This is a genomic window from Devosia sp. Root685, from assembly GCF_001427875.1.
Lineage (GTDB): Bacteria > Pseudomonadota > Alphaproteobacteria > Rhizobiales > Devosiaceae > Devosia.
Window position 1 is genome coordinate 1,536,165 of the sequence record NZ_LMHK01000001.1, and the last position, 112,700, is coordinate 1,648,864.

111 protein-coding genes (1 of these 111 only partly in view) are annotated in these 112,700 nt (G+C 62.4%); 34 read left to right on the forward strand and 77 right to left on the reverse strand.

The annotated features are described in order from the left end of the window. Positions 1-184: 184 nt before the first annotated feature. The 3 genes from cysS to ASD83_RS07340 form a co-directional block, all read right to left on the reverse strand. The gene (gene cysS / locus ASD83_RS07330; RefSeq protein WP_056309266.1) at positions 185-1,603 is read right to left on the reverse strand and encodes a cysteine--tRNA ligase; all 1,419 of its coding nucleotides are present in this window, start codon (positions 1,601-1,603) and stop codon (positions 185-187) included. Positions 1,604-1,875: 272 nt separating this feature from the next. Further along, a complete protein-coding gene (locus ASD83_RS07335; protein WP_056309268.1) occupies positions 1,876-2,325 on the reverse strand; it encodes a cytochrome c in 450 nt (149 codons plus the stop codon). Between the two features lie 140 nt (positions 2,326-2,465). Then, complete coding sequence (locus tag ASD83_RS07340) at positions 2,466-3,473, reverse strand: fumarylacetoacetate hydrolase family protein (protein ID WP_056309270.1); 1,008 nt, start codon at positions 3,471-3,473, stop codon at positions 2,466-2,468. A gap of 138 nt (positions 3,474-3,611) precedes the next feature. Between ASD83_RS07340 and ASD83_RS07345 the strand changes: the two genes are divergently transcribed. Further along, positions 3,612-4,769, forward strand: coding sequence for a DUF2865 domain-containing protein (locus tag ASD83_RS07345; protein ID WP_162249131.1), 1,158 nt, complete (start codon positions 3,612-3,614; stop codon positions 4,767-4,769). Here the strand turns inward: ASD83_RS07345 and gltX are convergent. The 3 genes from gltX to ASD83_RS07360 all read right to left on the reverse strand — a co-directional run bounded on the left by gltX (position 4,714) and on the right by ASD83_RS07360 (position 8,799). Beyond that, positions 4,714-6,039, reverse strand: coding sequence for a glutamate--tRNA ligase (gltX, locus tag ASD83_RS07350; RefSeq protein ID WP_056309274.1), 1,326 nt, complete (start codon positions 6,037-6,039; stop codon positions 4,714-4,716). The genes ASD83_RS07345 and gltX overlap by 56 nt on opposite strands. Beyond that, positions 6,036-7,703 (reverse strand): NAD+ synthase, encoded by a 1,668-nt coding sequence (locus tag ASD83_RS07355; protein ID WP_056309276.1) that lies wholly within the window; start codon positions 7,701-7,703, stop codon positions 6,036-6,038. Before ASD83_RS07355 ends, gltX begins: the two co-directional genes overlap by 4 nt. Positions 7,704-7,809: 106 nt before the next feature. Further along, complete coding sequence (locus ASD83_RS07360; RefSeq protein ID WP_056309278.1) at positions 7,810-8,799, reverse strand: hypothetical protein; 990 nt, start codon at positions 8,797-8,799, stop codon at positions 7,810-7,812. A gap of 222 nt (positions 8,800-9,021) precedes the next feature. On the opposite strand from ASD83_RS07360, the gene ASD83_RS07365 reads away from it, so the two are divergent. Further along, a complete protein-coding gene (locus ASD83_RS07365) occupies positions 9,022-9,447 on the forward strand; it encodes a response regulator (protein WP_082561001.1) in 426 nt (141 codons plus the stop codon). A gap of 9 nt (positions 9,448-9,456) precedes the next feature. Here the strand turns inward: ASD83_RS07365 and ASD83_RS07370 are convergent, their stop codons facing one another. The 5 genes from ASD83_RS07370 to rpiA form a co-directional block, all read right to left on the reverse strand. Then, the gene (locus tag ASD83_RS07370; RefSeq protein ID WP_056309280.1) at positions 9,457-11,268 is read right to left on the reverse strand and encodes a PAS domain-containing protein; all 1,812 of its coding nucleotides are present in this window, start codon (positions 11,266-11,268) and stop codon (positions 9,457-9,459) included. Positions 11,269-11,484: 216 nt separating this feature from the next. Then, complete coding sequence (locus ASD83_RS07375) at positions 11,485-12,861, reverse strand: class II 3-deoxy-7-phosphoheptulonate synthase (protein ID WP_056309980.1); 1,377 nt, start codon at positions 12,859-12,861, stop codon at positions 11,485-11,487. 81 nt (positions 12,862-12,942) lie between these two features. Then, entirely contained in the window at positions 12,943-14,319 is a 1,377-nt protein-coding gene (gene gor, locus ASD83_RS07380) for a glutathione-disulfide reductase (protein WP_056309282.1), read from the reverse strand. 109 nt (positions 14,320-14,428) lie between these two features. Further along, positions 14,429-14,944 (reverse strand): DUF2059 domain-containing protein, encoded by a 516-nt coding sequence (locus ASD83_RS07385; protein ID WP_156385806.1) that lies wholly within the window; start codon positions 14,942-14,944, stop codon positions 14,429-14,431. A 32-nt stretch (positions 14,945-14,976) separates the two neighbouring features. Then, positions 14,977-15,675 (reverse strand): ribose-5-phosphate isomerase RpiA, encoded by a 699-nt coding sequence (gene rpiA / locus ASD83_RS07390; RefSeq protein ID WP_056309286.1) that lies wholly within the window; start codon positions 15,673-15,675, stop codon positions 14,977-14,979. 251 nt (positions 15,676-15,926) lie between these two features. Here rpiA and ASD83_RS07395 point away from each other — a divergent pair, with 251 nt between their 5' ends. The 3 genes from ASD83_RS07395 (at position 15,927) to ASD83_RS07405 (ending at position 18,553) form a co-directional block, all read left to right on the forward strand. Next, positions 15,927-16,520 (forward strand): L,D-transpeptidase, encoded by a 594-nt coding sequence (locus tag ASD83_RS07395; RefSeq protein ID WP_413813483.1) that lies wholly within the window; start codon positions 15,927-15,929, stop codon positions 16,518-16,520. A 117-nt stretch (positions 16,521-16,637) separates the two neighbouring features. Beyond that, entirely contained in the window at positions 16,638-17,654 is a 1,017-nt protein-coding gene (gene moaA, locus ASD83_RS07400) for a GTP 3',8-cyclase MoaA (RefSeq protein WP_082561069.1), read from the forward strand. Continuing rightward, positions 17,654-18,553 (forward strand): phosphotransferase family protein, encoded by a 900-nt coding sequence (locus tag ASD83_RS07405; protein WP_056309289.1) that lies wholly within the window; start codon positions 17,654-17,656, stop codon positions 18,551-18,553. Before moaA ends, ASD83_RS07405 begins: the two co-directional genes overlap by 1 nt. On the opposite strand, the gene ASD83_RS07410 is transcribed toward ASD83_RS07405, so the two are convergent. Continuing rightward, a complete protein-coding gene (locus tag ASD83_RS07410; protein WP_056309291.1) occupies positions 18,550-18,960 on the reverse strand; it encodes a VOC family protein in 411 nt (136 codons plus the stop codon). The genes ASD83_RS07405 and ASD83_RS07410 overlap by 4 nt on opposite strands. A 4-nt stretch (positions 18,961-18,964) precedes the next feature. Next, the gene (locus tag ASD83_RS07415) at positions 18,965-19,444 is read right to left on the reverse strand and encodes an Lrp/AsnC family transcriptional regulator (RefSeq protein ID WP_056309984.1); all 480 of its coding nucleotides are present in this window, start codon (positions 19,442-19,444) and stop codon (positions 18,965-18,967) included. 285 nt (positions 19,445-19,729) lie between these two features. Here ASD83_RS07415 and ASD83_RS07420 point away from each other — a divergent pair, with 285 nt between their 5' ends. Continuing rightward, positions 19,730-21,256: a sensor histidine kinase gene (locus tag ASD83_RS07420; RefSeq protein WP_056309293.1), complete on the forward strand. Its 1,527-nt coding sequence runs from the start codon at positions 19,730-19,732 to the stop codon at positions 21,254-21,256. Positions 21,257-21,325: 69 nt separating this feature from the next. Then, positions 21,326-21,967, forward strand: coding sequence for a DUF6683 family protein (locus tag ASD83_RS07425; protein WP_156385808.1), 642 nt, complete (start codon positions 21,326-21,328; stop codon positions 21,965-21,967). Here the strand turns inward: ASD83_RS07425 and cobT are convergent. After that, positions 21,948-22,970, reverse strand: coding sequence for a nicotinate-nucleotide--dimethylbenzimidazole phosphoribosyltransferase (gene cobT, locus ASD83_RS07430; protein WP_056309296.1), 1,023 nt, complete (start codon positions 22,968-22,970; stop codon positions 21,948-21,950). The two genes, ASD83_RS07425 and cobT, sit on opposite strands and share 20 nt — an antisense overlap. 168 nt (positions 22,971-23,138) lie before the next feature. Between cobT and ASD83_RS07435 the strand changes: the two genes are divergently transcribed. Then, positions 23,139-23,843, forward strand: a complete 705-nt coding sequence (locus tag ASD83_RS07435) for a TIGR02281 family clan AA aspartic protease (RefSeq protein WP_156385810.1) — start codon at positions 23,139-23,141, stop codon at positions 23,841-23,843. Here ASD83_RS07435 and dusA read toward each other — a convergent pair whose 3' ends face one another. Beyond that, entirely contained in the window at positions 23,844-24,863 is a 1,020-nt protein-coding gene (gene dusA / locus ASD83_RS07440; RefSeq protein ID WP_056309300.1) for a tRNA dihydrouridine(20/20a) synthase DusA, read from the reverse strand. A gap of 145 nt (positions 24,864-25,008) precedes the next feature. Between dusA and ASD83_RS07445 the strand changes: the two genes are divergently transcribed. The 3 genes from ASD83_RS07445 to ASD83_RS07455 all read left to right on the forward strand — a co-directional run bounded on the left by ASD83_RS07445 (position 25,009) and on the right by ASD83_RS07455 (position 28,258). Then, the gene (locus tag ASD83_RS07445; RefSeq protein WP_056309302.1) at positions 25,009-25,458 is read left to right on the forward strand and encodes a universal stress protein; all 450 of its coding nucleotides are present in this window, start codon (positions 25,009-25,011) and stop codon (positions 25,456-25,458) included. A gap of 74 nt (positions 25,459-25,532) precedes the next feature. Then, a complete protein-coding gene (locus ASD83_RS07450) occupies positions 25,533-26,906 on the forward strand; it encodes an FGGY-family carbohydrate kinase (protein WP_056309304.1) in 1,374 nt (457 codons plus the stop codon). Between the two features lie 59 nt (positions 26,907-26,965). Beyond that, positions 26,966-28,258 carry an NAD(P)/FAD-dependent oxidoreductase gene (locus ASD83_RS07455; RefSeq protein ID WP_056309986.1) on the forward strand — a complete coding sequence of 431 codons (1,293 nt, stop codon included), beginning with the start codon at positions 26,966-26,968 and terminating at the stop codon, positions 28,256-28,258. 6 nt (positions 28,259-28,264) lie between these two features. Here ASD83_RS07455 and ASD83_RS07460 read toward each other — a convergent pair whose 3' ends face one another. Continuing rightward, entirely contained in the window at positions 28,265-29,176 is a 912-nt protein-coding gene (locus ASD83_RS07460) for a DMT family transporter (RefSeq protein ID WP_056309305.1), read from the reverse strand. Between the two features lie 149 nt (positions 29,177-29,325). After that, a complete protein-coding gene (locus ASD83_RS07465) occupies positions 29,326-31,800 on the reverse strand; it encodes a beta-mannosidase (RefSeq protein WP_056309307.1) in 2,475 nt (824 codons plus the stop codon). 237 nt (positions 31,801-32,037) lie between these two features. Between ASD83_RS07465 and ASD83_RS07470 the strand changes: the two genes are divergently transcribed. Together ASD83_RS07470 and ASD83_RS07475 are read left to right on the forward strand one after the other, a co-directional pair. Continuing rightward, a complete protein-coding gene (locus ASD83_RS07470) occupies positions 32,038-34,020 on the forward strand; it encodes a putative bifunctional diguanylate cyclase/phosphodiesterase (protein ID WP_082561003.1) in 1,983 nt (660 codons plus the stop codon). A gap of 98 nt (positions 34,021-34,118) precedes the next feature. Continuing rightward, positions 34,119-34,490: a DoxX family protein gene (locus ASD83_RS07475; RefSeq protein WP_056309311.1), complete on the forward strand. Its 372-nt coding sequence runs from the start codon at positions 34,119-34,121 to the stop codon at positions 34,488-34,490. 35 nt (positions 34,491-34,525) lie between these two features. Here the strand turns inward: ASD83_RS07475 and ASD83_RS07480 are convergent, their stop codons facing one another. Next, positions 34,526-36,382 (reverse strand): ABC transporter ATP-binding protein, encoded by a 1,857-nt coding sequence (locus tag ASD83_RS07480; protein WP_056309313.1) that lies wholly within the window; start codon positions 36,380-36,382, stop codon positions 34,526-34,528. A gap of 213 nt (positions 36,383-36,595) precedes the next feature. After that, positions 36,596-38,446 (reverse strand): ABC transporter ATP-binding protein, encoded by a 1,851-nt coding sequence (locus ASD83_RS07485; protein ID WP_274532575.1) that lies wholly within the window; start codon positions 38,444-38,446, stop codon positions 36,596-36,598. A gap of 323 nt (positions 38,447-38,769) precedes the next feature. Between ASD83_RS07485 and pepN the strand changes: the two genes are divergently transcribed. The 3 genes from pepN to ASD83_RS21110 all read left to right on the forward strand — a co-directional run bounded on the left by pepN (position 38,770) and on the right by ASD83_RS21110 (position 43,508). Next, the gene (pepN, locus tag ASD83_RS07490; RefSeq protein WP_056309316.1) at positions 38,770-41,406 is read left to right on the forward strand and encodes an aminopeptidase N; all 2,637 of its coding nucleotides are present in this window, start codon (positions 38,770-38,772) and stop codon (positions 41,404-41,406) included. A 269-nt stretch (positions 41,407-41,675) separates the two neighbouring features. Continuing rightward, complete coding sequence (locus tag ASD83_RS07495; protein WP_056309318.1) at positions 41,676-43,331, forward strand: sensor histidine kinase; 1,656 nt, start codon at positions 41,676-41,678, stop codon at positions 43,329-43,331. Between the two features lie 3 nt (positions 43,332-43,334). Beyond that, on the forward strand, positions 43,335-43,508 hold the full coding sequence (locus ASD83_RS21110; RefSeq protein WP_162249132.1) for a hypothetical protein: 174 nt from the start codon (positions 43,335-43,337) through the stop codon (positions 43,506-43,508). Here the strand turns inward: ASD83_RS21110 and ASD83_RS07500 are convergent. From ASD83_RS07500 to ccmI, 5 genes are read right to left on the reverse strand one after another with little or no spacing between them, the layout of a single operon-like run. Beyond that, complete coding sequence (locus ASD83_RS07500; protein WP_056309320.1) at positions 43,505-46,384, reverse strand: bifunctional [glutamine synthetase] adenylyltransferase/[glutamine synthetase]-adenylyl-L-tyrosine phosphorylase; 2,880 nt, start codon at positions 46,382-46,384, stop codon at positions 43,505-43,507. The genes ASD83_RS21110 and ASD83_RS07500 overlap by 4 nt on opposite strands. A 42-nt stretch (positions 46,385-46,426) precedes the next feature. Continuing rightward, entirely contained in the window at positions 46,427-46,906 is a 480-nt protein-coding gene (locus ASD83_RS07505; RefSeq protein WP_056309322.1) for a cytochrome c-type biogenesis protein CcmH, read from the reverse strand. After that, a complete protein-coding gene (locus tag ASD83_RS07510; protein ID WP_056309988.1) occupies positions 46,903-48,876 on the reverse strand; it encodes a heme lyase CcmF/NrfE family subunit in 1,974 nt (657 codons plus the stop codon). Before ASD83_RS07510 ends, ASD83_RS07505 begins: the two co-directional genes overlap by 4 nt. Beyond that, positions 48,873-49,349 carry a cytochrome c maturation protein CcmE gene (gene ccmE, locus ASD83_RS07515; RefSeq protein ID WP_082561004.1) on the reverse strand — a complete coding sequence of 159 codons (477 nt, stop codon included), beginning with the start codon at positions 49,347-49,349 and terminating at the stop codon, positions 48,873-48,875. The genes ASD83_RS07510 and ccmE overlap by 4 nt, the downstream gene beginning before the upstream one ends. After that, the gene (gene ccmI / locus ASD83_RS07520) at positions 49,346-50,458 is read right to left on the reverse strand and encodes a c-type cytochrome biogenesis protein CcmI (RefSeq protein ID WP_162249133.1); all 1,113 of its coding nucleotides are present in this window, start codon (positions 50,456-50,458) and stop codon (positions 49,346-49,348) included. The genes ccmE and ccmI overlap by 4 nt, the downstream gene beginning before the upstream one ends. 104 nt (positions 50,459-50,562) lie before the next feature. Here ccmI and ASD83_RS07525 point away from each other — a divergent pair, with 104 nt between their 5' ends. After that, positions 50,563-51,639 (forward strand): hypothetical protein, encoded by a 1,077-nt coding sequence (locus ASD83_RS07525; protein WP_056309326.1) that lies wholly within the window; start codon positions 50,563-50,565, stop codon positions 51,637-51,639. Beyond that, entirely contained in the window at positions 51,636-53,582 is a 1,947-nt protein-coding gene (locus tag ASD83_RS07530) for an FAD-dependent oxidoreductase (RefSeq protein ID WP_056309328.1), read from the forward strand. The genes ASD83_RS07525 and ASD83_RS07530 overlap by 4 nt, the downstream gene beginning before the upstream one ends. Here ASD83_RS07530 and ASD83_RS07535 read toward each other — a convergent pair. From ASD83_RS07535 to ASD83_RS21450, 20 genes are all read right to left on the reverse strand, one after another. Beyond that, positions 53,579-54,781: a hypothetical protein gene (locus tag ASD83_RS07535; protein ID WP_056309329.1), complete on the reverse strand. Its 1,203-nt coding sequence runs from the start codon at positions 54,779-54,781 to the stop codon at positions 53,579-53,581. The two genes, ASD83_RS07530 and ASD83_RS07535, sit on opposite strands and share 4 nt — an antisense overlap. A 117-nt stretch (positions 54,782-54,898) precedes the next feature. Then, positions 54,899-55,372, reverse strand: coding sequence for a hypothetical protein (locus ASD83_RS07540; protein WP_056309331.1), 474 nt, complete (start codon positions 55,370-55,372; stop codon positions 54,899-54,901). Between the two features lie 59 nt (positions 55,373-55,431). Then, positions 55,432-56,862 (reverse strand): sensor histidine kinase, encoded by a 1,431-nt coding sequence (locus ASD83_RS07545; RefSeq protein WP_156385812.1) that lies wholly within the window; start codon positions 56,860-56,862, stop codon positions 55,432-55,434. Positions 56,863-56,870: 8 nt separating this feature from the next. Further along, positions 56,871-57,527, reverse strand: a complete 657-nt coding sequence (locus ASD83_RS07550) for a response regulator transcription factor (protein ID WP_056309336.1) — start codon at positions 57,525-57,527, stop codon at positions 56,871-56,873. A 22-nt stretch (positions 57,528-57,549) separates the two neighbouring features. After that, entirely contained in the window at positions 57,550-57,849 is a 300-nt protein-coding gene (locus ASD83_RS07555) for a PepSY domain-containing protein (RefSeq protein ID WP_056309337.1), read from the reverse strand. Positions 57,850-57,947: 98 nt separating this feature from the next. Beyond that, positions 57,948-58,685 carry a glycoside hydrolase family 108 protein gene (locus ASD83_RS07560; protein ID WP_056309339.1) on the reverse strand — a complete coding sequence of 246 codons (738 nt, stop codon included), beginning with the start codon at positions 58,683-58,685 and terminating at the stop codon, positions 57,948-57,950. Continuing rightward, the gene (locus tag ASD83_RS07565; RefSeq protein ID WP_082561006.1) at positions 58,675-62,421 is read right to left on the reverse strand and encodes a glycoside hydrolase/phage tail family protein; all 3,747 of its coding nucleotides are present in this window, start codon (positions 62,419-62,421) and stop codon (positions 58,675-58,677) included. Before ASD83_RS07565 ends, ASD83_RS07560 begins: the two co-directional genes overlap by 11 nt. 149 nt (positions 62,422-62,570) lie before the next feature. After that, positions 62,571-62,987, reverse strand: coding sequence for an NlpC/P60 family protein (locus ASD83_RS07570; RefSeq protein ID WP_056309342.1), 417 nt, complete (start codon positions 62,985-62,987; stop codon positions 62,571-62,573). Beyond that, a complete protein-coding gene (locus ASD83_RS07575; protein WP_056309344.1) occupies positions 62,984-63,874 on the reverse strand; it encodes a DUF2163 domain-containing protein in 891 nt (296 codons plus the stop codon). The genes ASD83_RS07570 and ASD83_RS07575 overlap by 4 nt, the downstream gene beginning before the upstream one ends. Continuing rightward, positions 63,871-64,491, reverse strand: coding sequence for a DUF2460 domain-containing protein (locus tag ASD83_RS07580; protein ID WP_056309346.1), 621 nt, complete (start codon positions 64,489-64,491; stop codon positions 63,871-63,873). Before ASD83_RS07580 ends, ASD83_RS07575 begins: the two co-directional genes overlap by 4 nt. A 125-nt stretch (positions 64,492-64,616) precedes the next feature. After that, positions 64,617-65,156 (reverse strand): phage tail tape measure protein, encoded by a 540-nt coding sequence (locus tag ASD83_RS07585; protein ID WP_056309348.1) that lies wholly within the window; start codon positions 65,154-65,156, stop codon positions 64,617-64,619. Then, a complete protein-coding gene (locus tag ASD83_RS07590; protein ID WP_056309350.1) occupies positions 65,146-65,337 on the reverse strand; it encodes a rcc01693 family protein in 192 nt (63 codons plus the stop codon). The genes ASD83_RS07585 and ASD83_RS07590 overlap by 11 nt, the downstream gene beginning before the upstream one ends. Beyond that, a complete protein-coding gene (locus ASD83_RS07595) occupies positions 65,334-65,648 on the reverse strand; it encodes a gene transfer agent family protein (RefSeq protein WP_056309352.1) in 315 nt (104 codons plus the stop codon). Before ASD83_RS07595 ends, ASD83_RS07590 begins: the two co-directional genes overlap by 4 nt. A 148-nt stretch (positions 65,649-65,796) precedes the next feature. Beyond that, positions 65,797-66,210 carry a phage major tail protein, TP901-1 family gene (locus ASD83_RS07600; RefSeq protein ID WP_056309354.1) on the reverse strand — a complete coding sequence of 138 codons (414 nt, stop codon included), beginning with the start codon at positions 66,208-66,210 and terminating at the stop codon, positions 65,797-65,799. Positions 66,211-66,296: 86 nt separating this feature from the next. Then, a complete protein-coding gene (locus ASD83_RS07605; protein ID WP_056309355.1) occupies positions 66,297-66,692 on the reverse strand; it encodes a DUF3168 domain-containing protein in 396 nt (131 codons plus the stop codon). Further along, entirely contained in the window at positions 66,689-67,030 is a 342-nt protein-coding gene (locus ASD83_RS07610) for a phage head closure protein (protein ID WP_056309357.1), read from the reverse strand. The genes ASD83_RS07605 and ASD83_RS07610 overlap by 4 nt, the downstream gene beginning before the upstream one ends. Next, positions 67,027-67,593, reverse strand: coding sequence for a head-tail connector protein (locus ASD83_RS07615; protein WP_056309359.1), 567 nt, complete (start codon positions 67,591-67,593; stop codon positions 67,027-67,029). Before ASD83_RS07615 ends, ASD83_RS07610 begins: the two co-directional genes overlap by 4 nt. Before the next feature lie 165 nt (positions 67,594-67,758). Further along, positions 67,759-68,979, reverse strand: coding sequence for a phage major capsid protein (locus tag ASD83_RS07620; RefSeq protein ID WP_056309362.1), 1,221 nt, complete (start codon positions 68,977-68,979; stop codon positions 67,759-67,761). Positions 68,980-68,991: 12 nt separating this feature from the next. Continuing rightward, entirely contained in the window at positions 68,992-69,468 is a 477-nt protein-coding gene (locus ASD83_RS07625; protein ID WP_056309364.1) for an HK97 family phage prohead protease, read from the reverse strand. Further along, positions 69,468-69,599 (reverse strand): hypothetical protein, encoded by a 132-nt coding sequence (locus tag ASD83_RS21450; protein WP_274532567.1) that lies wholly within the window; start codon positions 69,597-69,599, stop codon positions 69,468-69,470. The genes ASD83_RS07625 and ASD83_RS21450 overlap by 1 nt, the downstream gene beginning before the upstream one ends. A 276-nt stretch (positions 69,600-69,875) precedes the next feature. Between ASD83_RS21450 and ASD83_RS07630 the strand changes: the two genes are divergently transcribed. Together ASD83_RS07630 and ASD83_RS07635 are read left to right on the forward strand one after the other, a co-directional pair. Beyond that, positions 69,876-70,112 (forward strand): DUF4160 domain-containing protein, encoded by a 237-nt coding sequence (locus ASD83_RS07630; protein WP_056309365.1) that lies wholly within the window; start codon positions 69,876-69,878, stop codon positions 70,110-70,112. Then, a complete protein-coding gene (locus ASD83_RS07635; protein WP_056309367.1) occupies positions 70,093-70,356 on the forward strand; it encodes a DUF2442 domain-containing protein in 264 nt (87 codons plus the stop codon). The genes ASD83_RS07630 and ASD83_RS07635 overlap by 20 nt, the downstream gene beginning before the upstream one ends. A gap of 128 nt (positions 70,357-70,484) precedes the next feature. Here the strand turns inward: ASD83_RS07635 and ASD83_RS07640 are convergent, their stop codons facing one another. The 11 genes from ASD83_RS07640 to ASD83_RS07685 all read right to left on the reverse strand — a co-directional run bounded on the left by ASD83_RS07640 (position 70,485) and on the right by ASD83_RS07685 (position 79,386). Beyond that, complete coding sequence (locus ASD83_RS07640) at positions 70,485-71,018, reverse strand: hypothetical protein (protein WP_156385814.1); 534 nt, start codon at positions 71,016-71,018, stop codon at positions 70,485-70,487. A 19-nt stretch (positions 71,019-71,037) separates the two neighbouring features. Beyond that, complete coding sequence (locus ASD83_RS20905) at positions 71,038-71,550, reverse strand: hypothetical protein (RefSeq protein WP_156385815.1); 513 nt, start codon at positions 71,548-71,550, stop codon at positions 71,038-71,040. 455 nt (positions 71,551-72,005) lie between these two features. Continuing rightward, positions 72,006-72,350 carry a hypothetical protein gene (locus ASD83_RS07645; RefSeq protein WP_056309371.1) on the reverse strand — a complete coding sequence of 115 codons (345 nt, stop codon included), beginning with the start codon at positions 72,348-72,350 and terminating at the stop codon, positions 72,006-72,008. A 12-nt stretch (positions 72,351-72,362) separates the two neighbouring features. Then, positions 72,363-72,719: a hypothetical protein gene (locus ASD83_RS20910; protein ID WP_156385816.1), complete on the reverse strand. Its 357-nt coding sequence runs from the start codon at positions 72,717-72,719 to the stop codon at positions 72,363-72,365. A 19-nt stretch (positions 72,720-72,738) separates the two neighbouring features. Continuing rightward, positions 72,739-73,092: a hypothetical protein gene (locus ASD83_RS07655; RefSeq protein WP_156385817.1), complete on the reverse strand. Its 354-nt coding sequence runs from the start codon at positions 73,090-73,092 to the stop codon at positions 72,739-72,741. Positions 73,093-73,207: 115 nt separating this feature from the next. Next, positions 73,208-74,374, reverse strand: a complete 1,167-nt coding sequence (locus tag ASD83_RS07660) for a phage portal protein (RefSeq protein WP_082561007.1) — start codon at positions 74,372-74,374, stop codon at positions 73,208-73,210. Between the two features lie 153 nt (positions 74,375-74,527). Next, a complete protein-coding gene (locus tag ASD83_RS07665; RefSeq protein ID WP_056309992.1) occupies positions 74,528-75,796 on the reverse strand; it encodes a DNA-packaging protein in 1,269 nt (422 codons plus the stop codon). 68 nt (positions 75,797-75,864) lie between these two features. After that, positions 75,865-76,269 (reverse strand): hypothetical protein, encoded by a 405-nt coding sequence (locus ASD83_RS07670; protein WP_056309379.1) that lies wholly within the window; start codon positions 76,267-76,269, stop codon positions 75,865-75,867. Between the two features lie 100 nt (positions 76,270-76,369). After that, the gene (locus ASD83_RS07675) at positions 76,370-77,629 is read right to left on the reverse strand and encodes an Hsp70 family protein (RefSeq protein ID WP_056309381.1); all 1,260 of its coding nucleotides are present in this window, start codon (positions 77,627-77,629) and stop codon (positions 76,370-76,372) included. Between the two features lie 363 nt (positions 77,630-77,992). Next, a complete protein-coding gene (locus ASD83_RS07680) occupies positions 77,993-78,622 on the reverse strand; it encodes a diguanylate cyclase domain-containing protein (RefSeq protein ID WP_082561008.1) in 630 nt (209 codons plus the stop codon). A 308-nt stretch (positions 78,623-78,930) separates the two neighbouring features. Continuing rightward, positions 78,931-79,386 (reverse strand): YcgN family cysteine cluster protein, encoded by a 456-nt coding sequence (locus ASD83_RS07685; RefSeq protein ID WP_056309385.1) that lies wholly within the window; start codon positions 79,384-79,386, stop codon positions 78,931-78,933. Between the two features lie 135 nt (positions 79,387-79,521). Between ASD83_RS07685 and ASD83_RS07690 the strand changes: the two genes are divergently transcribed. From ASD83_RS07690 to ASD83_RS07715, 6 genes are all read left to right on the forward strand, one after another. Beyond that, the gene (locus tag ASD83_RS07690) at positions 79,522-81,687 is read left to right on the forward strand and encodes a transglycosylase domain-containing protein (RefSeq protein ID WP_056309387.1); all 2,166 of its coding nucleotides are present in this window, start codon (positions 79,522-79,524) and stop codon (positions 81,685-81,687) included. Positions 81,688-82,024: 337 nt separating this feature from the next. Continuing rightward, on the forward strand, positions 82,025-82,276 hold the full coding sequence (locus tag ASD83_RS07695) for a hypothetical protein (RefSeq protein WP_056309389.1): 252 nt from the start codon (positions 82,025-82,027) through the stop codon (positions 82,274-82,276). 278 nt (positions 82,277-82,554) lie between these two features. Then, on the forward strand, positions 82,555-83,130 hold the full coding sequence (locus ASD83_RS07700; protein WP_056309392.1) for a DUF1214 domain-containing protein: 576 nt from the start codon (positions 82,555-82,557) through the stop codon (positions 83,128-83,130). Further along, on the forward strand, positions 83,127-83,672 hold the full coding sequence (locus tag ASD83_RS07705; protein WP_156385819.1) for a DUF1254 domain-containing protein: 546 nt from the start codon (positions 83,127-83,129) through the stop codon (positions 83,670-83,672). Before ASD83_RS07700 ends, ASD83_RS07705 begins: the two co-directional genes overlap by 4 nt. Beyond that, positions 83,672-84,007 carry a YnfA family protein gene (locus tag ASD83_RS07710; RefSeq protein ID WP_056309995.1) on the forward strand — a complete coding sequence of 112 codons (336 nt, stop codon included), beginning with the start codon at positions 83,672-83,674 and terminating at the stop codon, positions 84,005-84,007. Before ASD83_RS07705 ends, ASD83_RS07710 begins: the two co-directional genes overlap by 1 nt. A gap of 21 nt (positions 84,008-84,028) precedes the next feature. Next, positions 84,029-84,601, forward strand: a complete 573-nt coding sequence (locus ASD83_RS07715; protein WP_056309396.1) for an NUDIX hydrolase — start codon at positions 84,029-84,031, stop codon at positions 84,599-84,601. A 156-nt stretch (positions 84,602-84,757) separates the two neighbouring features. On the opposite strand, the gene chrA is transcribed toward ASD83_RS07715, so the two are convergent. Next, positions 84,758-85,948 carry a chromate efflux transporter gene (gene chrA / locus ASD83_RS07720; protein WP_156385821.1) on the reverse strand — a complete coding sequence of 397 codons (1,191 nt, stop codon included), beginning with the start codon at positions 85,946-85,948 and terminating at the stop codon, positions 84,758-84,760. Positions 85,949-85,963: 15 nt separating this feature from the next. Beyond that, positions 85,964-86,848 carry a hypothetical protein gene (locus ASD83_RS20915; protein ID WP_056309400.1) on the reverse strand — a complete coding sequence of 295 codons (885 nt, stop codon included), beginning with the start codon at positions 86,846-86,848 and terminating at the stop codon, positions 85,964-85,966. Positions 86,849-87,128: 280 nt separating this feature from the next. On the opposite strand from ASD83_RS20915, the gene ASD83_RS07730 reads away from it, so the two are divergent. Next, on the forward strand, positions 87,129-88,289 hold the full coding sequence (locus ASD83_RS07730; RefSeq protein ID WP_056309401.1) for a DUF2336 domain-containing protein: 1,161 nt from the start codon (positions 87,129-87,131) through the stop codon (positions 88,287-88,289). A gap of 61 nt (positions 88,290-88,350) precedes the next feature. Here ASD83_RS07730 and ASD83_RS07735 read toward each other — a convergent pair whose 3' ends face one another. Genes ASD83_RS07735 through ASD83_RS07745 form a run of 3 tightly spaced genes read right to left on the reverse strand, consistent with a single transcriptional unit; the run spans position 88,351 to position 91,714 of the window. After that, positions 88,351-88,704 carry a DUF1491 family protein gene (locus tag ASD83_RS07735; RefSeq protein WP_274532568.1) on the reverse strand — a complete coding sequence of 118 codons (354 nt, stop codon included), beginning with the start codon at positions 88,702-88,704 and terminating at the stop codon, positions 88,351-88,353. Further along, a complete protein-coding gene (locus ASD83_RS07740) occupies positions 88,704-89,909 on the reverse strand; it encodes a peptidoglycan-binding domain-containing protein (RefSeq protein ID WP_056309405.1) in 1,206 nt (401 codons plus the stop codon). The genes ASD83_RS07735 and ASD83_RS07740 overlap by 1 nt, the downstream gene beginning before the upstream one ends. Beyond that, positions 89,906-91,714, reverse strand: a complete 1,809-nt coding sequence (locus ASD83_RS07745; RefSeq protein ID WP_156385823.1) for a PAS domain-containing sensor histidine kinase — start codon at positions 91,712-91,714, stop codon at positions 89,906-89,908. The genes ASD83_RS07740 and ASD83_RS07745 overlap by 4 nt, the downstream gene beginning before the upstream one ends. Before the next feature lie 311 nt (positions 91,715-92,025). Here ASD83_RS07745 and ASD83_RS07750 point away from each other — a divergent pair, with 311 nt between their 5' ends. Next, entirely contained in the window at positions 92,026-92,322 is a 297-nt protein-coding gene (locus ASD83_RS07750; protein ID WP_056309408.1) for a hypothetical protein, read from the forward strand. A gap of 142 nt (positions 92,323-92,464) precedes the next feature. Then, positions 92,465-92,893, forward strand: coding sequence for a SufE family protein (locus ASD83_RS07755; RefSeq protein WP_056309410.1), 429 nt, complete (start codon positions 92,465-92,467; stop codon positions 92,891-92,893). Here the strand turns inward: ASD83_RS07755 and ASD83_RS07760 are convergent. The 11 genes from ASD83_RS07760 to mbhE all read right to left on the reverse strand — a co-directional run bounded on the left by ASD83_RS07760 (position 92,890) and on the right by mbhE (position 101,540). Further along, complete coding sequence (locus ASD83_RS07760) at positions 92,890-93,924, reverse strand: acyltransferase family protein (RefSeq protein WP_056309412.1); 1,035 nt, start codon at positions 93,922-93,924, stop codon at positions 92,890-92,892. The two genes, ASD83_RS07755 and ASD83_RS07760, sit on opposite strands and share 4 nt — an antisense overlap. Before the next feature lie 71 nt (positions 93,925-93,995). Beyond that, positions 93,996-94,493, reverse strand: coding sequence for a DUF6456 domain-containing protein (locus tag ASD83_RS07765; RefSeq protein ID WP_056309413.1), 498 nt, complete (start codon positions 94,491-94,493; stop codon positions 93,996-93,998). Beyond that, positions 94,486-94,851 (reverse strand): helix-turn-helix domain-containing protein, encoded by a 366-nt coding sequence (locus ASD83_RS07770; protein WP_082561010.1) that lies wholly within the window; start codon positions 94,849-94,851, stop codon positions 94,486-94,488. The genes ASD83_RS07765 and ASD83_RS07770 overlap by 8 nt, the downstream gene beginning before the upstream one ends. 263 nt (positions 94,852-95,114) lie before the next feature. Next, positions 95,115-95,537 carry a MucR family transcriptional regulator gene (locus tag ASD83_RS07775; RefSeq protein ID WP_056309415.1) on the reverse strand — a complete coding sequence of 141 codons (423 nt, stop codon included), beginning with the start codon at positions 95,535-95,537 and terminating at the stop codon, positions 95,115-95,117. 129 nt (positions 95,538-95,666) lie between these two features. Further along, positions 95,667-96,020 (reverse strand): monovalent cation/H(+) antiporter subunit G, encoded by a 354-nt coding sequence (mnhG, locus tag ASD83_RS07780; protein WP_056309417.1) that lies wholly within the window; start codon positions 96,018-96,020, stop codon positions 95,667-95,669. Next, complete coding sequence (locus ASD83_RS07785; protein ID WP_082561011.1) at positions 96,017-96,328, reverse strand: cation:proton antiporter; 312 nt, start codon at positions 96,326-96,328, stop codon at positions 96,017-96,019. Before ASD83_RS07785 ends, mnhG begins: the two co-directional genes overlap by 4 nt. Continuing rightward, positions 96,325-96,804 (reverse strand): Na+/H+ antiporter subunit E, encoded by a 480-nt coding sequence (locus ASD83_RS07790; RefSeq protein ID WP_056309419.1) that lies wholly within the window; start codon positions 96,802-96,804, stop codon positions 96,325-96,327. Before ASD83_RS07790 ends, ASD83_RS07785 begins: the two co-directional genes overlap by 4 nt. Next, a complete protein-coding gene (locus ASD83_RS07795; RefSeq protein ID WP_056309421.1) occupies positions 96,801-98,378 on the reverse strand; it encodes a proton-conducting transporter membrane subunit in 1,578 nt (525 codons plus the stop codon). The genes ASD83_RS07790 and ASD83_RS07795 overlap by 4 nt, the downstream gene beginning before the upstream one ends. A gap of 2 nt (positions 98,379-98,380) precedes the next feature. Next, the gene (locus tag ASD83_RS07800) at positions 98,381-98,758 is read right to left on the reverse strand and encodes a Na+/H+ antiporter subunit C (protein WP_056309423.1); all 378 of its coding nucleotides are present in this window, start codon (positions 98,756-98,758) and stop codon (positions 98,381-98,383) included. Continuing rightward, entirely contained in the window at positions 98,758-99,183 is a 426-nt protein-coding gene (locus ASD83_RS07805; protein WP_056309425.1) for an MnhB domain-containing protein, read from the reverse strand. Before ASD83_RS07805 ends, ASD83_RS07800 begins: the two co-directional genes overlap by 1 nt. Further along, positions 99,180-101,540, reverse strand: a complete 2,361-nt coding sequence (mbhE, locus tag ASD83_RS07810) for a hydrogen gas-evolving membrane-bound hydrogenase subunit E (RefSeq protein ID WP_320409097.1) — start codon at positions 101,538-101,540, stop codon at positions 99,180-99,182. Before mbhE ends, ASD83_RS07805 begins: the two co-directional genes overlap by 4 nt. Positions 101,541-101,769: 229 nt before the next feature. Here mbhE and ASD83_RS07815 point away from each other — a divergent pair, with 229 nt between their 5' ends. The 3 genes from ASD83_RS07815 to ASD83_RS07825 all read left to right on the forward strand — a co-directional run bounded on the left by ASD83_RS07815 (position 101,770) and on the right by ASD83_RS07825 (position 105,423). After that, the gene (locus tag ASD83_RS07815; RefSeq protein ID WP_056309426.1) at positions 101,770-103,851 is read left to right on the forward strand and encodes a S9 family peptidase; all 2,082 of its coding nucleotides are present in this window, start codon (positions 101,770-101,772) and stop codon (positions 103,849-103,851) included. 98 nt (positions 103,852-103,949) lie between these two features. Further along, positions 103,950-104,558, forward strand: coding sequence for a superoxide dismutase (locus tag ASD83_RS07820; protein WP_056309429.1), 609 nt, complete (start codon positions 103,950-103,952; stop codon positions 104,556-104,558). A 316-nt stretch (positions 104,559-104,874) separates the two neighbouring features. Next, complete coding sequence (locus tag ASD83_RS07825) at positions 104,875-105,423, forward strand: two-component system response regulator (RefSeq protein ID WP_056309432.1); 549 nt, start codon at positions 104,875-104,877, stop codon at positions 105,421-105,423. Between the two features lie 176 nt (positions 105,424-105,599). On the opposite strand, the gene ASD83_RS07830 is transcribed toward ASD83_RS07825, so the two are convergent. Continuing rightward, a complete protein-coding gene (locus ASD83_RS07830) occupies positions 105,600-106,142 on the reverse strand; it encodes a hypothetical protein (protein ID WP_156385824.1) in 543 nt (180 codons plus the stop codon). Continuing rightward, the gene (locus tag ASD83_RS07835; protein WP_056309435.1) at positions 106,139-107,647 is read right to left on the reverse strand and encodes a helicase HerA-like domain-containing protein; all 1,509 of its coding nucleotides are present in this window, start codon (positions 107,645-107,647) and stop codon (positions 106,139-106,141) included. The genes ASD83_RS07830 and ASD83_RS07835 overlap by 4 nt, the downstream gene beginning before the upstream one ends. Before the next feature lie 107 nt (positions 107,648-107,754). On the opposite strand from ASD83_RS07835, the gene ASD83_RS07840 reads away from it, so the two are divergent. Beyond that, positions 107,755-109,038, forward strand: a complete 1,284-nt coding sequence (locus ASD83_RS07840; RefSeq protein ID WP_162249134.1) for a TIGR03808 family TAT-translocated repetitive protein — start codon at positions 107,755-107,757, stop codon at positions 109,036-109,038. A 126-nt stretch (positions 109,039-109,164) separates the two neighbouring features. On the opposite strand, the gene ASD83_RS07845 is transcribed toward ASD83_RS07840, so the two are convergent. The 3 genes from ASD83_RS07845 to ASD83_RS07855 form a co-directional block, all read right to left on the reverse strand. Continuing rightward, positions 109,165-110,163, reverse strand: a complete 999-nt coding sequence (locus tag ASD83_RS07845) for an asparaginase (protein WP_056309439.1) — start codon at positions 110,161-110,163, stop codon at positions 109,165-109,167. Positions 110,164-110,277: 114 nt separating this feature from the next. Then, entirely contained in the window at positions 110,278-110,616 is a 339-nt protein-coding gene (locus ASD83_RS07850) for an SH3 domain-containing protein (RefSeq protein WP_056309441.1), read from the reverse strand. Between the two features lie 104 nt (positions 110,617-110,720). Then, a complete protein-coding gene (locus ASD83_RS07855; protein WP_056309443.1) occupies positions 110,721-111,140 on the reverse strand; it encodes a hypothetical protein in 420 nt (139 codons plus the stop codon). A 236-nt stretch (positions 111,141-111,376) separates the two neighbouring features. Between ASD83_RS07855 and ASD83_RS07860 the strand changes: the two genes are divergently transcribed. Then, positions 111,377-112,240: an NAD-dependent epimerase/dehydratase family protein gene (locus ASD83_RS07860; RefSeq protein ID WP_056309445.1), complete on the forward strand. Its 864-nt coding sequence runs from the start codon at positions 111,377-111,379 to the stop codon at positions 112,238-112,240. 208 nt (positions 112,241-112,448) lie between these two features. On the opposite strand, the gene rhaM is transcribed toward ASD83_RS07860, so the two are convergent. Continuing rightward, on the reverse strand, positions 112,449-112,700 hold the 3' portion of the coding sequence (rhaM, locus tag ASD83_RS07865) for an L-rhamnose mutarotase (protein WP_056309446.1). It continues 81 nt past the right edge of the window; the window shows 252 of its 333 coding nt (coding positions 82-333); the start codon falls outside the window, past its right edge — the gene reads right to left on this strand; it ends in the stop codon at positions 112,449-112,451.

Here is a 112,700-nt window from a genome sequence, read left to right on the forward strand (position 1 = left end):
TTTGGGGAAGAATACCCCTCATCCGCCCTTTGGGCACCTTCTCCCGCAAGGGGAGAAGGCAGGTTCGAGCTTGCCTCTGGCAGAGTGCCAGCCGCAAGCGCCGGATTTCCCTCGCCCCTTGCGGGAGAGGGTGGATCGGCCGGAGGCCGGGACGGGTGAGGGGTTTGTTCGGGAGCCCGAAAACTCACCTCTTCACCTCCCACTTGGTCGCGCGCTGGCCTTGTTCGTCCTTGTAGTCGAGGAGGGCGATGCCTTGTTCGGCCAGCTCGTTGCGGATGGTGTCGGCTTTGGCGAAATCCCTGGCGTTGAGGGCTTCGAGGCGGGCGGCGATGGCGTTGGCGATGTGGGCGGGGGCTTCCCAGCCGTCTTCGGACGAAAGCAGGCTATCGAGGCTGAAGCCGAGGAAGCGCAGGGTGGCGGCGAGGCAATGTTTGGCATTGCCCTCTTCGCGGTTGGCTTTCTTGGCGATGAAATCGAGCGCGACGCTGGCGCGATGGAAGTTGAGGTCGTCGGCAAGCTCCTTGACGACGGAGGCGTCCGGAGCATCGCCTTCGGCCAGCGTGGCGCCGCGGGCGGCGCGTTGCCAATCGCGGAGCTTTGCCTCGGCCTCTTCGAGGCGCTTCACCGTAAAATCGATGGGCTCGCGATAGTGAGTCATGAGCATGGCGAGGCGCAGAACGTCGCCGATCCAGGCACGGCCGCCCATGGCGCCGGTTTCGAGCAGTTCGTTGATGGTGACGAAATTCCCGAGGCTCTTGGACATTTTCTGGCCTTCGACCTGCAGGAAGCCGTTGTGCATCCAGACATTGGCCATGGCATGGGTGCCGTGAGCGCAACGGGATTGGGCGATTTCGTTTTCGTGGTGGGGGAAGATCAGGTCTAGCCCGCCGCCGTGAATGTCAAAAGTCTGGCCGAGATAGCGCTCGGACATGGCGGAGCATTCGATATGCCAGCCGGGGCGGCCGCGGCCCCAGGGGCTGTCCCAGCCGGGTTCGCTATCCGAGGAGAGCTTCCAGAGGACGAAATCGGCCGGGTCTTCCTTATGGGCTTCGACCGCGACACGGGCGCCGGCGAGATTGTCTTCAAGATTGCGGCCGGAGAGCTGGCCGTAATCTGCCATAGAGCGGGTGCGAAAGAGCACTTCGCCATTGGCATTGTAAGCGTGATTGCGCTCGATCAACGAGGTGATCAGGGTCTGCATGCCCTCGATATTATCGGTGGCGCGGGGCTGATGGGTCGGCTGGAGCGAGCCGAGGGCTTTGACGTCGGCAAGGAACTGGTCTTCGGTTTTTTCCGTGACCTTGCGGATGGCTTCGTTGAGCGGCAGATCGGGGAAATCGCGCAAGGCACGGGCATTGATCTTGTCGTCGACGTCGGTGATGTTGCGGACATAGGTGACGTGGCTCTCGCCATAGACATGGCGCAGCAGGCGGAACAACAGGTCGAAGACGATGACCGGGCGGGCGTTGCCGATATGGGCGAAGTCGTAGACCGTCGGGCCGCAGACATACAGGCGCACATTGTTCGCATCCAAGGGCGTGAAGGGCGCCTTGGTGCGGGTGAGCGTGTTGTAAAGGGTGATCTGCGGCTTTGCCGTGGTCATCGAGAGGTCCTATGGGCCAGACAGTTCGGTGCTCTGGCGGGAGCCTCTATCTTCCGAGAATTTTAGATGAAGAAGACCGCTCCGCCAACGCTTGGGTTAGCAGGTAATAATGCAAGCGGTAATGGTGCACTTGGTCTTCATGGGGCGGAGATTGGCCGGGCGCAGGCAAGAAATCAAGCGCAAAAGAAAAGAGGGCGACCCGAAGGCCGCCCATTTCGCTTTGGAGGCGAACATCATCCCTCACGGGACGATCCTGTTAAGCAGCCCCGAGGTCAGGAACGGAACTGCTGATGGCACTGGCCGCAGGTGCCGCCGAGCGCCTGAATGGCCGCCGCATAGGCTGCGGCATCGCCCGCCTGAGCCGCGGCAATGCCGCTTTCGGCGGCAGCGACACCGGCGTCGGCAATGGCGGTGAAAGCGTCAAAATTTTCCCAGATGGCGGGGAGCGCTTCGGATTCACCGACGATCGAGCCTTCGGGGAAGAGCGCGGGGATATGGCTATAATTGTCGCGCAGTTTGGTCATGGCGGCGACGGCGTCAGCGCCGGTCAGATTGCCGGCACTGCGCAGGATGCCGCCATCTTCCTTCATCAGGCTTTGACGCAGGGCGACGGCCTCTTCAGGCGTTGCCGGGGGCGTAAAGGCGTCCTGCGCCAGGGCCGCGACTGTGCCGACGGCGAGGAGACCTGCGACGGCAAGCACGGAAAACTTCGAGAAAATCATCAACTACACCCTCAACATGCATTTGCTGCCGGCCATTCCAGGCGCCGGCGACGACTTGCCGGTCTCCCCTTCCGGCAGACCGACCCTGACACGCGGGAGCAGCGCTCCCAACGCCCACACAGGAATGTTATCGCTGGGGATCAGGTGGTGAGCGCCACGACGGTCTGGTCGATATCGCCGAAAACCGAGCGTCCGCCGGCGCCGATGGCAGCGATGCGGACGCGATCGCCGGGTTTGAGGAAGGGTGTGCGGGCGCGGCCGAATTTTGCCTTTTCGGCGGTGCGCGCTTCGGCGATGCAACCGAAACCGATGCCGTCTTCCTTGATCGGCAGGGTCGCATCGTGATGATTGGCGATGGTGCCGGAGCCGATGATGGTGCCCGCGCCAAGCTGGCGGGTGCGGGCGGCTTCGACGATGAGATCGACGAGATCGAAGTGCACATCGACGCCGGCATTGGGCTGACCATAGAGCGTGCCATTGACCTCGACGCGGACGGGTAGGTGCAGGCGATTGTCGCGCCAACGGTCGCCGAGGCTTTCGGGAGTGACGGTGACGGGGGCAAAACTGGTGGAGGGCTTTGAGTGGAAAAAGCCAAAGCCGTTTTGCAGATCGTCGGCGACGAGGCGGCGCAGGGAGACGTCGTTGCAAATGGTAACGAGGCGAATGGCCGATGCGGCCTGCTGGCGACTGGGGCGCATGGGGACGGCGCCGATGATGACGGCGACCTCCACTTCGAAATCGAGGGCCAGGTCGTCCTCGGGGACGACAATGGGGTCGGAGGCGCCGGAGAGCGAATCGGAGGCGCCCTGGTAGAGGAGCGGACGGACTGATTGTAGCTCTTCGTCCTTGCTGCCCTTGAGGGAGCGGACGCGTTCGAGGTGGCCCATATAGCCGGCGCCATCGATCCACTGGAAAGCGCGCGGGAGTGGCGCAAGGACGGCGGAGGGTTCGAAGGGCTGGCCTGATATTTCCCCCTTGTCGAGCTGGGAGGAAAGCGCAGAAAGCGCCGGAGACAGGCGATCCCAATCGTCGAGGGCAGCCTGAAGGCTGGGGGCAACGCGGCCGGCGGAGACGCAACGGGTGAGATCGTTGGAAACGACAACCAATTGCCCGTCGGGGCGGTTCGCGCGGAGGGTTGCGAGTTTCATGGACGGGCGATCTCTCTTTTGTGTTGCTTGCTGGCGACATCGTCGGCGTTTGAGATTGCTATAGTGTTGCCATTGTCGCCAGCGATGTCTTAAGGCGACATGCGGCCGCCTCTTCTGGCCGGTGAACAGGACCCATTCGTGACCTTATCTGCTTCCGGTTTCCGCGCGTCGATTTTGCTGCTGCTGGCGGCATTGATTTTTTCGCTCGATGTGCAGACCGTCTATGCTCAATCCACCCAGTGCCGGCAGCTTGAGAATGCGCTGCGCCAGTTCGACCGTAATGGCGACTTCCGGCAGATGCAGAACAATTCTGGCGCGGCGCGGCAATTGCAGCGCGATGTGCAGGCGGCGGAAAGCCAATATATTCGCGAGGGCTGCAACGATGCGGCGCGGGCGGGTCAACAGCTGACGCGGCAATGCCAGCAGATTGCTCGGGTGGTGCTGCGGCTGCGCGATGATTATGCGCGGGTATCCCAGTCGGTCGATACCGCGAGTGCCGTGGCGCAGCAGCGCGAGGCTATTTTGCAGGAAATGGCGCGTTTTGGTTGCAATGCCGGGTCCTCGGCAACGTTCAACCAGGATCGGCAGTCGATCTTCGATCGCGTCTTCGGCTCGACCTCGGAAGGCGATTTCACCAATGGCGACATGGTGGATGGGGGCGATTATTGGGGCTATCAGGGTTATGCGACGGTGCGCACGGTCTGCGTGCGGCTCTCGGACGGCTACTTCTGGCCGATCAGCTATTCGACCCTGCCCGACTATGTCGGCAATGACGCCCAGCAATGTCAGGCCATGTGTCCCAACACACAGGTCGAACTGTATTTCTACGACAATCCCGGCCAGGAGCCGGAGCAGATGCGGAATATGTATGGGGCGCCCTATACGTCGCTCCCCACCGCTTTTGCCTACCGCAATCAGTTCGACAAGAATGCGAGCTGCAAAGTGGCGCCGAAGGCCGATGGCACGGTGACGCTGACGGCTTCAGGCGGGGGTAGCGCGCGGGCGATGATCGATATTGCCGGATTGTCCTTTCCCCTGCCCATGCGCGATCCGCGCGGCGTGGTGCCGGTAGCCCCGGTGCAGGCAGCGCCGGTCGAGGCCGTGGCGGCTGTCGCGATGATCGACGTGCCCCTGCCCCGCCCGCGTCCGGCGGGGCCAGGCGAAGTGGCGGTTCGCCCCAGCGCCAATCAGGCGCCGGGCGAGGCCGATCTGCGGATCGTTCACTTCGGCGACAAAACCGTCAGGGTAGTCGGTCCAGACACGCCTTACGCCCAAGCAGGACAAGCAGGGACTTAAGCTCCGGGCCATCGTGGCGGCCGGTTAGGGCCATGCGGAGGGGCAGGAACAGAGCTTTGCCCTTGCGGCCGGTGGCGCCTTTGAGCGCGTTGGTCCAGGTGGACCAGGTCGTTTCGTCCCAGGGTTCGGGCGGCAGCATGGCCTTGGCCATGTCGAGAAACTCGCGATCTTCATCGGCGATGACGGGTTCGACGGGGCCGGTGACGAGTTTTGACCACTCGGCGATATCTGGGAAGCGCACGAGGTTTTCGCGCAGCAATAGCCAGATCGCTTCGCCTTCAAGCCCCATGGACGAGAGGCGCGGGAGCGCGGCTTCGTAAGGCATGGTGTGGAGGAGGCGCGCGTTGAGGCTGTCGAGTTCGGCCGGATCGAAGCGCGCGGCGCCGTGCGAAATCATCGAGAGTTCGAGTTTTTCGGCGATGGCATCGAGGTTTTCGTAGGGCTCGATGGAGAGGCTGGTGCCGGTGAGGGTTGCCATGATGGCGACGGCGAGCGGCTCATAGCCTTCGGCGCGAAAATCAGAAATCGACTGGGAGCCCAAGCGCTTGGAAAAGCCCTGGCCGGCTGCGTCGGTGAGGAGATTGTGGTGGGCGAAGGTCGGGACCTGGCCGCCGAGGGCTTCGATGATCTCGATCTGGGTGCCGGTATTAGAGACGTGGTCTTCGCCGCGGATCACGTGGGTGATGCCGAGGTCGATATCATCGACAACGGAGGGCAGCGTATAGAGATAGGAGCCATCGGCGCGGATAAGGACCGGGTCGGACATGGAGGCGGTGTTGACGGTCTGCGGGCCCTTGATGAGGTCCTGGAACTGCACCGGGCGGCCATCAAGGCGGAAGCGCCAGTGGGGTTTTCGCCCCTCCGCCTCGAGTTTTGCTTTGTCTTCGGCGGTCAGGCTAAGCGCGGCGCGATCGTAGATCGGGGGCTTGCCGAGGAGGCGAGCGCGGGCTCGTTTGCGGTCGAGTTCGTCTTCGGTTTCGTAGGCCGGGTAGAGGCGACCAGATGCGATCAGTTTGTCGCGGGCCTTGTCATAGAGCGCGGTGCGTTCGGACTGGCGGACGAGGAGATCCGGGGTGACGCCGAGCCAGGCCAGATCGACCTCGATGCCGTCGGCGAATTCGCGGGTGGAGCGCGCGAGATCGGTATCGTCCATGCGCAGGATATAGCGGCCGCCGGTGCGGCGGGCGAAGAACCAGTTGAGCAGCGCCGGGCGGGCATTGCCGAGATGGATGCGGCCCGTGGGAGACGGGGCCCAGCGAACGACGGTCATCCGACGGTTACGTCCTTATAGCCATTGGTGATGGGGTATTTGCGGCCAAGGCCGAAAGCGCGCGGGGTCAGTTTTGGGCCGGGCGCGGACTGGCGGCGCTTATATTCGGCGATGTTGAGGAGGCGCTCGATGCGCTTGACGAGGGCGGGTTCGTGGCCGCGGGCGACGACTTCGCCGAGGCTCATTTCGTCTTCGACGATGGAGCGCAGAATATCATCCAGCACCGGATAGGGCGGCAGACTGTCCTGATCCTTTTGATCGGGACGGAGTTCGGCGCTCGGGGCCTTGTCGATGATGGATTGCGGGATGACCACGCCCTCGGGGCCAAGGCTGTCGCCGGGCTTGTGCTTGTTGCGCCAATCGGCCAGGGCATAGACTTCCATCTTGAACATGTCCTTGAGCGGATTGTAGCCGCCGTTCATGTCGCCATAGATGGTGGCGTAGCCGACGCCCATTTCGGATTTGTTGCCGGTGGTGAGCAGCATGGAGCCGAGCTTGTTGGAGACGGCCATGAGCACGACGCCGCGCATGCGGGACTGGATGTTTTCTTCGGCCAAGTCGGCAGGGCGATTGTCGAAGATGGGGGCGAGTTCGGTCAAGGCATCATCAACGGGATTGCCAATCGAGACAATATCGTAGCGCACGCCGAGGCGCTCGGCGCAATCCTTGGCGTCTTTGAGGCTTTCGTCGGACGTGTAGCGATAGGGCAGCATGATGCAGTGGACTTTTTCGGGTCCGAAGGCATCGACGGCCATGGCGGCGACGACGGCACTATCGATGCCGCCCGAAAGGCCAAGGACGACGTGGGAAAAGCCGTTTTTATGGACGTAATCGCGAAGGCCGAGAACGGCGGCGCGCCAAGGGGCTTCTTCGACGGAGGTCAGCTCCTCGATGCGGCCATTGTCCGATGTCCAGATGTCGCCTTCGCGGTGCCAGTCCGAGATCAAAAAATCGGCTTCGAAGCTTTTGCCCTGCAGCACCAGCTTGTCGCCGGGAGCGATGGCGAAGGAGGCGCCATCAAAGACCAGTTCGTCCTGGCCGCCGACCTGATTGAGATAGATCAGGGGCACGTCGTGTTCCACGGCGTGTTTGCGCACCAGTTCCTTACGGATGTGCTGCTTATTGGTCCAATAGGGCGAACCATTGGGGCAGAGGAGGATTTCGGCGCCTTCGCGCACGAGATGCTCGCAGACCCAGGGGTGCCAGATATCTTCGCAGATCGGGATGCCGACCGAGACACCCTTGATGGTGACCGGCAGGGCCAGTGGACCGGCGGAAAAATAGCGCTTTTCGTAGAAGACGTCGTCATTGGGCAGTTCGCGCTTGAGGCGCAGGGCGAAGATATGGCCCTTTTCGGCGACGAGGACGGCATTGTGGAGACCGGTCTGGTCTTTCCAGATGGTGGGGAGAACCAGAACCACATCGGTGCCGGCGGTCTCGGCGGCCAATGTTTGCGCCGCGGCCATGGCGTCGGCGACGAACTGGGGCTTGAAGAGCAGATCGTCCGGGAAATAGCCGGTGAGGAACAGCTCGGAAAACATCAGGATGTCGGCCTTGGCGGCGACTGCATCGGCAAGGGCTTTTTTGGCCAGTGCGAGATTGCCGGGAAGGTCGCCAACCTTGGGATTGAGCTGGGCGAGCGCAATTCTGAGCTGGTCGGTCACGGAGGAAGCCTAAGCAAATGGACGGACCGCCCGGCCTGTGGCCGGACGCGGGCAAGACTTAGCCTTTGGACCGGAGGAGAGCAAGCGCCAGGGAGGGCGCCCTGCCCTAGAAGCGACCGGCGACTTCGAGCAGCGCGCCGTAGCGGAGCATGGAGAAGGGATTGTTGTTGGAGATGTAGCGCTGGCGCTGCGCGCCAGATCCAACCACGGCCACTTCGTCCCATGTGGCGTCGTATTGACCCGTCAGGTAGGAGGCGCGCCCACCAACGCGGATGGAGAGGTTCTCGGTGGGACGGAAGCCGACCATCAGCTTGCCACTAGCGCCATAGGCGTGGCCGTTGACGGCGACGGCGGAACCTTGCGCGAGGGTCGGAGCAAAGGGTGGCGGTGCGGGTTGATTTTGAATTTGAATTGCACCGTAGGTGCCTGTGACCCACGAATAGGGAATTGCCGTGGCTTCACCGAAGAGATCGAAATTCCCAAAGTCCATCTTGCCGGCAAGGCCAAGCTTGGCGCTGTGGATTTCGAAATTATTGATCTTACTGTCACCCCCGCCGGAGAGCCGATACACGCCGCCGCCCACATCGACTGCACTTGTCGATGTGTAGAAACTGGCGCGGCCGGTGTCCGGGGAATCGTTCATGTATTGATAGCCGGTGACCATGCCGAAATTGAAATGATCACTGCCGAGGGGAAGCCAGCCGAAATCGAGGCCGGCATAACCGAGACGCGCGGCAGGCAGTGCCAAAGACGCGCCGCCATTGGTGGAATAATTGCCTTCATGAGCGACGCCGTAGCCGCCGAACGCTTCGAGGAATGAGTTGGTGGAGTCATCGTTGATGCGGGCATAGGCTTCACCCGTATGACTGCGGGTTTCCATGGTTTGGGTGAAGCCACTGACCGAATGGTCCTGCTTGCCGATCGAGTACCAATAGCGGATGCCGACATCGAAGCTGAGCGGATCGCCCTCTTCCGGCTGCCACTGATCGGGATAGGACGGGCGCAGGCCGGGCATTGCGCCATAGTCTGCAGCAAGCACTTGCTGGGTGGCGGCACTGGAAAGAAGCACAAGGGCGCTCAATGCAAGTTGCTTCATCACACATTCCCAATCGGCTTAAGCGTCAAACATCGTGGAATGTTTGTGAATGATTAGGGTTAATGTTCCACTAAGTTAGCTATTGATGCGATTGGTGCTTTGGTAACCTCCTTGGCGGAAAATGGGGTTTGCAAGTCTCCATTGTCTGGTTCGCATGCAACCCAGGCGGCAAGTCGGGAGTTGGTCGGTTCGAATGACGTTTTCTCAGAAGCCAGTTTTGTGATGTCGTGCCGAATCCTTATCGTTGAAGACGAAATTTTCGTCGCTACCGAAATCGAGCAGATCGTTGCCGAGATGGGCCACGACCCCTTGGCCATTGCCGCCGACAAGAAAAGCGCCCTGCGTTTCGCCGGCGAAGCAGACATCGCTCTCGTTGATCTCAACCTGCGCGATGGCCCGACGGGTATCGAGATCGGCAAGATCCTGGCGCAGACCCATGGTGCCAGCGTCATTTTCGTCACCGCCAATCCCGCCCAGCTTGGTACCGGCGTGCCCGGCACGATCGGGGTATTGTCAAAGCCGGTGGCGGAGCGCGACCTGCGCGACGTTGTCGATTATGCGGTAGCCCGCCGTAAAGAAGCGGCGGCCAATCCGCCGCGTCGTCTCAAGCTCTTTGACTGGTCTGAAGACGGCCCACTTGCGACCTGAACGCCTGCATTAGACGCTTTCGGCTGGACGCAACCGGCTCGAACGGGTCAGTGCGGCGAGCGGCAGCGACAGTTCGACCCGCAGCCCGTCCTTTTCCCAGAAGCGTTCGATATCCCCGCGCAGCTGGCCACTTACCGACAGTTCTATCAATTTTGAGCCAAAGCCGGAGAGGCTGCCGGGTTCGTTGATCTCAGGGCCGCCATGTTCTTTCCAGGTCAGGAAAAACTGACCGTCTTCGGAGCGTCCCGAGAGGCTCGTCCAACCTTCGGGCCGGCTGAGGGCACCGTATTTGGCGGCATTGGTCGCAAGCTCGTGGAAGAGGAGGGCGAGCGGGGTCGCCGCCGCGTCATCGATATTCGTATCCTCGCCTGAATAGCGGACGCGGTTTTCGCCGTTCTCAGCTTCATAGGGGCGCATCAAGCGGGCAACGAGCGCGGAGAGCGCGCCCTGCCCTGCCTGGCTGGTCGATAGGTAATTTTGCGGCCGGACGAAATCATGGGCCTCGCCGAGGGCGAAGATGCGCTGCCGCAACTGATCGGCAAACGGCTTTACCTCGGGCTGGCCACGGGCGGAGAGCGAGACGATGCCGGTGAGAACGGCAAAGATGTTCTTGATGCGATGGCTCAGTTCCTGGGCCACCAGTTCGCGCTCTTCGGCGGCGAGACGCGAATCGTGGATATCGGTGCAGGTGCCGATCCAGCGCAGGATGGTTCCGGACGCATCGCGGATGGGAAGCGCCCGCCCCAGTGTCCACCGGTATTCGCCGCTATGATGACGGAGGCGATATTCGACCTGGTAGGGTTCGCCGGTTTCCAGCGAATGACGCCAGAGGCCCCAGGCGCGTTCCTGATCGTCGGGGTGGAACATGTCATTCCAGCCTTCGCCATCGGTCGAACCGACGGGAACGCCGGTAAAGTCGTACCAGCGAGCATTGTAATAGTCGTGAAAACCGTCGGGCCGCGTGGCCCAGACCATTTGCGGCATGGTGTCGGCAAGGGTGCGGAATTCGAGTTCGCTTTTGGCCAGCGCCTCGGCGGCATGGCGCTGCTCGGTAATGTCGATGGCGACGCCGGGAAAGCGATAGACCTTGCCATTGGCATCCATGCGGGGACGGCCCGAAACCATGAGCCAGCGGCGAACGCCATCCTCGCCCACCACGCGATATTCGCTGAGGAACTCCGTGCCGTTCTCGATGGCCTGCTGTAATTCGGCATTCACGCGGGGGAGATCTTCGTGCTCGATGGCAAGAAGATATTGCTCAAGCGGCGCGCCAAGGCCGGCAATCTGGGAATCGATATTGTAGAGGCGGGCGAACTGATCGTCGGCGGTGACGATATTGTTGAGAACGTCCCAATCCCAGGTGCCGACAAGTGCGGAACTCGAAAGAGCCAGGGTCAGGCGCTCTTCGCTACGGGCTAATGCGCTTTCGGTCAGAATACGGTCGGTGGTTTCATGGACGATGCAGAGCGTGCCCATGGAGAGGCCATCATCGCCGGCGATGGGGCTGTAGTGCAGGTCCATCCAGCCCGATTCAAGCTGGCCGTGGCGGTTGAGCACCAGCTCCTGATCGCGCAGTAGCCAGGATTCCCCACCAAGGCCGCGCTCGATATTGCCGGCGTTGAATTCGGCGATTTCGGGCCATGCCTCCTCGGCGGGCATGCCGAAAATGGCAGGATGGCGCTGACCGGCGAAACGGGCATAGGCGTCGTTGTAGATGAGGATGCCCTCTTCTCCCACCATCATGACCATGGGGGTAGATGCCGTTATGACGAGGCGCACCGCCCCCTTGAGGCTATCGGGCCAGTCGGGGATCGGACCCAAGGGGTTCTGGGTCCAGTCATAATCGTTGAGTAACTTGACTGTCGGGTCTCGTTCAAGCGCAGCTCGAGTTTCGGGCGCAGCGTGGGGAAACAGAGATCTCGGCATTACTTACTCACCTTGCAAGGCACCGTTCTGTGCCCCGATGCGGGCAAAGAAAAGGCCGCGCAGCCCATTATGAACGCGCGGCCCTCGATTGGGTTCACCTCAATGCAAAGACTATTCGCCGGCGGCGCGATGCTGCACTGGCGGCTTCTGGGAATGCACTTCCTCGGCGACGAGGAAGGCGAGTTCCAGTGCCTGGCTCGCATTGAGGCGGGGATCGCAATAGGTGTTGTAACGGTCAGCCAGAGTGGTTTCGGTTACCGCGGAGAGACCACCGACGCATTCGGTGACGTCGTCGCCGGTCATTTCGATATGGACGCCGCCGGCATAGGTGCCCATTTCGCGGTGGACGTCGAAGAAATTGCGCACTTCGGTGAGAACACGATCGAACGGGCGGGTCTTATAGCCCGTGGACGCCTTGATGGTGTTGCCATGCATGGGATCGCAGCACCAGACGACGGTGCGGCCAGCTTTCTGCACCGTCTCGATGAGGCGTGGCAGGTGCTCGTGGACCTTATCGGCACCGAAGCGCGAGATCAGGGTGATGCGGCCGGCTTCGTCGGTCGGATTCAGACGATCGAGCAGGCGCAAGAGGTCGTCACTGGCGAGGCTCGGGCCGCATTTGATGCCGATGGGATTGTGGATGCCGGCAAAATATTCGACATGGGCGGAATCGGGCTGGCGGGTGCGATCGCCGATCCAGAGCATGTGGCCGGAGGTGGCGTACCAATTGTTGGAAATGGAATCGCGGCGGGTCAGCGCTTCTTCATAGCCAAGCAGCAGGGCTTCGTGGCTGGTGTAGAAGCTGGTCTGCTTGAGCGCCGGGGTGTTTTCGGGGTTGAGACCGAGGGCCGCCATGAAGGTGATGGCGTCGTCGATCTTGCGCGCGACTTCTTCGAAGCGGACGTTCCAGTTGGACCCCTTCATGAAGCCCATGGTCCATTCGTGGATGCGCGTCAGTTCGGCATAGCCGCCCATGGAGAAGGCGCGCAGCAGATTGAGCGTCGCAGCCGACTGGCGATAGGCCTGCAGCATGCGATCGGGATCGGGCACGCGGGCGGTTTCGTTGAACTCGATGGCGTTGATGATGTCGCCGCGATAGCTCGGCAGCTCGACGCCATCGATGATCTCGGTATCGGCCGAACGGGGTTTTGCGAACTGGCCGGCGACACGGCCAACCTTGACGACGGGCTTGGAGGCGCCGTGGGTCAGCACCACCGCCATCTGCAGGAAGACGCGGAAGAAGTCGCGGATATGATCCGCGCCGTGCTCGGCAAAGCTTTCGGCACAATCGCCGCCCTGGAGGAGGAAAGCCTCGCCACGGGCAACGGCCGCAAGGCGCGATTTCAATTCGCGGGCTTCGCCGGCAAAGACCAGCGGCGGAAACGTCGAGAGCTGGCGTTCGGCATCGGCAAGAGCCGCAGGATCGGGATAGGCAGGAACCTGCTTGATCGGCTTTTCGCGCCAGCTATTGGGGGTCCACGTGGTCATGGTCATCTCGCTCACCCGGGGGCATCCTAGGGTGCGGGCGGTCTACCAAGCCACGCGGGCCCTGCCAAGGCCTAAGCAGGCCTAAGGCGTCTTCTTGCCGTCCCGATAGGTGTAGCTCGGGGCCTTGAACGTCACCAGTTCCTCGGCGGCGCTGGGGTGCAGCGCGATGGTGCGATCGAAATCGGCCTTGGTGGCGCCCATGCCGACGGCAATTCCGACAAGCTGGATCATTTCGGCGGCGCTTGGCCCGAGAATGTGGACGCCGAGGACCTTGCCTTCGTTCTTCTCGGTGATGAGTTTTAGGACCATGCGCTCGGTCTTTGTGGACAGCGTATTCTGCATGGGGCGGAAGCGGGCCACATAGACGTCGATGTCGTCATGGGTGGCGGCTTCTTGCTCATTGAGGCCGACGACGCCGATTTCGGGCTCGCTGAAGACGGCAGTCGGGATGACCGAGTGGTCCACCGCCAGCGGCTTGTTGTTGTAGACCGTCTCGGCAAAGTACCAGCCTTCGCGGATGGCGACGGGGGTCAGTTGGGCGCGGCCGGTGACATCGCCCACGGCATAGATCGAGGGCGCAGAGCTCTGCGAATAGGCGTCGACGGCGACACTGCCGTCGTCGTTGAGCTTTACGTTGGCGGTTTCAAGGCCAAGGCCCGTCGTATTGGCGCGGCGGCCGGTGGCGAACATTACCGCGTCATAGGGGGCGGTGACGCCATCGCTAAAGGTGGCGTGGACGGCGTCGCCCATCTTGGCGAGGGAGGCGACGGTGGTCTGATAAATCAGCCGCACGCCACGCGTGGTCAGACCCGCTTCAAGGCCGATGCGCATGTCTTCGTCGAAGCCACGAAGCACCCTCTCGCCGCGATAGATCAGCGTTGTATCGACACCGAGCCCGGCAAAGATGGTGGCGAACTCCACCGCGATATAGCCGCCGCCTTCGATGAGGATGGTTTTGGGCAAGGTGGGGAGGTCAAAGGCTTCGTTGGAGGTGATGCCGAATTCGGCGCCCGGAATATCAGGGATATGAGGGTGCGAGCCCGTGGCGATCAGCAGGCGCTCGGCTGTCAGTTCGCGGTCCGAGCCCAGGAGCTTGATGCTGTGGGGACCGGTGACGACGGCGCGTTCCCGGATGATCTCGACGCCGGGCTTTTCGAGATTGGCGGTATAGGCCAGCTCAAGCCGCGTGATTTCCTTTTCCTTGGCGGCGACAAGCGTCGGCCAATCGAAACTGGCATCGACCTGCCAGCCGAAGCTCGGAGCAAGATCGAACTGATCGGCGAAGCGCGAGGCATAGACATAGAGCTTCTTGGGCACGCAGCCGCGAATGACGCAGGTGCCGCCGACGCGGAACTCTTCGATGACGGCCACCTTGGCGCCGTAGGTCGCCGACATGCGCGCCGCGCGCACACCGCCCGAACCGGCGCCGATCACCAGAATGTCGTAGTCGTAAGCCATGGAAGTCCCCAAATCATTCATCGTCGTTTGACGATATATCTAGGCGCCTGTCGCGCACAAAAAAAGACCCCGCACGCTGGCGGGGTCAATGGTTTTCAGAAACGGCCGATCAGATCTGGACGTTTTGCGCGCGTAGCTCGGCGCGGACCTTGGCGAAGAATTCGCGCTGCAGGTTATTGGTAAAGACCTGCATGACGCGCTGTAGATCAGTGTTAATCTCGGCATTGGCCTTGGCCAGCTTCTGGCCGGTCGGGGATTCATAGAAAGTCACGATGGTCTGCAGCTCTTCCATGGTGAAGCGCAGAGCGTAGACGCGCGCGAACTGGTCGAGGAGTTCACCCTTGCGTCCGCGATATTCCTCGATGACCTTGGTGATCGCGGCGTTGGTCTGCTCGATGATCTCGGGGTTCTGGGTGACGATCTGCTGCATGGTCTGCACGCCGGTTTCGACGATCGTCACTTCGTAGATCGCGCTGCGGTCAGTCAGATCGATATATTTACGCGCCAGGGCCAGCTGCTCGGGCGGCACTTCCTGGGCGAAGGCGGGGGCCGCGAGGCCGATCATGCTGGCAGTCACCACGGCCGCGAAGATCGCCTTGGCGCCGCGCATAAAATCCCTGTTCATCCGGTTCCCCATCTGTGTGTTGCGGGCTGACGTCATTTGCCCTTGAGAAGTGTTTTTACGCCATCCGGCGCTGCCACATAAGCCTTGCTGCACATATTGAGAAAAAGTCCGTGCTGGACCACTCCCGGAATGTCGAGCAGATCGCGTGACAGCGCTTCTGGCTGCGAAATACGGCCAAAAAATGCATCGAGGATCAGGTGTCCACCATCGGTGACGAAGACTTCACCCTTGTCTTCGCCGCGCAGCTTGAGCCCGCCTTGTGCCCCATGTGCGGAGATCACCGCATCGAGGGCATGGCGCGTGGCGGCGAGGCCGAAGCGGTTGACTTCGATGGGCAGAGGAAAGCGGCCGAGGGCGTCGACGACCTTGGTGCTGTCGGCAATGACGATCATGGTGTCGGATGCCGCCGCGACAATCTTTTCACGCAGCAGCGCGCCGCCGCCGCCCTTGATCAGATTGAGATCGGCATCGAGTTCGTCGGCACCATCGACCGTAAGGTCGAGCCGGCCGAGGCGATCAAGGTCCGAAAGGGGAATGCCGAGGCTTGCGGCCTGGCGCGCAGTGACCTCGGAGGTCGGCACGCAGATGACATCGAGACCCTGGGCAACCTTGCTGCCCAGGAGGTCAACGAAATGGCGCGCCGTCGAGCCGGTGCCAAGACCAAGACGCATGCCGGGGCGAACATCTTCGATGGCCCGCGCCGCTGCTTCGCGCTTGAGATCGTCAGACATATGCACCTCGCTATTACGCAAGGGTGATGCAGGGTCTCGGACCATGCTGTCAAGCCTTGCAAACCCGGCAGTTCACGCATTGGTGAATGGCTACTGTAGCGGCGCCGCAACACAATAAGGCACGGGTGTCACGGATGTGGCGAAAAGGTGACTGTTAACTCTTCTCGACTAAATTGCGGAAATGTAAATAGCGGCATTACTTGCGGCGACCCGAATCATTGGGCCGCATTCATTCAGAGGCCTGGAAGAGCATGAAGTTTATGAAAGCGGCTATGGCCGTGGTGCTGTCGATCCTGTTGGCGGTGGGCATGGCCGTGCCAAGCCAGGCCGCCCGCGTCTACAATCCCGACAACAATACCTGGGAAGAACCCTCCGTTGTGGCTACGCGTAGCCGCGGCGGCAGCCCGGTCAAGAAGCAGATCGTCGATTACGATAGCAACTATGCGGTCGGCACGATTGTCGTCGAAACCGGCGAGCGCCGCCTCTATCTGGTGCTCGATGGCGGCAAGGCCATGCGTTACGGCATCGGCGTTGGTCGCGATGGCTTCACCTGGTCGGGCACCCACCGCATCACCCGCAAGGCCGAGTGGCCCGGCTGGACCCCTCCCCCGCAGATGCGCAAGCGCGTTCCTGATCTGCCGGCCTATATGCCCGGCGGCCCGGACAATCCGCTCGGCGCCCGCGCTCTCTATATCGGCTCGACGCTCTATCGCGTGCATGGCACTTCGGAACCGTGGTCCATCGGCCAGGCCGTTTCCTCGGGTTGCATCCGTCTCACCAATGACGATGTGACCGACCTTTATGAGCGCGTGAAGGTCGGCGCCCGGATCGTCGTCAACCACTGAGAATATTTCGGTGACGAATTTTGAAGGGGTCGCTTCGGCGGCCCCTTTTGTTTTTGCGCAGAGGCAGCACGGAGATCGCAATTCCAATTGCGTCGCTAAGGGCCTAGAATGGTGTTCATGAACGCGCCTTTGCTTCCGTCCCGTCCGCTGATCGACCGCTATGGGCGGACCATCAGCTATTTGCGGATTTCGGTGACGGATCGCTGCGATTTTCGCTGCGTCTATTGCATGGCCGAAGACATGGTCTTCCTGCCCAAGAAGGACGTGTTGAGTTTTGAGGAAGTCGAGACCATTGCCTCGGCTTTCGTCGCGCGGGGGACGACCAAGATTCGGCTGACCGGTGGCGAGCCCCTGGTTCGGCGCGATATCATGGATCTGGTGAGAAGCCTTGGCAACAAGATCGGCTCGGGTCTCGAAGAGCTGACCATCACCACCAATGGCAGCCAGCTGGCCAAGCACGCCGAGGGCCTGTTCGCGGCTGGTGTACGACGGATCAATGTTTCGCTTGATACGCTGGATGGCGAGCGGTTTGCCGCGATTACCCGTCGCGGTCGCCTGCCCGATGTGATGGCTGGCATCGAGGCGGCGCAGGCGGCAGGGCTCGCGATCAAGATCAACATGGTGGCGATGCGCGGCGTCAATGACGACGAGATCGAGCCGATGATGGCCTGGGCCCATTCCAAGGGCATGGGGCTGACGCTGATTGAAGGCATGCCGCTGGGCGAAGTCGGGATCGATCGCGTTGACAGCTACTTGCCCTTGCGTGAACTGCATGAGCGGCTATCGCGGCGCTATACGCTGACGCGCCTCGACAAGCGCACCGGCGGCCCGGCGCGCTATGTGCATGTTGCCGAGACTGGCGGCGTGCTGGGCTTCATCACGCCGATGAGCCACAACTTTTGCGAAAGCTGCAACCGCGTGCGTTTGACGGCAACCGGGCAACTTTTCCTTTGCCTTGGCCAGGAAGATCAGGTGAACCTGCGCGACGCGCTGCGTGATGGCGGACCGGAAGCGCTCGACGCGGCGCTCGATCAGGCCATGCTGATCAAGCCGAAGGGGCACGACTTTGTGCTGGATCGCGGAAGCACCGGCGCTCCGGCAGTGGCGCGGCATATGAGTGTGACCGGCGGCTGATGGCGGGGACCAAGCCGCGAATTACGGCAGAGGATGCGGTGGCGTTCCTCCGCAGTGCCTTCGGAAAGATCGAAGACTTTCGTGCCCTGAGCGAAGGCGAGGAGTCCCGAGCGTTTGGGTTTAGCTCGGATGGAGAACACCTCGTACTGCGCGTCAATATTTCGCGACGTGGCTTCGATATGGATCAGATGGCCCAAGAGCGCTTCGCGACCGCAGGTTTGTCTATTCCAGTGATCCGGCTGATTGCTCCCTTGGACCAATATTACGCCTGCGTGTCCGAGAGGGCAGCGGGTATGACCTTGCAGGATCTGGCGAAGGGCGAAGCCTACGCCTATGGCGGCGCCATTTGCCGGTTGCTGGACCAGATGGGCCAATGCGATATGCGCTGGAGTCAGGGATATGGACCACTCTCACCCGACGGCAAGGGCCAATACGAAAGCTGGTCGAGCTTCCTCGTCTCCATCACAAGCCGGGATTGGACGCTGCTTTCCCCCTCTCAGGCGGCACACCTGCCCGCGCTGCTAAAACTGATCGAGCGTGAAGCAGAGCACGCCCCGGACATCCGCTGCCTCATCCACGGCGATTTCGGATCGAATAATGTGGTGGTGGGTGCGGGCGGGGTGACTGGTCTTATCGACTGGTCCGAAACCATGGTGGGCGACCCGCTCTATGACCTCGCCAATATTTTCTTCTGGCGCCCGTGGCTGGACTGTATGGAGCAGCAATGCCGCTACATTATCGCGGAGGAACCACACCGGCTTGAGCAGGGTGACCGCGTCGTGACTCTCGCTACACATATCGGCCTTGCCACCGCGCATGAGGCGGCGCAGGCGGGCGACGTGGCGCTGACCGATTGGGCACTGAACCGGTGCACCAACCTGCTTGAGACCGGGATTTAGCTCGCCCGCCCTTCGGCCCGCTCGATCAATTCAACGAGAATGCCATCGTAATCGCGGACAAAGGCGACGCGCTGGATCATTTCCTTGTTGTAGGCATCGCGCGGCCGCTCGACCACGGCGACGCCAGCGGCTTCGAGCGCGGCGAATGTCTCATCGACACTGGAAAAGGCAAAGGTGATGTGCCGCAGGCCAGCCTCGTGGTTTGGCACATCGCGAAACCGATCGACCATGTTCGCACCGGGGGCGAAGAGCTCGAGCATGCCCGCACCGGTATCGAAGAAGGCGATTTCGCCGCGATCGACCACCTTGCGCAATACCAGTTTCAAACCGAGCAGGTCGCAATAAAAGGCGACCGCCCGGTCAATGGTCGAAACCGTCATGCCGACATGTTCGAAGCCGAGCAGCATGGCGTTACTTGTCGTCGTCGACGACGATGGCGAAGTCGAGCGGCAGGGCCGTGGTATATTTGATCTGGCCCATGGCGAAGGCCGAGCTGACATCGGTCAGGTTGATCTTGCTGATCAGGCGCTTGTAGAAGGCGTCATAGGCCTGGATATCGGGCACGACGACACGCATCAGATAATCGACGTCGCCGCTCATACGATAGAATTCGACGACTTCGGGAAATTCATCGACGACGCCGGCAAATTTGCGCATCCAGGCTTCGTTGTGCTCGTTGGTCTTGACCGAGACGAAGACCGTTACGCCCACATTGACCTTGTTGGGGTCGAGCACGGCGACGCGCCGCTGGATGACACCGTCTTCTTCCATCTTCTGGATACGCCGCCAGCAGGGGGTCGTGGAGAGGCCAACCTTGCGGCCAATCTCGGCCACCGGCATGGTTGCGTCTTTTTGCAGGAGCGTCAGTATCTTGCGGTCGATCTTGTCCAGCGCCATCAGGCCCTCTCTTTGAAATCAGTTTTTTCTTATTGACGATTTTTGGGGCACGTACGCAGCGGAAACTGCCATATCGGCATGCCGGGCGCAATAAAATTGCGCGGAGCACTCGTATGATGATTGGTAACGGCGGATTAACCAGGCGCTGGCCCAATTCGCATCATTCACGCTGTGACAGCGGCCTGAGTTTCACGGGGTGTTAACCACGCCTCGCCTACCTTCAGCACCGAGCGTTGCGATGGCCGTTGCCATTGCGTGAGTTAGTAATGAGTACCGTTCATGCCGTCTCAGCCGGCCAATACCGCGGACGTCCGCGCCCTTATGGGCCATGACGGCAAGCGCGCAGCCCAAAAGACCGTGCTCGAGGCACGCCAGAAGCTGACCTCCAGCTCCGGCACGCGTGCCGAATTCGACTTCGAACTCATGCATGACTATGCCGAGTCCCGGCGCGGCGCGGCTCTGCCCATGGCGGCGATCGTCGTCATTCTGGCGATCGTTTCGAGTTTCTGGGTGCCAGTGATCTTCTCCGCCTTCTGGGCTGGTCTTGTAATCGCGAGCCTCCTCGTCGTGGTGTTGGTGGCGAGCCGTTTCACGGCTCAGGACCCCTCCAAGTTCAATGCGACGCGCTGGACCACCAGCTTTGTGGCGGCCGAGGTCCTTTATGGCCTGGCCCTGTCGCTGCTCGCTTTGTCCACGATCGTCGCCAATCCCCATGACGTGGCGCCGGTAATGTTTGCCATGGTGCTGGTGAGCATCGCGGCCAATGCGATTGCCACCCACACTCTGCCCCCGGCCACGCTGATGAGTACGCTGCCGGTGACCGCTACCGTTACCATCAGCCTCCTGGCCCTGGGTGGCACGCTCAACTATACGCTGGCAGCCGTGACCGTCTGCGGCGAAATCTTTTTCGTTTTCCTGGCGCGCCAGCTTTATGCGTCCGACCTCGAGACGCTGTCGCACCAGTCGGAAAAGGATTCCCTGATCGCCGAGCTTGAAGAGGCGCGGCAGATGTCGGACGAGGCCCGCCGCCATGCCGAACAGGCCAATATCGCCAAGAGCCAGTTCCTCGCCACGATGAGCCACGAGCTGCGCACGCCGCTCAACGCCATTATCGGCTTTTCCGAAGTGCTGAAATCGGAACTGCTCGGCACCCATAATGTGCCGCAATACAAGGAGTATGCTGGCGATATTCATTCGAGCGGCCAGCACCTCCTCAACCTCATCAATGAACTGCTCGATCTCAGCCGTATCGAGGCGGGCAAGTATGAGCTGCATGAAGAGGCCGTCTCGATCATCGACATCGCCGATGATTGCCAGCGCATGATGCAGTTGCGCGCCAAATCCAAGGGTATCGAGCTGCAATTCAGCTATGGCGACAACCTGCCCAAGATCTGGGGCGACGAGCGCGCCATAAGGCAGGTAGTACTTAACCTCTTGAGCAATGCCATAAAATTTACGCCGCAGCAGGGCAAGGTGTCGCTGGTGGTGACACGCAGCGCCGATGGCGGCCAGCTGATTTCGGTCAAGGACAACGGCCCGGGGATTCCAGAAAGCGAAATCGAGACGGTGCTCTCGTCGTTCGGCCAGGGTTCGCTTGCGCACAAGACGGCGGAACAAGGCGCGGGCCTGGGCCTGCCGATCGTGCAGCGCATCATGGACCTGCATCAGGGCCGGTTCGATCTCTTTTCGAAACTGCGTTTCGGCACGGAAGTGATCGCGACCTTCCCACGCGCCCGCGTCATGGATGCACTGGCCCCGGTGACCGAGCGCCGCAACAAGCTCGAAATCTATTCGCAGGCTGGTTGATCGGGGCGGGATGAGGTCCCAAATTTGCCCTCATCGCCCGCTTTTGTGCGGCGACCGGGGGTTTTGCGCGTGAATCGATTTTTTGGCCTTTTTGCTGTTTTTCTATTGCTACCGGGCCTCACTCTCGCACAGGAAAATGCCGTCTCTGCCGCTGCTCCGTTCGATACGAGCTATCCGGCTTCGGCGGTGATTTCGGCGCGTATTCAGCGGCAGTTTCTGGACAATATTCGCTGGACCGTCAGCGCTGAAGCGCGAAACGGCCTCGCGGCAGCCTTTGCAGAGCGCCCGGCGCTGGAGATATGGCAGGGGCTGGTGGCCGCCGACGGGCTCAAGACCGGCAATGTGGCCGATGCCATCACCGCCTATTGGGTCCTGAACTGGGTGACGGCCAATGCCCGGTACAATTACAAGGTCGACAATGGTCCGGTGCGCGCACAGCTGCAGGCATCGATGGCGGCCGACCCTAATTTCCGCGGGCTGAACAACCTGCAAAAACAGGAAATGGCCGAGGGCTATATCCTGCGTTTCCTCGTCGAACATGCCGCGCTCAACGACGCCGTGCGGCGCAAGGACGTGACGGCGCTGGGCCGGCTGGCGCTGGCTTCGGCGACCCGCTTCCGTCAGGAAATGGGCGTCGATCTATTGGCACTGGAGCCCGGCCCGGAAGGCTTTGCGCCCAAGGCGCAGAAGGTCAGTCCAGCCGGCGACTGACCGAAGCGCTATCGAAGGTCGCCATGTTGGCGTGGAGATGTAGCGCGGTTTTGGCCAGCACCACGCCAAGCGCGGCACCTGTGCCTTCGCCGAGGCGCATGCCGAGATCGAGCAGCGGCACCTTGCCGATGTGTTCCAACACGCGGGCATGGGCGCCTTCGGCGGTGACGTGGGCGAAAAGGCAGTGGTCGATGGCTTCGGGATTGACCGCGTGAGCAATGGCGGCGGCAGCGGTTGCCACATAGCCATCGATGATAACAGGCACCTTCTGGTGGCGGGCAGCGATCAGGGCGCCAAGCATGGCGGCGATTTCGCGGCCGCCGAGGCGCGCGAGGATGGCCAGCGGATGGTCGAGGCTGTCCTTATGGAGGGCAAGGGCCCGATCGATGGCGTCGACCTTGCGGGCGTAACCGGCATCGTCCACCCCGGTGCCGCGGCCGGCCCAATCGGCGCCCGAGCCGCCGTACAGCGCGGCAAAGATCGCGGCAGCAACGGTGGTGTTGCCGATGCCCATTTCGCCGAGGCCGATGATGTCGGGCTTTCCGGCGACCGCTTCCATGCCATAGGCGATGGTGGCGGCGCACATCTGATCGTCGATCGCCGGCTCTTGGGTGATGTCGCCGGTGGGCAATTCGAGCGCCAGTTCGAAAACGCGCAGATTGATTTCGTGGAGGCCGCAGATTTGCGAAATGGCGGCGCCGCCATTGGTGAAATTGGCGACCATCTGCGCCGTCACATCCTGCGGGAAGGCAGAAACGCCCTGATCGGCCACGCCGTGATTGCCGGCAAAAATGGTGACCATGGGGTTTTCGAGGCGCGGCACCTGGCGATGCTGCCAGCGGGCGAGGAACTCTACCAGCTCTTCGAGGCGCCCTAGCGAACCAACCGGCTTGGTCAATTCGGCATCGCGGCGGCGGACGGCCGCGACAGCCGCCTCGTCGCCATCGGGCACGGCGGTCAGCAGTTCCACGATATCGGCAAAGGCAGGATTGAGCGCAGGCATGAGACGAGTCCGGGATGGGGCCAAGAGGTGCGGACTTGTTGCCCAGAATGGTCCCAATTGCAATTGAAGCGCCATCCGGCCAAGCTGCGGCACTGTGACCGCGCCTTATCAGAGGCGTAAAGTCTTGAAATCTTGGCGGTCCGTCCCTTAATCGAAGGGAATTATGGGTTGAGGGTAAGCAGAGACATGATCTTCATCGGCATTGCCCTCCTAGTCGCGGCTGGAATCGTCTTGATGATTTCGGCCGACGCCGGGAGCCTGATCGGTCTTACCCAAACACAGACCGCACAGCTGGTGCCGCTCGTCGTCATTCTCATCGTCTTTGCCGGTGGAGCCTTCGCGCGACGCCGGCAGGCGGCCGAACTGGTTGGCGCTCTGGTTCTCTGGGTCGGCATTTTTGCCGTGGTTGGGGTTGGCTATGCTTATCGCGACGAATTGATGGGGGTTGTCGGGCGCGTGACCGGCGAATTGCGCCCCGGCGTTGCCGTGGTCGACAGCGAACGCGGTACGGCAGTGTTCCGGCGCGGCTTTGGCGGACATTTCGAGATTGCCGCTACCGTCAACGGCCATACGACGCCAATGATTTTTGATACGGGCGCCAGCGCCGTGGTGCTGACGCGGGCAGACGCGGAGGCCGCGGGCATCGACCTCTCCGAACTGCGCTATGCGATCCCGGTTTCGACGGCCAACGGCACCGGCATGGCGGCACGGGTGCGTCTGAAAAACATCGAGGTCGGCGGTATCGCGCGGCGCAATATTCCGGCATTCGTCGCCGAAGACGGGGCGCTCGAAACGAGCCTATTGGGCATGACGTTTTTAGAAACGCTGGGACGCTACAGCGTGACGCAGAACTCGCTGGAGCTGCAGGACTAGTTAGCTCGCAACGGCCTCAGCGCGTTCTTCGACCGCCGAAAGGGCGTGTAGAAAAACTTGCGGGTCGGCCTTGGGTTTGCAGGCGTCAACGCTGAGGATTTGGCGGAACTGGCGGGCGCCGGGGCGGCCGTTGGCGAGGCCGAGCATGTGGCGGGCGATGTTGTTGAGGCGCGCGCCGTCGCGCAATTGCGCTTCGGCATAGCCGGCCATAGCGTGCATGATATCGGCGAGGGTCAGGGTGGATGGCGCGTCGCCGAAGAGGCGATGGTCGATTTCGGTCAGGATCATCGGATTGTGATAGGCGGCGCGGCCGAGCATGACACCGTCCATGTGCTGGAGATGCTCATCGATCTCTTCCAACGTTTCGATGCCGCCATTGATGATCATCGGCAGGGGCGCGAGGCGCTGGCGCAGGCGATAGACGCGCGGGTAGTCGAGCGGCGGAATGGTGCGGTTTTCCTTGGGGCTCAAGCCCTGGAGCCAGGCTTTTCGCGCGTGGACGTAAAGCGCGGCGACGCCAGCCTCGGCCATCTTGTCGGCGAAACGATCAAGGCTCTCTTCGATATCCTGATCGTCGATGCCGATGCGGCACTTTACGGTCACCGGCTTGTCGGTGGTCGAGCGCATGGCGCGGACGCAATCGGCGACGAGATCGGGCTCGGCCATAAGGCAGGCGCCGAACTTGCCCGACTGCACGCGATCCGATGGGCAGCCGACATTGAGGTTGATTTCATCATAGCCATAGAGGTCGCCCTGGCGGGTCGCGGCGGCGAGATCGGCGGGGTCGGAGCCACCCAGTTGCAGCGCGACGGGTTGTTCAGTGGAATCGAAGCGCAGGTGTCGCTCGGTATCGCCATGGATGATGGCGCCGGTGGTGATCATTTCGGTGAAGAGCAGGCCGCGTTTGGTCAAGAGGCGATGCAGGTATCTGCAATGCCTGTCGGTCCAATCGATCATCGGTGCAACGGAAAAGCGGCGGGCGGTCTCAAGGGAGACGGGGCCGCGCCCCAGCTTGGTCATCGGCGCTATTTCATCTGATATTCGAAGTGGCGTCCAATACCCCCTTCCGGTCCCTTGGGCAATGGCGGGTGTGATCTGGATCAAAGTGTTGATGCCTGCGTTATTCTAATGTCTTGTCATTATCGCCAACGGGGGATTTATCGCCATGTACTCGAACATCGTTTGCGCCATCGACGGATCGGACCTCAGCACCAAGGCCTTTACCCATGCCATTGCGCTGGCTGGCAAGCTCGGCGCCAAGTTGACTGCGGTCACTGTGACCGATCCTTCCATCATCATCGCGCCCGGCGCGGAAATGATGATGGTGGACACGTCGAGCATTCTGGCCGAACTCGACAAGGCCAAGGCAGATTCTGCCAAGGGTGTGCTGGAAGATGCGACCAAGCTTGCGAGTGCCGCCGGCATCGATCTGGCGACGCAGCATGTGCCGGATTTGCCCGCGGCCGAAGGCATTATCAGGAGCGCTAAAACGGCAGGCGCCGATCTCATCGTCATGGGCTCGCATGGCCGCCGCGGCCTTGGCCGGCTGCTGCTGGGATCGCAGGCGGCGGAAGTTCTGGCGCATGCCGAAATTCCGGTGCTGATCATCAAGTAGGACTAACATGTCAGCTATGGCGCGGCGCCGGAATTTCCGCTATGGGGCCGATATCCTAAAAAGAGCGTCGCGCCATGACCCAGCCCCTGCCCCGCCATATCGCCGTGATCGATATCGGCAAGACCAATGCCAAGGTCGTGCTGATCGATGCAGCAAGCGAAGCGCTGTTGGGCACACGCAGCCGGCCCAATAGCGTGCGCCGCGATGCGCCCTATCCGCATGCCGATGTCGAGGGGCTGTGGGATTTCATCCTGAGCAGCCTTGGTGAACTGCATCGCGAGCATGGGATTGACGGGATTTCCATCACCACGCACGGCGCGACCGCGGCGCTGATGGCCGGTGATCAACTGGCGATGCCGGTACTTGACTATGAATATGATGGTCCGGAGGCGTCGGACGAAGCCTATGACAGGGCTCGTCCGGGGTTTGCCGAGACGCTGTCGCCGCGCCTGCCCAATGGGCTCAATCTTGGGGCGCAAATTTTTTGGCAATCGCGCGCGTTTCCCGAGGATTTCGCCAGGGTCACCGCGATCCTCGCCTATCCGCAATATTGGGCATGGCGCCTCACCGGCATTCTTGCCAGCGAAGTGACATCGCTCGGCTGCCACACCGATCTCTGGTCGCCGGACAGGGGCGACTTCTCGTCCATGGTCGATGCGCAGGGTTGGCGGGCTTTGTTCCCGCCCATCAAGCCCGCAGCGTCGGTGCTGGGGCCGATCCTCAATAAAATCGCTGACTTTACGGGACTGCCTGCCGATACGCCGGTCACCTGCGGCATTCATGATTCCAATGCCTCGCTGGTGCCGCATCTTGGCCGTCAGGAAGCGCCGTTCACCATTTTGTCGACCGGAACCTGGGCCATCGCCATGACGGTCGGTGGGGATACGGCAAAGCTCGATCAGGGACGCGATAGCCTGGCCAATGTCGACGCATTCGGCCGGCCTGTGCCAACGGCGCGCTTCATGGGCGGGCGCGAGTTCGACACAATCGTGGGCAAGATCGTTGCACCGAGCGAAACGGACGTGGCCGCGGTGATCGAGCGCGATGTGCAGGCGCTGCCGACATTCGCGCCCGGCGTCGGCCCTTTTGCCAATGGCAAGGGGCGCTGGACAGTGGCGCCCGAGGGCCTGACGGACGGCGAGCGTACGGCTGCGGCTTCACTCTATCTGGCGCTGGTGGCGCGCGAATGTCTCGACCTCTGCGGGCTGGGCAAGAGCATCACCATCGAGGGACCGCTGGCGCGCAATGCCGTGTTTGGCGCGGCCTTGGCGACCTTGGCCGGTCGGCCTGTGCATGCTTCGGGCGACGGCACGGGAACGAGCCTTGGGGCGAGCCTGCTGTTTGGTGGACAGCCGGCGCATGAACAGCACGACAGCCCGATCACGCCTTTGGCCCATCCGGGTTTTGCCGAATATGCGCGGCGCTGGCAGGAACGGGCTAAGACCTAGGGTGCATTGACCAGGCGGCGCTGGTACCCCATGTCTGGACAAGAGACATGGAGGACGACATGGCAGCGCCCAAGCACCGCATCATCATCATCGGCGGCGGCTTTGGCGGTATAGCGGCGGCGCAAGCGCTGGCGCGCGCCGATGTCGAGGTGCTGCTGATCGACCGGCGCAACCATCACCTGTTCCAGCCCCTGCTCTATCAGGTCGCGACAGCATCGTTGAGCCCATCGGAAATCGCTTGGCCGATCCGGCACATCTTGCGCAAGCAGCGCAATGTGCGGGTGATCATGGCGACCGTGACCGGGGTCGATGTGGCGAACAGGGAGGTGCTGATCGAGGATGGGGCGCCGGAGCGCTACGACAATCTCATCATCGCCACCGGTGCGCAGCATGCCTATTTCGGCAATGACCAGTGGGAAGAATTCGCGCCCGGGCTCAAGACGCTGGAGGACGCCACCGCGATAAGGCGGAAACTGCTGCTGGCCTTCGAGGCAGCGGAGCGGGAGTTTGACCCGCGCAAGCGCCGGGCGTTGCTAACCTTTGCGATTATCGGCGCGGGGCCGACCGGCGTCGAAATGGCGGGGGCTATCAGCGAGCTGGGGCGGGCGAGCCTTGCGGGACAGTTCCGGACCATCGCGCCCGAGGACCTGCGGGTGGTGCTGATCGAGGGGGCGGATCGCGTGCTACTCAACTTCAAGCCTGAGCTATCGGCCTATGCGCTAAAATCGCTCGAGGACCTTGGGGTCGAGGTCGAACTTGGACAGATGGTCAAAGCGATCGATGAAGAGGGTGTGACGTTCGGCGAAAAGCGCCTGGCGACCAAGACGGTAATCTGGGCGGCGGGGGTGGCGGCTTCGCCGGCCGCGAAATGGCTGGGGGCCGAGGCGGATCGTTCGGGGCGGGTAAAGGTTGAGCCGGACCTGTCGGTGCCGGGGCATCCCGAGATTTTCGTGGTGGGCGACACGGCGAGCATTGCAAAGCCGGATGGAAAGCCGGTGCCGGGCGTTGCTCCAGCGGCCAAGCAGGCAGGGACTCATGCGGCGCAGGCGGTTATGCGGCAGATCGCAGGAGAAAGCGCAAAGCAGCCGTTTGACTATGACCATGCGGGCGATCTGGCGACGATCGGCAAACAGGCGGCAGTGATCGATTTCGGTGGGATCACGCTCAAGGGCTGGATCGCCTGGTGGGTTTGGGGCATTGCCCACATCTACTTCCTGGTCGACGTGAAGAACCGCATCTTCGTCGCCATGAGCTGGCTTTGGATCTACCTGACCGGACAGCGCAGCGCGCGGCTGATCACCCACGGGCTGGCGCCAACGGCGGAGCCGATGCAGGAAATCGACGGCAAGTAGGCTCGATCAGGCTGGTTCGGGCGGAACGACGGGTCTCGCAAGCTGGCGTTCGCGCAGCCAGATATAGAGGCCACTGGCGACAATGATGGCGACGCCAAGGATGAACCAGCGATCGGGGGGCTGGTTGAAAATCAGCCAGCTCGCGACCGAAAGGTAGATGAGGCTGAGATAGCTGAAGGGCGCCAGCGTGGCGGGCGCCGCAAAGCGATGGGCGACCGAATTGAGGTAGTGTCCGCCGAGGCCGGCCGCACCCATGATGAGGAAAGCGACCCAGGAAATCGGCTGGGTGGGCCAAGCCCAATCGGTGAAGGCGACCGGCATGAGCAGGATGACGGGCGTCGCGCCGGCAAAGAACTGCTGGGTCGAGGCGGCATCGACACCGGCCAGTTTTCGCGTGAGGATCGAGAAAAGCGCGAGGAAGAAGGCACAGCCGAGGCTGAGGAAAGCGGCGGGTTGGAAAGCCTCGGACCCCGGGCGGACGATCACCAGAATGCCGATGAAGCCGACGCCAATGGCGAGCCAGCGGCGCCAGCCGACCTTGTCGCCCAGAAGCGGGCCGGACATGGCGCAGATGATCAGTGGCGAAGTGAACTGGATGGCGCTGGTGACGGTGAGCGGCAGGTAACGCATGGCGAGGAAATTGAGCCCGGTCGTCGCCAGCAGACAGACGCCACGGAGAAGCTCGAGCGTCCAGTTATTGCTCTTCATGACATTGAAGCCGCTGACGGGCACGAAGAGCAGCAAGAGGAGCGCCAAATGCACGCCATAGCGCATGAAGACGATCTGCGTCGTCGCCATGCCCTCGACCGACAGCCATTTTGCCGAAATGTCGAGCACCAGAAGGACGAGTTGGGACGCGAGCACGAGGCCAATGCCGAGGTTCGCGCGGCTTTCTATGGGTGAAACCGGGGATGCCATCAACCGCGCCCAATTTCCGCACGGTGCAGAAAGGTGCCGAAGGTTCGGGGGCGAGACATGGCTGTTCCGGGCAGACAGGAAAAGGCGGTCCCGCACCGATGCGCGATGGGGACCGCCAAGTCAATGCTCTTGTATGGAAGAAGCGCCGTTCAGAACGTCTCCGCAAGATTGCGCAGTGTCAGGGACTTTGCGAGATCGGCCGAGGTTACCTTGGCGCCGTGGCGCGGGATAAAGGTGAGATCGACCCTTTCGCCCGGAAGCAGCGTCAGGGCGTTGTCGGAGAAATAGCCCGGCACATCCACGGTTGCTGTGGCAAATAAGGCGGGCTTGTCCGTTTCGAGTGTGAGGATGGCTTGCCCGTCCCGGTCTGACCAGGTTGCTGAAATCCGGGCCTGCGATAGTTCGTGGGCCTTGTAGGGTTTGGGGAAATAGTCGTTCTCGCCGAGAATATTGCCGGCAGCATCCTTCCAGGAGAAATAGAGAAATTCATCCTGGGCCAGGTCCGCCACCGAGACGGTGGTCAGGGCGATGGCCGCATCGGCACCGATGGCGCTATTGCCCGAAAAGATCGTACGCTGGGCGCCGGAAACCGAGACGGCCTTGACCTCGAGGGCGATCGATACCGGCCTACCGGTATCATTGATGCCCTTGAGGGTGATCTCGGTGTTTTCCGCATTGGGGACGGCGACGAGATTGACCAGGCGGAAGAAGCGCTTGGCCATATACTGCATCAGCTTCCACTGCCCGCCGTAATCGAGGCTCGACCAGCTCGCTACCGGCCAGATGTCGTTGATCTGCCAATAGAGCGTGCCCATGCAGCGCGGCTTGGTGGAGCGCCAATATTCGATGGCGGTCTTGATGGCGAGGCCCTGCTGGATTTGGGACAGGAAGACCATCTGGTCGAAATCGCGCGGGAAGCGGAAATAGCGCGTCATCGTTTCGATGATGCGGGCATTGCCGCCATTGTTGCGCTGATGGTTTTCCATGACTGGAGAGGACGGATTGCGGTCCTTTTCTTCCGAGAAGGTTTCGATGACGTTCATCGAGGTGAAGGACTGGAAACCGAATTCGGAGGCAAAGCGCGGATTGACCGAGCGGTAGGCGTCAAAGCTCTTGGCCGAGTGCCAGACGTCCCAATAGTGGAGGTCGCCGCGGGTGTCCGAATGCCAGCCATCGGAAAAATCCATATAGCCCAATGAAGGCGAAGACGGCCAGAAGCGGCGGGAGGGGTCTTCATCCTCGACGATCCGGTGCAGCATGGAATTGAGGCGGTCGTAATTGGCGAGATAGCGGCCCGGGTCGGCCTTGGTTTCGGGGTACCAATTGAGCGAACCGATGACTTCGTTGTCGCCGCACCAGAGCGCGATGGAGGCATGGTGCGACAGGCGGCGGACCTGCTGGGTGATTTCGGTTTCGACCGAAGCGAGGAATTCGCGGTTGGACGGATAGCTCATGCACGAGAACATGAAATCGTGCCAGAGGAGGATGCCCAGCTCGTCGCAGAGGTCGTAGAAATAGTCCGGCTCATACTGACCGCCGCCCCAGATGCGGAGCATGTTCATATTCGCAGCCTTGGCGCTTTCCAGAAGGTCGCGGATGACCGCGGGCGTGATGCGCGAGGGGATGGCATCGGCCGGAATCCAGTTGGCGCCCATCATGGTAATGTCGCGACCATTGATGCGGCACTTGAAGGTGTGGTCGATCTCGTCTTTCTCGATGATCCATTCGAGTTTTCTGAGGCCGATCTTGCGGGTGGTGACTTCGCCTTCGAGATTGGTGGTCAACTCATAGAGCGGTTGGGCGCCCTGCCCGGCTGGCCACCAGATTTTGGGATTGTGGATAGTCACATTGTGGGTGAAGACGTTTTCGCCCTTTTGCACCGCAACCTTATCGGTGATGGTCTGGCCATCGATCGTGTGTTCGAGTTCGACCTCGCCATGGGCAAAAGCGAAGACACGCGTTTTGATCGAGAGTTCAACGCCCTTGGCGCCATGGGTCTGTTCGACCTCGACGCTGTCCTGGCGGGCGAGGCGCGATTTGCGCAGGGCCATGGTGCCATAGACACCGACCGGCATGGTGCAGATGCCCCAATCCCACCCCGCATGGCAGGCCGCCTTGCGGATGAAGTTCATGTGGATGCCCTTCAGGCCGTTGGTCTGGTAATTGTAGGTGAAGGGGATCGGGAAAGGATGCGCGTCGGAGCGGGCTTTGGCGACATCGGGCGCGACGCCGAATTCGATACGCAGGGTATTTTCGCCCTGATGCACCTTGCCGGTGACATCGATATCGTGCCGCACGAAGCTGTTGTCGGTGCGGGCGATGATTTCGCCATTAAGGAGGATGGTGGCGATGCAGTCGACTTCCGAGAGGGTCAGGGACAGATAGCCGGCAATGTCGGCAGCCGAGGCTTCAAAGCGGCGTTCGACATGCCATTCCGTTTCGCCCACCCACATGACGACCTTCTCGTTCTCCCCGAAATAGGGATCGGGAATGAGATCGGCAGCCAGCAAGGCGCCATGGACATCGCCGGGAAGCGCAATTGACGTCGTGATATTGCGCGACGGCGCGGTGAGGCCATAGGCGCCGCTCAGGTCAAGCGCGGTGTTGAAACTGGAAATGGTCAAGTCGTCCTCCTGCCGACCGCAGCCGGCACCTCTGGCAGTTGCAAAACCAACTACCGAAATCGATTTCGGAGGCGTTTGTAGCGGGAAGCGCGGCGCCTTCCAATGGCCGCAGAAAGGTTTTTTACGGCCATTGCATCGTTGCCAATGCAAAATTGGCCGCGTGGGGTGGCCAGCGCCGCAGATTTACTGATCTGTTAGGAAATCTAGGCTTAGGCTCGCCATATAAAGGGCAGTGCCATGTCAGTATTCCGGCGCCTGGGCCGTATCATTTTTGAATCACCGGGGTCGGCGGAACTGTCGCTGGCCCAATGGCACGCACTTAAGCGCCAAGTGCCGCTAATGTACGCCATGTTGCTGGCCAATATGATCATTCTAGCGGCAACCCATTTTTCGAGCGCACCAAAATATCTGACGGTGCTTGTGCCTGTAGTTTTTACTCTGCTTTGCGGCGCGCGCATTCTGCGCTGGGCGCGCGGAGATGGCACGACGATCACGCCCGGTCAGGCTCGGCGCGACATCAAGGCCATGGTGGTGATGGGGCCGGTCATCGCTGTCGGTTTTGCGGGCTGGGCGCTTAGCCTCTACCCCTATGGCGATGCGCTGCAGCAGTCGCACATCGCCTTCTTCATGGCCGTAACAACCATTGGCTGCATGTTCTGCCTGCTCAACGTGCGCAAAGCGGCCGTGGCGATCGGCGCCTGTGTTCTCATCCCCTTCACGGTCTTCTTCATTCTGACCGGACAGCCGGTATTCGTCGCCATTGCGCTGAATATGGTTCTGGTGACGGCGACGCTGACGACCATTCTGCTCGACAATTATCGCGACTTTACCGGGCTCGTTGCCTCGCGGCAGGAAATGGCGCTGAAGCAGGAGGAAACCCAGCACTTGCTCGATGAAAACCATCGCCTCGCCTGGCTGGATAGTCTTACCGGCGTGCCCAATCGTCGTTCGTTTCAAAAGGAACTGGCGCGGGCCCTGGACGAAGCCAAGGCCAAGGGACGAACCATTGCCGTGGCGCGGCTCAATCTCGATCGCTTCAAGGCGGTGAACGAGATTTTTGGCCAGATTGCCGGCGACCGCGTGCTGATCGAGATCGCGCAGCGGATTGACGTCAACCGGCCGTTCTCGTCCTTTCTTGCACGCCTCGACAGCGACAATTTCGCTGTCATCCTGACCGAAAATTCGACAGGGCCCAATCTGGAGCGGCTCGGCCAGCGGCTTTGCGATGCGATCGCACGGCCGATCAAATTGCCGTCGGGCACGGCCCATGTCACCGCCTCCATGGGCGTTGCGGCATCTGGCCCCGAGGACACGCCGGAAACGCTGTTCGACCACGCCGACTATGCCGGATTGCTCGCCAAGCGCGACGCGCGCGGCGGCACCATGGTCTTTTCGGCCATCGATGCCCACGATCTCAGGCAAATCCGGCGCATGGAGCACCTGCTGCATACGGCGGATCTGGACGAAGAAATCTACATCGTGTTGCAGCCACAGTTTGATATCGCCATTGGCGAGACGACGGGCTTTGAAGTGCTGGCGCGCTGGCGGAGCCCAGTCCTCGGCGAGGTATCCCCTGCCGAATTCATCCCCATGGCCGAGCGCTTGGGCCAGATCGGGCGGATTACCCAGATCGTCTTGCGTAAGGCGCTGGCGATCAGCGAAAAACTGCCGCGCCGCATGCGTCTTTCGGTCAATCTCTCGGCCAACGATATCGGCTCGCCCGCAGCCATCGACGCTGTCATTGCGCAGGTCGAGGCCGCACCACGTCCGAGCCGCGTCGATTTCGAAATCACCGAGACGGCGATCATGCGCGATCTCGATCAGGCCAGGGAGGCCTTGTCGCGCCTCCTCAGTCTTGGGGCACGAATTGCCCTCGACGATTTCGGCACCGGGCATTCCAGTCTTACCCATGTGCAGCGCCTGCCGCTGCATCGCATCAAGATCGATCGCAGTTTTGTTGCCGAGGTGACGAGCGATCCAACCAGCCGCGCCATCGTCAAGACCATGGTCGATCTCTGCCGAAACCTCGGCATGTCCTGCGTTTTCGAAGGGATCGAAACCGAAGCGCAACTCGAAGCGCTTGCCGGCCTCGGTGGCACGGTGATGCAGGGCTACCTTTTCGGACGGCCGATGATGCCGGAGATGGCCCTCGCCCATGCAGAGAAAAGCGATGCAGGTTGGCGGCCTGAGCGCAACCAGCGCTTTGGTGCGGCGAGCTGATCCCGGAAATATCTGCCTTCATCTGTCGAAACCCGCCTTATCGCTTCGTCGTGAAAGCGAACGGACGATAGCTGGTCCACAGCACAAGGCAGGGCAAAATGATCAGGACAGGTTGGGTATTGAGCGCGCTGGTGACGCTCTTTCTTTTGGGGGCTTCGGCTGCACCGAAACTCATCAATTCGCCACTAGCGCTCGAACCTCTCGAAGTGGTGGGCTGGCCGGCAAAGTACTTGTTGCTGATCGGGATTACCGAGGTGGCCGTGGCGGTGCTTTACATCATTCCGCGGACTGCGCTGCTCGGTGCGGTGCTGATGACGGGGCTGCTGGGGGCAGCGCTGGCGGCAAATCTGCGGGTGGACAATCCGCTTTTCAGCCATACGCTGTTCAGCATTTATCTCGGGGTTTTCGCCTGGATCGCTCTATGGCTGCGAGAGCCGAAATTGCGGGCGCTGTTCCCGTTCACCCGCTGAACGAAAAAGCCCCGGCACTTGGCCGGGGCTTTCCTTTACTGAGCCGCTTCCAGGTCCAGGAAACCACCGGATTGGCGTTCCCAGAGCATGGCGTAGTGGCCGCCCGAGACGAGGAGTTGGGCGTGGGTGCCCTCTTCCACGATTTTCCCCTTTTCGAGCACGACGAGCCGGTCCATGGCCGCGATGGTCGAGAGGCGATGGGCGATGGCGATCACCGTCTTGCCCTGCATGAGCATGGTGAGCTGTTCCTGGATCGCCGCTTCGACCTCGGAATCGAGGGCGGAAGTGGCTTCGTCGAGCACCAGGATCGGCGCGTTCTTGAGCAAGACGCGGGCGATGGCGACGCGCTGGCGCTGGCCGCCGGATAGTTTTACGCCGCGTTCGCCGACATGGGCGTCGTAACCCCTGCGGCCCTGCGGATCGGAAAGGCCCATGATGACGTCGTGGACATTGGCCTGTTCGGCCGCCAGCATCATTTCCTCATCGCTGGCCCAGTGGCGGCCATATTTGAGGTTTTCGCGGACGGAACGATGCAGCAGGGACGTGTCCTGGCTAACAAGACCGATGGCGGCGCGGAGGCTTTCCTGGGTCACCGAGCGAACGTCGTGTCCGTCGATCTTGATCGAGCCGTCCTGCACGTCGAACATGCGCAGGGCGAGGTTGACCAGTGTCGATTTGCCCGAGCCGGAGCGGCCGACGAGGCCGATCTTTTCGCCGGGTTTCACCATGAGGCTGAACTCGTCGATGACTGACCCTTCTTTGCCGCGCCAATAGTTGAAGCTGACATTGTCGTAGTGCAGCTCGCCCCTGGTGACGGCAAGGGGTTTGGCCTCCGGTTCGTCAAGCATGGTCAGGGGTTGGGCGATGGTGTCCATCGAGTCCCGCGTCGTGCCGATCTGACGGAAGATGTTGGAGCCGATTTCGAGGATCCAACCGCTCATGTTCATGATCTGCAAAGCGAAGGGAATGGCCGTTGCCACCGCGGCGGCGGTAAGGGCGCCATTGTTCCAGCCCGCGAGGGCCAGCCAGGTGACCGAGACCACGAGGCCTGCGTTGAGCATGAACAGGATCGACCACATATAGGTGAACACCCGCATCAATTTGCGGAAACTCACGGCGTGGTCGAGGACGCTGTCGGCGACGTATTTGTCCTCGTGCTCGCCGGAGGCGAAGGTCTTGAGCGTCTGGATATTGGTGTAGCTATCGACGATGCGGCCGGTCATCACCGATTTGCTCTCCGAAAGCTCTTCGGAATAACGGGCGATGAGCGGCATGGTGATGGAAAAAAGCACCGCATAGAGCAGCAGCCAGACACCGATCGGCACCAGCAATACCGGGTCGAGCTGGGCCAGGACGACAATGGCCACAATGACAAAGACCAGCGCATACCAGGCGGCGTCGATGGTGAGATTGACGCCGATTTCGATGGCTTCGCCGGCTTGGATGACCTTGTTGGCGATGCGGCCGGCAAAGTCGTTCTGGAAGAAGGTCCAGCTTTGCCGGATGACGTGCCAGTGGCTTTGCCAGCGGATGAGATCGACCAGGTTCGGCACGATGCCGTGGTTGCGGATCAGCGTGTCGAAAAAGAAGGTCAGCGGCCGGACGAGGACCACGACAAAGATCATCCAGAGGAAGGTCTGGCCGTGAAGGTCGAAGATTTCGCCGGGATTGGTGGTCGCCAGCATGCCCACCACCATGCCGACGAAAACCGGCATGAGCGCATCGGCTATCGAACCAATGGCGACAAGACCAATGCGGATGGCGAAAGCGCCTTTGAGCTGGGCGACGAAGTAGCGAACGAATGGAGTAAGGCCCATGGGCGGCTGGCGGTTTTTGGCCAGGGCGATGGGCGAATAGAGATTGTCGAAGAAGTCGATGACGCGGTTGAACATTTTCTGCTCATTGTTTGAGCCGCGCCTGAAAGAACCTTTTCAGTCGGTTCGTATCAGGTTCGGTGCCTATCGGTGGGTTTGGGTTGGCTGGGGGCAAATGCACCGGGCTGATTGCCTTCATGTCGCGTCATAATGATATCTCCCATTTGGGATCTCCTCTGGTTGGCGCCCTCCACCATGGAGGGCGTGTGAAAACTGTTGGGACGGCGGCGCTTACTGCGCCGCGTCCTCGACCTGGTCCATCTCCAGGAACCCGCCCGATTGGCGCGCCCAGAGCTGGGAATAGATGCCGCCCGAATCCACGAGCTCGGCATGGGTGCCCTGCTCGACGATCGTGCCCTTATCGAGCACCACCAGACGGTCCATCATGGCGATGGTCGACAGGCGATGCGCGATGGCGATCACGGTCTTGCCGCGCATCAAGAGCTCAAACTGGCTCTGGATAGCCGCTTCGACCTCGGAGTCGAGAGCGGACGTTGCTTCATCCAGCACCAGAATGGGCGCATTTTTCAAGAGCACACGCGCGATGGCGATGCGCTGGCGCTGACCGCCGGAGAGCTTTACGCCACGCTCACCCACATGGGCGTCATAGCCCAGGCGCCCCTTGTAGTCCGAGAGGTCGGCGATGAAGTCGTGCGCCTCGGCAAGCTTGGCGGCTTCGATCATCTCTTCTTCGGTCGCGTCGGGGCGACCATAGACGATGTTGTCCCGCACGGAGCGATGCAGCAGCGACGTATCCTGGGTCACAACGCCGATATTGGCGCGGAGGCTGTCCTGCTGGATGGTCGAGATGTCATTGCCATCCACCAGAATGCGGCCACCCTGCCGATCGTAAAAGCGCAGCAGCAGATTGACGATGGTCGATTTGCCCGCGCCGGACCGGCCGACAAGGCCGATTTTTTCGCCCGGACGGATATTGAGGTTGAGGCCCTCGATGACGCCCGACGACTTCCCATAATGGAAAGAGACGTTATCGAACTTGATGTCGCCTTCGACGCGGCCGATGGGCTTGGCATCGGACTGGTCCGAGACGACGCGCGGCAGCGAGATGGAATTGATCCCATCCTTGACCGTGCCGATGTTCTCGAACAGCGAGGACATTTCCCACATCACCCACTGGCTCATGCCCTGGAAACGCATGACGAGGCCAAGCGACACGGCAAGCGCGCCCGGGCTCATGATCCCCTGCATCCAGAGCCATATGCCCGTCGCGCCGACCGAAAAGAGCAACAGGGCATTGGACCACAGGACCAGCATGTTGAGCCAGGTGAAGAACCGCATCTGGCGATAGACGGTGCCCAGGAAATCGTCCATCGCCTCGCGGGCATAGGATTCTTCGCGATTGGAATGGCTGAAGAGTTTCACGGTCGCGATATTGGTGTAGCTATCAACGATGCGCCCGGTCATCATCGAGCGCGCATCGGCCTGGGCCTGCGAAATCTTGCCCATGCGCGGGATGAAATAGACCATCAACGCCACATAGGCGGCGAGCCAGACGAGGAAGGGAATGGCCAGGCGCCAATCCGCCGCAGCGGCCAGAATGACAGCGCCGGTAAAATACACGACGACATAGACCAGCATGTCCAAGAGCTTCATGACCACTTCGCGCACGGCGAGCGAGGTCTGCATCAGCTTGGCACCAATGCGGCCGGCAAACTCGTCCTGGAAGTAGCTCATCGACTGGCGAATGAGATAGCGATGCGCCATCCAGCGGATACGCTGCGGGAAATTCCCGAGCAGCGTCTGGTTCATGGTGAGCGTCGACAAAAGCGCAAAAGCGGGGAGGATGAAGACAATCATCGCGCCCATGAAGGCCAGCTTCCAGCCGTCCGTCTCCAGGAACGTCTTCGGATCGGCGCCAGCGAGCCAATTCACCACATCGCCGATGAAGCTGAAGACGAGGATTTCGCCGATCGCAACGGCAGCGGCGGCGAAGGCCATCAATGCCAGCCACTTCTTTGCACCGTGGCTATAATGCAGACAAAAAGCGAGAAGACCCTTAGGTGGCTCGGTGGGCTCTCCCGCGGGATAAGCGTCCAGCTGTTTTTCAAACCATTTCAGCACGTGGGTCACCATATATATATTGTCCGGAAGGACACCGTGGCCGAACGCTAAGTGACGGCTATGACAGCGGCCGTCAGCAGAGGCTGGCGATGGACGATCCATCCAGGGAAATTTCAAAGACCGCGCTCGATACGTTTTCAAGGAAACGCAGAGGAGCCGCGTGGCGTTTAGCCCAGGCCTTCCTCCCCAATACCGTCCCAATTGGCATTGAAGAATTGGGCTATGCAGCCAAGAGCGGCGTAGCATACACAAAAGGCTAGAGTCGGCTGTTGCCGGTTGGCCACATTCGACCGTCAGAAAATAACGTTGCACTGGACCGTTTCATGCGCACCGAAACCGAGCACACCATCTTCCTCAAGGACTACGCGCCGACGCCCTATCGCGTCGTTGCTGTGGACATGGATTTCAAGATCACTGAGGCGGTGACGCGCGTTCGGACGCAGATGACGGTGGAGCCCCGCCCCGAGACGGCGCCCGGTACGCCGCTGGTGCTGGACGGCGATGGACTGACCTTGCAATCGATCGCCATCGACGGCCTGCCGATGATGCTGTCGGCCTATGCGACCGACGACAATGGCCTGACCGTGGTCGAGCCGCCCTTCCGGCGCTTCGTGCTTGAAACCGAGGTCAGTCTGACGCCCGAGACCAATACCAAGCTGATGGGGCTTTATCGCTCGAGCGGCACCTGGTGCACGCAGTGCGAGCCCGAAGGCTTCCGGCGCATCACCTATTACCTCGACCGCCCGGATATTCTGGCGCCCTTCAAGGTGCGCATTACCGCGCCGCGCGATATTGCCCCGGTGCTGCTCTCGAACGGCAATCTCATCGATAAGGGCGATGCTGGCGACGGCACGCACTTTGCGGTTTGGGAAGATCCGTTCCCCAAGCCTGCCTATCTCTTCGCCCTCGTTTCCGGCGATCTCGGTTCAATCACCGACACTTTTACGACGATGAGCGGCCGCAAGGTCGATCTCGCCATCTATTGCACCCATGGCAAGGAAGCCGAATGCGCCTATGCCATGGACAGCCTCAAGCGCTCGATGGCCTGGGACGAGAAGCGCTTTGGCCTCGAGTATGATCTCGACGTGTTTAATATTGTCGCCGTTGCTGATTTCAATTTCGGCGCGATGGAGAACAAGGGCCTCAACATCTTTAACGACAAACTGGTGTTTGCCCTGCCCGAGACGGCGAGCGATGCCAATTTTGCCAATATCGAGCGCGTCATTGCGCACGAATATTTCCACAACTGGACCGGCAATCGCATCACCTGCCGCGACTGGTTCCAGCTCTGCCTCAAGGAAGGCCTGACGGTCTATCGCGACCAGGAATTTTCCTCGGACGAGCGCAGCCGCCCGGTGCAGCGCATCCATGACGTTGAAAACCTGCGGATCACGCAGTTCCCCGAGGATGGCGGCCCCCTGGCCCATCCGCCGCGGCCGGACCACTATCGCGAGATCAACAATTTTTACACGACAACCGTCTACCAGAAGGGCGCGGAAGTCGTCCGCATGCTGGCAACGCTTTTGGGCGAAGCCGGCTTCCGCAAAGGTATGGACCTTTATTTCGAGCGCCATGACGGCGAGGCGACGACCATCGAGGCTTTCCTCAAGGTTTTCGAGGACGCGACCGGCACGGATCTCAGCCAGTTTTCGCGCTGGTATCTCAATGCCGGCACGCCTGACGTCACGGCCAACGACAGCTATGACGCAGCGAACCAGACCTACACCCTGACCCTCTCCCAAAAAACCGCGCCGACGCCGAACCAACCGGACAAGCCGCCCTTCGTGATCCCCGTCAAATTCGGCCTTATCGGGCCCAATGGCAGCCCCATGGGCTGGACCAACGTCAGCGGCGGCACGATCAATGATGATCTCATCATTCTCGATGACGACAGCGTCACGCTAACCTTTACCGGTGTAGCCAATCGCCCGGTTCCCTCGCTATTCCGCGGGTTCTCCGCGCCGGTAAAACTCACGACCACCCGGAGCCAGCAGGACCTGCTGTTCCTGGCGCGGCATGACAGCGATCCATTCAATCGCTGGGACGCATTGCAGACGGTCGCCACCCAATTGCTGGCTGCGGCGGCTACCGGCCAGACGCCGGCATCGAGCGATCTAGACGCGCTGCGTCAGGCAATCCTCGACACGCTCGGTGATCCGGCACTCGACCATGCCTTCAAGGCGCAGGTCATTGCCATGCCTGGCGAAACGGTGATCGCGCGACAGATCGGCCGGGATGTCGATCCGAACGCCGTGGCGGAAGCGCGGCGCGCGCTGATCCGCGCCATTGTCGAGCCCGCGGCAGAGCACCTTGAGGCGCTTCATGCCCAATTGCAGGTCAGCGAGCCCTATAACCCCGGCGCCGCCCAGGCGGGCCGCCGCTCGCTGCGCAATGGTCTTTTGTCGCTGCTCACGGCCGGATCGGATCGCGGCGCGGCTCTTGCCGAAGCGCAATATCACGCGGCCTGCAATATGACCGACCGCTATGCGGCCCTGGCCATTTCGGCTCATAACTGGACGCCGGCCGCCCCGGCCCTGCTCGGCGACTTCCGCACCCGTTTTGGTGGCGATCCGCTGGTGTTCGACAAGTGGCTGGTTGCCTCTTCACAGGCGCCGGACGACGCAGCAATCGAGCGGCTGCAGGCCATTCTGGCGGCGCCGGATTTTCCGCGCACCAATCCCAACCGCTTGCGCGCGCTGCTCGGCAGCTTCGTCATGAGCAATCCGGCGCAGTTCGCCCGGGCCGATGGCCTCGGTTTCCGCTTCGTGACGGAAGCGTCGGCGGAGATCGACAAGGTCAATCCCCAGGTTGCCGCGCGTATCCTCACCGGCTTCCGCATCCTGCCGCTGCTCGAAAGCGGACGCCGCGATGCTGGCCGCGCCGCACTCGAAGCGCTGAGGAATCAACACACGCTCAGCCGCAATACCGGCGACATCGTCGAACGAATCCTGGCGGGCTAAACACGCGGCATTTTGCGCAAATGACATGCCTCCCCACCTCAAAAGGGGGAGGCATCGCTATTTTCGGCCGCGCATCCCACGGAACCGCGTTTTTCGCAGGGCTGTGGAAGGATTTTTCTTTTCGCCTAAGTGATTCAAGAGACTCACGTTTTGGCGCCGGGCCCGCAAAGGCACAAACACCCCTATGGACAAGTCCCCTCGGGGTGATTCATTACTTGTTAACGAGCAAATCGCTTCGGGGCTAAACCCTTAAAATTACGGAGAATTTCATGCGGCCGTCGGAGGTATCCGGCGCCGATGCTGATGGATTCGGCATGGGCGATGGACAGGATTTTCGGCGCCTCCGCCGCCAGGGCACGGCCGCCCCCCGCGGGTTCAGACAACGTGTCCTGACGCCGATGACGCTGGCTGTCGCTGCCACGGCATTCGCCGCTGCGACGCTCTTCATCGTTTACGACGTCATCACGACGCTGGGCGAGGTCAAGCGCGAGCTCTCCCTGATCGGCGCCACGGTCGCCGCGCGCGTTGCCAACGAGCCCCCCACTTTGGCCGAAACGACGCTCGCGAGCACGCCGAGCGATTTTCCGGGCATTACCCGGGCCCGTTTTGTCGAAGCAGAGGCCGATTTCGGCGATTTCTTCTCTCACGCGGTGCCAGCGGGATCGCATGGTCTGCTCAGCGTTCAGGCCGAGCAATCGGGCGCAGTCGGTGCCTTGGCCGGGCGCGGCGCAGCAGCCCTGGCGCTGGCTGGCCTCGTGACCGCACTGACGCTGCGCCGTCGCCGGGGCGAGGCTATGCCCGACCCGATGGAGCGCCACACCTATCGTACCCTTACATCGGCCATCCCCATGGGCATTGCCTGTTGGACCACCGATGGCCGGATGATCGTCTGCAATGGCGATTATCGCGAGCGCTTGCGGCTTGATAGCGACGCCATTACCTATCCCGAAGCGTTGGGGCGGCTGCTATCCGGCGGTTATATGAAGCTGTTGCGCGAAGAGAGCGGCAATCGCCTGTTGGAACTGCATCAACAAGACGGCTCCTGTCTTTTGATCGACGAACGTCCCCTGCCCGATGGCGGGTTCATGACGATCCTGTCCGACGAAACCGAGCGCCGGCGCACCGACGTTCTGCTCTCGACCATCCGCGAGGAACAGCGCCTGCTTGCGCGCCGCTACCACGAAGAAAAAATCCGCGCCGAGGCGGCCAGCCGCGCCAAGACGAATTTCCTCGCCCATCTCAGCCACGACATTCGCACCCCGCTCAACCATATCATCGGCTTTGCCGAACTGATGGAATGCGAGACTTATGGCGCGCTGGGCGATCCGCGCTATGCCGAATATGTGCAGTCGATCAAGAACTCCGGCGAGCATCTGCTCAATTCCTTCGGCGCCATTCTCGATCTCGCCGAACTCGAAAACGGCCAAAAAGTGCTGCGCGCCGATGCCGTGCCGCTCGATGAGGTTATTACGGCCACCTGTCGCCGTTTCAGCGGCCAGGTCGCCCGCGCGGGCCTAGCGCTCTCGGTCAATTCCGAGACAGGTGCAGTGCTCTGCGGCGATCGCCTCGCCTTTGTGCGCATGGTCGGGAATATCGTCGAGAACGCCATTCGCTTCACTCCCGCCGGTGGCAAGCTGACGCTGGCGACCTTTGCCGCCGACGATGGCGTTGTCATCGAGGTCACCGATACCGGCATCGGTATGAGCGAGGAACGGCTTTCAAGCCTCAGCCAGCCCTTCGCTTTGGGCGATGCGACTTTCACCCGCGAGGGTGTCGGCCCGGGGCTCGGCATTTCCATTTCGCGCGCCATAGCGGAACTAAGCGGGGGCCGCATGGTCATCGACTCGTCGCCGTCGGTCGGCACGACGGTCGCCATTTCGCTCCCCCTCGACGCGCGGCACAGCGCAGCGACGGTAGCGGCCTAGATCATGATCAACCGCGTGTGGCACGAAACGCATCGTCTGGGCCCGAAAGCCAACCTCGATGATCGGGTTGCCTGGCACATCGAGCACGCCAAGCTTTGCGGCTGCCGTGAAATGCCCGAGAGCATCAAGGCAGAACTGGCCAAACGCGGCATCACGCTACCCGAACGGCGCGGCTAAAGCGTCCGCGCCGCTTCGTACCAAGCCGCAGCCGCCGCCGCGACTTCTTCCTGCATTTCGGAAATATCGAGAGCAAGAAGCTTGAAATCGGGGTAGTGGCAGAGCTGCGCCAGCAATTCCTGGAATGCCGGAGACCAGGCATCGTCCTTGAACGGGCTGACGAGAGCCGAACTCATCACCTGCAAGACAGTCGCATAGATGGTGTGGATTTCGGCAAGCCGCTTGCCCTTGGGCACGAGGCCAATCTGGCCCAGACGCGCAAGAACCTCGGCCGGGGGCGCCTGCGGCAGGTCAATTCGTGCGCCCGCGACCAGTTGCGCCGACTGGGCGACGAATTCAAGATCGATAAGGCCGCCATTGGCGAGTTTTAGATCGAAAGCGTGGCGCGGTTTGCGTTCTTTGGCCATCAACGCACGCATGCTCATCACGTCATCGATGATTTTGCCGTTGTCGCGCGGCAAGGCCATGACCTCGGCGACTTCGCGCTCGACCACAGTGGGCAGGTCGCCCGTCCCGGCGACGACGCGAGCACGGCTGAGGGCCAGGTGTTCCCAGGTCCAGGCCTCGCCGCGCTGATAGGAGCGGAACGAGGCAAGACTGGTGGCCAGCGGCCCGGCATTGCCCGAGGGTCGCAGTCGCATGTCGGTTTCGTAGAGCACGCCTTCGCTGGTCGGCGCAGCCAGCGCAGCGACCAGGCGCTGGGTCAGGCGCGCGAAATAGTGCGAGGGGGCCAGCGGACGCTCGCCATCGGACTCAATATCGGGCGCGTCATAGAGCAGGATGAAATCGAGGTCGGAGGTGACGGTCATTTCCCGGCTCGCCATCTTGCCGAAGGCGAGGAGCACTGTGGACGCGCCGGCTATCCGGCCATGACGACGCGCGAACTCTTCCTGCACGCTGGCAAAGAGGCGATTGAGCAAGGTTTCCGCCAGCGCCGTGAACTGTTCGCCCGCCATGGTGGCGCTGACCGTGCCAGAGAGAAGGCCCGCCGCTATGAGGAATTTTTGCTCCTGCCCGATGATGCGGGCGCGGTCGATCAGTTCTTCATAGGTGCGGGCATCGGCGAGGAAAGAACCGACCTTGGCGACCAGCACGTCGCGATGGGTGACATCATTGGCGAAAGCCGGATCGATCAAGCCGTCCACGACATGGGCGCGATGGATCACCGCCTCGGCCATGCGCGGCGCCGAGGCCATGAACTGCACCAGCAGCGAGCGCAATTGGGCGTGGTTGCGCAACAACGCAAAGAGTTGCACGCCGCCGGGCAGGCGGGAGAGAAAATCGTCCATGCGCGCAAGGCCGAGATCGGCGCTGCCGGCATTGGCCAGCGTCGTCAGGAGCGCAGGCAGCAGTTCTGTCAGATGCGCTCGCGCCGCGGCGCTGCGGGTAGCGGCATAGCTGCCATAGTGCCACTTGCGCACGGTTTCGATGGCCTTGTGCGCATCGGCAAAACCCATATTCGTCAGGGTTTCGAGCGTGTTCGGATCGTCATCGCTGCCGGTGAAGACGAGATTGCCCTCCACCGTGCCCAAAGTCTCGCCTTCGGTGAAAAGTTCGGCGTAGTAGCGCGCGACACGCTCCAGGGCAGCACGATATTTGGCTTCGAAAGCCTGCAAGTCCGGCTGGCCCATCAACCGGCCGATAACCGCCACGGCTTCGGGCGTGCCTGGCATGATGTGCGTCTGCTCGTCGCGCAGCATCTGCAGGCGGTTTTCGACGGCGCGGAGATACCAATAGGTCTCGGTGAGTTCGCTCGCCGTCTTCGGACTGATCCAGTTAGCAGCCGCCAAAGCCGCCAAAGCCTGCGACGTCGGGCGTACGCGCAGCGCCTTGTCGCGGCCGCCGGCGATCAACTGCTGGGTCTGGGCGAAAAACTCGATCTCGCGAATGCCACCGCGTCCGAGTTTGACATTGTGCCCCTCGACGCGAATGTCGCCAACGTTCTTCGACACATTGATCTGGCGTTTCATCGCCTGGATATCGGCGATAGTCGCAAAGTCCAGATGCTTGCGCCAGACATAGGGTGCCAGTTCCTTGACGAAGGCTTCGCCGACTTGCTTGTCGCCCGCACAGGGCCGCGCCTTGATCCAGGCGGCGCGCTCCCAGTTCTGCCCGCGCACTTCATAATAGGCGAGCGCGGCATCGACCGAGAGCGCCACGGGCGTCGAACCCGGATCGGGGCGCAAGCGCAGATCGGTGCGGAAGACATAGCCATGGGCCTGATGGTCCTCCATCAGCCCCACCAGCTTCTGCACCATGCGCGAATAGATTTTCGTGCCTTCGGTGGGATCGACCAGCACCGGCTTTTGCGGATCGAAGAAGGCGACAATGTCGATATCGGAGGAGTAATTGAGCTCGCGCCCGCCGTGTTTGCCCAGGGCAAAAAGTGCAAGGCCGGAATTCTTGGCCAGCGCTTCTTCACGGGGAAGCACGAGTTGCCCCTTGTCGAAGGCCTGACGCATGAGGAAGTCGAGCGCCGCTTCAAGTGCTGCATCGGCGAGATCTGATAGTGCTTCGGTCGCTTGCGCTGTCGTCCAGACACCGCCGGTTTCCGCCACCGCCGCCAGAAGCGCCGTGCGCCCCTTGGCGACGCGGAGGGTCTGACCAAGGCCTGCCTCGTCCGCCGTAGTGCCGGCGGCGAACACCGCAGCAATCAGCTCGGCGAAGACGGCGTCCGGCCCGCGCTCGAGCGCATCGGCCAGCCATTCTGCATGCGTGTGCGCCAGATCGAGCAAATAAGGCGCCGATTGCAGCAGCGTGCCGAGCGTCGGCGCTGCCGCCTTGAAGGCAGGCACGGCCCCTCCCGGCAATTCGGCCAGAAGTGAGTCAAAACCGGGATGAGGGATGGCGGGCAAGGGCGCGAGATTGGTGCTCATGAAAGAGGCATATCCCGCCACCAAGACGTCAGCAAGCCGCGCTCAGCCCTTTGTGGCGTCGCTTTCCCCAGAGCCCGAAAGTTCGTCCAGAACGCGCCTTTCATCGTCGGAAAGGGCTTCACCTCTGGGCTTCGACGGCGACCGCCGCACGGCCCAGAACAGACCGAACAACCCGAGCGCCAAAAGCACCGGCGCCGCGATCCAGAGGATCAGCGTGTGATTGTTGAGCCGGGGGTTGAGCAGCACATATTCGCCGTAACGATCGACAAGATATTGCTCCACCTCGGCATTGCTATCGCCCGCCACCAGCCGCTCGCGCACCAGAATGCGGAGATCGCGCGCGAGGTCAGCGTCGCTGTCGTCGATGGACTGGTTTTGGCAGACGAGGCAGCGCAGGCCCGCCGAAATATCGCGAGCGCGCTGTTCCAGCACCGGATCGCCCAGCATCTCGTCAGGCGAAACGGCAAGAGCGGGCATGACAAGGCAAAAGAGCAAGGCGAAGAGCGCAAGAAAACGCTTCATTCCGCCGGCTCCATCGCCGGCTTTGCCGCGCGTTGTGGAGCCCCGACACGCAGGCGCCTATCGGTCAAAGACAGCACGCCGGCACCGGCCATGACCAGTGCCCCGATCCAGATCAGCAGGATATAGGGTTTGTACCAGATGCGGACCACATGGGTGTCATCGAGCGGCTCGCCCAGCTGCAGGTAGAACTGCGACAGCCCGTATGTCTCGATCGCCGCTTCCGTGGTCGGCATGCCGCTCGCCACATAGGTGCGGCGCTCCGCGGCCAATTGCTTGGTGCCGCCGCCCGGCGCGGTGACCGTGAAATGCCCGGTATCGGCCATGTAGTTCGGCCCCGGAATCTGCTCGAAACTATCGAAGGCGAGCGTATAGCCGCTGAGTTCCGTCGTCTCGCCGGGATTAAGCGTCGTGACCAGTTCGGTCTCCCAGGCGGTGACCGAGACAATGCCGAGCACGGTCAGCCCCAGCCCCATATGCCCAAGCGCCGTCGACCAGATGGTGCGCGGCAGGCCAACAAGGCGACGAACGCTTTCGCCCACCGGAATTCGGCCGATGCGGCCACGCTCGATCAATTCGGCAAAGGCGCCGAAGGTCACCCAGAAGCCGAGCAACAGCCCGAGTGGCGCCAGCGAAATGGAAATACCGCCGAGCGCCGAAACCAGAATGGTAAGGAAAATGGCGAGACCCGCCGCCCCCACCAGCCGCTGCCCCGCCGCCACGAGATCGGCGCGCTTCCACGGCAGCAGCGGTCCAAACGGCAATACCAGCAGCAGCGGCGCCATCAGTGCACCGAAGGTGAGATTGAAGAAAGGCGCACCAACCGAAATCGTCGTTCCCGCCAACGCGTCGAGCAGCAGCGGATAGAGCGTGCCGACCAGGATCGCGCCCACCGCCGTCGCGAGGAACAGGTTGTTGAGAATAAGCGCGCCTTCGCGGCTGATCGGCGCGAAGAGACCACCCTGCCGCAGCGTGCTGGCGCGCGTGGCAAAAAGCAGGAAGGCGCCGCCGATCAGCACGGCGAGCATGGTCAGGATAACGAGGCCGCGCGTCGGGTCGCTGGCAAAGGTATGGACCGAGGTCAGAATGCCCGAGCGTACGAGGAACGTGCCGAGCAGTGACAGCGAGAAGGTGATGATGGACAGAAAGATCGTCCAAATCTTCAGCGCATTGCGCTTTTCCATCACCAGCGCCGAATGCAGCAACGCCGTGCCCGCGAGCCAGGGCATGAAGCTGGCATTTTCGACCGGGTCCCAGAACCACCAGCCGCCCCAGCCGAGCTCGTAATAGGCCCAGTAGGAACCCATCGCGATGCCGAGGGTGAGAAAAATCCAGCTCAACATGGTCCAGGGCCGCACCCAGCGCGCCCATGCCTGATCGATGCGCCCCGAGATCAACGCCGCCATGGCAAAGGAGAAGCAGATCGAAAAGCCGACATAGCCGGCGTAGAGAAGCGGGGGATGAATGGCGAGGCCGATATCCTGCAGGATCGGGTTGAGGTCCGTCCCCTCAAGCGGGGGCGGAGACATCCGCGCGAAAGGATTGGACGTAAAGAGCGTGAAGCCACCAAAGGCGGCAACGAGGAGGCTCTGCGCACCGAGCACCAGATTGAGCAGGTCAGCCGGCAGGCGCCGGCCAAAAGCCGCCACCAGCGCGCCAAACAGTACGAGGATCAGAATCCAGAGCAGAAGCGAGCCTTCGTGATTGCCCCAGACGCCGGAGATCTTGAAAATCAACGGCTTGAGCGAGTGGGAATTGTCCACCGCGAGCTTGAGCGAAAAATCCGAAGTGACAAAGGCTTGCACCACGGCGAGGAAGGCCACGGCCACCAGCACGAATTGCAGGATCGAGGCCTGCGCCAAAACCTGCGCCAGCCGCTGGCCGTTTCGCCAGAATAACAACCCACCCAGCGCCGAAACCGCGGCGATGGCACAGGCAAGGATCAGCGCAAAATGACCAAGCTCGATGCTCACGGCGTCGCAGTCTCCGGCCGCCATTCGCCCTGGGCTTTCAGCGCATCGACGACTTCACGCGGCAGATAGTTCTCGTCGTGCTTGGCCAGCACATTGGTGGCGACAAAAGAGCCGTCGGGACCAATCGCGCCCTCGGCGACCACACCCTGCCCTTCACGGAACAGATCAGGAAGAATGCCGACATAGCTGGCGGCAATTTCAGTGGCGCCGTCGGTCACGACAAAAGCGTTCGACTGCCCCTCGCGCACCCAACTCCCGTTCTTGACGAGGCCGCCGAGGCGAATGGGATGACCGGGCTCAACGCCGCGCGTTTGAACGTCGGTAGGCGAATAGAAGAACACGATCTGATCGCGCAGTGCCGTCAGCACCAGTGCGGCGGCGATCACCAGCACAACGCCAAGCCCGGCAATGACAGCCAGGCGTTTCTGCTTGCGCGACCAGCCTTTGCGGCGAACGGCAGACGGCATGGTCATTGCTCAGCTCCATTGAGTTTGAGGCCCGCGGCAAGAGCCATGCTGTCAAGCTCGCCCCGATCGAAAGCCGCAGGATAGGCGGCGACCGCACCGTCATAAGCCGTTTGGGCATTGGGCAGGTCGCCAAGCACGATGTAGGAACGCACCAGTTGTGACCATTCCTCGACCGTTCCTCCATCAGCATAAAGCCGGGTAGAGAGGCTGCCCACCATGCCGCGGATCATCTCTGCCTGATCCTGCGCACTCGTATCGAAGCCATCGTTTTCTGCCACGGCAAGTCCCTGCCGTGCTGCCGTCAGCCAGGGCTCGTTGCCCTGCGCCAGATCGAGGGCCTCGCGCCAGAAGCGGATGGCATCTTCATATTGGCCCATGCGGGTCAATTCGGCGCCAAGGTAAAGGCGCGACTGGACGTGGTTCGGGTCCATGTCCGCGGCCGTGCGCAAAAGCCCCATGGCCTCCTCCGATCCCGCGCCATCGGCGGCCAGCAGCAGCGCCTCGGCCCGATCGGTCAGCAATTGGGCAGTCGGTTCGGAGAGATCGATGATGCGGCCATAGGCATTGGCGGCCTCGGCAAAGCGTCCGACTTCGAGAAGCGCCGGCGCCAGCACCGTCCACCCGCGCAGATCATTGGGATCAGTGGTCAACCGCTCCTCGATGCGCGCAATGGCGCTGCCGAGATCCATGGTCTGCGCCGCAACATCGGCACGACCGGCAAGCGGCTGGGCGGGAAGGTTCGGGCTGCCGAGAAAGGCGTAGAGGCCGAGCGCCAGAGCGGCGACCAGCCCTAGACCAACAAACAGTGTACTCCGCCCCATTTCGCGCGTGGATTGAGGCGCAGCCTCCGCCTTGGCGCGCAACATTTCGCGGGCCAATTCGCCCTTGGCGCCAACGGCTTCCTCGGCGCCAATCTTGCCGGCGGCGAGATCGGCGTCGATCCCGGCCAGGACGAGGCGGAATTGGCTGTTGGCATCAGCGGTTTCGGCGGCGCTCACGTTGACCATGCGACCGCGCCCCGCGTACAACAACGCGGCGCAGGCAATGGCGGTGACTGCAATGGCGATCAACCAGAAAATCATGGGCCCCAGACGCTTGCTTTTCTCAACGAGCAAGGTTGGGTCCTCTATAAGCCCATTGCGGCGAAAAACCATCAAAACCCGCGTGTTCGCTGTGGACGCATTGCCACAGTGGCGGCTCGCCGCAGGGGATTGAGCCGATGAGCGAGCCGCAACTGGATTTTGCCGTTTTCGGATCGAGCGCCCTGGCCGGGCTCGTCGCCGGCCTACTCGCCAGCCGTCACAAGCGTCACGTTGTCATGGTGGGCGACGCACAGGCGCGCTATCGGCTGCCGCGTACGCTCGACATTTCGGTCGCCCCGATCACCAGACCCGAAACCTGGGCACTGCTGAAAGCTTCCCTGCCCGACACGTCCAAGCTGATCACCAAAATCGGCGGACGCCAAGCGCTGCGCCGCATCGATCCTATCTTCTTTGCCGATGGGCTTGCGGCACGCGAAGCCCTTGGCCATTTCTCCCACATGGCCCGCGCCCATGGCATGATCCTCGAAACCGTGCCGCCGGCCAAGATCGGCACCGACCGTGCCGCCCTGCGCATCAACGACGCGGTGACCATCCATCGGCCGAGCTTCGAGCCGGCGCTCGAAACCTGGCTCGCCGAGCTTGGGATTCGCCGCTTTGCGCCGGAGACGGCCACGATGGCGCCCGGCGGCGCCACGCTGATCAAGACGGACGACGAGGCGCTCGTGGCCCGTCGCGCCATATTGGTCGATGATTCAGCCATTTTCCGTTGCCTGCCCGGTTGGCAATGGCCAGCCCAGCTTTTGCGTCGCCAGCACGCCACCATCCTCACCGCATCGAGCCGTCACCTCGCCGGCCCGATCATGACCCAGCTCGATAGTGGCATCACTCTCGTGCAACATGAGGAAGGCGGCATGGCCGCCATGGGCCCGGGCAATCTGAGCGCCTTTTCCGGCGAGCTGGGGATTCTGCTCGCCGACGCCGGACAATTGCAGCAGGTCGGCCAGGTCGGCTACGAGACGCTGATCACGAACGATGGCGCACCGCTTCTCGGCCCCGTCGCTGCCGATGGACCGCTCATCCTCACCGGCCTCGGCTCGATCGGGGCCTTTCTGGCGCCCGTTCTGGCGCGCTGGCTCGCGGGAGAGGCCAGCCAAGACGAGGCCGAATGGTGCGAGGCGAGACGCGCCGACAAGCGCGGCCTTGGCCGTGCCGTCGCCGAGTTCAATTTCCGGATGGACGAGCAGGCGGCATGAGGCCACAGACCAATCGCCTGCCCCCAACGACCGGCAAGGGCCTTGCCGGCGCGCATATCGACCGGACCCGCCCCATCAGGTTCACGATCAATGGCAGGGTTACGCCCGGTTTTCAGGGTGACACGGTCCTCAGCGCCTTGCTTGCCGCGGGCGTCGATACGATCGGCACCCATGCCGGCCAGCCGCTCGGCCTCCGCCCCAGCGCTGCTCCCGCCATCGCCTATGCCGCCAAAGCCAGCGCGCCCGAGCACGCCCTCCCCATGGAGCGCACACCCGCCCGCGACGGCGCCGAATATCGCATCATCGCTGAAGGCCCTACCCCCGGCCTTCTCGCGCGCCTTTTCCAGCCCGGACGAACGCTGGGGCTCACGCTCGACGCGGGCAACAGTCTCGTTCGCCCCTGGCGGTCCCTTCGCGGCCAGCTGGCCGAAGCGACCGATCTCATCGTCGTCGGTGGTGGCGTCGCCGGCATGGCCGCGGCCCTGGCCGGCGCTCGTGCAGGTCTCAAAGTCACGCTGATCGAAGCGAGCCCGCATCTCGGCGGCCATTCCGGCCTTTTTGGCACGCAGGACGGCGAAAGCACCCCCGAGGAGAATGTCGCGGCGCTGACGGTCGAGATTGCCGCTACCCAGACGATCACGGTTCTCACCCATGCCGAGGTTTTTGCCATCGGCGAAGGCATGGTGCGCGCGCACCAGCTCGATGTCAGCGGCGAACGCGTTGAAAGCCAGGTCACCGATCTGCCCGCGCGCCATATCGTCCTCGCCACCGGCGCGTTCGAACGCCTTCCCGTGCTGCCCGGCAATCGCCTGCCCGGCATTGTCGGCGCGCAGGACGCATTCGAACTCTCCTATCGCTACGGCATCTGGCCCGGCCATTCCTGGCTTCTTGCCACGTCGGGCAATCCGGCCTACCGCCTCGCCACCCTGCTCGCGGAAAGTGGGATAGCCCTTGATCGCATCCTCGACGGGCGCGACCAAGCCAGCTCGCGCTATATCGAATTCTGCAAAGCCTATGGCATCAGGCAGTTTCCCGGCACGATTCCGCTCGCCATCACGCCCGGCACCGGTGGACGGCTATCGGTCGAACTGCCGCATGGCGAACCCGTCTCCGTCGATCGGCTGGTGCTCTGCGGCGGTTGGCAACCCGACCTGACGCTTTGGCACCTGGCCGGTGGCGAAAGCCGCTGGAACGCGCGTCGGGAACGTCTCGAACCCATTGGCGAAGTGGGGGGCCTCGTGCTTGCCGGGTCCGCCGCGGGGCATTTTACCCGTCGCGGCTGCGTCACCAGCGGCATCCACGCCGTCGATCGCCTGCTCGGCCGCCCCGGTCAGGGGGTCGATGATCCCGTCATCGACGCCATTTACGAAACCCCAGACCGGCAGATGCACGTTGCCGACAGCGGGGACGCAACAACGCTCACCTATCTCGACACCGACAATACTTTAATGCTCCGCCCGGCCCCGCCACCGCGCCGCCGCTGGACGCATATTTTCCGTGGCGCCCAAACCGGCCCCGTTCGTGTGCTCTCGGAGGCGCCACAACCACTTTCCATCGGCGCCATTTGCGCGGGCGTCGGCATTGGTCTCATCCCGCCTGGATCGGCCGGCGTCGTCGCCCAGGAGCGTGTCGCCCTCGTCCCCCTGGCGCGTGCCGAGCCGCCTCATCCACCCCTCGCCCGGGATGTCGCCACGGTTCCGGCCTATCTCGCCGACCGCTTTGGCACAGATGCCGTCGTGGCGACGCTGCGCCATGATCCGTCGCGTCAACTGGACAGCGGCGCACTGATTTTTGAAGGGGAAGACATGCTCGATCCGCGTCGCGCTGTCGGCGTCGTGCTGCGCACCCGCGAGGGCAAGACCGAGGCGCTGGTCGCCGCCTCGGTTCGCAATGTCGTGGTGCGAGATCTCGGCCAGGCAATCCCGGCCGACGTCGAAACCTAGTTCCGCCGCTCCGCTGCCTGCCGCGCACGCTTCAGCGTTTCGGCATATTCGGGCGAGAAGCGCACCTGTGCCATCTGTATCACGGCGTCGAGGCGGGCGATGGTATTGGCATCGTCCGGATTGGCCTTGAACAGATCCATATTACGCTGAATGTGAATTTCGAGCGCCTGACCCGACTGGTGCCAGGCCTGCTCATAGACCGTATTCAGCGCCAGGGAATCGCGGCAATCGCGCACGGTCGCGAGCAGATAAATGCCCCCAACGGCAGCCAGCAGCTTGTCGGTATCGAGACGATCCGCGTTTTCGCGCCGGCGCATGGCCTGGTTGAGATCGGTCACGACCTCCTTGAGCCGCGGCTCAATGCGATCGGAAACGTGCTTGGTGATGGAGGACAATACCGCCGTCGCCTGGCTCCCGCGCGAGAATTCGAGATAGCCGGTCAAGGCACGAACGAGCTTGTGGAAGCGTTCGAGCGCCCGGCAGATCAGGTCGACATCGGCAAAAGGCCCAATGGCCTGAAAGAACCGCAACTGGTTCTGCGCATGGGAAACGCAAGCATCGATCAGCGGCCCAAGGCCTGCGCGGCGCACCGACACTTCCGTCGCGGCGCCGGATACCTTGATCGCCGCCAGAATGAGCTTGGTCGGTTGTCCCACCTGCCCCATGGCTGCCTGAAACACCAGAGCGGCCAGTGCCGGATCCTGCAGTGGCATGGCCTGCATGGCCGTGCCGAGAGCGGTTTCGTCGGAAATCGTATTGGTCGCCTTGCCGAAAGCCTGAGCCTTGCCCAGAAGCGCCCGGTTGCGCAGCGCCAGCATGACCGTCGCCAGATGCTGGCGCGCATCCTCGCGGCCCAGCTGCGCAGAAAGTCGCCCCGCGCCTTCCGCATCCGCCTGGCTCTGGGCGAGGCCCGCTTTCATGCGGCCCAGAATTTCGGGCATTGCGGCTTCCACGTCGGCCGCCATCAGCGTGCCGTTGCTCAGCTTTTCGGGCGCAAAAATATCACTGCAAAGGTCGCGCGTCACCCAGACCCAGATGGCCTGGGCCACATCGGCGTTCACGGCTCCGGGAAAATTCTCGATAACCGGTTCGTGCACGAGAACGGCATCGATCAGGCCGCAGAACGGCCCCGAAGCTCTGGTCGCCGGCTTTGTTGGGGCCGACGCACTCTCGTCAACGCGGTTGGCAAGCTGTGTCATCAATACAATCGGTCAGAAGGATGTCTGCGGCCAGCCTATAGGCCGCAGGTAAACAATCCTTAACTGCCGAACGTGGACTTATCGCTAACCTAGGCCACTATTGGCTGGATGGTGGCCTTAAGCAGCGCCTTGGACGACATTCCAGTTCCCGGTCTGCTCGCGGCAGGCGGTGCCCTTCTTGACGTAGTCCTGGCCGTTGACCTTGACGGTGTGCGTAAAGTCGCGGCAATCGAGATTGTTGACGCGAACGTAGGGCCCCACGGAAACCGAACCGGTGGTGCCCTTGTCGCCGGCCCACTGGCGCGGAGCGCCCGGACGGCCGAACTGCAGGGCATAGAACTGGGCGCTATTGGCTTCGTTCGAATCCTTGGCCGTCATCGCTGCAAGAGCCGCCGGATCAACGAAGCCGCTTGAGATATTGGTCGTCAGACGCGCCTGCTGCACGTTCTGGGCAGAACTTGCCACGAGCGGCTGGGTGATGACGGGAGCGGCAACAATCGGGGCCTGAGCCACCTGGCTCGTGCCGGCAGTGGAGCAACCGGCGAGAACCAGAGCAAGAACTGGCGTGGCAAACAGGGCGAAGCGATTCATCGATATGGACCTTTTCAGCGTATGGTCGGTACTTGTTGAGCCAATGCGGCGAAAGTGCGTCAGGCCGCAGGGGATCGAACCAATCCCCCCAGCCGCGCCGTGGGCAGGCGGAGTTCGACCAGAAGCCCGCCAAGCGCAGAACGCTTGAGCTCGAGACTTCCCCCATAGACATCAACCAGTTCCTTGACGATATCCAGCCCAAGTCCGGATCCGGGCGTTTTCTCGTCGAGCCTGACACCGCGGCGCAACACTTTGCGCGCGTCGTCCTCGGAAAGTCCGGGCCCGTTATCGTCGATCCGAATCAATAATTGCGTGCCCTTGGCATTGCGCTCGCTCGAAAGCCGCACCCCCACCTGACCCTTGGACCACTTGCAGGCATTGTCGAGGAGGTTCCCCGCCATTTCCTCAAGATCGGCCTCGTCACCACGGAACCAGGCGAGCGATGCGTCAGGCCGTTGAAAAGCGATCGTCACATCGGGATGGATTTTCCGCATCACGCGCGTCAGGCGCAGCATGATCATGGTCGAGTCGGCCTTCTTGCCGACGATCGAGGTGCGCGCGGCGAGGCGCGCCCGTTCGAGATAGGTCGAGACCATATTGCTCATCTTCTCGGTCTCGGCCTGCACCACGTCGGCCAGCGCGCCCTTCTTGGCGGCAGCTTCATTGCGGAGAACCGCAAGCGGCGTCTTCAGCCCATGAGCAAGATTCCCCACCTGATTGCGCGCCCGCTCGATGATCTGCGCATTGGAGCGCAGCAATTCGTTGACCTCTTCGGCCAGCGGCGCAATTTCGGTCGGATATTGCCCGGTGATCTCAGTACTTTCGCCTTCGCGCACACTTTCGATGGCGGCGCTCAGCTTGTCGATTGGCCGCAACGCAAAGCGCGCCACGATGACGCTCATGATCGCCAGCATGGCTCCCACCGCGCCAAGCACGATAAAAGTTTGCCCGCGAAAATCTTCTACAAGACCAAGGATTTCGGTGAGATTGCCCGCCACTTCGATGCGATAGTTTTCGCCATCGAGAGTCACGCTGCGTTCAACGACGCGTAGTTGCGTGCCGAATGCATCCGCCACGACCCCCGTCCGCCGCCCCAGTTCATCGAGCGACCCCGAAAGCTGCGGCAAGTCGATGCCGACGACCGATGTCGAGAGATTGACCAGCACGCCGTCGCCATCGCGGATGATCCAGTACCAGCCCGAACGCGGCCGGTCGAAACGCGGATCGGCCAGCGCAATATCGGGATCGCGCGGATCGCCCACTTCGAGCAGGAAACCGGCGAGGCTTTCGACGTGAAAATCGAGCGTCTGCGACAGCGTCGTGTCGAGCGCGCGGGAATAAAGATCGGTAAGCAAAAAGCCGGTGGCCAGCAGCGCCACGACCAGCCAGCCCACCGTCAGCCAGAAAAGCGAGGCAGCGATGGACCCTTTGCGCAGCCAGTTCTTGGGCGCATTGGGTTGCGGCGCCGGGTTCTCGGCCTCGCTGGACAAGGCCACCCCTATTCGATGATCTGGTAGCCGAGGCCACGCACGGTCTGGATGCAGTCTTCCGGCAGCTTCTTGCGCAGCCGTCCGACAAAAACTTCGATCGTATTGCTGTCGCGGTCAAAATCCTGATCGTAGAGATGCTCTGTAAGCTCGGTGCGCGACACCACCTTGCCCTTGTGATGCATGAGATAGCTCAGAAGCCGCAATTCGTGGCTCGTCAACTTGATCGCCTGTCCGTCCACCGTCACACGGCCCGAGCGCGCATCGAGCCGCACCGGGCCGGCGGTAATTTCGTTGCTCGCGTGCCCCGCCGCACGACGCACCAGCGCGCGGAGGCGGGCCAGCACTTCTTCCATGTGGAATGGCTTTGCCACGTAGTCGTCGGCGCCGGCATCGATGCCCTGCACCTTGTCGCTCCAGCGATCACGCGCCGTCAGCAGCAGTACCGGCAGGGTCTTGCCTGCCCGCCGCCATTCTTCGAGCACGGAAAGGCCATCCATGCGCGGCAGGCCGATATCGAGCACCACCGCATCGTAGGGCTCGGTATCGCCGAGGAAATGTCCTTCCTCCCCGTCGAAGGCCACGTCAACGACATAGCCCGCTTCGGTCAGCGCTTCCTTGAGCTGCCTGTTGAGATTGGTATCGTCTTCGACAACTAGAATACGCATGACTGCCCCCGCCGCTCAGCGACTATTGCGCGTTCAATACCAAATTCTGCGCCTGACCGTCGGCCGTCAAGACACCAATGATATAAACCAGTTGCCCGCCCTGGTCGCAAACCTGAACGTTGAGGATTTCAGCTGATGGATCGACCCCGGCCGAAGCCAGTACCGCATCGAGCGACATGATCCGGCCAGAGGTCACCGCCTCCTGAATTTCCTGGCGGCCAAGGCAGGACTGCGCCTGGGTCGCGCCAGTACCCGCAAGGGCAAGCGCGAGAGCCAGCGCAATGGCAGCAGCGGCGGAAGGTTTTGGGGCTTTGGTTTTCATGACGCTAAACTAGCGGGGTCTTACTGAATGGGACATGAATAAGGCAATTCATGTTGGCGTTCACAGTTCCACATATTCTCCCAAGCCCCGCGCACCCCTTATGCAGCGTCGCCTTTCAGCCCCTTGCGCAGAAAGATGATCGCCAGCGCTTCGAGGATGAGGCTGCCCGCGGAGCCACCATCAAGTGCCGGCAGTTCCACCCCCAGTACCTGCGCCAGCCCCGCGACAATCATAAAGGCCGCGACGATATAGGTCCGATAACCCGTCAACATGGTCATAATCGTTCTCCGTTGCACCATTGAAGGAAGTTTCACGTCGGCGAGAGCCGCCGCCCTGATCTCGGCCACCCGGCGCGTCCAGCCCCGGCCAAAGACCGCAAAACTCGTGAGCCGCTGGAGAAAGCTCAGCCGCCGATCACAAAGCGCATTAATCAGCCGTCTCGCATCGGCCGCCTGCACCGCTGCCAGCGTCACCGGCCCGACCTCGCCATCGGCCGCCACACCAAGCGCCGCCTGCAGCATGCGCACCGCCCGGTCCGGCCCTGAATTGACCGCAAAATCGAACAGCGCCAGATCCACTCCCGCCGGCATGGCGCCAGCCTTGGTCGTGTTCCAATAGCTTGCCCGATAGATCAGCGCCGCCTCGTCCCGGGTCAGCGCTTCGACTGCAGCTTTCGGCAGCCCCGTCCAGGGCGTCACCTTGCGCCGGCGCGCCAGCGTCTTGCGGGTGATCCCCATATTGGTGGCCCCGCCGGGATCACTGGGATGATCGACATAGCCGCCCTCGTGCCGCAGCACCGCGGTCAGGCAGCGCTCGAACCGCTCGTCATTCGCCATAAATCCCCTCCGCCACATGGCCCGCCCCCAGCGCCGCGCTCATTTGCGCGACCGAAAATCCGAAACCGGTGGCAAGGCCGCCAAAATCCGCACTCTGTTCGGCAGCGCCATAGCTGGCCGAAGGCGCGGAAACCTCGATGCTCCGCTTGAGCGTCACGCCATCAAAAATGGAAACCCGGTAGCGCTCCGGCACAATCTCGTGAGCCGGCTCAGCCGCGCCCCAGGCATCGTCCTCGGCCCGGCTGCGCCTTATCCAGGAAAAGACGATTTCATCAGCTGTCCCCCTTCGCGCCCGTAGATGCACCGGGGCTAATGGCAAGCCCGGCGCGGTCGTCGTTGACGCGGTGAGCACCTGCCCCACAAGGTCGGCAGTGCCGGCATAGGCGTGGATATCCCGCGCCTCACCCAGCCGCCCCGCCTCGACCGGCACCACGCCCACCTTGCTATCGAGCACGATCACCCGGCGCCCCGGCGACACCGTACCCATGGCCCAATCGCTCCCCTCAAGCCCACGCAGCAATCGCGTCAGCCGATAGAGCCCCGGTTCGACCAGTTCCGCCTCCGCAAACCCAACCACCTCCCAGGCCCCGGCATCGGTTTCCACCGCCAGCCGATTGCTGCCCGCCAGCACCGCCGCGTCCGCCCCATCGGCGATATGTCCGCCATAGAGCCGGACGCTCAGGTCCGAGCCACGATCCCAGACCGCCACCGGCCCCAGTCCGATCCCTTCAACCACTTCGCCCAGGGCCGCCGCACGCGTCAGATCAAGCAATGCCGCACCCGTCGCCGTATCGACCAGCCGCACCGCCCCCGGCCACGGTTTTGCATAAGCGCCGAAAACCAGGCGGCTCCGCGAAGGATCGCTCGACAGGGGTGGTAAGTGTGCGGCAAAAACCACCGGCGCCACCGCCACCCCCAGCACCGGCGCCGTCGCCGGCGCACGATCGACCCCAGTCGCCGATGCAGTCCCCGCCGATACTGTCCGCGCCGTTATTTGACGCACCGCGCCATCGCGAATTTCGGTGATTTCGTAGGGTCCCTCGCCGTCCACGACGACGCGGTCGCCCGGCTCTAGCGCGACCAGATTAGGCGGCAGAGAAAACTCCACCGTATCCACTGATGCCGCGCGATCATCCAGCAGCCGCTCCGCCGCCAGGCACGCCGACGCGCCATCGAGCACCATATTGACGCTCTCGCTGATCAACTGCCCCGCCCCCGGACGCACCGCCGTGGCCGAAGCCGCGAGATAATCCCGGCCCTTGTCGAAATGGCTCAGCGCCAGCCGCCCCGGCCGTTCCACCGCCGCGGCCCGGCGCTGCGACAATACCGCGCCCTCGCCCTGCGCCAGTTCTTCCCGCTCAAAACCGACGACCGTGCCGCCTCGCGCCGAAACCGCCGTCAGCACGCCGCCGCGCGCCACCAGCCGCTGCCCGGTAATTTCGAGCAATGGCTCCAGCGCATCGCGCGCCGTACCCGGCCCCGAAAGAATGACGCCGGCCACGATTGGGTCAGACGCCCCGGCATGCACCACGGCCCCATGTTCAGCCGCCATGGCCGATGCCATTTCGTCATTACTCATGGCCCCGAGCCGCCCGGTCAGCCAGTGGCCCGTGGCGTGGTTGACGCCATCGGACCAGACATCGGTCCGCGCCGGAAACGCCGGAAACGGCCGCGCATCCCAGGTCCAGCAATAGATCCGCTCGGGATCGACCATGCCCGCCGGGTTCTTCGCCGGGCTCCCCCAATGCCGATAATGCGCACGCAAAAACTGCCGCTGGATCAGCGGGTCCGAAAAGCCGTTGGAAAAATACGGCCGCCCGCCCTCCGAACTCTTGGCATCGCCGAAAATATTGGGCTGGTTCGCCCCCTTATCGACCGCGGCGCACCCAAGCTCTGTCAGCCAGATCGGCTTCGCCCCCGGCACCCATGCCGTGGGCGCCCCCGCCCTGACACCGCCCGGCCGGTCATGGTGATACTGGCCCCAGAAGGCCGCAATATCCTTAAATCGCCAGATCCAGTGCTCGCCATGCGCCCCGTCGGCAATCGGCGTCCGCACCTGCGCCGCCCGATCGGCATCGCTCGCATAGTACCAGTCAAACCCCTCGCCCCCGGAAATATTGCTGCCGAGATAGCCGAGGTCATGGGTACTTCCCGCTGCCGCATCCAGATGCCCCTCGCCATCCCGCCAATCGGCCGCCGGCATATAGCAGTCGATCCCCACCGCATCGATATGGGGCGAGGCCCAAAGCGGATCGAGATGGAAGAACTTTTCGCCCCCACCCGGCTGATAGCCCGAATATTCGCTCCAATCCGCCGCATAGCTCAGTTTGGTGCCGGTCCCGACGATCGTCCGCACATCCGCCGCCAGCGTCATCAGTGCCGAAACGAAGGGAAACGAATTCCCCGCCCCGCGCACCGTCGTCATCCCCCGCATTTCCGAGCCAATGAGCAGCGTCTCGACACCAGTCGCCACGGCCATTTGCGCATAGTGAAGGATCATCGCCCGATAGCCCGGCATGAATGCCGCCACCTGGCTTGCCGCCGTCGCCGTGCCATCCACCGATCCCGCAACCCCAGCGGCCGGATAACAGGTAATGCGCCCGCGCCAGGGGTAACTCGCCTGCTGGCTACCGCCATAAGGATCGGCCAGACCGTTTCCCACAGGCACATCCATCATGATCAGCGGGTAAAGCGTCACCGAAAGCCCGCGCGCCCGCAGGTCCGCGATCGCTGCCCGCACGGCCCCATCCGAAGGCGTGCCACCATAGGCCGGTCCACCACCATGGCTCGACACCACCGGCACGGCCCCGCGCGAAAATCCCGCTACGTTCCAGGAAACGCCCTCGACATCCCGGCTCGCCGCCTCGACCCGCGGTCCGATCTGGCAAGACCCGCAGCGCAAATCGCTGCCGAACCAGCTCACCACCAGCGAGACGTGTTTGAGGTTCGGGCACAGCTCCTGCAGCTCGTCGATGGACACGGTCCAGTCGCTGACGCCGGGTTGCACATGCGCATTCTCCGCCGCGCCGGTCCCCATGCCCAGCATGCGCAGCCGCGGCACCGGATCGTATCCAAACTCGGTCGCGCCGGGGATCACCGTCACCGCGCGAATGGAGGTTTCGAGGTCTCCGACCGGCCGGCAAAGCTCCGCCGAAATCTGCGGAATGCGATTGCCAAACCGCGAAATCGGCAGGTTTTCAAACACCATATAGCAAAGCCCGCGATAGGCGGGCGCATTGCCCGCCCCCTGCGTCGCCTCGATCAAACCATCCGGCATCTGCCCATTGCTGCCGGAATAGAAGCGATAATTGATCCCGCGCAGATCGAGCAATTGCCCATCGGCCCAGACCCGCCCCAGCCGCATCACCCGCCCTTCGCAAAATCCGATGGCAAAGCTCGCGCCGATCTCGTCTTCCTTTTCCTGCTGCTGTTGCTGTCCCCAGCCCTTGGCGCCCGCCGTCTCGCCGCCGAGCACTTCCAGCTCGCGCGCCCAGATGATGTTGCCCGAAAGCCGCCCCCAGCCATAAAGCCGCGGAATGGCCGCCCCCTCGACCGACCCGCCGATCCTGACATCAAAGGTCGCCTGCTCGCGCTGCCTCGGCGTCTCGCCAAAAAGCCAGCTATCCACGGCACTCCCCGCCAGCGCCCCCAGCGCCCGCCCCACGGTCGCGCCAATCGGCCCACCCACCAGCCCCCCAGCGAACTGCCCCGCCAGGGATAAAGCCAAAGTCGCCATGTTTTTGGTCCTTTATTCGTGAGCCTCGACTCTTCCCTCGCCCCTTGCGGGACTTCGAGCCGGCCGCAGGCAAATTCGCTCCGGTGGAGCGAATTTAGGTGAGAAGGCCATGAGAGCTACGCTCGAATGGCGGGCCACGCGCACGGCACCTACGGAAACCAGAACCGCCCGCTCACCCGCTTCGCCCAGCCGTCCGTAAGATACGCCTCAACCACGCCCAGCTTTTCCTGCGCATGAATAAACCGCTCGCCCGACACCATGATCCCGCAATGCTTCGGCTCCTCGAGCCCCGCCAGCCGAAACAGCACCACCTGCCCCGCCTCGACCGGCCCCTCGGCCGGCAGCAAAAACCGCTCCGAGGCCGCGCGCAGCGCCTCGGCATTCTGGGGATCACGCACACTCGCCCGATAAGGCGGCGCCACCATGGGCTCGTCGCCATAAAGCGTCCGCCACACCCCACGCAGCAGCCCCAGGCAGTCGCACCCCGCCCCCAGCGTCGAAGCCCGATGCCGATAGGGCGTCCCAAGCCATTCCTGCGCCGTCGCAACCACCAGCTCGGGGTTCATGGCACCACCGCCCGTCCATCGAGCGCATCGCCCTCGCGCGGATAGCGCAGCACGAAATCGCTGCCCGGCACATGCGGAAAACCGCGAAAATTGACCCCATTGCCGAACTTGGCCTTGCAGGTCGAAAAGCGCCGGTCGCACCCCGCCGTCACGGCAAACACATCCCCCGCAACGACCCAATCGCCCACCCGCTGCCCAAAACCCAGCAGGTCGCCCCCCGCACCCTTGCGATGCATCAACACTGCGTCCTGCAAACCCACCCGCTTGCCGCCCGACCACTGCGCGACACCAAAGGCAAACCAGTCCTCGGCAAAACCCGAAAGCCCACTGACGAGGATCCGAAACGGATCGACCACCGACAAAACCGTCGCCGTCCCCGACCGCCCCGGCGCCGCCAGGTTCACGCCACAGCGCGTGTCCCCCACCACGGCATCGCAAAGCCCCTGATAGAGCCGCCCGCGCACCGTGTTCAGCGCCGCCTGCGCCGAGCGCAATTCGGCCCGAAACGTGCCATCTTCGCGCACGATCTCGCCGATCGTATCCACCCGCAGCAACAGGTTCTGGCTCGGCTCCGCCCAGTTCACCAGCCAGGTTTCCACCCGCGCGCCATCATAGCGTCCAAGCGCAATATCCTCATCGTCGATAGCGTCATGGTGCAAAATCCCGAGCACTTCCCCGGTCTCGACCTGCGCCCCCAGCCGCGCCGGCACCTCGCCCCCCACGAGCCCATGCATGGGCTTGCACGTGGTACCCGAAACCACCAGCTCACCATCATGGTCGGTAAATCCCAGCACTAGGCCATCGCTGCGCAGCACCCGCCAGCAATGCGCCAGCGTCGTCGCGCTCCCGGCCAGATGCGCCGCCAAGTCCGTCCCAACCGCCTTCATGGCAAAATCTCCACCAGCGGAATATTCGGCGCCTCGGCCCCATCGAAACTCGACCATTCGATATCGAGCCGATCCGTATCGAACCGCACCGGCACATCGAACAGAAAGCCCGCACTCACCGCCGCGCCCGAATTAGGCGCCACGGCAAAACTGACGATCCCCGTCGCCTCGTCCACCGCCCAACCCGTGGTCCGCTCGACCCCCGCCACCGCCACGCGCACCGATCCCGCCACCGGCTTCCGGATCGGCCTCAGATACGGATCAAAAGTCGCGCCATAGCGCTTCAACAACTGAAACCCGGTCCTCACCCCATCGCCCGTCCCGATCGCTTGGTCGCCCGGCAGCGGCACCGCACCGCCCGAAGAATGATCGATCCCATCGCGCCACAAAAACCCATGCAGCCGCCCGCGCCTTTCCTCGAAAAAAGCCAGCACCGCCTGCATATCGGCCCGCGATTTCACCCCATACCCGGCATTGTACCGTCGCCGCGAATGCGCCCACCGCCCATTGCGCTGCTCGCCCCCGCCCGCCAGCGTAACGACATCGGTCTTCCGCTCCGGCCCACCCCGCGCCCCCAGCGCGATATCGAGCGGAAACCGCACATGATGAAATGCCATTTTTTTGGTCTCTCTCGCTCAGTTCTTCCCTCGCCCCTTGAGGGAGAGGGACAGACCAACTTTGCGTTCAGCAAATTGGTCAGGGTGAGGGGTATCCGTCCTCCGCAGAGGAGTTGGATTAGGGCTCAACTCCCCCGCGTACCCCTGCGCACTGCCCTGAGCAGCATCGCGCTCATCTCCGCCTCGCTCGCCGCAAAGCTGCGCGCATCCGTCGCCGTCACATTAAAAGTCACATTGACCCCGCCGCCACCGCCCGCAACGCCCAGCCGCCCATCGGCCCCACGCGCCAGCGGCATGATCGCCTCCGGCCCAGCCTCCCCAGCCAGCCCGAGTGCACCGCCCAGCGGAAAATAGGTCGGCGTCGCAATCACCCCGCCTTTGGCGTGCGGAATGATCGCGGGATTGAGGCCGGCAAAAAGCCCCTCCAGCGCATTGCCAGCCAGCGTTTCCAGCGGCTTGAACGCCGCCTTCAGCGCCATATCCGCAAACGCCCGCCCCACACCGACAATCACCGACTCCAGCGACTTTCCATCGGTCAGAGCGCTGCGAAAACCCGCCGAGATCGACCGCGCCACGCCATCCGCCAGCGAATGGATGCGCTTGATCTCGACCGACACATCGCTCAGCTCATTCTTGAAATCGTCGTCAAAGAGATCACCGGCCATCGGGAAACCTCTCCATCAAGCTTTCGAGCCCCGGCCGGTCCAGCGGCCCCGCCCGATCCCCCAGCACCGCGCCCCAGGCCGCAGCCAGTTCGCGCGGACTCATCTTCCAGAAAGCCTCGGGCGGCAGCCGCAGCACGCCGAGCCCGAATTGCATGGCATCTTTCCAGGGAAACGGTTTCATGCCGCCTCCCCGAACGTCGCCTGCAACAGCCGCACGGCAATATCGGCCGCCCCGCGCAATCCGCCCTCGACGCTCATCTGCGCCAGCTCATCGTCGGAAATGGCATTGCCACCCCCGCGCAACCCGGCCCCGATAATCGCCGTCAGATCCCGCGCCGACACCTTGCCCCCGGCAAAGCGCTCGGCCAAACCCGCCAGATCCCCCGCGCCCAATCGCGCCTCCAGCTCCGCCAGCGCCCCGAGCGTCAGGCAAAGCACAAGCGTCTCGCCCCCGATCTCGGCAGCGATTTCCCCACGATGAATGTTCGGCATTTTTTTGCTCCTGGTATCTCGGAGACCTCATGGTGAGCCTGTCGAACCACGAGGTCAGAGCACTTTGCCTCCCGGTGCGCCGGACCACCCCTCGCCCCTTGCGGGAGACGGTGGATCGCGCGCAGCGCGAGACGGGTGAGGGGTATGTTTAGGTCGCCGTAAAGCTGACTTCCCCCGCACTTTCCAGCGCAAGGTCAAACGTCACTTCCCCGGCGTGATCGGCCGAAAATTCCAGCGCCACGATCTGGAACGCTCCTTCCACCGTGCCGAAATGCGGCAGGATCAGCTGCCAGTTGCGGATCGTGCCGGCAAAGAAAAGGCTCCGGATGAGCCCATCCGAAGCCTGATCCTTGAACACCCCCGAGCCCGAAACCGAAGCCCGCTTCACCCCGCCGCCCGCCAGCAATTCCCGCCAGCGCCCGGCGCTTTCCTGGTCGGTCGTATCGACGCTCGCCGCATTGAACGCCAGGCTGCGCGTCCGCAGCCCCGCCACCGTCAGAAAACTCCCCGACCCCGTCTGGTCGAGTTTCAAAAGCATATCCTTGCCACTCTGGGCTGCCATTCTTTCAATCCCTTCCCCGGATCAACCACACACACCGACGCGTCCCTCCCCCTACCAGGGGGAGGCTAGGTGGGGGTCCAGCGCCGTTATTCCGTCAGAAACCGCAGCAAAACCGCCGCACGCGCCTGCCCTGTCGCGGCATCGATGATGGTCTCGGTCCGCACATGCTCGGCCAGCGCCACCGCCAACCCCGCGGGCACCAGCCCATTCCGTGCCGCCATCACCCGCTCGGCAATCGCCAACGCCGCCTTGCGGCTCGGCCGATCCGCCCAGCAATGCACAAGCACCCGATGCTCCTGCCCCGGCGCCTCATCGCCATCGGCCTGGCGCACGTCATGCCGGTCGATCACCACATAGGGCGCCGGCCGGTTCTGCGGCGGCGCATCGAACACCCCGCCCGCCCCCACCAATGCCGTGAGCGCCGCATCCGCCTCGAGCGCAGCAACCAGCGCGGCCTGCAAAGCCACAATCGGATGGGTCATCCCGTCACCTGCGTTTCGCTACAGGTGCAGCTCAGATAAGCCCGCCTTCCATTGAGATCGGCCGCGCTCACCACATCGAGATTGCGCCCGCGATAGATCACGCGATCCCCCGGCCCGAGATCGGAGCGAAACCGCAGCACCACCGCATGCGAAATCGCCACCGCCCGCCCATCGGCATTGGTCCCCTGCCGTCCGTTAAGGCTACGGACCCGCGCCCAGGCATTGCCCAGCGGCACATAGAATTTTCCGTGCCCACCCTCCGCCTCGGCCATGCTTTCGCGCCGCCGCAGCTGCACCCGATCGGTCAGCGTACCAATGGGCGGCACCTTCTCGTTCACAACCGCACCCGCTTATGCGCTGACACCAGCCGGTCAAACCCCGAGGGCACAACCGCACCCGAGCCAGCCACGATCACCGCATCGCGATGCTCATGCCAATGCGCCACGAGCCCGAGCAGCGCCTGCCTGATATCGGCCGGCACCTCCTCCGGCTCGGTCCCGAACCCGGCAACATAGTCGATCTCGATCCCCTGCCGCTCCTGCAGCGCCGGCATGCCGACGACCACGCGCGGCACGAGCAGCCGGTCCGGCTCCGAGCCGAACTGATCGAGCGCCAGCTCATGGCTCGCCCCATTGCCGTCCGTCGCCGAAATTTCGGTGATGGCAATCAGCGGCGAAACCGGCAGTTTCACCACGCGATTGTCTGGCCAATCGTCGAGCACCACCCGCCAGCTCTGCGCCAGCAGCGCCTTGCCGGTAATGCCCTCAATATGCAGCCGCGCCGCCCCGATCAGCGTCGTGATCAGCCCGTCTTCCGCACTGTCATCGACCTTGAGGAAAGCCTTGGCCTCGACAAGCGAAACCGGCTCCTCGGCGGGCCCCGCCAGGAGATAGGAAGTCATGTTTTTGGTCCTTGGATTGTTCGGGGCTCTCACACCCCCTCCCAACCTCCCCCATCAAGGGGGAGGTGCCGCATCGAGTATGTGGCCAGGGCGGGCCACACCCACTGTCCCTTCACCTCCCCCTTGATGGGGGAGGAGGGAGGGGGTGAACCGGCCCATCGGCCATCACGACGTGCCGAACTTCAGCAGCTTAATCGCATCAAAATCGGCCACGCCGCCACCCACGCGCTTGGTCGTATAAAACAGCACATAGGGCTTGCTCGAATAGGGATCACGCAACACGTTCACCCCCTGGCGATCCACAATCAGATAGCCCCGGCGGAAATCGCCAAACGCCACCGACAGCGAATTCGCGCCAATATTGGGCATGTCCTCCGCCTCCACCAGCGGAAAGCCCATAAAACTGGCGCGGCCATCCGCCGTCGCCGAAGGCTGCCAGAGATAATTGCCGTCGGAGTCTTTCAGCTTGCGCAGCGCCCCCTGCGTCTTGCGGTTCATCACCCAGTTGGCATTCTGGCGATAGCCGGCCTTGAGCGCATAAACGAGGTCAATCAGCACATCGCTGGGATTGCTCGCCGGCAGCGCGCCCGACGTGCCCGTCGCGATGTAACCAAGGCTCCCCCAGCTCCAGCTACTTTCCGCCACCGTGGTCGAAGCCAGAAAACCCTTGGGCTTGTTGGTGCCGTCGCCGTTGACGAAAGCCGTCGTCTCCTGTGCCGCAAAAGCCGCGTTGACCTCGTCGGCAATCCACTGGCCGACATCGACAGCGGCATCGTCAAGAAAAGCCGTGGTCGCCGCCGGCATGGCATAGAGCTCGGTCGTCGGATAGCTCAGTTCCGCCAGCGTCTGGCTCGATGTCGTCGGACGGCTCGCCGTCTCGCCCACCCAGCCCGTTTGTGGACCCGAAACCGTGATCGGACGCTTATAGACCGCTGCCGAAACCTGGCGCACCCCGGCAATGGCACGGATCGGGGAAATCCCCGTCATCAAACGGGTAATTTCCGTCTCGACTTCCGAAGGCACCACATAGCCGCCATCGGCGCCGACGCCGATCTGCAGCGCCTTTTCCTCGCCGCGCTTCACATAGGCTGAAAACGCCTCCTTATATTCGCCGTTGGGCACAACACTCTTACCCTCGAGCGCCGGGCGGGCACGCTCGGCACTGGCGCGATCGAGCGCCGCCTTCTGCCCGTCGAGCACGGCATTGAGCCGCTCGAGCTTGCCTTCGATGAGGCCATCGGCCGTGCCGCGCTTCTCGATATCCTTCAGGCGCTGGTCATTGGTGCGCTTGAATTCCTCGAACGCGGCGGAAAATTCGTTGAACAGCGCGGCAACGTCAGTCCCCGCGCCGGCCTTGATTTCAAGGCCGTCGTCAATCCGATCCATGTCGGCATCCTTCTATCGGTTGCGTAAAATTCTCGTAGCGGCCGCAATGGCGGCGCCGGCCGAAATGGGAGCAGCAATCCGCGCCGCCTCCATCATCGGAAAGGTTACGATCGAAATTTCATAAAGATCGATCTCGTGCAGCAGCCGGTTCCCCGCCTGCCGACTGGCTTTCACCGTGCGAAAGCCGATGGAAAGCCCGTCGAGTGCCTCGGCCTCGATCAGGCGTTTGAGCGCATCGGCCCGCGGCACGCCGGGCACAAGCCTGCCGCGCGCAAACAGCCCATGGGCGTCCTCGCGCAGTTCCTCCCAAAAGCCCACCGGCTCCTTAGGATCGTGCTGAAACAATAGCCGAATGCGCCCCGCCCGGTTCCTGAGACTTTTGGCAAAGGCCCCAGGCAAAACAATATCGCCGCCGCTATCGAGCCGGTTGAAGACGCTCGCATAACCTGCAAAGCGCCCATCGGCATCGACGGGAATTGGCCCCGCCATCAGCGTTTGCTCCCCGCCCGCCACTGGGGCTTGGCCACCGGCCGGCCTTTGTCGGCCAGCGTGCCTGCCAGGTTCCAGGCAAATTGGCGAAACGTCTCTACCGCCGTTTCCCGGTTTTGCTTGTCCGCCATTTAGTCGTCCCCCTTGCGAAACAGCCTGTTGAGGCTGGCGATTTCGGTCACGAAATCATTGAACCGCTTATTGGCCGAAGCCATTTCCCGGAGCGCCCAGACAGCGCCAGATGCGCGAGATCCCCGCGCTCGATAATGGTCTTGGTGAGGTCGTCCATGGTTACCCCTTGAAGCTTTGTCGTTCTGCGGCAAAGCTTGTGTCTCGGCGCGCAAAGACTTTTTGCGCCGGATACAAATTAGTTTGTGCTGATATCGGAGAGGCAACGGAGCACTGAAATGCCCACAATCCTTCGCCTCGATGGCTATCGGTTCTTCTTCTACAGCGGCGAAGGCAACGAGCCGCCGCACGTCCATGTTGAATTTGGCGACAAGCTCGCCAAGTATTGGCTTGAGCCTGTAGAACTGGCATCATCCAAGCGGTTTCGCTCTCATGAGCTGGGACCGCTACGAGAGATGGTCTTGAACCATCGGCATGCATTCCTGAAAGCCTGGCATGAGCACTTTGACGCTTGAATCCGAACCTCTGGCCGTCGATGTCGCCGTCGACGAAAAGACCCTGCGCGTCAGTCTCGATGATGGCCGCGAGCTTGCCGTGCCGGTCGAGTGGTTCCCGCGCCTCCGCGATGCGTCGGCTACCGACCGCGCCAATTGGCGCCTTATCGGTATTGGGGAAGGCATTCATTGGCCCGAGATAGACGAAGATATTTCGGTACTTGGCTTACTTGCCGGCCATCGACAGAAATCACGCGCAGCCTGAAAAATATCCGCTCCGAACTGCGCCAGAGGTGTTTTGAGCTTCTGTCAGTCCGTAATCAACAAATGCTCGACCGGCATATCGCCAATTCTGCGCAATGCCTCTTCACTGTCTAGCCGAACGCCAGGGTTTTAGGTCCAGGACTGCGCCAACCTCACCAAGCTGTCTGCTACGGCCGCCGTGCGTTCAGACACCCTCTGCGGCCTTTTCCTGAGTGCAACAATGTCGGATAGCAAACGCCCTACGTCTGGGCTCGAGTCTTGCTTCTCCAACAACTCAACCAATGCTGGTACATGATCGTCATATTCGCGCAGCGAGGGCGGGCTTTCAGGTGCATCAGCCCGGTCCAGCTCCATCATGAGAATGTGTGATACAGCCCGCAGCCGCTGCGCTCGCCTGACGATCGGCTCCGTTCCAGGCAGCAAGCGCGCCTCAAAGAACTCGTGGTGGTCTAGGACCAACCGGATTTCGTCCTCGGTTAGTCTTGAGTCCGGATATTCTGGGTTGGTGCTCATCCGGCGATCCAGGCCAATTGCGACCTGATGCTGTTCGGGTGGCAGGGCGGTTGTCGATACGATCGTGCAAGCCTGACCGTCTTCTATCCTGCGACCTTGGCCATCCCGACTGAAACGGAAATTCGTTCGATTGAAAATGTTGCGCGCCAAGAAAGTCGCATCGTCGGCACTATAGACCAACAAAAGATCTGGCCGCCCATCCTCCCTGAGCCCGAAGATCAAATCCCCAACTGAGACGGCTTTGAGTGCTTGCGCCCTTGATGACATCGGTACCTTTCCGTCGGAGATTAGGATCAATCAATTCAATGGTTTCTAGCTGCTCGCGATGCGGCAGCCCCTCAAGGCCGAGAAACTTTATCGCGCAATGTCGGCAGAGATTCTGCCCGAAGATGCTGTACATCCCCGTTGTACCAAAACTTCCTCCGTTTTGGCATCCGCTAGAAAACCCATCACATCGTGGAGCAGCCACGAGAATGCGTTCAGGTTCCGCCTCTACGGCTACAAGGCGCGGTAGATCTTCAATCCACTGGCCACCCTCTGGCGTCCCTTTCGGCATTCGGGGCTGGTCCGGGCGATAGCGCCGCTCTAGCGCTGCAATCAGCACATCAAGCTTGAGCGAAAGCGTTGCCAGCCGGATTTCCAGTCCAAGCGCTTTCAGCGCCCGCCGAGCAATTCGTGTCATTGCTTACGCTCTCCTTCCGCGCCATTCGGGCATAGCCCTCGTGGCCTTGCCCGCTCAAATCGCTCCACCGGAGCAATTTGCCTCAAGAGGACGCGGTCAAGCCCACCACCGGCCGACGCCTGTCGGCCAGCGTCCCCGCCAGGTTCCAGGCAAATTGCCGAAACGTCTCTACCGCCGCTTCCCGGTTTTGCTTGTCCGCCATTCACTCGTCCCCCTTGCGAAACAGCCTGTTGAGGCTGGCGATTTCGGTCACGAAATCATTGAACCGCTTATTGGCCGAAGCCATTTCCCGGAGCGCCCAGACGCGAGATCCCCGCGCTCGATAATGGTCTTGGTGTGGTCGTCCATCCGGGTCCTCCTGGGCAATAAAAAAGCCCGCCAGAGGCGGGCTTGGGTGTTCGATGGTTCACATTACTCTTCGGCGGCCCTGAGCCTTTGGCTTGCTTCAGAAGACGTCACCGGGCAACCGGCCCGATGGAAAGCAGCTCATGGCGCGCGCAAGCCACGTCGATGACATAATACTCGTCTGCGCTCCATGTGAATTTGGGCATGAATAGAAATTCGGGCCCATTGGTGGGAACGGCGCGCGCCCACATATCGCCTAGTCCCTCTGGATCGACAGAGTGGCGCGAATATCCGGGCCGAAAATCTGATGGTGTCGTTCCATCGGCATTGATGAGGCTCGACGTGTAGGCTAGCCCGAACACCTCGCCCGGACGTCGCGGCCTGAAGCGCGCCCACTCGCTAAAGAGCAGCGGGCTTGCGCGCTCGGTAACCGAAATCTTCGTGATGAGCAGCATTCTGAATACCCATCAAACCGTCGGTGTCTTCCGAAGAAAAAACGCACTTTCCGGACTATAGTCGATCACTGCATCAAGGAATACGGCACGGTGCTTGCGTAACACCGCGAAGAGAAATTTTATCCCGGCGATATCGACGATGTTCTCCTCATTCCACGCCCCCGAACTGACCTCTGCCTGCGTCCAGAATGCAATGATGACCTGCCCCATTGCGGGCGCTGCATCGCCTAGCGGATATCCAGTACAGATACCGGCCAGCACTGGCGGATTGCCAGGAGAATGCGCCAAGTATCGCCCCTGAATGTATCGCACGTGATCAAGGGCGGTTTGCGACAGAGAGAATTCTTCGGATCGATAAATATTCGACATTTTCTCTACCAATTATCATTTAGACGCTGGCCACCGGAAATATTGAAGATTGGTGCAGCATTCTCTGACAACCAATCTGGCTCATTGAATCTTGTACCATGATCCACATCTGAGTATCGAGATCGTATACGCACATACGAGTGCCATCTTTCAGGCGCCATTCAGTCGCTAGCAAACCAAACTCGGTCAGCGCCAAACGCTGCACATCAGCATGATCTATTCGGTTTGACGTTGAGTTTCCTTCGAAAGCCCATTGCCCACCCTCCGGCGTTCCCTTGGGCATTCTCGGCTGATCCGGCCGGTATTTCTGCACCATGTCGTCAAGCGCGAGAGAAAATCGCCGCGCCGAGAGACTAAGCCGAAGGTCGGCCAAGCGATATTCAAACTCGCCCCATGACGCCCTCCCGTCATAGCCGCTCCCTCCCCGCCATTCGGGCATAGCCCTCATGGCCTTGCCCGCTCAAATCGCTCCGCCGGAGCGATTTGCCTCAAGAGGATGCGGTCAAGCCAACCATCTCCCGCTTCTCCGCATCGCTGAGAAACTCCGCCCCACCGACCCGCGCCCACAGCGCCGCCCGATCCTCGGCCAGCGCTTCGACCTCGTCGAAATCGGGCACAACTTCGGCGCCTTCGAACGCCGGGCCCAGCCACAGGCTCAGTTCCTGGCTCACCCGCACCACCAGCGGCACCAGGGTTTGCCGCCACAGCGCCCGGTTGGCCTCGGCCATGTTGGCATAGGTATTGTCGCCGGGAATCCCGAGCAGCATGGGCGGCACCCCGAAGGCGAGCGCAATATCGCGCGCCGCTGCATGCCGCGCTTCAATAAAGTCCATCTCGCGCGGGCTCATGGCGATGGCCTTCCAGTCGATACCGCCATCGAGCACCATGGGCCGTCCGGCATTGGCGGCGCCGGAGAAATTCTCCTCCAGCTCTTCCTTGAGCCGCCGGAACTGCTCCTCCGTCAGCGTGCCGCCGCCGGACGAATAGACCAGCGCTCCGCTCGGCCGCGCCGCATTGTCGAGCAGCGCCTTGTTCCACTGCGCCGAGGCATTGTGAATATCGAGGCTCGTCTGCGCCGCCTCGAGCGGCCCCATGCCGTAATGGTCATCCATGGGATGAAACAGCGCCATGTGCAAAATGCCCGGCAGCGGCGCACTCTCCTGCGAAATCCGCACCGTCTTGCCGCCCGCCGTATAGTCATAGCCCACCGGCCAGCCATCGCCTCCGGCCACCACCCGCATGCGGTCGGGCCGCAAGACGAACAGCGCCTTCACGCCACCTTCGACGATCCCCGCCTGCAGATAGGCGTTCCCCGCAGTCTGCAGATAGGCGTAAACCGCCTCCAGCATTTCCGCGCCCGATTGCCGCCCATTGGGCCGTTGCAAGAGACTTTTAAGCGGATGCTCGCTCACCACCTTGCCATCGACCCGCACCGTTAGGGGCACCCGGTTCGCCGTCTCGGCAATCAGCCTGACACAGCGATAAACCACCGGATTGCGCATAAACCCCTGATTGACGAGGCTGGCATAGCCCCGCCCGCTCCATTGCGCCTGCCCCAGCGCGCTGAGCGTCATCAGCGTCTGCCCCGAAAAATTCTTGGTTTCGCTGGGCGCGTTCGTCCGTCCGCCGAAAAGGCGGTTCATCCAGTTCGGCATTTTTTGGTCCTTTAGCTCGCCCCGATCACCGGACAGAAACCCCCACCCAACCTCCCCCTGGCAGGGGGAGGAGTAGGTCAGCGGCCCACCAGCATTCCCACAAACGCGATAGATCCCTCCCCCTACCAGGGGGAGGCTAGGTGGGGGTTCTCGCTAAACCCACCGCACCCGCGGCCCTGCGCCCTTGAGCAGCAATTCCGTCAGCGCCCACACCAGCGCATCCACCCGGTCCGGCGAATGCCCATCGGCCTTGCCATCCGGCCCAAAGGCGCAAAGTTCATCTTCGAGCGCGGTCAGTCCCGGCACATGCGCCACAAGCCCACGCCCATAAAGCGCCGCCACCGGCTCCGCCCGCAGCCATTTTCCGCGCGTCGCGCGCACTTCGACCACCGGCACTGAGGCATCCACCTGCGATAGCAAATTCTTCACCAGGTCACCGCCCTGATTGACTTCCACCACGATCGCATCGGCTGCATGCGCCTCAAACGCCGCCACCGCGCGCCGGGCCCAGACCAGCGGCGCCACGCCTTTGAGCGTCGCATCCTCCAGCACCAGAACGCCGTCCCCGCTCCGCCCCGCCACCACGATCCCGCAGGCATCCGAGCGCGCCGTCCCGGTCACCGGCGGATCGACTGCGACGACAATCCGCCCCGTCACCGGCCCGCCCTCATGAAACATGCCGCGCTGCCAGAGCGCATCGGGCCGATCCTCGATCAGTTCCCCGTCGAGTTCCTGTCTTCCGAGCACCGTGCCCTGGTAGCGCGCCACCACGGCACCAAGAAACTGCGGCGCCAATTGCGCCTTGTTCTCCGCCGTCGTCATGCGCACTGTCACCGTGTGCGGATCGGCCAGCAATCGCTTGATCAGTTTTGTCGGCCGCGGCGTCGTCGTCACTAATTGGCGCGGCCGATCCCCCAGCCGCAGCCCAAACTGCAATTGGTCAAATGCATCTTCCGCGCGCGGCCATTTGCCGGCCTCGTCGCACCAGGCCGCGGCAAATTGCGGCCCGCGAAACCGCTCGGGGTCCGATGCCGTCATGATCCAGGCTTCCACCCCATTGGGCCAGACCAGCCGATTGCCACCGCGCAGGATCGGCCGGTCATCGTCGGGATGCACCGCAATGATACCGCTCTCGCCCCGCACCATGATGCTCAGCGCCTCAGTCATGGTTTCACCCACCAGCGCAATGGGCGTCACCTTGTCCCGTGCAAGTTCCCGAACCCATTCCGCCCCGGCCCGCGTCTTGCCCGAGCCACGCCCGCCCAGCAGCAGCCAGGTCGTCCAGTCGCCCTCGGGCGGCAATTGCTTGGGCAGCGCCCAGCGGTGCCACTCAAAATATTGTTTTTCAGCCTCTTCATCGGAGAGCGCTGCCACTACCTTTTCGGAAGTGAGCACCTCACCGGGCGGTGTAGGATGCTCCATCGAGAGGTCGAGTTCTTCTTGCAAAACGTCGCTCCCCAAAAACATCCTGCCGCCTGAAGGCAGCGACGTCACCGCGCCTTGAACTGCTCCATGCGCTTGACCAGCTTGGCCCGCAGGTCCGTCATGTCCTTGCGGCTCGCCGGCTCCACATTGGGCTTGGCCGCCCCCAGCTCGATCAACTTGTCGAGTGTCTTCACCTGCGTGGCCAAAACATTGACCTGCTTATCGATCGGCTCATCCACGGCCGCCTCCAGTTTTCTGATTTGCTTGTCGAGCACCTTGAGCATGCGGGCCACGAGATCGGCCTGTTTGGGCACTCTCGCCCTCGCGCCCAGCCAGCCTTCCATTTCGCGGCGATAGCGCAATTGCGCCACGCTGATCCCATGCCGCCGGCAGATGACCGTCGGCAGAAACTGGCGACCCTCATATTCTTCGCGAATGGAGGACCAGTCCGGCATCGCCACTTCGCTCATGCCCGCTGCCTCCTGCTCTATCGAAACCCAATTGTTCGACTATGCCTGAAGACTAGCAGATCACCGTGACGCGGGGATTAGATGGATAAGTTGGATAAGTTCAGGCGCCGAAAACGCGCTTCGCTTCCAGCGCCAGCCCCAGCCCCACCGAGCCCAGCACGTCGGTGCGCACCACATCAGCCTCGGGGAACAGCGCCTGCAACCGCCCCGCCACCGCTGGCACCAAAGTCGAACCGCCGGTCAGGATCAGGCTATCCACCGCCTCGGCCCCGACGCCGGCGCGACGCAAGGTTTCAAGAATGGTCGCCTCAAGCCGCCGGATCGAATCCGCCAACGCCTGCCCCAGTTCCGCCGCCGTGATCGCAGTCGAAATCTCGCGGTCGCGCACCGGAAACAAAAACTGCGTCATGTCCGCGTCCGAAAGCGCAATCTTGGCCTCTTCCACCCGACCGATCAGCCTGTGGCCCAGCCGATCCTCGACCAGCATGACCATGGTTTCCACCATGTCCGGCTCCGCGGCCTCGCGTACAGTCGAGCGCAGATCGCGAATGGCCTTGGCGTCGTAAAGCCGGTTGATCCGGTGCCAGGTCGAAAGGTCGACATAGGGCGCCACTGGCAGGTAGCGTTTTTTATCCCGCGTCTCCGAACCCAGCCCGAGTTCGGGCATCACCTTGGCCATGGCCAGCAGCCGGTCAAAATCCGTCCCGCCGATATGGACACCGGCCGTCGACAGAATATCCCCGCTCCGATCCGCCAGCCCACTGCGCTCAGGCGAAACCCGCACCACCGAAAAGTCCGACGTACCGCCGCCAAGATCGACGATCAGCGCCAGCTTTTCCCCTGCCACCTGCCGCTCATAGTCGAGCGCGGCCGCAATCGGTTCGAACTGAAAGGCGATCTCCTCAAAACCCTGCGCCCGCACGGCGGCCTCAAGCTGGTCCTGCGCCTCGGCGTCAGCTTGCCGGTCGTCATCGACGAAATGCACCGGCCGGCCCATCACGACCTGCGTAAGCTCCCCACCGAGTTCCGCCTCGGCCCGGCGCTTCAATTCGCCGACAAAGCTGCCGATGATCTCGCCAAAACCTAGCCGCCGCGCCTTCACCCGCGTCGTATCGCCATAAAGCGCCGTCCCGAGCACGCTCTTGAGCGAGCGCATCAACCGCCCATCGGCCCCCGACACATATTCGGCCACTGCGGCACGCCCGAAATAGAGCCTGTCGTCTTCAAAATTGAAAAACAGCACGCTCGGAATAGTCCGGCTGCCGCCCTCGAGCGCCAGAAGATCAGGATGCCCATCGGCGCCGACGCGTCCGAGGGTCGAGTTCGAAGTGCCGAAGTCGAGGCCACAGCCAAGCGCCATTTCAAACCGTCCATCTCTAGGGAAAAGCGCGGCAACCGCGCGAGGGACGGCCCCTATAAGGGGTTGTCATCCAGTTGGCAAGTTAACGCGCTTAACGCCAGCGACCATCCCGAAACGGCAGGTGGTCCCGCCGTAGCGACACCTTCAGTAGCCCTCATGGTGAGGTGCTTTGCGTAAGCAAAGCCTCGAACCACGGGGGCGTGGCGCCAATGCATCGGGGCTACTGTTACGTCAGCTCAATCGTGCAGCCACCCAGCGCTGTCACCCCGGCGAAGGCCGGGGCCCATCCCGAGATCCCAAGGTTGAAGCGCGACTGCTCCAGCAGCTCTCATGGTGAAGTGCGAAAGCTAGCGTTGGGCGTGCCTAAGCCGCCACATCCCGCTTTTCGCCCATCCGCATATCGGCAATCTCAAGCCGCGCCAGTCCGTGACGCTGCGCCTTGCGCAGGGCCATCTTGGCGGTATCGAGCACGTCCTTGGCAAAAGGCGGCTCGGGATTGACCACGGCAAGCCCCGCACCCAGCGTCACCGCGCCGGCATGGCTTTCCTTGTTGACCAGACCCTCGCGGCGCACCGCCTGGTTGATCTTGTTGACGAGATCGCGTCCCATCAGCATGGGCATATCGGGCAAAACCAGGAGGAAACCGCTCTGTCCGAGACGCAGGCATGTGTCTTCCTCGCGCTTCAGGAGCGAGACGATCAGCCGTTCCAGCGTTTCCAAGCAATCTTCCGCTGCATCGCGGCCATAGGCGGCGAGATATTCGCCGAAACAGTCGATTTCGAGGGCGACGACACAGAGCGAAACATTGCGTTCCGCCGCCAGCATCCAGGCCTTTTGCAGCTCTTCCTCGATCGGCCGAGCCGCCGAATGCCGCTTGCGAGCACCTGCGGACGATGCCGGCCGCCGCGCATCCCGTCTCTCCGCGTGACGTCCGAGCAGAGATCTAACCTTCTGCCACAGCCCGTCTTTCTGCAAAGCTTCGGTCATGCTCATGATGCCTGCCCCCCGGCACAGTCTTCTTGCTGCCCGATCTGGTCACACTATGGTTAATGAGAAGTTACTATCATTAATGATTTGGCAAGATGTCGTTTTGCTTGAACGTCAAGCAATTGTCACACGGCATCTCTTGTGTGGCAGTTTCGACTCAGTAAAGCGGCCTCGACCAATCGACATACAGCTCAGGCTGAGGCGAAAATGGCGGTTCTTGAGAACCGGAGCGGAGCGTACATTTGGGTACGTGAGCACCGGAAGCGCAGAGAATTGTCATTTGCAGACCAGCCTCAGCTGTATGCCGATTGGTCTTAAAGATGCTCCGGCGGCTCCCATTCGGGCCACTCGACGGCATGCTCTTCCCAGTCTTCGGGATCGACTTCGCTTTCGAGAAAGGTCCGGCCCGAGACCGACACGCCGACATCGATCACCGTCTGCGGGTCGCCCGACACCAGCGGATGCCACCAGGCGAGCCCCTTGCCCTCGGCAATCCGGCGATAGGCGCAGGTCGTGGGGATCCATTTAATCTCGGTGACATTCTGCAGTGTCAGCTTGATGCAGTCGGGCACGATCTTCTGGCGTTCAGGATAATTTGTGCAGCCGCACGTTTCCCCATCGAGCAATTGGCAGCGCACGTCCGAGGTGATCAGCGTGCCGGTATCTTCATCCTCGAGCTTGATCAGGCAGCAGCGCCCGCATCCGTCACAGAGCGCTTCCCACTCCGTCGCGGTCATTTGATCGAGGGTTTTTTCTTCCCAGAAGGACATTGGCAAGGTCGTCTCGTTTATGCTGTTGCCGGTTTGCGCTTGTCTTGGCCCCGGCGCAATCATATTCCAGCGATGCAATTGCATTGGCCCGGGGCGCCAGACACATTCAACCGCCTAGGGCACAGGGGTTTTAGCGTGCAGGATCCGTTCTATAGCAAGCAAAAGCGGCAAAAGCGCGCCGGCGGCATGCTGGCGGCGGACGCCTGGCTTGACTCCTCGCTCTACGAATTCTGGCACACGCTTGGCCGCTGGTATACGCGCTACCAGGATTTCATGAGCCGGTTCCACGTCACCGGCATCAAGCGCTTCATCGTCGAAATCCTCTCCGACGCCTTCACCTTCGGCGCCATCGGCGCAGTCTTGATGACGGCGCTCGCCCTCCCCGCCTTCGATCTCATCGATCGCGGCGCCTTCAACAAGGCCGAGGACTATTCCGTCGTTTTCCTCGATCGCTTCGGCAATGAGATCGGCCGCCGCGGCATTCGCTCGGACGACAGCGTCGCCCTAGACCAGATGCCCGACTTTCTGATCAAGGCGACCCTCGCCACCGAAGACCGGCGCTTTTACGAGCATTTCGGCATCGACATCGTCGGCACCCTGCGCGCCATCGCGAGCAATGCCCAGGGCGATAATTCCACCCAGGGCGGCTCCTCGCTCACCCAGCAGCTGGCGAAAAACCTCTTCCTCTCGCCCGAGCGCACGCTCGAGCGCAAGCTCATCGAAGCCTATCTCGCCATCTGGCTCGAGTGGCACTATTCGAAAGACGAAATCCTCAAGCTCTACTTCGATCGCGCCTATATGGGCGGCGGCAATTATGGGGTCACCGCCGCCGCCGAATTCTATTTCGGCAAGCGCGTGCAGGACATTAACCTCGCCGAAGCCGCCATGCTCGCCGGCATGTTCAAGGCCCCGACGCGCTACGCTCCGCATAATGACATCGCCGCCGCCCGCGGCCGGGCCAATCTGGTTCTGAGCAATATGGTGGCGTCAGGCTTTCTCACCGAAGGCCAGGTAACCGCAGCCCGCCGCCATCCCGCCGCCCCGATCGACCGCACCGCCGATATCAACTCGCCCAATTACTTCCTCGATTGGGCTTTCGAAGAAGCCAAGCTCAAGATCGCGGAAACCAATGCGCCGGGGAACAATTTCCTCGTCCGCACCACCATCGATACGACGCTGCAAAAATACGCCGAGGAAGCCGTCACCTCGGTCGTCCGCGAGCAGGGCGAGCAATATAAGGTCAGCCAGGCCGCCATGGTCGTCACCGATACCCAGGGCGCCATTCGCGCCATGGTCGGCGGCATGGATTATGGCAAGAGCCAGTTCAACCGCGCCATCGTCTCGACCCGCCAGCCCGGCTCGGCTTACAAGATCTTCGTCTATTCCGAAGCCTTCGAGCAGTTGGGCCTGAAACCTTCCGACCCGATCACCGACCGTCCCGTCTGTATCGGCGACTGGTGCCCGCAAAACTATGGGCGCAGCTACAAGGGTTCGGTCAGCCTTCAGAGCGCCTTTGCCCAGTCGCTCAATACGGTCCCCGTCACCCTATCGATCAAGACCGGCCGCGAACCCATTGCGGCGCTCAGCCACCGCATGGGCCTTCGCGCCGATTATCCGGTCACCCGCTCGCTGGCCCTCGGCGTCGCCTCGGTTTCGGTCATCGACATGACCTCGTCTTATGCGGTCTTTGCCGATCACGGCTACAAGACCCCCGCCTTCGGCATCACTCGCATGACGACGCTGGGCGGCAATCTCGTCTGGGAAGCCGATCCCGACGCCCCGCGCGAGCGCGTGCTCTCCGAGCAGACCGTCGCCTATATGAACCAGATGCTCTATGCCGTGACCCAGAACGGCACCGGCACCCGCGCCCGCATCGAAGGCGTGCCGACCCTGGGCAAGAGCGGCACGACCTCCTCTTATCGCGACGCCTGGTTCTGCGGCTTTACCGGCAATTATGTCGCCGCCGTCTGGTTCGGCAATGACGACTATCGCCCGACCAATAATCTCACCGGCGGCAGTCTGCCGGCCATCGCCTGGCAAAAATTCATGGCCTATGCCCACACCAATATCGAGATCAAACCGGTCTTCGGCGTGGATTTCGTCCCCACCCAGACCGTGGTCGCCGATGCCAGCGCCGAAACCCCGGCCGAAGAAACGGTCGAGCGCCCGCCCAACCTGACCCCGGCTGCGGCCCGAAAACTCCTCGACCTCGCCGGCCGTCTCGACACGGCCATCAAAGACCTCGAACCCCTCACCGACCAAGCCCGCGCCGCCCTTAGCAGCAATTCGGCAGGCCTCTAGATCGTTTAACCCAAGTAGCCCTCACCTCCAGCCCCCCCTCCCAGTTGCCCTCGCCTCCCAGTAACCCTCACCTCCCAGTAGCCCTCATGGTGAGGTGCGCAGCGCAGCGCAGCCTCGAACCACGAGGGCGTGCCCCGATGCTTCAGAGCCCCCGCCCCCAGCGGCTTTTGCTAAAACTGCATCAATTAAACTCCTGACGCCTCCACATTTCCGCCTCAAGCGCTGGCCATTGCCTATGCGTCCTCACGCGTTCGTGAGGATTCGCTCAGGCGTTGCCGCTGCCCCTATTTCGCAGCGGCAGGCCAGGCGCACCGTTTTATTGATCAAAGGACAAGTCATGAAGACGTCGATTCTCGCACTTGGTTTCATTCTGGCCACCTCCACCGCTGCTTTTGCCTGCACGGCCGAAGAGCTTCAGGCCAAGGCTATGGAAGTGTCCACCAAGGTGCAGACGGTGATCGCCGCTCACCCGGAAAAGGCCACCGCAATCACCGAGAAGTTCACCGCGCTCCAGACCAATCCGCCCACCGACGTCGAATCCGCCTGCAAGGTCTATGACGACCTCCTGGCTGAAATCGACGCCATCTAAGCGCCATGCGCCGGAAGGCGGGCGCGCGGCGCGCCTGCCTTCCGGCTACCCACCCAAATTTGCGCACAGCGCCTCTCGAAGACTTCCGCCGCCGCGGCTTGATTGCTATAGCCTAAATGGTTCGCAGCGCTGCCGGTCCAGCACTCCATGCCAAACCCAAAGCATGTCTCCCGAAAGTGGACGCCGGTTTCGGGAAAAAGACATGCGTCAAACAAGGACAAAAGCCGCGAGAGCCTATCCCTGGGATCGCCAAGCGCTTTTGAGTTTGCTGAACCAATATGCGGTTTGTCCTTCTGCTCCTCGTTTCCATCGCCATCGCCCTCGGAACGGGTTTCGGCCTCAGCTATTATGCGTTGACCGATGGGCGCCTCTTTGGTGCCGCGCAGATTGGTCCGTGGATTTCCTGGCCCGACCTTGGCTCGTCCGCCCCCAATCCCTATTCGCGCGGCCACCTCACCCGCGAAGCGGCGCTCCAGCTCGGCCGCGCCGAAGGCCTCAAATTCGTCGCCACCACCGATAGTGCCGGCGAAGCACTCAACCTTTCCTGTGCCTATACGCTCGAGGGCCACGTGCCCGTTTCGAGCTTCTGGACCCTCGTCGCCGTGAACGGCGAGGGCGTCAATCTGGCCGCGCCCGGCGCCGATTTGGCCCTCCGTTCAAGCGAAATCGCCCGCACCAATGCCGGCAGCATGATCATCCATGTCGGCAAAACCCTCGCGCCGGGCAATTGGCTCGAACTGAGCGGCAGCGGTCCCTTCTCCCTTGAATTGACGCTTTACGACACCACCGCCTTTTCCGGCTTCGGTTCGGACAATGACACCATGCCCAGGATCACCCGGGGGGCATGCGCATGACCCGCGTCATCCTCTGGCTGCTTGGCGGCGTCCTCCTTGGCGGCATCATCCATATCCTCGTCATTCTCACCCTCCCGATGCTGGCCGAGGAAACCACCTGGTCGCGCGTGTCGGCTCTCGAAGCCAACAACCGCATGCTGATCCTGCCCCCGGTCGAAGCGGGCCAGCCCAATCCCCTCGGGCTCGACCCCGAACTGGTCTATGGTCTTTGCCAGGTCGATCTCAATGACGGCCCGGTCTATCTTCGCGGCATGCTGCCCGATGCCTTCTGGTCTCTGGCCCTCTTTAACGAAGCGGGCGCCGTCATCTATTCGACCACCAATCGCGACGGCATCGGCCAGACGGTCGATCTCGGCATTTTCAACGCCGACCAGACCCGTCTCCTCGCCCAGCAGCAGATCGATATCGAAGAGGGCCTTCTCGTCGTCGAAGCCCCGAGCGACAATCTTTTCGTCCTCGTCCGCCTCTCGCCACCCCACGAGGTCATGCGCCCCCGCTTTGCCGAACGCCTTGCCGCCATCCAGTGCGGACCGCGGCGCTGATGGCGCCGGCCATTCCCGCGATCGCGATCTATCTTCTTGCCGCGCTTGCCGAAATTTCCGGCTGCTTTGCCTTCTGGGCCTGGTTGCGTCTCGGCAAATCGGTCTGGTGGCTAGGCCCCGGCGTTCTGGCGCTGGTCGCCTTCGCCTCGCTTCTCACCCTTGCGCCCTCGGATCAGGCGGGCCGCGCCTTCGCCGCCTATGGCGGGGTCTATATTCTGGCTTCATTGCTCTGGCTCTGGACTATTGAAGGCCGCCAGCCCGACCAGTGGGATATCGCCGGGGGCGCGCTGGCCCTTACTGGCGCCGCCGTCATCCTTTTTGGCCCGCGCGGCTAACCCACTCCCCGGAGACCGCCATTGCCGCCCGACGCTTTCCCCGCCGCCCTCGCCACCGCCGTCAGCCGCTACCGCGCCGAGGTTGCCGCCCCCGCCGAACATCTCTCATTGCTCCTCTGGCAGATGCATGAGGGTCATCGGCTCGATCTCCGCGAGACCATGCCGGGTCACCTGACCACCAGCGCCATCGTGCTCTCGCCCGATCACGCCAAAATCCTCGTCATCGATCACGTCACCATCGGCCGCTGGCTCCAGCCCGGCGGCCACTATGAACCGAGCGCCTTCTTCTATCTCTCCGCCCAGCGCGAAGCCGAGGAAGAAACCGGCGTCACAGGGCTCAAACTCCATCCCTGGCATCAGGGTCAGGACCTCCCCTTCACCATCGACAGCCACGACGTCCCCGGCAAACGCTCCCGCAACGAAGCGCCGCATGTCCACCACGACCTGCAATATCTGTTTACCGCCGACCCCCGCCTGCCCCTCGCCGCCCAACTCGAAGAAGTCCACGCCGCCCAGTGGCGGGAGATCGAGATGCTCGCCGAGTTCGCACCAAAGGCCGCGGCGCGGCTGAAATCGGTGCAGGCGCCGGCCTGAAGGCCCGCAGGGCCACCTCTCCCTTCGGGGGAGAGGTCGACGGCGCAGCCGGCGGGTGAGGGGGCCTTCGGCAAGATCGGTACGAGGGAAAGGCCCCCTCACCCGGCTTGCTTCGCAACCCGACCTCTCCCCCAAGGGAGAGGTGAAGAAAGCCCCTCAAAGCACCCCGATCACCCCACCAATCACCGCCAGCGCCGCAACCACTGCCAGCGGCGGCAGTTTCCAGCTCACCAGCGCAACGAACCCGGCCAGCGCCAGCGCAAAATCGAGCGGCGACAGCACCGCGCTCGTAAACACCGGATCATAGAGCGCCAGCGCCAGAACCCCAACCACGGCCGCATTGGCGCCCCGCATCCCCGCCTGCGCAAAACTATTCCCCCGCAACCCGTGCCAGAACGGCAGCGCTGCCAGGAGAATAAGCAGCCCCGGCAAGAAGATCGCCACCAGCGCAATTCCTGCCCCCAAAAGCCCATTGGGCGGCACAGCGCCCGCAGCGCCCAGATAGGCAGCAAAGGTAAAAAGCGGTCCCGGCATGGCCTGCGCCGCGCCATAACCAGCGAGGAACGTGCTTTCGCTCAGCAAGCCGCGTCCCACCGTCCCCGCCTCAAGTAGCGGCAGCACCACATGGCCACCACCAAACACCAGCGCCCCGGCGCGATAAAACGCGTCGAACAGCGCCAGAGCCGGATTAGCCCCCGCAAGGAGTGGCAAGACCACCAGCAGGCCGGCAAAGAGCAAAAGCGCAAAAATGCCAAAGCCGCGCGGCATCGGCGCCGTGCTCTCCGCCGCCGCGCCATTGCCCTTTTCCCAGCACAGCGCCAGCCCCAGCGCCGCGCCCACAACGATCGCGCTGACCTGCCCCAGCACGCCGCCAAAAACCACCATGGCGAGAACAGCGCCCACGGCAATGCCCGCGCGCACCCTGTCCGGCGCCAGGCTTTTGGCCATGCCCAGCACCGCCTGCGCCACGACGGCGACGGCCACCAGCTTCAATCCATGCAAAATACCCTGGGCCAGATCGCCGTTCAGCGCCGCCGCGCCCAGCGCTACCGCCACCATCAACACTGCCGAAGGCAGCGTGAACCCGATCCAGGCCGCCGCCGCACCCAGCGGCCCGGCCCGCATCAGCCCGATGGCAAAGCCGACCTGGCTCGACGCCGGCCCCGGTAAAAACTGGCACAGTGCAACGAGATCGCCATAGGCCTTGTCGTCGAACCAGCCGCGCCGGCTGACGAATTCATCGCGAAAATAGCCCAGATGCGCGATGGGGCCGCCAAAGCTCGTCAGACCGAGTTTGAGAAAGGCCCCAAAAACCTCTCCGGCCGACCCGGTCTTTTCGACGCTCACGCTTTGCTCCGGCAATTACTTGATTTGAATCACTTCCGTGTCCGGGACCATGGTTTGGAAGCGTGACGGTATGGTGACACTGCCCTGCCCCGGTCGCGTGCCGCTCCCCGAACAGAAATCGTGCCGGCTCGCCCGGTCGGCCCAGGCCCGCAGTTGCCGCAACGAATTATCGACCGCGATCGATTGCTCATGCGGGGTTTCAACGAGCAGATTGTCGAGCGCATAGGAATAGCTCTCGTAGCGGTAGTTCACCGCCCGCACGAACCACTCGATATAGTGCGTGTTCTCATAGCGCCGTGCCGCGACATCATTGGCCGCCGTCGGCGCCACATTGGTCAGCGAGGCCAGCGCGATCTCGCGATTGCGATCCACTTCGATCACCGCGCAGACGCTGGCGAAGGTCGAGGGCAATGTGTCGAGATCGGCAAGGATATGCCGGCCCAGCGTCGCATAGCGAACGCGCGAAGACTGGTAATGCTCGCGCTTGAGCCAATTGTAATAGCGGTCGGTCGTGAACTTCCAGTCCTTGGCCCGCGTGATCCGCGTGCGCTGCATCTCTGCTTCCGTATCGAACATCCAGTCCCTTGAATGCGCGGCAACGAGGAAGCGCCAGGTGCGATCGTGCATTTCGCGTTCCTGGTCGGTCTGGTTGAAGTTCGACACAGGCTCGCGCTGCTTGGCCATGAAGGTGCCGACAGCGGGCAGCACGTTGTCGTGGAGGACGCCCGGCTGTGCCCTGCCAAAATCGCCAACGGGCCGCGACGCACAAGCGACCAGCAGCCCGGCCAAAAGTGCCGTCCCGAGAAAACCAAAAAACCGCGGCGGGTGGTTAGCCGCGTTTGCGACGACGCCGTGAGGGGTCGAGACGGTCAGTGGGTGGCGGCGTCGGACCGCGTTCATAACGTACCCCGGTGAATAGAAATATCTGTGCGTCGCCGGACAGAGCCTGTCCGGATTTTGCGGGCCGATCCCGCTTTGCGAATACCAGCAGCTTTCCCAAGCTGACCTCCATTTGGGTGGCTCCCCCGTCCCTAATGGAGGCAGCCAGTTCAGTGTGATTCTCCCGGCGCGGTGACGCATCCCGCGCTATCCCCATTAAGAGATCGTCAAGGTTAACAGTCTGCTAACGAATTGCAGGCAAATTGATCGTCAGAACGCGCCGGGGGCGTGCAACTAGTTGATGGTCCTACCCAACATGCTCGGTTTTCAACCTTACGAAACCTTCCAGCTTCTCATTGAAACCGGCGGTGTGGACCGCACCAATACCCTTCTCATTGCCGCCTGCGATGCCTATGCGCGCCGCGGTCGTCCGACCCTTCCCGAAATGGAACAGTTCGAGACTTTGGCCACCCGGCTCTTCCAGTCGGCCAGCCCCCAGGCCCGCGCCAAGGCCGCCGCAATCCTTGGCCGCAGCGAGTTGCTGTCCCAGACGCTTGAGCAGCTAGTCATTGAAAACATTGGCGAAGATCTCGTTTCTTTCCTCGCCAGCGCCGAAGAACTGTCCGACCGCACGCTCCTCGACGTGCTCGGCCGGTACGATGTTGCCGCCGCTGCAACCATTGCCGGCCGCAAGAACCTGACCAATGTAGTTCTCGCCAAACTCTTCCAGATGAACTCCCGAAAGGTCTATCGCGCGCTGTCCCAGAACATGGACATCACCCCGCGCGGCGCCTATCTCAGCGCCCTCGCCCGCTCGGCGCAGATGGACCACCTCGTCGCCGAAGCCCTTGGCGAACGCCGGGATTTCGACGCCGCGCTCCTCGCGCCGGCCTTTTTCGATCTCTCCGATTCTCAGCGAATCAAGGTCATCCAGGCCTTCGCCAATCGCGAAACTCCGGCCGCGCCGATCTCCCGCACCATCGAGCAGCTTTCGGTCGCCACCCCGGAACTGACCAAGGCGCTGATGAAGCTGTTTTCGGAAAACCGCCGTCCGGAAATCACCAAGCTTCTCGCCCAGATCACCGGGCTCGACGAAGTACGCTGCGGCCAGATCGCCCACGATGTCACCGGCGCCTCGACCTTCGTGGTCCTCCGCGGTTTTGGTGTTTCGGCTTATGATGGGTTGAAAGTTCTCATCCATGCCACCAGCCACGATAGCGAGCGCTCTCGCGCCCTGGCTGATTTCGCCTCGCTCTTTGCGACGGTCTCCGCCGAATCAATGGCTTACCTGATGAGCGCCTGGCGCGGCGAGGTGAACCTCCTCGACCTTTCCAAGCCGCAGTACCGCCCGGTCAACATGCCGAGCCGCCGCACGCCGCAGCCGGCCTCCGGTTCGGGCAATGCCGTGGTGGAGCAGGCCATGGTCGCCCTCTCCCGCATCGGCGCCCGCCGCGCCGGCTAAGCCAGACGCCGCCAAAAACGCCGTGTCATCCCCGCGAAAGCGGGGATTTCCGTTTGTGGTTCTACGACTTTCCGGGATCCTTGATCACGTCGATCCCCAGGTCATCGCCCCGCAGATCAACGCTGATCACCCACAAATCCGGATCGAAATCCACTTCCCGCGCAATGCGCTGGCGCACCGTGTCCGGCTCGACATGGGAAAATCGGGGCTGGAACACCAGCCCTGCCCCTTCGCCCCGGCTGATCACCGGCGCCGGGGTATAAAGCGAGCGCGTGCCATCGAGGTGGTCAACTTCGATAAAGACCTGCCCGGCAATCGGATCGCCCTTGCGCGCGACCACGCACATATGGCCCAAGTCATTGTGGCGCCGGACAAAGGCCATACACCACAGATCGCTGCGAATCGTTCCGGCCACTAGATGGTCGCGCCAGCCTTGCGCAGCAAGTCGACAAGATCGGGCTGCACCTGGCCGGTAATCTTGTAGCGATGGAAGTTTTCAAACTCGCGAATGGCGCGAGCCGTTTCCGGTCCCGGATTGCCATCGATCTGGCCCCGGAAGAAGCCAAGGCTGGCAAGACCGCGCTGGATATCGGCAACGAGGTCTGCGTCTGTCGCCGGGCGCGCCGCCCTTGGCGGAGACGTCGGAGCCGTGCTGACGACGGGCTGCACGGCAACTTGCGGCTGGGATGCTGTCGCCTGCACCGGAGCCGGCATGCCCTGGCTCGGCAGGTTTGCAGTCGGCACAGGCGGATTGCCCGCCGGCGTACCGCTGCCCCGCGTGCCATCGACCGCGGCAACGATAGAATCAATAGTGTTGGCCGCGGCGACGCCGACGGTATCGACGGCCTGTTCAACCGGCGAAAGCGCGGGCAGGCGCGCCACGACGCGGTCCTGCTCCACAGGCGCGGCCTGCTGGACGGGCGCTGGCGCGGGTGCAGCGGCCACCGCAACCGGCTGGGTCACAACAGGAGCCGGTGCGATCGCGGCCTGAGGTTGCGGGGCGACGGGCTGTGGCGCCGGAGCGGGCGTTGTAACCATTCCCGATGCATTAGAGCCAAGAATGGCGTTGACCACATCAGCCGAGAGGGCGCCCTGCGGGACAAAGCCGTTGCGCTCTTCGAAGGTGCGGATGGCGCGGGCGGTCATCGGGCCATAATAGCCATCGACCTTCCCCTCGAAGAGTTGCAGTTCGGCGAGCTTTTTCTGCACCGCGAACACTTCGGAATTGCCCACGGGCTGATCCGGAATGGTTTGGGGCACCGCGGCCACGCTGCCGGTCGTCTGAGGGGAAACAACCTGTGGAGCGATCGCGGTTTGCTGCGCGTCCTGCACCGCCTGCTCACGCATCGCGGCGGGCGCCGGCATCGGCGCCGCCTCGGAGGTCACGGCGTAGGGTACGCTGCGGTCGGCCGCGAAGAACGGCGAGGGATGCATGCCGGTCTGGAAATAGAGCGCATTGCTCCCGGCAAGCGCGCTCATGGTCACGAGGGCAAAAATGCCCGTCGAGGCCAGCGGGGCCTGCATATAGCGATGAAACGCCCAATGCGCCCCACGACCGAGCTGGTTCATGAGGACGCTACCGGCCATCAGCGGCAGCTGGGACAGGGTCGATGCTGTCATTGCGCTTTTCTTTTTTCGTTTTGCCATGAATTGATAGGCGCCGCCGCTGGCTCCCGGTGCAAGGGTAGAACCGCGACAGTCTCTTCCAACTTCGTTGCCGGACCGTTTATCGGCAGAAGAACGGTCATGGTTGTCCCTGCTCCAATTTCGGACATGGCCCGGAGCGCGCCGCCATGCAACTCGGCCAGGCCCTTGACGATCGAGAGACCGAGGCCGGTGCCTTCATATTGCCGGTTAAGTCCATCCTGCGCCTGAAAGAACGGCTCGCCGATGCGTTCGAGCGCCATCGGCGCCATGCCGATGCCCTGGTCGCGCACCGCAAAACTCAGCGACTGGCCCTGACGCTTGACCACCAGGGTCACCGTGTCGCCCACATGGCTGAACTTGATGGCGTTCGAGAGGAGATTGATCAGAATCTGCCGGCAGGCGCGCTCATCGGCGAGAATCGCCGGCAGTCCCTTTTCGATGTCGGCATTGAGCGTGATCGAGCGGGCCTTGGCCATGGTGTCGACCATGGCAAAGCATGCCGGCACGATCTCTTCGGGCTGGAACCGGGCCGTTACGATTTCAAACTTGCCCGCCTCGATGCGCGACATGTCGAGCAGCATGCCCACCACGTCGAGCAGATGCTTGCCGCTCTGGTGGATCAGGCTGGCATATTCGCGATGAGTCGGGGACAGCTCGCCGCCAATGCCCGATGTCATCATTTCCGAAAAGCCGACGACGGCGTTGAGCGGGGTGCGCAGCTCGTGCCCGATGGTGGCGAGGAAGCGCGACTTGGCCTCAGACGCCTCTTCGGCAGAGTGCCGCGCCTCGGTCATGGCCGCTTCGCTGTCCTTGCGTTCGGTCACGTCGCGCAGCAGCGCCGTCACTTCATAACGCGTGCCGGCCATCTGATCCCTGATGGGCGAGAAATGGGCTTCGACCCAGATAAACTGCGGCAGACCATTGGCGGCATGAGGATCGTCGCGGCGCATGCGCACCTCGATCGAACGGCTTTTGCCGCCCTGATTGGCATCAGCGAAAGCGGTGAGATAAGCGGGGCGATCCATGACATGGAGCCGCTCGCTAAGCGAACCGGTGGTCAATTGATAGCGCGGGCAGCCGAACAGCGTTTCGGCCGAACGCGAGGCGGAAAGCAGTTCGCCCTCGGTCGAAAAGCACAGCACCGTGTCCTGCACATGCTCGACCAAGTGCCGATAGGCGTTGAGCTGGGCCTTGTCGTGGACGACGTAGCCGGCATTGATGTGGTGGGTCGTGTGCGCGACGAGCAGTGCACTCAGGCAGAATGCTGCGGTGCCGGTGACCATGGCCTCATTGGCAAGCCCTAGGTCGGCGGGCAAGCCCAAAAGCGCGCCGGCCGCGCCAAGCACCAGCGCCAATACCACGGCCAGCCAACTCCAGAGCCGAACGGCCGGCCCCGTCAGCAGCGCCGCCAGAACCGGGCCCATGACGATGACGATCAGCCCCATATCGGCCAGACGCATGTCGAGCAGGGTCAAGACGAGGCCCGAACCCATGACGGCGACGACCTGCGACAGCGCTGCGTCGTCATAGCGGGCACGGTGATAAAGCGAGAGGCTCAGCATGCCACCGCCGAGACCGACACAGGCAATGGCAAAGCCGAGCGCAGCCTGGCTTGCCAGCGCCCACATGGCGAAAGGCATGAGGAGAACGGAGACGGCGATCATCAGGCGGGCATTGTTGGCGATGGTCTTGCGGCGCAGCACATCGGGGCGCTGGCAGGGCGCCGCAGGCGCGCCGTCATCCCTTCCGTCAATGCCGAAAATACCAAGGCTACGCATCGCTTTACTCATACTTGAGACGCCACTCTTGCCGGCCCCAAAACCGTTGGGCCCGGCCCGAATCCGGACCCACCCGTCTGATTGTCCATCAGATCTTGTGGGGTCACACTCGCGCGGCAGGCCCTAAGACAGGCTTAAGTGCGCGCCCCCGCAGGGGGCTTTCGCCGGTTAGCGTAAACAAGGCGTTGCCCAATTCCGAAACTGCGACGCGCATTTGTTTCAAATTTTAAGAACTGACCCCAGTTCGCCTTAAGAAGCGCCCCCTAGTGTTAATCGACAGAGCGGGACAGGCCCGTTCGGAAGCTCGTGTGATGATGTTTCTTCTGCGTTCGGCATTCTGGCTCACAGCCGCCTTCCTGGTCATCCGGCCCGAAGTCGATGTGCGCGCATCTGCGGGGGTCGTGGCCAACGAGGCCCTTGCCCGCGGCAGTCAGTTCGTTGCCAACCAGATCGAGGCGATCGAATGCGATAGCCTGCAATGCATTGGGGGCAAGGCGGTTATCGCCGCTGCCCTCCCGCCTATCCCGCCCTCCGGCACACCCATGCATGTCGCGCCGCAGGAAAATCCGGTTCCCTATCCACGACCTCGACCGGATTGGGCGGGCTGACGGGCGCCTGCCCCGGCGCCCAATGAGTCTATCCAGTGGCACGCGTCTCTTGCCCAAGCGACGCCCCAGCGTCCACTGGCTCCTGCCGCAAGCACCTTGCCCCGTGCTTGCGGCTTTTTCTTTCTTTACCTAGATAGAGGGCATGACCCAGCCCCAGCCTTTCCAGGACATTGCCGATAATCTTTCCTTCCTCGATGATTGGGAAGACCGGTATCGCTATCTCATCGAACTCGGCCAGGCCCTGCCGCGCCTTGAAGCGAATGAGCGCGTCGATACCAATAAGGTGAATGGCTGCGTATCGCAGGTCTGGCTCGTCTCCGAACCGGTGGTAACCGACGGCGCCGTGTCCCTTCACATCAAGGGCGAGAGCGACGCCATGATCGTGCAGGGCCTCGTGGCTATTCTTCTGGCGCTTTATTCGGACCGCCCGGCCAAGGAAATTGCCGAGACCGATGCCGTGGCCATCTTCGACGAACTGGGGCTGCGAGAACATCTGACGGCCCAGCGCTCCAATGGCCTCGTCGCCATGGTCAACCGCATCCGCAACGAAGCGCGGGCAAAAGTTCACTAGTCAGCTTTGGTGCGCTGCAACTTTCGCAACAGCGGCTGCTCGACGAAGCGATAGAGAAGCAGTCCCATCCACACCCCGGTCGCGATCGCCAGCACCGTCACGACCGGCACGATCCCGGGCAGATTGGGGCCAATCAGCTTCAAACCGATGCCGGCCATCAGGGCCACGGCGAAGATGTGCACCAGATAAATCGAATAGGATGCATTGCCCATCCGCTCGAGCCAGGCAAAATGCGGCAGGCGCCCTTCGCTGCGCAGTGCCAACACCACCGCGGCGCCCGAAAAGCCAAGAAAACCGGCAAAGGCCGTCACGTCTTCGACGAAACCGTGATTCCACAGAAAGCCTTCGGCAAGCCCCGCGATACCGACCACCGCAAGCCCAACCATTACCAGCCTTGGAAGTCTGGCGATCCAGCCTTCCATATGACCAAGGCCGATCCAGCAGCCCACGACAAAGGCCAATGGCAAAAAACTCGTATAAAATTGCGGAATGGCCGATTGCGGGGCGAGCAGAAAACCCATGACCGCGAGAACGGCATAGGCCAGCGTCAAACCCACCACCCTGCCCCGCGCCGTGAATACGGCAAGTAGCGCGAAGCAGGCATAAAAGAACATCTCGTAATTGAGCGTCCAGCCGAGCTTGTAGAGCGGATGCAGCCCGTGGCTCGCCCCATTGTAGAACGGGATGAAGGCCAGTGAGAGCGCCAATTGGTTGCCGTCAAAACTCGTGGTCTTGAACAGTTGCGGCGCAAAAAGAGCCAGCGCCGCGGCGATCAATGTAAATGCCCAATAGAGCGGCACGACCCGCAGGATGCGCCGGCGCATGAACTGGCGCCCGTCGAAGCGTCCGATATCGGTCACGCTGACCATGATGAAACCGGAAATCACGAAGAACAGGACGACCCCGAGCCAGCCGAGCCGCCCATAGGCGATGTTCTCTCCCACCAGAGGGTAGAGCAAGGCGTGCGAGGCCAGCACCAGCAGAGCGGCAATGGCGCGCAGATATTGGACGGAGACGATCTTTCCGGGCATTTCACGGTCATGATTGCGGCACGCCTTGTTACCACGCGCGCCGCCTCTTCGAGCATTAGACGCTTACATCGTTAAGAAGCTTCTGCTGGCGGAAACATCGGCGCCCGCGCGGGCAGCCAGTGCCGCTGCCTTTGCGCCTCGCGCCCCCGCGCTTCGGCATCGAGCCCATAGTGGGCGGCAAGATGGGACAGGGCGATGCGCAGCACCAGCTTGCCGCCGCGTCGCGGCCAGTCGCGCTCCGTTTCGACATCCTGCAGCCCCCGATCGAGCCCGCAAATGTCGAACAGCACCGCCCAGCAATCGGCCGGCATCATGCCTGCCATATCCGCCAGGTGCTTGCGCGCATCGGCGGCAATAGCCGAAATCTCGCCCTGCAAGGGACTGCCGCCGCCCCGTCCACCGGTTCGCGTGGGGTCATAGGACATGGTCACGCGCTGGCGCAGGCGGGCCCGCTCAAAAGTCTGTGCCAGGCGCCGCGCCGCCTCGACATGATGCGGAAGCAGGAAAGGCGAGCCATCCCGCCGCGTTGCGGCCAGCCGGCCAATGGCATCGGGCAGTCCCTCAGCCATGCTCGCCTCCCCCTAAAAGCAGTGCTTCAAGCCGATCCAGTTCGGCGTCAAATGCCGTGTCGTCCCGTAGGTCCTCGATCAGGCTACAAGCATAAGAGACTGTTGTCCTATCCCGCCCAAAAGCAGTACCGATCGCGGTCAGGCTGATGCCCTTGGAAACATGGGCGAGATACATGGCGACTTGCCGCGCCCGCGCAGTATCCGCCTGACACCGAGAAACGTGCACCAGCAATCGGATAGGAATTTTGCGCTCGCGAGAGATCAGGGCAAGAACTTTGGCCAGGCCGTCGCCCTCGCGGGCCGGCGGCAGGCGCTCGGGCAGCGCATTGCCATGGTGAGTTTCGATTCGCACGGTCATCCTCCACCGGATATAGGATAATCTTCCTACAACCTGGCAGAGGTTGTCCACCCCGGGGATAAGTTTGCGAATTTTTCCGCGAAAGGCCCCTGAGCAGGGCCGGAAAACACTGCGGCCGCCCGGAGGCGGCCGCATAGCAAGGGGACCAGCTTTCTGTGTCGCCGCAAGGCCTGACCTTCAAGGAGGAAGGCGAATTACGACGCAGAATGAAGGGGTTAGCGCGTTCGATCCGGTCCCTCCGAATCGCTCGACGCTATAGGGGATCAGCCAGCCTTGCGGCCGAGGCCATTGTCCTTGGCGAGTTTGGAACGCGTTGCCGAGTAGTTCGGAGCGACCATGGGATAATCTGCGGGCAGACCCCACTTTTCCCGGTATTCCTCGGGCGAGAGATTGTAGTGCGTGCGCAGGTGGCGCTTGAGCGACTTGAACTTCTTTCCGTCTTCAAGACAGATGATGTAGTCGGCGGCGACGGACTTGCGCACCGGCACGGCCGGCTTCAGATCCTCGACCACTGCGGGCACTTCATTGCTTCGCAGCGCGCGCAGGGCACCATGCACATCGGCGATCAGCCGTGTCAGGTCCGAGGGGCTCACGGCGTTGTGGCTTACATATGCTGAGACGATATCGGCACTGAGTTCGACGAGATCGAGCTCACCCACATCCGCCGGAGCGGTATTGTCGTTCATGATCTAACCTTCCGTAGTTTTTTTATTAGGCAGCAACAGGGGCAGTCACAGCCTTGCTGCATTCCTAAGTCTGTTTACTGCCGCAGGCAACTGCCGCTAATCCAATTAATTGGAAGCATTGCAGATTATTCATGCGCCGGAATTTTGTTCCAATCGTGTCTTGAGATCGTCACGCAGCGTACTTTCATGCGCATGATAACCCGCAATATAACTAGCGCGGGCAAGGAGATGCGCAGAGACGGGCGTAGTCAAAAGCACGAAGATAACGCCGATGATTGCGCGTAATGCCACCGCGGCGTCCATGCTGACCATGGCAACGGCGAGAAGAATTAATCCACCGCCAACTGCGCCTGCCTTGGAGGCGGCGTGCATCCGCGTGTAGAGATCAGGCAAGCGGACCACACCGATGGCGGCGAGAAGCGTGAAAATCGCCCCCAGAATCAGCAAACCGCCTCCAAGACAGAGTGCGATATCGCCGATCATGATTGCGCCTCCATTGCGGCAGCGTCGGCCTTGAGGCCGCGTCGCAAAATGTAGCGGGCCAATGCCACGGTCGCGAGGAAGCCGAGCAGCGCCAGGGCGATGGCAATGTCGAGATAGAGCATGAGCCCGGTCCGCACGGCAATGGCGCCGACAAACCCCATCACCACCACCGTCATCAGGTCCAGCGCCAGCACCCGGTCCGGCAGGGTCGGGCCAATAACGATGCGGACGATCGAGACGAGCAGCGCGAGCCCCAAGAGAACCAGGGCGATCATGCTGGCGAGATCGACAAAAGCCAACGCGCTCACTCGAACACCTCCTTGATCTTCTTTTCAAAGCCATTTGCGATCCCGGCGATCATGGCCGTATCGCTGTCCATGCTCAGCGCATGGACGTAGAGAACCGAGCGGTCCTCCGCCACGTCCACGGTCAGTGTGCCGGGCGTGAGCGTGATCATATTGGCCAGAAGCGTAATTTCGGCGTCCGATTTCACGGTCAATGGTACCGCGACGATGGCTGGCTTCAGGGCCGATTTGAGATCGGGACGCAAGACGATCAGCGCAACAGTGATGGCGCTGACCATCAATTCGTAGAGAAAAAGCCCGATCAGCGAGAGCACCTTGCCCGCCTTGCCCAGCGCTCCCTGCTGGTGGATCGAATAGCGCAGAATGAGAAGCGCGCCGCCGCCGATGAGGCCGCCAAAGAGCAGGTTCAGGCCGGAAAAATTGCCGGTTATGCCGGCCCAGCCGAGCGCGAGAATGACCACCAGAAAGGCGCCGCTCATGGTTCAACTCCCGCCAGGCCCACCGCCTCGACATAGCGGCCGGGATCGACAATATCGGCCGCCGCCCGTTGCCCCACCTCGATCAGCGGATTGGGCCAGAGCCCGATCAGGACCACGCCTGCGACCAGCGCGCTGACCGCGCCGAAAGCCAGCCGCACCCGCGGCGTCGGCGCCACAAGCGCCATCGGCTCGCCCGAAGCCGGCTGGCCCTCCGGACCATTGCGCCAGAACACGTGCGACCAGAGCCTTGTGCCGGCAATCAGCGTCAGCACCGCATTGATGACCAGCGCCACGACCACGGCGCCGCCCACCCAGCCCAGTTCGGCATCGGCCACGCCCGCTTCGAGCAGCAGCAATTTCGGCCAGAAGCCAAGGAAAGGCGGCACGCCGGCAACGGCAAGAATAAGCACGAAGAACAGGATCGAAAGCGGCGCGCTGGCGGCATAGAGCCCGCCCATTTGCCTCGTATCGCTGGCCCCGGTCCGCTTTTCGACAAGCCCCACAACCATATAGAGCGCCGTCATGGCGAGGATGGCGTGGAAAATGTAGATACCGGCTCCGGCAATGCCGATGACATTGGGCAGCGACAGGCCGGCCAGAATGGCGCCGATACCGCCGATGACGAAAAAGCCCACCGCCCGGCGCAGGTGCGTTTCGGCAATGGCCCCAAGCGGCGCGATCACCAGCGTCGCAATCGCCAGCACGGCCAGCACCGGCTCCAGCACATCGCGGCTATCGGGCAGGATAGCAACCAGCGAGCGCAGTAGCGCATAGGCGCCAACCTTGGTGAGCAGCCCCGCAAAGAGCGCTGAAACCGCCGCGGTCGGCGTGTGATAGGAGGCCGGCAACCAGGCATTGAGCGGAAAGGCCGCCGCCTTCATGCCGAAGGCGAGCAACAGCAGCGCCGCGATCCCCGTCATCGCCGCCCGATTAGCCTCGGGCGCCACCCGCATGATGTCGGCCATGTTGAGCGTGCCAAGAAGGCCATAGGTCAGCCCGAGCGCGAGCAGAAACAGCGTCGTCGCGAGGAAATTGAGGAAGCCATATTTCACCGCACCATCGAGTTGCAGCGGCGTGCCGCCCGAAACGATGAGACCAAAAGAGGCGATCAGCATCACCTCGAACCAGACATAGAGATTGAACAAGTCGCCGGTCAGAAACGATCCCGTCACGCCAGCCAACAGCAGCAGAACCATGGAATGGAAGCCATCCCGCCCCTCATTCCCCTCGCGGTCGATCTCGGCATAGAGCACGACCACCAGCGTCACGACGGCAGCCGCCAGTGCAAAGGCGGCACCAAAGAGATCGGCCGTCAGGCTGATGCCGAAAGGCGGCAGCCATTTGCCCATGGTCATGCTCAACGGCCCCTCGCTCAACACGTCAAGCAGCAGGCTGATTTCGCAGGCGATGATAGCGAGAATGACCAGCACGGCGCCCAGCACCGGCAGACGATTGCTGCGCCGCACCACCAAAAGCGCGGCGGCGCCCATCAGCGCCAGCACGATGGGCAGCACCAGCACCCAGTCGGCGGCGCGGGTTACAGTGTCGATCATGGCCTGAGGAAGCTCTGTCATGGTCAGTAGCTCAGCGGCGGCTGGGGCGCATTTTCCGGCTCAGCCAGGCGCATGGTGTCGGTATTGTCGGCGTCGAGGCTTTTATAGGCACGGAATGCCAGCACCAGCAGGAAGCTGAACATGGAAAAGCCGATGACGATGGCGGTCAGGATCAGCGCCTGCGGCAGCGGATTGGCAATCGGTCCCATGGGGACATCGAGCCCCGGCGGCACGATGGGCGCCACTTCGCGCGTCACCCGCCCGGCGGTAAAGATCAAGAGGTTTACCCCATTGCCCAGAATGGTCATGCCGATCAGCATGCGGATCACCGAGCGCGAGAGCAGCAGGTAAATTCCGAGCGAAACGAAGACACCGACCAGTGCGGCGAGGACATAGTCCATCACAAATCCTCCTCGCGGTCGCTTTCGAGCGCCAGGGCGATGGCCGAGAGCGTGCCGAAAACAACGAAATAAACCCCGATATCGAAAAACATCGGCGTCGAGAGCGGCACCACGGTTTCGCCAAGATCGAGATAGAGCCAGATCGAGGTCATGAACGGCGCTTCGATAAAAAGGCTCAACAGCCCCGAAAGACCGGCCAGCAAGACGCCAAACCCGGCAATCGCCAGCGGATCGACTTTTAGCGCCCGCCGCACCGCCGGCACGCCCGACGCCATGCCGAACACCGCAATGGACGCCGCCCCAATCAGTCCGCCGATGAAACCACCGCCCGGCTCATTGTGCCCACGCAGGCAAATGTAGACGGAAAACACCAGCATGGTCGCGACGATCAGCGGCGCCGCCGTGCGGAAAATGACCGTGTTCATGGCCCCACTCCCTCCGCCTTTTTCCGTCGCCGCAACAGCGCCAGAATGGCGATGCCCGCGCCCATCACCACCGAGATTTCGCCCAACGTATCAAAACCGCGATAGTCGACGAGGATGACGTTGACGATATTGGCGCCGTGAGCGATCGGCACGCTGGTGGCCGTGAAGAAATCCGATAGCCGCGTGTCGAGCGCGCCGCTCAGCACCAGCATGAGCAAAAGGCTGACCCCGGCCCCGCAAACCACGGCCAGCGTTCCGTCGCGCGCCCAGTCCTCGAACGGCCGGTGATCCCTAGCATCAAGCCTGAGATTGGTCATGACGATGGTGAGGATCACCACTGACAGAATTTCCACCATCAACTGGGTAAAGGCCAGGTCCGGCGCCCCGAACAACAGGAAGATCAGTGCCAGCGCAGTGCCCTGAATGCCGAGCGAGAGAATGGCGATAAGCCGGCTCTGGGCAATCAGCACCGCGGCCAATCCCAGCACCGCCAGCAGCACCACGCCCCATTCGTATGGGCGCAGATCCGGCAGGACGAGGCGCTTGGACCAATCGCCGAGATCAGCCGTCGGCACGATCCAGTCGAAACCACCCAGCGCCAGCATGGGCCAGAACAGCGCCACCGCCAGCACAACGAAGACCAGAACGAGATAGTGTTCGAGCTTACCGTGATGGAGGAAGCGCGTCACCGATGCGGCAAAACGAATAAGGCCAAACATGACGGCATCGAAAACCGTGTCGGCGTTCCAGCCAAGGCCAGCACTCAGACGCCGCAACACCGTGCGGATGGCATAGGCCTGCCGGAACACGACAATGCCGAGCAACCAGGTCAGTGCCGAAAGCCAGATCAGCGGGCTCGCCAGATCAAGCGCCAGCGTCAAGTGCGGCTCGACCCCATGCCCCAGAATGGCCGTCGCACCCGGCGCCAACACATCATGGCCCAGCCAATCGGGCAGGAGGCCGGCAACCACACCCATGCCACCAAGCAGGATCGGTCCCGCCAGCATGGCCACGGGCGCCTCATGCGGTGATTTCGGCACCGGCAGGGCGTCGCCGAGGAATGGCTTGACCATCACCACCAACGCCACGCCGGCCAGCAGCGCATTGCCGGTTACCAGCACAGCCAGCACCAGCCACATGGCCCAGCCGCCCCCGACCAGCGCCAGATACATTTCTTCCTTGGCAAAATAACCGACGGTCAGCGGCAGGCCGATCATCGATAGCGCCGCCAGCGCCGCGCCGATAAAGCTCACCGGCATCTTGTCGGCCAATCCGCCGAGCGCGGTAATATCGCGCGTCCCCGCCCCGTGATCGACGGCGCCCGCTACCATGAACAGCCCCGCCTTGTAGCAGGCATGCGCCACGAAATAGACCAGCATGGCCGCAATCGCCGCCTCGCTGCCAAGCCCGATCAGCAGCACCAGCAAGCCCAGCGACGCGATCGTCGTCTGCGCCAATATCTGCTTGAGATCGGTCTCCTTAAGCGCGCCCAGCGCGCCCCAGATCAGCGTCACCCCGCCAAAAGCCACCAAGAGGCCAGTCCAAACATCGGTCCCGCCCAGAACCGGCGTCATGCGCGCGAGGAGATAAACACCCGCCTGCACCATGGTCGCCGAATGCAGAAAGGCCGACACAGGCGTCGGCGCCTCCATGGCATTGGGCAACCAGAAATGCAGCGGAAACTGCGCCGATTTGGTGAACGCCGCGCCCACGAACAGCGCCAGCACCAAAACATAAAGCGCTGATTCCTTCAGCACGCCTTCGAGCCCGCGCAACTCGCTCAAAAGCCAGGTGCCCGACAGATGCTGCGCGAGGATGACGCCAACAAGCAGGCACATGCCCCCGATATTGGTGATCACCAGCGCCTGAATGGCCCCACGCCGCGCTGCCTGCCGATTATGATCAAAGCCGATCAGCAGGAAGGAGGTGATCGAGGTCGCCTCCCAGAACATGAACAGCGCCAGCATATTGTCGGCCAGCACGAGGCCCAGCATCGAGCCCATGAACGCGAGGAGATAGCCGAGAAACCGCCCCTGATGCGGATGGCCTTTCAGATAGGCCCCGGCATAGAGCACGATCAGCGCGCCAATTCCGGCAATGGTCAATGCGAAGACCAGGCTCAGCCCATCGAGGAAGAACGCGAGCGTCAGTCCATAGGACGGCACCCAGTCGATGGCGGCGGCGATGGTCCCGCCCCCGACGACCGGCTCGCCCAACCTGATCAGCAGCATGAAAATGCCCGCCGGCGCTATCGCCAGAATCCACGCCGAATAGCTGCCGGCAAGGCGGTGAATGAAAGGCGCCAGAATTGCCGCGAGGAACGGCGCCAGAGCCACGAGGGCAATACTTGCGTCCAAGGACAGCCCCACTCAGCCCCTCCCCAATGTGCCAGTCGGTCTTCGATTTTCCCAGAGAACCTTAACCATGACACCCCGGAGGACAAGCCAAATCGGACCGGCAGCGTCGATAGTTGCGGATATCTGCAAAGGCCGTCGCCCCTCTGGCAATCGCGGGCCGGGCGGCCTATGTCCTTGTGACCCTTTTGCGGCCGTAAAACTCCGCACCTCAAAAAACTGCGGAAAGACGATGAGCCCGACCACTCCCCCCAAAGCCAAGCGCGTGCCCCATAGCCACACCCATCACGGCGTGACCCGTGAAGACCCCTGGGCGTGGCTGCGCGCCGACAACTGGCAGGAGGTAATGCAGGCCCCCGAAACGCTCGACCCCGAAATTCGCGGATATCTCGACGCCGAAAACGCTTACTACGAAGACCAGTTCGGCAAGCCGACCGCCGCGCTGCAGGACAAGATCTACAAGGAAATCCGCGGCCGCATCAAAGAGGACGATTCCGGCATTCCCTCGCCCGATGGTCCCTGGGCCTATAATTCGCGCATGCTCGAAGGCAAGCAGTACCCACAGGTCGTCCGCACCCCGCGCGGAGGCGGCGCCGAAACCGTGCTGCTCGATTGCAATGTGGAAGCGGGCGAAGACTATTTCGGCTTTGCCGGCGCCGACCACGACATGAGCCACCGCTATCTCGCCTGGGCCGCCGACCGCGCCGGCTCGGAATATTACGACATCGTCGTGCGCGATCTCGAAACCGGCGTCGACAGCGCGGACGTCATCAAGGACACCGCCGGCTCCTATGTCTGGTCCAATGACTCCAGCGCCATCTACTACACCGAATATGACGACAACCACCGCCCCTATCGTGTGCGCCGCCACGATATCGGCACCGCGCAATCCGCCGATCCGATCATCTACGAAGAATCAGATCCTGGCTTTTTCGTCGGCGTGGGCAAAACGCAAAACGACAAGTTCATCGTCATCGACGCACACGATCACCAGACCTCGGAAGTCTATCTGATCGACGCCGAAAAGGGCGGCGCGCCCGTCATCGTCGCCCCCCGCCTCACCGATCGCGAATATGATGTCGAGGAACGCGACGGCCTCCTCTATATCCGCACCAATGCCGATGGCGCCGAAGACTATAAGGTCGTCACCGCCCCGCTCGACAATCCCGGCGCTGACAACTGGACCGACCTTATCGCCCATCGCCCCGGCGTGCTGGTGCTCGATACCATCGTCATAGCAAACCATCTCCTGCGCCTCGAACGCCAGGACGGTCTCCCGCGCATCGTCGTCCGCGACCTCACGACCGGCAAGGAAGACGTCGTCCGCTTCGAGGAAGAGGCTTACGCCCTCGGCATGTCGGTCGGCTACGAATTCGACACCACCGTCTTCCGCCTCTCCTATTCTTCCCCGACGACGCCCAACCAGGTCTTCGACGTCGATCTCGCAACCGGCGCGCGCACTCTCCTCAAAACCCAAGAAGTCCCCTCGGGCCACGACCCCGCGCACTACGAAACCCACCGCATTTTTGCCAAGGCGTCAGACGGCGCCGAAGTCCCCGTGACCCTCCTCTACAAGAAGGGCACAAAACTCGACGGCTCCAACCCGGCGCTTCTTTACGGCTATGGCGCCTATGGCATGTCCATGCCAGCGTCGTTCTCCGTCTCGGTTCTGTCGCTCGTCGATCGCGGCTTCGTCTATGCCATCGCCCATATTCGCGGCGGCATGGACAAGGGCTATGCCTGGTACAAGAACGGCCGACGCGAGCATAAGACCAACACGTTCACCGATTTCATCGCCGCTGCCGAAGCGCTGATCGCCGGCGGCTATACCCAAAAGGGCAAGATCGTCGCGCAGGGCGGGTCGGCCGGCGGCATGCTGATGGGCGCCGTGGCCAATCTCCGCCCGGACCTCTGGGCCGGTGTCATCGCCCAGGTGCCCTTCGTCGATGTGCTCAACACCATGCTCGACGACACCCTGCCGCTGACCCCGCCCGAATGGCCCGAATGGGGCAATCCCATTACCTCGGAAGCGGACTACACCCGCATCGCCGCCTACGCCCCCTATGAGGCGGTATCGGCCCAAAACTATCCGCCGATTTTCGCCCTTGCCGGCCTCACCGATCCGCGCGTCACCTATTGGGAGCCCGCCAAGTGGGTCGCCAAACTCCGAGCAACCGCAACGGGGGATGCGCCATTATATCTCAAGACCAATATGGGGGCCGGCCACGGCGGGGCCTCGGGTCGCTTTGATCGGCTCAAGGAAACCGCCCAGTGCTACGCCTTTGCCATAAAGTCAGCGGGATTAGACGGTTAGTTCACACCCCGTCATTGTTGCGCCAAGCCAAAGTGCTTATAACTCTTCGATAATTCCAGTTTCGCTTTAGCGTCATCTTTCCTGAAACGGAGGCTACCATGTCCACCAAGTTTACCCTGCCGCCCTTGCCCTACGCTTACGACGCCCTGGGCCCCTACATGTCGGCCGAGACGCTTGAGTTCCACCACGACAAGCACCACCAGGCTTACGTCACCAATGGCGAAAAGCTCCTGGAAGGTTCGGGCCTCGAAATCCTGCCGCTCGAAGACATCGTCAAGGAATCCTTCGGCAAGAATGCCGGCCTCTTCAACAATGCCGGTCAGCACTACAACCACGTGCACTTCTGGAACTGGATGAAGCCCAATGGCGGCGGCAAGAGCCTGCCGGGCAAGCTTCAGGCTGCTGTCGATTCCGATCTTGGTGGTTTTGAAAAGCTCCGCGCCGATTTCATCGCCGCCGGCACCACTCAGTTCGGCTCCGGCTGGGCCTGGATTTCGGTCAAGAACGGCAAGCTCGAAATTTCGAAGACCGCCAATGGCGAATCCCCGCTCGTTTATGGCGGCAAGCCGATCCTCGGCGTCGACGTGTGGGAACACTCCTATTACATCGACTACCGCAATGCCCGTCCGAAGTACCTCGAAGCCTGGTTCGATAACCTCGTCAATTGGGAACACGTCGAGCTGCTGTTCGAAGAAGCTACGGCTTAAGCACCCCCAATACTTTCGGCTTTGCCCTCAACCCGCCCGCGCTCTGCGCCGGCGGGTTTTGTTTAACTCCCGAGAACACCCCCTCCCAGCCTCCCCCATCAAGGGGGAGGTGAAGGGATTGTGGTTGTGGAAATGGGCTGCCCCAAACTCGATCAGCACCTCCCCCTTGATGGGGGAGGATGGGAGGGGGTGACCGGCACACTCCATCTCAGCCACCGATTAACTTTCCCAAGAATATCCGCGACTTGGGGGAACCCCCACCTTCAAATCACCTTTGGTCCGTGTTAACGATCCATTTACCACGAGGGGAAATGCATTGTCGTCACGGCCAAAAACGGTCGCCATTCTGGCCGCCAACCCTGCGCTGACTTCTGTGCTGACCATGGTGTTGGCCGGCGATACGCGGCTGCGCGTGCGCCCCTTCGAGAGCGAAGCCGAGCTTTTCGCCTATATGCGCATCGCCCCGCTCGACATGTTGGTCGTCGATTTTGACCGCGAAGGCCGCCCGGCCTATGAAATGGTCGAAGCCATCCGCTTGGATGCTCGTTTCGTCAGCCGCGAATTGCCCGTCATCGCCCTCACCCGCAGCATTACCCCGCCGATGCGCCATCAGGCGATCAGCGCCGGCATCGATGAAGTGCTGGTCAAGCCCATGTCGCCGCGCCACCTCTTGCAGCGCGTGCAGGCCCGCTTGATCAATCGCAGCGTCATCGGCCTTCTCGGCTCCGGCTATCGCGGCCCCGAACGTCGCGACCGCGTGCCGCTCTCCAAGCCCCAGCCCCAACCGGCTCGCCGCGCGACCGACAATGTCGTCCCGCTCTTCCCCGACCGCCGCAAGCCCATGCACCCGGGGCTAGAGCCGTAGGCCGAGCGGCTTCCGGCGCCTAAGCCGACTTCATCCCCCAGTAGACCTCATCCTGAGGTGCGAAGCGCCAGCGTAGCCTCGAAGGACGAGGGCGTGCCACGATGGCTCCACTCGCTCGCCCCCGTGGTTCGAGGCTTTGCTCGCGCAAAGCACCTCACCATGAGGGCTTTTGGGAGCTACCGCTTCTGCTCCAGCACCCAGCTGACCTTGTTCCACAAATCCTCAACCGAATCCGCGAACTGCACATTCCGGTCATAACCGCCAACCGAGTGCGACAGCACATCGCCGGCAAAACCCCTCACCGCTTCAAAGGCCCGGTGACGATTGAGCATGACCACAGGCTTGGCCCGCCCCTTTGTCGATGCCCAGCTCCCGAACAGGGCCGAAATCGAGGCCAGCGAGCCCGGCAAGGCCACCAGCACTTGCGCCTCTTCGGCAAAGAGGGCATGCCGCGCCTGGCGCTCCGGCACGATCCGCACCGGCATGTCCGACACGGTGGGCGGCAAGGTCGCATCGGCGTCGGCCAGAACCGACACCACACCGCCCGCCGTCTTTGCCGCCGTCATCAGCGGCAGTGGCCCAACACCATTCTCCCATAGGCACAAAAGCTGTGCGCCGCGCCGGGCAAACAGCGTTCCCGTCTGGCTCATCAGGCTGGCGCGTTCCGGATCGCCCGGCCCCTTGTCCGAGGCGAAAATGCCGATGACCGCCATGCTCATCGACCCTTCATGCTGCCCAGAATGCCGCGAACGATGGCATTGCCGAGCTTGTTGGCCACGGTGCGCGCAAAGGAGTTCATCGCCGCTTCGGCCGGCGTCTGCCGGCTCGACGTGCGTCGCGGCTGGGCGGCGCGTTCTTCGCGCGCCTGTTCCTTGGCAACCCGCTCCTGGGTGGCCCGATCATCCGCATCGTATTTGGCCCGTTCCTCCGCCAATTGCCGATCGCGCGTCCGCCGCTCCAGGATTTCAAAAGCCGATTCACGATCGACCACCGTGTCATAGAGCCCACCGACCGGCGAATTGGCCATGATCGCATCGCGCTCTGCCGGATTGAGCGGCCCCACCTGCGCCGAAGGCGGCCGGATCAGCGTCCGCCCGACCATGGACGGAATGCCCTTGTCTTCAAGCACCGACACCAGCGCCTCGCCAATGCCCAATTGGGTGATCACTGCCTCGGTCGAAAAATCGGGATTGGGGCGGAAGGTTTCCGCTGCCACCTTCACCGCCTTCTGCTCGCGCGGCGTATAAGCGCGCAGGGCATGCTGCACGCGATTGGACAGCTGCGCCAAAACGGCTTCGGGAATATCGATGGGGTTCTGGGTCACAAAGTAGACGCCGACGCCCTTGGAGCGGATCAGTTTTACAACCTGCTCCACCTTGTCGATCAGCGCCTTGGGCGCATCGTCGAACAAGAGATGCGCTTCATCGAAGAAGAACACCATTCTGGGCTTATCGGGATCACCGACTTCGGGCAGTTGCTCGAAGAGTTCGGAGAGCAGCCAGAGGAGGAAGGTCGAATAGAGCCGCGGCGATTGCATCAGTTGGTCGGCCGCGAGGATCGAAATGAACCCGCGCCCATCCGTATCGACCCGCATCAGATCGGCAATTTCCAGCGCCCGCTCGCCGAAGAAATTATCGGCGCCCTGCTGTTCGAGCACCAGCAAGGCCCGCTGAATGGACCCGATGGAGGCCGTCGCCACATTGCCGTAGCGCGCCGAAATATCCTTGGCCCGCTCCTGAATATTGACCAGCATGGCGCGCAGGTCCTTGAGGTCGAGCAGCAACAGCCCTTCCTCGTCGGCAACGCGGAAAGCGACGTTGAGTACGCCTTCCTGCGTGTCGTTGAGATCGAGAATACGGCTCAGCAGCACCGGTCCCATTTCCGAGATCGTGGCGCGAACCGGATGTCCCTGCTTGCCGAAAAGATCCCAGAAAATCACCGGAAAGGCGTCATTGGTGTAATCGGTAAAGCCGATTTCCTCGGCCCGCTTGGTCTGCCATTCCTGGATCGGCTGGCCCTTGGCCACGCCCGACAGATCGCCCTTGATATCGGCAGCAAAGACCGGCACGCCCGCTGCCGCAAAACCCTCGGCCAGCGCCTGCAAGGTAACGGTCTTGCCCGTGCCCGTCGCCCCGGTCACGAGGCCATGGCGATTGCCATATTTGAGGCTCAGATATTCCGGCCGCGTGCTCGTGCCGAGATAGATCTTGCCGTCCACGAGCATGTCGTCACCTCTTTGGTCTTCTAAACTCCTGTCCGTTATAGCCAAAGCCGTTCACCACGTCTTTGGGTTTTGCTCGCCCCATGCGCCAAAGCTGGCAGAATGAGAGCATGCGCCAGAAAATTCAGATCACCCGTCGCCATGCCCTAGCCGGTCTCACCGCCCTCGCCGTCGGCCTGCCCATGGCCGCAGAGGCGCAGACCGTAGATCTTGTTGCGGACAGCGACGCCGACCAGAGCGCGGCGCTGCAAGCAGCGCTCGATGGCGCCAGTGGCCGCCTCACCCTCCCCGCCGGCCGCTTCCGCGTCAGCAATATCAGTTTCCCGGCCGGTTCCGTGGTCGAAGGCGTGCCCGGCGCCACCTGGCTCGTCGCCTCGGGCACAGCCATTGGCGGGTTCCTGCACCAGTCGGGCCTCGTTCTGCGCGACATCGGCTTTACCGGCGATAGCGGCAGCGACCCGCTCTTCGGCATCCAGGGTGCCGACAATGTCACCCTCGAGCGCTGCCGCTTTTCTGAAAGCCCCGGCATCGCCCTCTCGCTGTTCCAGAGCGCCGCGACGATCCGCGATTGTGATTTCGAAAACCACGGCGACGCCGCGATCCATTCCCTCGACAGCACCGGCCTCCTCGCCAGCGGCAATACCATTTCGGGCTGCGGCAATGCCGGCATCCGCATCTGGCGCAACGAGGCGGGCCCCGATGGCTCGATCCTCGTCAACAACCGCATCAGCAAGATCGACTGGCGCCAGGGCGGCAATGGCCAGAACGGCAATGGTATCAATGTCTACCTCGCCGACGAAGTGGTCGTCGCCGACAATCACATTTCCGACTGCGCCTTCACCGCCGTGCGCCTCAACACCACCAAAAACTGCCAGGTCACCGGAAACATCTGCCGCACCTGCGGCGAGGTCGCGATTTTCTCGGAATTCGGCTTTTCCGGCTCGATCATCGCCGACAACGTGGTCGACGGCGCCGCCACCGGCATTTCCATCACCAATCTCGACAGCAATGGGCATCTGGCCGTCTGTTCGGGCAATATCGTGCGCAATATCTCGCCCAAATCCGCGGTCAATCCGGACACGGTACCAGTCGGCATCTATGTCGAAGCCGAAGTCGCCGTCACCGGCAACGTGGTCGAAAACGTCCCCGGCGTCGCCATCGCCGCCGGCTTCGGCAGTTTCATGCGCTCCGTCGTCATCACCAGCAACGTCGTCTATGCCAGCAATATCGGCATCGGCGTTTCCGTCGCCGAAGGCGCCGGCAAGGTGCTGATCGCGGACAATATGGTGCACGAGCCAAGCGTCGGCGAAATCGTCGGGCTGAAATGGACCGAGGTTGCGGAAACCGACCTGAGGGCCGTAGTGGACCGCTACCCACACGTGACGATCCGGTGAGCCGCGGGCCTCTAGACCCTCCAAAAACACGGCGTCATTCCCGCGCAAGCGGGAATCTCTGTTTCGGCGCGAGAGATTCCCGCTTTCGCGGGAATGACGCGGTGGAAGCGGGGCGTCAACCCACCCCTAAAAAGCCGCCCGCACTTCCCCCACCACGGCCTTGCGCACATTCACCGTCGGCTGCCGCGCAAAACCCTCAAGCACCGCTCTCTGCCCCGCATCCGGCTCGGCAAATTTCAGCAGCAGTCCCGCAACCATAGCCTGGCTCGCCGCCATATTGCCGTCGTCGCATTTGAGCGCATAACCCCAACCTCTGTCGCGAATGGCGCCACATTGCACGCCTTCCGCGCCCCCCTTTTGCATGACGCGGCCGCCAAAGGCCTCCATCACCAGCGTATCGAGATGCCCCGTCCCCGCCACCAGATGCGGATGTTTCGTCGCCGCATCGAACAGCGCCCGCGCCCCCGCCGCATGCCCGGCATCGAGCCCCTCGCCCGTCGCCATGCGCACAAAACCATGCGCCCAGGCCCGGAGCGGCGCCGCCCAAGTGGGAATGGAACAACCATCGGTGCCGCAACGATCTTCCGTCAGCCCCTCGCCGATCACCAGCTCCACCGCCGCGCGCACCGCGCGCTGCACATCATGCTCGCGCTTCACATAGTCCGTCGTCGGCACGCCCATGGCCAAAGCCACGCTCAACATGCCCGCATGTTTCCCCGAGCAATTGTTATGAAGCGCACTCGGCTCCTCCTGCCGCGCCCGCAGCGCCTCGCGCGCCGCCCCATTGGTCGGCTGATGCGCGCCGCATTCGAGATCGGCCACCGACAAACCCATGCGCCCGAGGAAATTGGCGACATTGGTCACATGGTCGTCTTCGCCGTGATGGGATGCACAGGCCAGCGCCAGTTCCTCGCTCGAATGATGAAACCGCTCGACCGCGTGCCGATCAAAAATCGCGAGAGCCTGCATGGATTTGATCGCCGAGCGCGGAAAGACCGGCCGCTCGATGTCGCCCGATGAGGCGATCACCCTGCCGCTCGCATCCATCACCACAAAGGCGCCGCGATGGCGGTTTTCCACCCAGTTGCCGCGCACGGCTTCGGCGAGAACGGGATTGGCATCCATGACAAAAAACTCCGGCCCTGACTGTCCCTTTGGAACAGTGCAGAGCCGGAAAAGTCAATGCATGGGTAGGAGGCAGGCACGTCAGGTCACGCCGGGCAAACGGCGCTTGGAAAATCAGATGTCCCAGTCTTTCATCGGGGTCAGAAAGCGCGAATTGACCCAGCCGCTGACATTCTGACGCTCGACGAGGCACCAATCGGCACTCTTGGGAACGGTAATGCAGCGCTCGACCCAGACCGGCGTACCGGGCGCAAAGGCGCCGATCTTCTGGGAATAGCTGGCTGGCCACTTGCGCACATTCAGCTGGTCCCAATGGGCGACATTGCTGACCCGCGCCATCTTGTCGACGGAATAACCGGCTGCCATGGCGGGCTGCACGGCAAAGCCGGCGGCTGCGGTGACGACCAGGCCACAGAGCGTGGCGACCAGTACCTTTTCCTGTGACTTGTTCATTTTCACGACCCTCAGGGAATTTCGTTGTTGGGGCCAGATTGCCCCGCCCCGATTGAACCCACCCTGATGGGCGGGTTCAGTTTCCGTTCATAAAACGTGCGGGTTCAGTTCATGTCGCGCTGCAGGACATAGAGAACGATGCTGTCATGGGCGCCGAAGCGCAGCGACACCACGTCATTCTGGTCGTATCCCTTGGCGGTCAGCGCCGCCATCAGCGTCGCGTTGCGGGCAATCGGCGCGCGCAGGTGGTTCACATTGCCATTCGCAAAGATCGCGCCATAGGCGTTCTTGCCGGACACAGTCAGGTCCTCGCAGATCGCCTGCAGACCAACGCGATTGCCCTTGATCGCGGCGATATCGGCCTGATGAACGCTGCGCATATGGCCCACCATTTCTTCGCAATTGGTGGGCGAGGGCGAAGGAGCGGGATGGTTCGGCCCGCCGGCGACCTGGGCGGCGCTGGTCATGACAGAGGTCAGGGTGAACATGCCGGCAACGATGGCAAAAGTGGTGGTCTTGAGCATTTTGTTTCTCCAGTTTGGGTTCGGCATCCGCCCCTCGCGGACCGCCTGAGGTTTCGATGGCTTGGCATCGAGCATGGCGGGGTTATGAGCCCCTGCCTTTGAACCCGCCCTGAGAGCCGCATTCATCTTCCGTTAACCGGCAAAACCCCGGACGCCGAGCGTCATTCGGTTGGCAGAAAGCCAAATTCCGCATAGGTTCGGACAACAAAATCAGCGTGTAAAATGAGGAGGTTCGGATGAAAAAGGTGCTGGTGACCGGCGGCAGCGGCAAGCTTGGCCGCGCCGTGCTGCGCGATCTCGTCGCCCATGGCTATGATGTCCTCAACATCGACCAACAGGCCCTCAGCGAACCGATCTGCCCCTCGGTCAGGATCGATCTCACCAATTTCGGCGAAGTCGCTTCGGCCATTCTCGGCGGCGTCGATGAGCGCGGCGGGCCGTTCGACGCGGTCGTCCATCTCGCCGCCATTCCCGCGCCGGGCCTTGCCGCCAACGCGAAAACCTTCGCCAATAATGTGCCGACGACCTACAATATCTTCGAAGCCTGCCGCCTCGCCAAAATCAAGAACGTCGTCTTTGCCTCGAGCGAAACCGTGCTCGGCCTGCCCTTCGACACGCCCCCGCCCTACGCCCCGGTCGATGAGGACTATTTCCCGCGCCCCGAAAGCGCCTATTCGCTGGGTAAACTGCTCGACGAAACCATGGCCGCCCAGTTCTGCCGCTGGGATCCGGAATTGCGCATTGTCGGCCTCCGGTTCTCAAACGTCATGTACCCGGAAGACTACGCCGCCTTCCCCGGCTTCGACAGCGACCCCAAAAAGCGCAAATGGAATCTCTGGGCCTATATCGACGCCCGCGACGGCGCCCAGGCCGTCCGCCGCTCCCTCCAGGCCGATTTCAAAGGTTTTGAAGCCTTCATCATCGCCAATGCGGATTCGGTCATGACCCGCTCCAACATTTCGCTCCTCGCCGAAGTGTTTCCCGGCGTGCCGCAAAAGGGAAACATCCCCGCCAATGGCACCCTGCTCTCAATCGAGAAGGCCAAGCGGATGCTGGGCTATTCGCCGCAGTTTTCGTGGCGGAATGAGGTGGGGAAATAGGGGCAAGGCCCCCCATCACCGCGTCATCCCCGCGAAAGCGGGGATCCTGCCTCCAAATAGAGATTCCCGCTTTCGCGGGAATGACGCCGTGGATGACCGCGGCCCGAGAGCTACCGGCAGATCCCTCCCCCTACCAGGCTCCGACCCGTCCCGCAGGGCAAACTGCTCCAGTGGAGCAGTTTGAGGCGAGGAGGCTAGGTGGGGGTGGTCACTTCATCCAGAAAACAGGCACCAGATCCACCGACACCGGCTCGTTCTTCTCGTTCGTCGCCATCACATCGGCCATATGCGCCCACCAGCGCTTCATAACTTCAGTCTGTGGCAGGTCTTCCATCGTGTGATCCACCCGGCGCCACAACACGCCGAACAGCGTGTTGGTCTCTTCGTCGAGGTGAATGGAATAATCCTTCACCCCCGCCTCGTGCAGCAGATCGACCAGTTCGGGAAAAATCTCGTCGTG

Bases quoted from the DNA above. Each gene is read 5' to 3' on its own strand.
- ASD83_RS07820 (WP_056309429.1), top strand. From the start codon at position 103,950: ATGTCCACCAAGTTTACCCTGCCGCCCTTGCCCTACGCTTACGACGCC.
- ASD83_RS07745 (WP_156385823.1), bottom strand. From the start codon at position 91,714: ATGCGTAGCCTTGGTATTTTCGGCATTGACGGAAGGGATGACGGCGCG.
- ASD83_RS07730 (WP_056309401.1), top strand. From the start codon at position 87,129: ATGGTCCTACCCAACATGCTCGGTTTTCAACCTTACGAAACCTTCCAG.
- ASD83_RS07455 (WP_056309986.1), top strand. From the start codon at position 26,966: ATGGCAGCGCCCAAGCACCGCATCATCATCATCGGCGGCGGCTTTGGC.
- ASD83_RS07625 (WP_056309364.1), bottom strand. From the start codon at position 69,468: ATGGCGGGGCCAATTCCCGTCGATGCCGATGGGCGCTTTGCAGGTTAT.
- ASD83_RS07840 (WP_162249134.1), top strand. From the start codon at position 107,755: ATGCGCCAGAAAATTCAGATCACCCGTCGCCATGCCCTAGCCGGTCTC.
- ASD83_RS07855 (WP_056309443.1), bottom strand. From the start codon at position 111,140: ATGCTCAAGACCACCACTTTTGCCATCGTTGCCGGCATGTTCACCCTG.
- ASD83_RS07595 (WP_056309352.1), bottom strand. From the start codon at position 65,648: ATGCCGAACATTCATCGTGGGGAAATCGCTGCCGAGATCGGGGGCGAG.
- ASD83_RS07575 (WP_056309344.1), bottom strand. From the start codon at position 63,874: ATGAAGGCGGTTGGGACGGACTTGGCGGCGCATCTGGCCGGGAGCGCG.
- ASD83_RS07805 (WP_056309425.1), bottom strand. From the start codon at position 99,183: ATGAACACGGTCATTTTCCGCACGGCGGCGCCGCTGATCGTCGCGACC.
- ASD83_RS20910 (WP_156385816.1), bottom strand. From the start codon at position 72,719: ATGTCGAATATTTATCGATCCGAAGAATTCTCTCTGTCGCAAACCGCC.
- ASD83_RS07420 (WP_056309293.1), top strand. From the start codon at position 19,730: ATGCCGTCTCAGCCGGCCAATACCGCGGACGTCCGCGCCCTTATGGGC.
- ASD83_RS07800 (WP_056309423.1), bottom strand. From the start codon at position 98,758: ATGGACTATGTCCTCGCCGCACTGGTCGGTGTCTTCGTTTCGCTCGGA.
- ASD83_RS07395 (WP_413813483.1), top strand. From the start codon at position 15,927: ATGAAGTTTATGAAAGCGGCTATGGCCGTGGTGCTGTCGATCCTGTTG.
- mnhG (WP_056309417.1), bottom strand. From the start codon at position 96,020: ATGATCGGCGATATCGCACTCTGTCTTGGAGGCGGTTTGCTGATTCTG.
- ASD83_RS07795 (WP_056309421.1), bottom strand. From the start codon at position 98,378: ATGACAGAGCTTCCTCAGGCCATGATCGACACTGTAACCCGCGCCGCC.
- ASD83_RS07760 (WP_056309412.1), bottom strand. From the start codon at position 93,924: ATGCCCGGAAAGATCGTCTCCGTCCAATATCTGCGCGCCATTGCCGCT.
- ASD83_RS07375 (WP_056309980.1), bottom strand. From the start codon at position 12,861: ATGACCACGTGGACCCCCAATAGCTGGCGCGAAAAGCCGATCAAGCAG.
- ASD83_RS07860 (WP_056309445.1), top strand. From the start codon at position 111,377: ATGAAAAAGGTGCTGGTGACCGGCGGCAGCGGCAAGCTTGGCCGCGCC.
- ASD83_RS07540 (WP_056309331.1), bottom strand. From the start codon at position 55,372: ATGAATCGCTTCGCCCTGTTTGCCACGCCAGTTCTTGCTCTGGTTCTC.
- ASD83_RS07750 (WP_056309408.1), top strand. From the start codon at position 92,026: ATGATGTTTCTTCTGCGTTCGGCATTCTGGCTCACAGCCGCCTTCCTG.
- ASD83_RS07555 (WP_056309337.1), bottom strand. From the start codon at position 57,849: ATGAAAACCAAAGCCCCAAAACCTTCCGCCGCTGCTGCCATTGCGCTG.
- moaA (WP_082561069.1), top strand. From the start codon at position 16,638: ATGAACGCGCCTTTGCTTCCGTCCCGTCCGCTGATCGACCGCTATGGG.
- ASD83_RS07580 (WP_056309346.1), bottom strand. From the start codon at position 64,491: ATGGCATTTCATCATGTGCGGTTTCCGCTCGATATCGCGCTGGGGGCG.
- ASD83_RS07480 (WP_056309313.1), bottom strand. From the start codon at position 36,382: ATGTTCAACCGCGTCATCGACTTCTTCGACAATCTCTATTCGCCCATC.
- ASD83_RS07500 (WP_056309320.1), bottom strand. From the start codon at position 46,384: ATGAGCACCAATCTCGCGCCCTTGCCCGCCATCCCTCATCCCGGTTTT.
- ASD83_RS07665 (WP_056309992.1), bottom strand. From the start codon at position 75,796: ATGGAGCATCCTACACCGCCCGGTGAGGTGCTCACTTCCGAAAAGGTA.
- ASD83_RS07535 (WP_056309329.1), bottom strand. From the start codon at position 54,781: ATGACACAGCTTGCCAACCGCGTTGACGAGAGTGCGTCGGCCCCAACA.
- ASD83_RS07405 (WP_056309289.1), top strand. From the start codon at position 17,654: ATGGCGGGGACCAAGCCGCGAATTACGGCAGAGGATGCGGTGGCGTTC.
- ASD83_RS07845 (WP_056309439.1), bottom strand. From the start codon at position 110,163: ATGGATGCCAATCCCGTTCTCGCCGAAGCCGTGCGCGGCAACTGGGTG.
- ASD83_RS07790 (WP_056309419.1), bottom strand. From the start codon at position 96,804: ATGAGCGGCGCCTTTCTGGTGGTCATTCTCGCGCTCGGCTGGGCCGGC.
- pepN (WP_056309316.1), top strand. From the start codon at position 38,770: ATGCGCACCGAAACCGAGCACACCATCTTCCTCAAGGACTACGCGCCG.
- ASD83_RS07590 (WP_056309350.1), bottom strand. From the start codon at position 65,337: ATGAAACCGTTTCCCTGGAAAGATGCCATGCAATTCGGGCTCGGCGTG.
- dusA (WP_056309300.1), bottom strand. From the start codon at position 24,863: ATGACCAAGCTGGGGCGCGGCCCCGTCTCCCTTGAGACCGCCCGCCGC.
- gor (WP_056309282.1), bottom strand. From the start codon at position 14,319: ATGGCTTACGACTACGACATTCTGGTGATCGGCGCCGGTTCGGGCGGT.
- ASD83_RS21450 (WP_274532567.1), bottom strand. From the start codon at position 69,599: ATGGCGGACAAGCAAAACCGGGAAACGGCGGTAGAGACGTTTCGCCAA.
- ASD83_RS07635 (WP_056309367.1), top strand. From the start codon at position 70,093: ATGAGCACTTTGACGCTTGAATCCGAACCTCTGGCCGTCGATGTCGCC.
- ASD83_RS07710 (WP_056309995.1), top strand. From the start codon at position 83,672: ATGGCGCCGGCCATTCCCGCGATCGCGATCTATCTTCTTGCCGCGCTT.
- ccmE (WP_082561004.1), bottom strand. From the start codon at position 49,349: ATGACCATGCCGTCTGCCGTTCGCCGCAAAGGCTGGTCGCGCAAGCAG.
- ASD83_RS07670 (WP_056309379.1), bottom strand. From the start codon at position 76,269: ATGAGCGAAGTGGCGATGCCGGACTGGTCCTCCATTCGCGAAGAATAT.
- ASD83_RS07365 (WP_082561001.1), top strand. From the start codon at position 9,022: ATGTCGTGCCGAATCCTTATCGTTGAAGACGAAATTTTCGTCGCTACC.
- cysS (WP_056309266.1), bottom strand. From the start codon at position 1,603: ATGACCACGGCAAAGCCGCAGATCACCCTTTACAACACGCTCACCCGC.
- ASD83_RS07585 (WP_056309348.1), bottom strand. From the start codon at position 65,156: ATGGCCGGTGATCTCTTTGACGACGATTTCAAGAATGAGCTGAGCGAT.
- ASD83_RS07705 (WP_156385819.1), top strand. From the start codon at position 83,127: ATGACCCGCGTCATCCTCTGGCTGCTTGGCGGCGTCCTCCTTGGCGGC.
- ASD83_RS07385 (WP_156385806.1), bottom strand. From the start codon at position 14,944: ATGAACAGGGATTTTATGCGCGGCGCCAAGGCGATCTTCGCGGCCGTG.
- ASD83_RS07615 (WP_056309359.1), bottom strand. From the start codon at position 67,593: ATGACTTCCTATCTCCTGGCGGGGCCCGCCGAGGAGCCGGTTTCGCTT.
- ASD83_RS07740 (WP_056309405.1), bottom strand. From the start codon at position 89,909: ATGACAGCATCGACCCTGTCCCAGCTGCCGCTGATGGCCGGTAGCGTC.
- ASD83_RS07660 (WP_082561007.1), bottom strand. From the start codon at position 74,374: ATGCCGAACTGGATGAACCGCCTTTTCGGCGGACGGACGAACGCGCCC.
- ASD83_RS07505 (WP_056309322.1), bottom strand. From the start codon at position 46,906: ATGAAGCGTTTTCTTGCGCTCTTCGCCTTGCTCTTTTGCCTTGTCATG.
- ASD83_RS07680 (WP_082561008.1), bottom strand. From the start codon at position 78,622: ATGAGCATGACCGAAGCTTTGCAGAAAGACGGGCTGTGGCAGAAGGTT.
- ASD83_RS07695 (WP_056309389.1), top strand. From the start codon at position 82,025: ATGAAGACGTCGATTCTCGCACTTGGTTTCATTCTGGCCACCTCCACC.
- ASD83_RS20905 (WP_156385815.1), bottom strand. From the start codon at position 71,550: ATGACACGAATTGCTCGGCGGGCGCTGAAAGCGCTTGGACTGGAAATC.
- ASD83_RS07775 (WP_056309415.1), bottom strand. From the start codon at position 95,537: ATGAACGACAATACCGCTCCGGCGGATGTGGGTGAGCTCGATCTCGTC.
- ASD83_RS07410 (WP_056309291.1), bottom strand. From the start codon at position 18,960: ATGCTGCTCGGCTTCGAACATGTCGGCATGACGGTTTCGACCATTGAC.
- ASD83_RS07700 (WP_056309392.1), top strand. From the start codon at position 82,555: ATGCGGTTTGTCCTTCTGCTCCTCGTTTCCATCGCCATCGCCCTCGGA.
- ASD83_RS07570 (WP_056309342.1), bottom strand. From the start codon at position 62,987: ATGAACCCCGAGCTGGTGGTTGCGACGGCGCAGGAATGGCTTGGGACG.
- cobT (WP_056309296.1), bottom strand. From the start codon at position 22,970: ATGCCTGCGCTCAATCCTGCCTTTGCCGATATCGTGGAACTGCTGACC.
- ASD83_RS07765 (WP_056309413.1), bottom strand. From the start codon at position 94,493: ATGGCTGAGGGACTGCCCGATGCCATTGGCCGGCTGGCCGCAACGCGG.
- ASD83_RS07475 (WP_056309311.1), top strand. From the start codon at position 34,119: ATGATCAGGACAGGTTGGGTATTGAGCGCGCTGGTGACGCTCTTTCTT.
- ASD83_RS07360 (WP_056309278.1), bottom strand. From the start codon at position 8,799: ATGAAGCAACTTGCATTGAGCGCCCTTGTGCTTCTTTCCAGTGCCGCC.
- ASD83_RS07600 (WP_056309354.1), bottom strand. From the start codon at position 66,210: ATGGCAGCCCAGAGTGGCAAGGATATGCTTTTGAAACTCGACCAGACG.
- ASD83_RS07675 (WP_056309381.1), bottom strand. From the start codon at position 77,629: ATGGCGCTTGGCTGTGGCCTCGACTTCGGCACTTCGAACTCGACCCTC.
- ASD83_RS21110 (WP_162249132.1), top strand. From the start codon at position 43,335: ATGATCAACCGCGTGTGGCACGAAACGCATCGTCTGGGCCCGAAAGCC.
- ASD83_RS07495 (WP_056309318.1), top strand. From the start codon at position 41,676: ATGCGGCCGTCGGAGGTATCCGGCGCCGATGCTGATGGATTCGGCATG.
- ASD83_RS07630 (WP_056309365.1), top strand. From the start codon at position 69,876: ATGCCCACAATCCTTCGCCTCGATGGCTATCGGTTCTTCTTCTACAGC.
- ASD83_RS07830 (WP_156385824.1), bottom strand. From the start codon at position 106,142: ATGAGCATGGCGGTCATCGGCATTTTCGCCTCGGACAAGGGGCCGGGC.
- ASD83_RS07685 (WP_056309385.1), bottom strand. From the start codon at position 79,386: ATGTCCTTCTGGGAAGAAAAAACCCTCGATCAAATGACCGCGACGGAG.
- ASD83_RS07340 (WP_056309270.1), bottom strand. From the start codon at position 3,473: ATGAAACTCGCAACCCTCCGCGCGAACCGCCCCGACGGGCAATTGGTT.
- ASD83_RS07835 (WP_056309435.1), bottom strand. From the start codon at position 107,647: ATGCTCGTGGACGGCAAGATCTATCTCGGCACGAGCACGCGGCCGGAA.
- ASD83_RS20915 (WP_056309400.1), bottom strand. From the start codon at position 86,848: ATGAACGCGGTCCGACGCCGCCACCCACTGACCGTCTCGACCCCTCAC.
- ASD83_RS07335 (WP_056309268.1), bottom strand. From the start codon at position 2,325: ATGATTTTCTCGAAGTTTTCCGTGCTTGCCGTCGCAGGTCTCCTCGCC.
- ASD83_RS07460 (WP_056309305.1), bottom strand. From the start codon at position 29,176: ATGGCATCCCCGGTTTCACCCATAGAAAGCCGCGCGAACCTCGGCATT.
- ASD83_RS07470 (WP_082561003.1), top strand. From the start codon at position 32,038: ATGTCAGTATTCCGGCGCCTGGGCCGTATCATTTTTGAATCACCGGGG.
- ASD83_RS07850 (WP_056309441.1), bottom strand. From the start codon at position 110,616: ATGAACAAGTCACAGGAAAAGGTACTGGTCGCCACGCTCTGTGGCCTG.
- ASD83_RS07645 (WP_056309371.1), bottom strand. From the start codon at position 72,350: ATGCTGCTCATCACGAAGATTTCGGTTACCGAGCGCGCAAGCCCGCTG.
- ASD83_RS07620 (WP_056309362.1), bottom strand. From the start codon at position 68,979: ATGGATCGGATTGACGACGGCCTTGAAATCAAGGCCGGCGCGGGGACT.
- ASD83_RS07755 (WP_056309410.1), top strand. From the start codon at position 92,465: ATGACCCAGCCCCAGCCTTTCCAGGACATTGCCGATAATCTTTCCTTC.
- ASD83_RS07450 (WP_056309304.1), top strand. From the start codon at position 25,533: ATGACCCAGCCCCTGCCCCGCCATATCGCCGTGATCGATATCGGCAAG.
- gltX (WP_056309274.1), bottom strand. From the start codon at position 6,039: ATGACCGTCGTTCGCTGGGCCCCGTCTCCCACGGGCCGCATCCATCTC.
- ASD83_RS07525 (WP_056309326.1), top strand. From the start codon at position 50,563: ATGAGCGAGCCGCAACTGGATTTTGCCGTTTTCGGATCGAGCGCCCTG.
- ASD83_RS07815 (WP_056309426.1), top strand. From the start codon at position 101,770: ATGAGCCCGACCACTCCCCCCAAAGCCAAGCGCGTGCCCCATAGCCAC.
- ASD83_RS07605 (WP_056309355.1), bottom strand. From the start codon at position 66,692: ATGACCCATCCGATTGTGGCTTTGCAGGCCGCGCTGGTTGCTGCGCTC.
- ASD83_RS07560 (WP_056309339.1), bottom strand. From the start codon at position 58,685: ATGGCGAATGACGAGCGGTTCGAGCGCTGCCTGACCGCGGTGCTGCGG.
- ASD83_RS07550 (WP_056309336.1), bottom strand. From the start codon at position 57,527: ATGCGTATTCTAGTTGTCGAAGACGATACCAATCTCAACAGGCAGCTC.
- ASD83_RS07445 (WP_056309302.1), top strand. From the start codon at position 25,009: ATGTACTCGAACATCGTTTGCGCCATCGACGGATCGGACCTCAGCACC.
- rpiA (WP_056309286.1), bottom strand. From the start codon at position 15,675: ATGTCTGACGATCTCAAGCGCGAAGCAGCGGCGCGGGCCATCGAAGAT.
- ASD83_RS07530 (WP_056309328.1), top strand. From the start codon at position 51,636: ATGAGGCCACAGACCAATCGCCTGCCCCCAACGACCGGCAAGGGCCTT.
- ASD83_RS07565 (WP_082561006.1), bottom strand. From the start codon at position 62,421: ATGGCGACTTTGGCTTTATCCCTGGCGGGGCAGTTCGCTGGGGGGCTG.
- ASD83_RS07770 (WP_082561010.1), bottom strand. From the start codon at position 94,851: ATGACCGTGCGAATCGAAACTCACCATGGCAATGCGCTGCCCGAGCGC.